The 96,004-nt window shown below is 33.5% G+C and carries 101 protein-coding genes and 2 pseudogenes (1 of these 103 running past the window's edge); 29 read left to right on the forward strand and 74 right to left on the reverse strand.

Annotated elements, in window-relative coordinates:
- A protein-coding gene (locus ASJ80_RS13730; protein ID WP_069582920.1) for a ribosome biogenesis/translation initiation ATPase RLI crosses the window boundary here: on the reverse strand, positions 1 to 568 show its 5' end (the start). The gene continues 1,208 nt to the left of window position 1, outside the view; only the first 568 of its 1,776 coding nucleotides appear in the window; its start codon is at positions 566 to 568; its stop codon lies beyond the left edge, outside the window.
- 412 nt (positions 569 to 980) lie between these two features.
- Positions 981 to 1,196, reverse strand: a complete 216-nt coding sequence (locus tag ASJ80_RS13735) for a histone family protein (protein ID WP_069582921.1) — start codon at positions 1,194 to 1,196, stop codon at positions 981 to 983.
- A 703-nt stretch (positions 1,197 to 1,899) separates the two neighbouring features.
- Here ASJ80_RS13735 and ASJ80_RS17905 point away from each other — a divergent pair.
- The 4 genes and pseudogenes from ASJ80_RS17905 to ASJ80_RS13755 form a co-directional block, all read left to right on the forward strand.
- Positions 1,900 to 2,019, forward strand: a pseudogene (locus ASJ80_RS17905) (hypothetical protein); the annotation flags it as partial.
- A 93-nt stretch (positions 2,020 to 2,112) separates the two neighbouring features.
- Positions 2,113 to 2,574 (forward strand): YbhB/YbcL family Raf kinase inhibitor-like protein, encoded by a 462-nt coding sequence (locus ASJ80_RS13745; RefSeq protein WP_176720187.1) that lies wholly within the window; start codon positions 2,113 to 2,115, stop codon positions 2,572 to 2,574.
- 152 nt (positions 2,575 to 2,726) lie between these two features.
- On the forward strand, positions 2,727 to 3,152 hold the full coding sequence (locus tag ASJ80_RS13750) for an NfeD family protein (protein ID WP_245837588.1): 426 nt from the start codon (positions 2,727 to 2,729) through the stop codon (positions 3,150 to 3,152).
- 160 nt (positions 3,153 to 3,312) lie between these two features.
- Entirely contained in the window at positions 3,313 to 4,266 is a 954-nt protein-coding gene (locus ASJ80_RS13755) for an SPFH domain-containing protein (RefSeq protein WP_069582922.1), read from the forward strand.
- A gap of 32 nt (positions 4,267 to 4,298) precedes the next feature.
- Here ASJ80_RS13755 and ASJ80_RS13760 read toward each other — a convergent pair whose 3' ends face one another.
- A complete protein-coding gene (locus tag ASJ80_RS13760; RefSeq protein WP_069582923.1) occupies positions 4,299 to 4,925 on the reverse strand; it encodes an acyltransferase in 627 nt (208 codons plus the stop codon).
- 766 nt (positions 4,926 to 5,691) lie between these two features.
- Here ASJ80_RS13760 and ASJ80_RS13765 point away from each other — a divergent pair.
- Positions 5,692 to 6,711 (forward strand): ATPase, encoded by a 1,020-nt coding sequence (locus ASJ80_RS13765; RefSeq protein ID WP_069582924.1) that lies wholly within the window; start codon positions 5,692 to 5,694, stop codon positions 6,709 to 6,711.
- 46 nt (positions 6,712 to 6,757) lie between these two features.
- Here the strand turns inward: ASJ80_RS13765 and ASJ80_RS13770 are convergent, their stop codons facing one another.
- The 32 genes from ASJ80_RS13770 to npdG form a co-directional block, all read right to left on the reverse strand.
- The gene (locus ASJ80_RS13770; protein ID WP_141705153.1) at positions 6,758 to 6,898 is read right to left on the reverse strand and encodes a DUF3096 domain-containing protein; all 141 of its coding nucleotides are present in this window, start codon (positions 6,896 to 6,898) and stop codon (positions 6,758 to 6,760) included.
- Between the two features lie 166 nt (positions 6,899 to 7,064).
- Positions 7,065 to 10,616, reverse strand: coding sequence for a PAS domain S-box protein (locus ASJ80_RS13775; RefSeq protein ID WP_069582925.1), 3,552 nt, complete (start codon positions 10,614 to 10,616; stop codon positions 7,065 to 7,067).
- Positions 10,617 to 11,077: 461 nt separating this feature from the next.
- Positions 11,078 to 12,940, reverse strand: a complete 1,863-nt coding sequence (locus ASJ80_RS13780) for a PAS domain S-box protein (RefSeq protein WP_069582926.1) — start codon at positions 12,938 to 12,940, stop codon at positions 11,078 to 11,080.
- A gap of 22 nt (positions 12,941 to 12,962) precedes the next feature.
- Entirely contained in the window at positions 12,963 to 13,436 is a 474-nt protein-coding gene (locus ASJ80_RS13785) for a response regulator (protein WP_069582927.1), read from the reverse strand.
- A 52-nt stretch (positions 13,437 to 13,488) separates the two neighbouring features.
- Positions 13,489 to 16,329, reverse strand: a complete 2,841-nt coding sequence (locus tag ASJ80_RS17540; protein ID WP_176720188.1) for a PAS domain S-box protein — start codon at positions 16,327 to 16,329, stop codon at positions 13,489 to 13,491.
- A 404-nt stretch (positions 16,330 to 16,733) separates the two neighbouring features.
- The gene (gene argH, locus ASJ80_RS13795; RefSeq protein ID WP_095652104.1) at positions 16,734 to 18,137 is read right to left on the reverse strand and encodes an argininosuccinate lyase; all 1,404 of its coding nucleotides are present in this window, start codon (positions 18,135 to 18,137) and stop codon (positions 16,734 to 16,736) included.
- Positions 18,138 to 18,208: 71 nt separating this feature from the next.
- A complete protein-coding gene (locus ASJ80_RS13800; protein ID WP_069582929.1) occupies positions 18,209 to 18,364 on the reverse strand; it encodes a 30S ribosomal protein S27ae in 156 nt (51 codons plus the stop codon).
- A gap of 3 nt (positions 18,365 to 18,367) precedes the next feature.
- Positions 18,368 to 18,676 (reverse strand): 30S ribosomal protein S24e, encoded by a 309-nt coding sequence (locus ASJ80_RS13805; RefSeq protein WP_069582930.1) that lies wholly within the window; start codon positions 18,674 to 18,676, stop codon positions 18,368 to 18,370.
- Between the two features lie 170 nt (positions 18,677 to 18,846).
- A complete protein-coding gene (locus tag ASJ80_RS13810; RefSeq protein ID WP_069582931.1) occupies positions 18,847 to 19,359 on the reverse strand; it encodes a GTP-dependent dephospho-CoA kinase family protein in 513 nt (170 codons plus the stop codon).
- A 25-nt stretch (positions 19,360 to 19,384) separates the two neighbouring features.
- Complete coding sequence (spt4, locus tag ASJ80_RS13815; protein ID WP_069582932.1) at positions 19,385 to 19,567, reverse strand: transcription elongation factor subunit Spt4; 183 nt, start codon at positions 19,565 to 19,567, stop codon at positions 19,385 to 19,387.
- Entirely contained in the window at positions 19,567 to 20,112 is a 546-nt protein-coding gene (locus ASJ80_RS13820) for a DNA-directed RNA polymerase (protein ID WP_176720190.1), read from the reverse strand. The genes spt4 and ASJ80_RS13820 overlap by 1 nt, the downstream gene beginning before the upstream one ends.
- Before the next feature lie 36 nt (positions 20,113 to 20,148).
- Entirely contained in the window at positions 20,149 to 20,673 is a 525-nt protein-coding gene (locus ASJ80_RS13825) for an inorganic diphosphatase (RefSeq protein ID WP_048080050.1), read from the reverse strand.
- 78 nt (positions 20,674 to 20,751) lie between these two features.
- A complete protein-coding gene (locus tag ASJ80_RS13830) occupies positions 20,752 to 21,111 on the reverse strand; it encodes a type II toxin-antitoxin system VapC family toxin (protein WP_069582934.1) in 360 nt (119 codons plus the stop codon).
- 30 nt (positions 21,112 to 21,141) lie between these two features.
- Positions 21,142 to 22,368, reverse strand: coding sequence for a translation initiation factor IF-2 subunit gamma (eif2g, locus tag ASJ80_RS13835; RefSeq protein ID WP_069582935.1), 1,227 nt, complete (start codon positions 22,366 to 22,368; stop codon positions 21,142 to 21,144).
- A gap of 34 nt (positions 22,369 to 22,402) precedes the next feature.
- Positions 22,403 to 22,786, reverse strand: coding sequence for a 30S ribosomal protein S6e (locus tag ASJ80_RS13840; RefSeq protein ID WP_069582936.1), 384 nt, complete (start codon positions 22,784 to 22,786; stop codon positions 22,403 to 22,405).
- A 53-nt stretch (positions 22,787 to 22,839) separates the two neighbouring features.
- Entirely contained in the window at positions 22,840 to 24,615 is a 1,776-nt protein-coding gene (gene infB / locus ASJ80_RS13845; RefSeq protein WP_069582937.1) for a translation initiation factor IF-2, read from the reverse strand.
- 34 nt (positions 24,616 to 24,649) lie between these two features.
- Positions 24,650 to 25,102, reverse strand: a complete 453-nt coding sequence (ndk, locus tag ASJ80_RS13850) for a nucleoside-diphosphate kinase (protein ID WP_069582938.1) — start codon at positions 25,100 to 25,102, stop codon at positions 24,650 to 24,652.
- On the reverse strand, positions 25,099 to 25,260 hold the full coding sequence (locus ASJ80_RS13855) for a 50S ribosomal protein L24e (protein WP_048080056.1): 162 nt from the start codon (positions 25,258 to 25,260) through the stop codon (positions 25,099 to 25,101). Before ASJ80_RS13855 ends, ndk begins: the two co-directional genes overlap by 4 nt.
- Positions 25,261 to 25,277: 17 nt before the next feature.
- A complete protein-coding gene (locus ASJ80_RS13860) occupies positions 25,278 to 25,484 on the reverse strand; it encodes a 30S ribosomal protein S28e (protein ID WP_048080057.1) in 207 nt (68 codons plus the stop codon).
- Between the two features lie 60 nt (positions 25,485 to 25,544).
- Entirely contained in the window at positions 25,545 to 25,916 is a 372-nt protein-coding gene (rpl7ae, locus tag ASJ80_RS13865; protein ID WP_048080058.1) for a 50S ribosomal protein L7Ae, read from the reverse strand.
- A 411-nt stretch (positions 25,917 to 26,327) separates the two neighbouring features.
- A complete protein-coding gene (locus tag ASJ80_RS13870) occupies positions 26,328 to 26,570 on the reverse strand; it encodes a metallophosphoesterase family protein (RefSeq protein ID WP_141705154.1) in 243 nt (80 codons plus the stop codon).
- A 12-nt stretch (positions 26,571 to 26,582) separates the two neighbouring features.
- Positions 26,583 to 26,798, reverse strand: coding sequence for a hypothetical protein (locus tag ASJ80_RS13875; protein ID WP_083240875.1), 216 nt, complete (start codon positions 26,796 to 26,798; stop codon positions 26,583 to 26,585).
- The gene (locus tag ASJ80_RS17910) at positions 26,740 to 26,940 is read right to left on the reverse strand and encodes a metallophosphoesterase family protein (protein WP_141705156.1); all 201 of its coding nucleotides are present in this window, start codon (positions 26,938 to 26,940) and stop codon (positions 26,740 to 26,742) included. Before ASJ80_RS17910 ends, ASJ80_RS13875 begins: the two co-directional genes overlap by 59 nt.
- A 205-nt stretch (positions 26,941 to 27,145) precedes the next feature.
- A complete protein-coding gene (gene hfoB, locus ASJ80_RS13880) occupies positions 27,146 to 27,352 on the reverse strand; it encodes a histone HfoB (RefSeq protein WP_048080060.1) in 207 nt (68 codons plus the stop codon).
- Positions 27,353 to 27,645: 293 nt separating this feature from the next.
- Complete coding sequence (gene thrC / locus ASJ80_RS13885; protein ID WP_069582939.1) at positions 27,646 to 28,842, reverse strand: threonine synthase; 1,197 nt, start codon at positions 28,840 to 28,842, stop codon at positions 27,646 to 27,648.
- A 219-nt stretch (positions 28,843 to 29,061) separates the two neighbouring features.
- Entirely contained in the window at positions 29,062 to 29,793 is a 732-nt protein-coding gene (locus ASJ80_RS13890) for an ABC transporter permease subunit (protein ID WP_069582940.1), read from the reverse strand.
- Positions 29,794 to 30,711, reverse strand: coding sequence for an ABC transporter ATP-binding protein (locus ASJ80_RS13895; RefSeq protein WP_069582941.1), 918 nt, complete (start codon positions 30,709 to 30,711; stop codon positions 29,794 to 29,796).
- Positions 30,712 to 30,938: 227 nt separating this feature from the next.
- On the reverse strand, positions 30,939 to 31,589 hold the full coding sequence (locus tag ASJ80_RS13900) for a stage II sporulation protein M (protein ID WP_069582942.1): 651 nt from the start codon (positions 31,587 to 31,589) through the stop codon (positions 30,939 to 30,941).
- Entirely contained in the window at positions 31,583 to 32,689 is a 1,107-nt protein-coding gene (locus ASJ80_RS13905; protein ID WP_069582943.1) for a tryptophan--tRNA ligase, read from the reverse strand. The genes ASJ80_RS13900 and ASJ80_RS13905 overlap by 7 nt, the downstream gene beginning before the upstream one ends.
- Positions 32,690 to 33,050: 361 nt before the next feature.
- Positions 33,051 to 33,554, reverse strand: coding sequence for a tRNA-intron lyase (gene endA, locus ASJ80_RS13910; protein WP_069582944.1), 504 nt, complete (start codon positions 33,552 to 33,554; stop codon positions 33,051 to 33,053).
- A gap of 28 nt (positions 33,555 to 33,582) precedes the next feature.
- Positions 33,583 to 34,167: a 6-phospho-3-hexuloisomerase gene (gene hxlB / locus ASJ80_RS13915; RefSeq protein ID WP_069582945.1), complete on the reverse strand. Its 585-nt coding sequence runs from the start codon at positions 34,165 to 34,167 to the stop codon at positions 33,583 to 33,585.
- A 182-nt stretch (positions 34,168 to 34,349) separates the two neighbouring features.
- Positions 34,350 to 35,018, reverse strand: coding sequence for an NADPH-dependent F420 reductase (gene npdG, locus ASJ80_RS13920; protein ID WP_069582946.1), 669 nt, complete (start codon positions 35,016 to 35,018; stop codon positions 34,350 to 34,352).
- Between the two features lie 671 nt (positions 35,019 to 35,689).
- On the opposite strand from npdG, the gene ASJ80_RS13925 reads away from it, so the two are divergent.
- Positions 35,690 to 36,091 (forward strand): hypothetical protein, encoded by a 402-nt coding sequence (locus ASJ80_RS13925; protein WP_069582947.1) that lies wholly within the window; start codon positions 35,690 to 35,692, stop codon positions 36,089 to 36,091.
- Between the two features lie 106 nt (positions 36,092 to 36,197).
- Here the strand turns inward: ASJ80_RS13925 and ASJ80_RS13930 are convergent, their stop codons facing one another.
- The 5 genes from ASJ80_RS13930 to ASJ80_RS13950 all read right to left on the reverse strand — a co-directional run bounded on the left by ASJ80_RS13930 (position 36,198) and on the right by ASJ80_RS13950 (position 41,403).
- Positions 36,198 to 36,950, reverse strand: a complete 753-nt coding sequence (locus ASJ80_RS13930; protein WP_069582948.1) for a sugar phosphate isomerase/epimerase family protein — start codon at positions 36,948 to 36,950, stop codon at positions 36,198 to 36,200.
- 72 nt (positions 36,951 to 37,022) lie between these two features.
- Entirely contained in the window at positions 37,023 to 38,846 is a 1,824-nt protein-coding gene (locus ASJ80_RS13935) for a PINc/VapC family ATPase (RefSeq protein ID WP_069582949.1), read from the reverse strand.
- A 42-nt stretch (positions 38,847 to 38,888) separates the two neighbouring features.
- The gene (hisI, locus tag ASJ80_RS13940; protein ID WP_069582950.1) at positions 38,889 to 39,287 is read right to left on the reverse strand and encodes a phosphoribosyl-AMP cyclohydrolase; all 399 of its coding nucleotides are present in this window, start codon (positions 39,285 to 39,287) and stop codon (positions 38,889 to 38,891) included.
- Positions 39,288 to 40,583: a histidine--tRNA ligase gene (gene hisS, locus ASJ80_RS13945; RefSeq protein WP_069582951.1), complete on the reverse strand. Its 1,296-nt coding sequence runs from the start codon at positions 40,581 to 40,583 to the stop codon at positions 39,288 to 39,290.
- Positions 40,584 to 40,740: 157 nt separating this feature from the next.
- Entirely contained in the window at positions 40,741 to 41,403 is a 663-nt protein-coding gene (locus ASJ80_RS13950) for an RNA ligase partner protein (protein ID WP_069582952.1), read from the reverse strand.
- 183 nt (positions 41,404 to 41,586) lie between these two features.
- On the opposite strand from ASJ80_RS13950, the gene aroE reads away from it, so the two are divergent.
- Together aroE and ASJ80_RS13960 are read left to right on the forward strand one after the other, a co-directional pair.
- Positions 41,587 to 42,435, forward strand: coding sequence for a shikimate dehydrogenase (gene aroE / locus ASJ80_RS13955; RefSeq protein WP_069582953.1), 849 nt, complete (start codon positions 41,587 to 41,589; stop codon positions 42,433 to 42,435).
- Positions 42,436 to 42,509: 74 nt separating this feature from the next.
- Entirely contained in the window at positions 42,510 to 43,358 is an 849-nt protein-coding gene (locus tag ASJ80_RS13960) for a TatD family hydrolase (protein WP_069582954.1), read from the forward strand.
- A 54-nt stretch (positions 43,359 to 43,412) separates the two neighbouring features.
- On the opposite strand, the gene ASJ80_RS13965 is transcribed toward ASJ80_RS13960, so the two are convergent.
- The 5 genes from ASJ80_RS13965 to ASJ80_RS13985 form a co-directional block, all read right to left on the reverse strand.
- Complete coding sequence (locus ASJ80_RS13965; RefSeq protein WP_069582955.1) at positions 43,413 to 43,991, reverse strand: TIGR00267 family protein; 579 nt, start codon at positions 43,989 to 43,991, stop codon at positions 43,413 to 43,415.
- A 67-nt stretch (positions 43,992 to 44,058) separates the two neighbouring features.
- The gene (locus ASJ80_RS13970) at positions 44,059 to 44,394 is read right to left on the reverse strand and encodes a HepT-like ribonuclease domain-containing protein (protein ID WP_069582956.1); all 336 of its coding nucleotides are present in this window, start codon (positions 44,392 to 44,394) and stop codon (positions 44,059 to 44,061) included.
- Between the two features lie 182 nt (positions 44,395 to 44,576).
- On the reverse strand, positions 44,577 to 45,788 hold the full coding sequence (hmgA, locus tag ASJ80_RS13975; protein ID WP_069582957.1) for a hydroxymethylglutaryl-CoA reductase (NADPH): 1,212 nt from the start codon (positions 45,786 to 45,788) through the stop codon (positions 44,577 to 44,579).
- A gap of 118 nt (positions 45,789 to 45,906) precedes the next feature.
- Positions 45,907 to 46,773, reverse strand: a complete 867-nt coding sequence (sucD, locus tag ASJ80_RS13980) for a succinate--CoA ligase subunit alpha (RefSeq protein ID WP_069582958.1) — start codon at positions 46,771 to 46,773, stop codon at positions 45,907 to 45,909.
- A gap of 4 nt (positions 46,774 to 46,777) precedes the next feature.
- On the reverse strand, positions 46,778 to 47,506 hold the full coding sequence (locus ASJ80_RS13985; protein ID WP_069582959.1) for a hypothetical protein: 729 nt from the start codon (positions 47,504 to 47,506) through the stop codon (positions 46,778 to 46,780).
- A gap of 454 nt (positions 47,507 to 47,960) precedes the next feature.
- On the opposite strand from ASJ80_RS13985, the gene aroD reads away from it, so the two are divergent.
- The 3 genes from aroD to ASJ80_RS14000 all read left to right on the forward strand — a co-directional run bounded on the left by aroD (position 47,961) and on the right by ASJ80_RS14000 (position 49,533).
- Positions 47,961 to 48,632, forward strand: a complete 672-nt coding sequence (gene aroD / locus ASJ80_RS13990; RefSeq protein WP_069582960.1) for a type I 3-dehydroquinate dehydratase — start codon at positions 47,961 to 47,963, stop codon at positions 48,630 to 48,632.
- On the forward strand, positions 48,629 to 49,252 hold the full coding sequence (locus tag ASJ80_RS13995) for a S24/S26 family peptidase (protein ID WP_069582961.1): 624 nt from the start codon (positions 48,629 to 48,631) through the stop codon (positions 49,250 to 49,252). The genes aroD and ASJ80_RS13995 overlap by 4 nt, the downstream gene beginning before the upstream one ends.
- Positions 49,253 to 49,338: 86 nt before the next feature.
- On the forward strand, positions 49,339 to 49,533 hold the full coding sequence (locus tag ASJ80_RS14000) for a YwbE family protein (RefSeq protein WP_069582962.1): 195 nt from the start codon (positions 49,339 to 49,341) through the stop codon (positions 49,531 to 49,533).
- A gap of 14 nt (positions 49,534 to 49,547) precedes the next feature.
- Here the strand turns inward: ASJ80_RS14000 and ASJ80_RS14005 are convergent, their stop codons facing one another.
- Positions 49,548 to 50,534: a tocopherol cyclase family protein gene (locus tag ASJ80_RS14005; protein WP_069582963.1), complete on the reverse strand. Its 987-nt coding sequence runs from the start codon at positions 50,532 to 50,534 to the stop codon at positions 49,548 to 49,550.
- A gap of 29 nt (positions 50,535 to 50,563) precedes the next feature.
- Positions 50,564 to 51,526: a M48 family metalloprotease gene (locus ASJ80_RS14010; protein ID WP_069582964.1), complete on the reverse strand. Its 963-nt coding sequence runs from the start codon at positions 51,524 to 51,526 to the stop codon at positions 50,564 to 50,566.
- A gap of 151 nt (positions 51,527 to 51,677) precedes the next feature.
- On the opposite strand from ASJ80_RS14010, the gene ASJ80_RS14015 reads away from it, so the two are divergent.
- Positions 51,678 to 52,676 (forward strand): hypothetical protein, encoded by a 999-nt coding sequence (locus ASJ80_RS14015; RefSeq protein WP_141705155.1) that lies wholly within the window; start codon positions 51,678 to 51,680, stop codon positions 52,674 to 52,676.
- Here the strand turns inward: ASJ80_RS14015 and ASJ80_RS14020 are convergent.
- Both ASJ80_RS14020 and ASJ80_RS17915 read right to left on the reverse strand, forming a co-directional pair.
- Positions 52,657 to 52,995: a DUF3147 domain-containing protein gene (locus ASJ80_RS14020; RefSeq protein ID WP_069582966.1), complete on the reverse strand. Its 339-nt coding sequence runs from the start codon at positions 52,993 to 52,995 to the stop codon at positions 52,657 to 52,659. The two genes, ASJ80_RS14015 and ASJ80_RS14020, sit on opposite strands and share 20 nt — an antisense overlap.
- Positions 52,996 to 53,188: 193 nt before the next feature.
- Positions 53,189 to 53,741: pseudogene (locus tag ASJ80_RS17915) on the reverse strand (DedA family protein).
- A 199-nt stretch (positions 53,742 to 53,940) separates the two neighbouring features.
- Here ASJ80_RS17915 and ASJ80_RS14030 point away from each other — a divergent pair.
- Positions 53,941 to 54,771, forward strand: a complete 831-nt coding sequence (locus tag ASJ80_RS14030; RefSeq protein ID WP_176720191.1) for a DUF368 domain-containing protein — start codon at positions 53,941 to 53,943, stop codon at positions 54,769 to 54,771.
- Between the two features lie 437 nt (positions 54,772 to 55,208).
- On the opposite strand, the gene ASJ80_RS14035 is transcribed toward ASJ80_RS14030, so the two are convergent.
- A complete protein-coding gene (locus ASJ80_RS14035) occupies positions 55,209 to 56,132 on the reverse strand; it encodes a hypothetical protein (RefSeq protein ID WP_069582968.1) in 924 nt (307 codons plus the stop codon).
- Positions 56,133 to 56,273: 141 nt separating this feature from the next.
- Here ASJ80_RS14035 and ASJ80_RS14040 point away from each other — a divergent pair, with 141 nt between their 5' ends.
- Positions 56,274 to 56,942 carry an ATPase gene (locus tag ASJ80_RS14040; RefSeq protein WP_069582969.1) on the forward strand — a complete coding sequence of 223 codons (669 nt, stop codon included), beginning with the start codon at positions 56,274 to 56,276 and terminating at the stop codon, positions 56,940 to 56,942.
- A gap of 11 nt (positions 56,943 to 56,953) precedes the next feature.
- Here ASJ80_RS14040 and ASJ80_RS14045 read toward each other — a convergent pair whose 3' ends face one another.
- Positions 56,954 to 57,673 (reverse strand): winged helix-turn-helix domain-containing protein, encoded by a 720-nt coding sequence (locus ASJ80_RS14045; protein WP_245837589.1) that lies wholly within the window; start codon positions 57,671 to 57,673, stop codon positions 56,954 to 56,956.
- A gap of 193 nt (positions 57,674 to 57,866) precedes the next feature.
- On the opposite strand from ASJ80_RS14045, the gene ASJ80_RS14050 reads away from it, so the two are divergent.
- Positions 57,867 to 58,265, forward strand: a complete 399-nt coding sequence (locus tag ASJ80_RS14050) for a pyridoxamine 5'-phosphate oxidase family protein (RefSeq protein WP_069582971.1) — start codon at positions 57,867 to 57,869, stop codon at positions 58,263 to 58,265.
- A 46-nt stretch (positions 58,266 to 58,311) separates the two neighbouring features.
- On the opposite strand, the gene ASJ80_RS14055 is transcribed toward ASJ80_RS14050, so the two are convergent.
- The 4 genes from ASJ80_RS14055 to ASJ80_RS14065 form a co-directional block, all read right to left on the reverse strand.
- Positions 58,312 to 59,784, reverse strand: coding sequence for a replication factor C large subunit (locus tag ASJ80_RS14055; RefSeq protein ID WP_069582972.1), 1,473 nt, complete (start codon positions 59,782 to 59,784; stop codon positions 58,312 to 58,314).
- A gap of 73 nt (positions 59,785 to 59,857) precedes the next feature.
- Positions 59,858 to 60,817, reverse strand: a complete 960-nt coding sequence (locus ASJ80_RS14060; protein WP_069582973.1) for a replication factor C small subunit — start codon at positions 60,815 to 60,817, stop codon at positions 59,858 to 59,860.
- 364 nt (positions 60,818 to 61,181) lie between these two features.
- Positions 61,182 to 61,319, reverse strand: coding sequence for a hypothetical protein (locus ASJ80_RS17160; protein ID WP_176720189.1), 138 nt, complete (start codon positions 61,317 to 61,319; stop codon positions 61,182 to 61,184).
- 220 nt (positions 61,320 to 61,539) lie between these two features.
- Entirely contained in the window at positions 61,540 to 62,085 is a 546-nt protein-coding gene (locus ASJ80_RS14065; protein WP_069582974.1) for a manganese efflux pump MntP, read from the reverse strand.
- A 246-nt stretch (positions 62,086 to 62,331) separates the two neighbouring features.
- Here ASJ80_RS14065 and ASJ80_RS14070 point away from each other — a divergent pair, with 246 nt between their 5' ends.
- Entirely contained in the window at positions 62,332 to 63,579 is a 1,248-nt protein-coding gene (locus ASJ80_RS14070) for a hypothetical protein (RefSeq protein WP_069582975.1), read from the forward strand.
- Positions 63,580 to 63,747: 168 nt separating this feature from the next.
- Here the strand turns inward: ASJ80_RS14070 and ASJ80_RS14075 are convergent, their stop codons facing one another.
- The 9 genes from ASJ80_RS14075 to rnz all read right to left on the reverse strand — a co-directional run bounded on the left by ASJ80_RS14075 (position 63,748) and on the right by rnz (position 72,243).
- Complete coding sequence (locus tag ASJ80_RS14075) at positions 63,748 to 65,106, reverse strand: roadblock/LC7 domain-containing protein (protein ID WP_069582976.1); 1,359 nt, start codon at positions 65,104 to 65,106, stop codon at positions 63,748 to 63,750.
- 269 nt (positions 65,107 to 65,375) lie between these two features.
- A complete protein-coding gene (locus ASJ80_RS14080; RefSeq protein ID WP_069582977.1) occupies positions 65,376 to 66,824 on the reverse strand; it encodes a Ni/Fe hydrogenase subunit alpha in 1,449 nt (482 codons plus the stop codon).
- A 15-nt stretch (positions 66,825 to 66,839) separates the two neighbouring features.
- Positions 66,840 to 67,751 (reverse strand): NADH-quinone oxidoreductase subunit B family protein, encoded by a 912-nt coding sequence (locus ASJ80_RS14085; RefSeq protein ID WP_069582978.1) that lies wholly within the window; start codon positions 67,749 to 67,751, stop codon positions 66,840 to 66,842.
- Entirely contained in the window at positions 67,751 to 68,305 is a 555-nt protein-coding gene (locus ASJ80_RS14090) for a hydrocarbon binding protein (contains V4R domain) (protein WP_069582979.1), read from the reverse strand. The genes ASJ80_RS14085 and ASJ80_RS14090 overlap by 1 nt, the downstream gene beginning before the upstream one ends.
- 12 nt (positions 68,306 to 68,317) lie before the next feature.
- Positions 68,318 to 68,641 (reverse strand): 4Fe-4S dicluster domain-containing protein, encoded by a 324-nt coding sequence (locus ASJ80_RS14095; protein ID WP_245837590.1) that lies wholly within the window; start codon positions 68,639 to 68,641, stop codon positions 68,318 to 68,320.
- A gap of 455 nt (positions 68,642 to 69,096) precedes the next feature.
- The gene (locus ASJ80_RS14100) at positions 69,097 to 69,348 is read right to left on the reverse strand and encodes a 4Fe-4S dicluster domain-containing protein (RefSeq protein WP_069582981.1); all 252 of its coding nucleotides are present in this window, start codon (positions 69,346 to 69,348) and stop codon (positions 69,097 to 69,099) included.
- 317 nt (positions 69,349 to 69,665) lie between these two features.
- Entirely contained in the window at positions 69,666 to 70,274 is a 609-nt protein-coding gene (locus tag ASJ80_RS14105) for a class E sortase (protein ID WP_069583011.1), read from the reverse strand.
- Between the two features lie 187 nt (positions 70,275 to 70,461).
- Positions 70,462 to 71,226 (reverse strand): mechanosensitive ion channel family protein, encoded by a 765-nt coding sequence (locus tag ASJ80_RS14110; RefSeq protein ID WP_069582982.1) that lies wholly within the window; start codon positions 71,224 to 71,226, stop codon positions 70,462 to 70,464.
- Between the two features lie 117 nt (positions 71,227 to 71,343).
- Positions 71,344 to 72,243, reverse strand: a complete 900-nt coding sequence (gene rnz, locus ASJ80_RS14115) for a ribonuclease Z (protein WP_069582983.1) — start codon at positions 72,241 to 72,243, stop codon at positions 71,344 to 71,346.
- Between the two features lie 102 nt (positions 72,244 to 72,345).
- On the opposite strand from rnz, the gene nadC reads away from it, so the two are divergent.
- Positions 72,346 to 73,176: a carboxylating nicotinate-nucleotide diphosphorylase gene (gene nadC / locus ASJ80_RS14120; RefSeq protein WP_069582984.1), complete on the forward strand. Its 831-nt coding sequence runs from the start codon at positions 72,346 to 72,348 to the stop codon at positions 73,174 to 73,176.
- Positions 73,177 to 73,481: 305 nt separating this feature from the next.
- Positions 73,482 to 73,895 carry a ubiquitin family protein gene (locus ASJ80_RS14125; RefSeq protein WP_069582985.1) on the forward strand — a complete coding sequence of 138 codons (414 nt, stop codon included), beginning with the start codon at positions 73,482 to 73,484 and terminating at the stop codon, positions 73,893 to 73,895.
- A gap of 215 nt (positions 73,896 to 74,110) precedes the next feature.
- On the opposite strand, the gene ASJ80_RS14130 is transcribed toward ASJ80_RS14125, so the two are convergent.
- From ASJ80_RS14130 to ASJ80_RS14145, 4 genes are all read right to left on the reverse strand, one after another.
- Entirely contained in the window at positions 74,111 to 74,977 is an 867-nt protein-coding gene (locus ASJ80_RS14130) for a PAS domain-containing protein (protein ID WP_069582986.1), read from the reverse strand.
- Positions 74,978 to 75,176: 199 nt separating this feature from the next.
- Complete coding sequence (locus tag ASJ80_RS14135; RefSeq protein WP_069583012.1) at positions 75,177 to 75,734, reverse strand: ZPR1 zinc finger domain-containing protein; 558 nt, start codon at positions 75,732 to 75,734, stop codon at positions 75,177 to 75,179.
- 93 nt (positions 75,735 to 75,827) lie between these two features.
- A complete protein-coding gene (locus ASJ80_RS14140; RefSeq protein WP_069582987.1) occupies positions 75,828 to 76,775 on the reverse strand; it encodes a 3H domain-containing protein in 948 nt (315 codons plus the stop codon).
- A 123-nt stretch (positions 76,776 to 76,898) separates the two neighbouring features.
- Positions 76,899 to 77,246 carry a roadblock/LC7 domain-containing protein gene (locus tag ASJ80_RS14145; RefSeq protein WP_048080111.1) on the reverse strand — a complete coding sequence of 116 codons (348 nt, stop codon included), beginning with the start codon at positions 77,244 to 77,246 and terminating at the stop codon, positions 76,899 to 76,901.
- Between the two features lie 543 nt (positions 77,247 to 77,789).
- Here ASJ80_RS14145 and ASJ80_RS14155 point away from each other — a divergent pair.
- The 6 genes from ASJ80_RS14155 (at position 77,790) to ASJ80_RS14180 (ending at position 83,247) form a co-directional block, all read left to right on the forward strand.
- Complete coding sequence (locus tag ASJ80_RS14155) at positions 77,790 to 78,842, forward strand: DUF1611 domain-containing protein (protein ID WP_069582989.1); 1,053 nt, start codon at positions 77,790 to 77,792, stop codon at positions 78,840 to 78,842.
- Positions 78,843 to 78,891: 49 nt separating this feature from the next.
- Positions 78,892 to 79,242: a cell division protein SepF gene (gene sepF, locus ASJ80_RS14160; RefSeq protein WP_069582990.1), complete on the forward strand. Its 351-nt coding sequence runs from the start codon at positions 78,892 to 78,894 to the stop codon at positions 79,240 to 79,242.
- 120 nt (positions 79,243 to 79,362) lie between these two features.
- Positions 79,363 to 80,577 carry a DUF2226 domain-containing protein gene (locus ASJ80_RS14165; protein ID WP_069582991.1) on the forward strand — a complete coding sequence of 405 codons (1,215 nt, stop codon included), beginning with the start codon at positions 79,363 to 79,365 and terminating at the stop codon, positions 80,575 to 80,577.
- A 10-nt stretch (positions 80,578 to 80,587) separates the two neighbouring features.
- Entirely contained in the window at positions 80,588 to 81,370 is a 783-nt protein-coding gene (minD, locus tag ASJ80_RS14170; protein WP_069582992.1) for a septum site-determining protein MinD, read from the forward strand.
- Between the two features lie 30 nt (positions 81,371 to 81,400).
- Positions 81,401 to 82,189: a cell division ATPase MinD gene (minD, locus tag ASJ80_RS14175; protein ID WP_069582993.1), complete on the forward strand. Its 789-nt coding sequence runs from the start codon at positions 81,401 to 81,403 to the stop codon at positions 82,187 to 82,189.
- Positions 82,190 to 82,371: 182 nt separating this feature from the next.
- A complete protein-coding gene (locus tag ASJ80_RS14180) occupies positions 82,372 to 83,247 on the forward strand; it encodes a carbohydrate kinase family protein (RefSeq protein WP_245837591.1) in 876 nt (291 codons plus the stop codon).
- Positions 83,248 to 83,292: 45 nt separating this feature from the next.
- Here ASJ80_RS14180 and ASJ80_RS14185 read toward each other — a convergent pair whose 3' ends face one another.
- Positions 83,293 to 84,048, reverse strand: a complete 756-nt coding sequence (locus tag ASJ80_RS14185; protein ID WP_069582995.1) for a TatD family hydrolase — start codon at positions 84,046 to 84,048, stop codon at positions 83,293 to 83,295.
- Between the two features lie 200 nt (positions 84,049 to 84,248).
- Here ASJ80_RS14185 and ASJ80_RS14190 point away from each other — a divergent pair, with 200 nt between their 5' ends.
- The 4 genes from ASJ80_RS14190 (at position 84,249) to ASJ80_RS14205 (ending at position 88,383) form a co-directional block, all read left to right on the forward strand.
- The gene (locus tag ASJ80_RS14190; RefSeq protein ID WP_083240877.1) at positions 84,249 to 85,082 is read left to right on the forward strand and encodes a helix-turn-helix transcriptional regulator; all 834 of its coding nucleotides are present in this window, start codon (positions 84,249 to 84,251) and stop codon (positions 85,080 to 85,082) included.
- Between the two features lie 109 nt (positions 85,083 to 85,191).
- The gene (locus tag ASJ80_RS14195; RefSeq protein ID WP_069582996.1) at positions 85,192 to 86,040 is read left to right on the forward strand and encodes a helix-turn-helix transcriptional regulator; all 849 of its coding nucleotides are present in this window, start codon (positions 85,192 to 85,194) and stop codon (positions 86,038 to 86,040) included.
- Between the two features lie 135 nt (positions 86,041 to 86,175).
- On the forward strand, positions 86,176 to 87,006 hold the full coding sequence (locus ASJ80_RS14200) for a helix-turn-helix transcriptional regulator (RefSeq protein WP_069582997.1): 831 nt from the start codon (positions 86,176 to 86,178) through the stop codon (positions 87,004 to 87,006).
- A gap of 462 nt (positions 87,007 to 87,468) precedes the next feature.
- Positions 87,469 to 88,383 (forward strand): UbiA family prenyltransferase, encoded by a 915-nt coding sequence (locus ASJ80_RS14205; RefSeq protein ID WP_083240878.1) that lies wholly within the window; start codon positions 87,469 to 87,471, stop codon positions 88,381 to 88,383.
- A gap of 140 nt (positions 88,384 to 88,523) precedes the next feature.
- On the opposite strand, the gene glyS is transcribed toward ASJ80_RS14205, so the two are convergent.
- The 5 genes from glyS to tfrB form a co-directional block, all read right to left on the reverse strand.
- Complete coding sequence (gene glyS, locus ASJ80_RS14210) at positions 88,524 to 90,251, reverse strand: glycine--tRNA ligase (RefSeq protein WP_069582998.1); 1,728 nt, start codon at positions 90,249 to 90,251, stop codon at positions 88,524 to 88,526.
- A gap of 143 nt (positions 90,252 to 90,394) precedes the next feature.
- Positions 90,395 to 91,003: a dCTP deaminase gene (dcd, locus tag ASJ80_RS14215; RefSeq protein ID WP_069582999.1), complete on the reverse strand. Its 609-nt coding sequence runs from the start codon at positions 91,001 to 91,003 to the stop codon at positions 90,395 to 90,397.
- Between the two features lie 207 nt (positions 91,004 to 91,210).
- Positions 91,211 to 92,374 (reverse strand): DUF1512 family protein, encoded by a 1,164-nt coding sequence (locus tag ASJ80_RS14220; RefSeq protein ID WP_069583015.1) that lies wholly within the window; start codon positions 92,372 to 92,374, stop codon positions 91,211 to 91,213.
- A gap of 14 nt (positions 92,375 to 92,388) precedes the next feature.
- Positions 92,389 to 93,087, reverse strand: a complete 699-nt coding sequence (locus ASJ80_RS14225; protein ID WP_069583000.1) for an RNA methyltransferase — start codon at positions 93,085 to 93,087, stop codon at positions 92,389 to 92,391.
- 32 nt (positions 93,088 to 93,119) lie between these two features.
- Positions 93,120 to 94,610 (reverse strand): fumarate reductase (CoM/CoB) subunit TfrB, encoded by a 1,491-nt coding sequence (tfrB, locus tag ASJ80_RS14230; protein ID WP_069583001.1) that lies wholly within the window; start codon positions 94,608 to 94,610, stop codon positions 93,120 to 93,122.
- Positions 94,611 to 95,487: 877 nt separating this feature from the next.
- On the opposite strand from tfrB, the gene ASJ80_RS14235 reads away from it, so the two are divergent.
- Positions 95,488 to 95,763: a hypothetical protein gene (locus ASJ80_RS14235; protein ID WP_069583016.1), complete on the forward strand. Its 276-nt coding sequence runs from the start codon at positions 95,488 to 95,490 to the stop codon at positions 95,761 to 95,763.
- The last annotated feature ends 241 nt before the right edge of the window (positions 95,764 to 96,004 follow it).

The following is a 96,004-nucleotide window of genomic DNA, read 5'->3' on the forward strand; positions in this document are numbered from 1 at the left end:
TTCTTTCATCAACATGATTAAGAAGACTTCCAACTTTTCCTTTTACCACTTTCGGCAGCATATCCACCATTTGAGGTTTATGAGAAGTTTTTACGTTTCCTTCAGACAATTTCTTAAAATAAGATTGGAGCTGTGAACCTTTGAAGTAATTTATTATTTCTTCCCATTCAGGTTCTGCTTCATAGTCTCCCAAATTCGGTTTTAATTCTCCAGAAAGTATTTTTATAATTGTTGATTTCCCTATACCGTTTGGACCTAAAATCCCTACCACAGACCCTTCTTTTATGTTGGGAAGTCCAAATAATTCAAACTGGTTCTGACCGTATCTGTGTATCGGTTCTTCCAAAGCTTCAGGAAGATTTATAATATTTACTGCACCTAAATAGCACCTTTTTGTACATATTCCACATCCCTGGCATAATTCCTCTGAAAATACTGCTTTTTTAGTTTTAGGATCAATAGTTATGGTGTCTTCTTCCATTCTGACCCCTGGACAGTACTCAATACATACATAGTTGCATTTTTTAGGCTGACATCGATCATGATCTAATATTGCAATTCTTGTCAATTTATCACCAAAATTAGTTTATATTAATAATCAGATTTTACCTTAAACGAAGATATCATCCCTAATTTTCAACTGAAACAATAAATTTTCGAATCAACTTTTTAAAATGCCTGAAAATCTTAGATTTTCAGCCGTTAAAAATCTAAGATTTTTAACATGTTGATCAAAAACATCTCAATTAATCAAGTTTAACCTCAAATCAAACTATCATCTCTACTTTCAACTGAAACAATAAATTTTCTAATTACTATTTTTATAAAGATAATATATAAAAATTTGCCGTGCTGATTAAAGATCAAAATTAAAATTTAACAACCATACGTATTCATAATTTAGGATCAAACCATAATAAAAAACACCTAAAAAGTATGCAATCCTAAAAATAAAAAAAAGTTAAAGTAAAAAAAGAAAATTACATTTTTACTCTTGTTCTGACAGCTAACTCAATGTCTGATGCTTTAACTGTTTTTCTTCCAGCGTGTTTTGCAAGTTTAACAGCTTCTGAAGCTATTTCTTCACCCATTTCTTCCAATACTTTTGTTAACTCGTCCCTTGCATCATCACTTATTCTTTGAGCACCAGCATTTTTTATGATTCTTCCAACTGGAGCAATTGGTAATTCAGTCATACATATCACCTCATTCTTTTATTAGTACTCCATAGTATTTAAATTTGTCGATTTTATTGAGTTTACATAATTCTTATTTGAATTGTGACTTCAATTAAATCCATAATCAAAGACGTGCGGTAACTCACTTTCAGTTTTTGATGAGGATTGTAAAAAAAATCTAATATCATATTTGAAAATCATGGCTAATTTCAAGGTCAAAATGAACTTCAAACCAAAGGTTTCATCTTGAAAAAAAAGTGTAAATAAGGTTTTTTAAGTAATAATTTCTAAAAAATATATGTTATTATTAATTTAGAGAGTAGAACTTAATCATTTTAAAAATAGGAATGATAATACCAAATTTAGTACACATTTAGTGTATATGCAGGGTGTATTTAATACTAATTATTTACAAAATAATATTAGATATCAGTTCAATAATTATGATAGATCAGATATCCCTGAGACTTTTACTTCAAAGTATTTGTTTTGGAGAAGGAGATCAAATAAAAAAACAGTACACATATGATAGTGAGAATATTTCTCCACCATTTCATGAATTACGAACCATATGACTTAAAAATTTTGCAATTTTATGCGAAGATATCTATAAACCAGATAAGAAATTTATTCACCAGATTATATTCAACATACTTGGAATACCCGAGAGTTATTAACATGATTTGCAGATCTAAGAGGATACCAAAAGGAACAAAGGAAGCAAAAAACAGTTGGTAAAATAGGTTATAATGACCCATGTCCACGTGAAGGTGAAGAACACAGATATGTTTTTAGAATTTATGCACTTGACTCACTAAGATCTAGAAAATGGAGCAGGTAAATACCAGTTTTTAGATGCTATTCAAGTCCATATACTAAATAAAGGAGAATTAATGGAAGTTTATAAACAATAAACTAATTAGGGGGAAGTAATATGGGAATCAATCTTATGAGTGATGTTTTTGAGGAAGGAGATATAATACCAACCATGCACACCTGCGACAATAAAAATATCTCACCCCCGCTTAGATGGGATTCACTGCCTGAACGCACCATGAGTTTTGCTATTTTATGTGAAGACCCAGATGCACCAATGGGAACATGGACTCACTGGATCATTTTTAATATGCCTCCCAATGTGATGGAACTTTCGGCAGGAATAGAAAATGAAGAAAAACTTTCAAACGGTATGATGCAGGGAATAAATGACTTTGGATATGCAGGTTATGGAGGCCCATGTCCTCCCGAAGGGGAAGAACATAGATATTTTTTCAGAATTTATGCACTGGATACCACTTTAAATCTAAGCCCCGGAACTAATAGAAAAGAATTTTTAAGAGCTTTAAACGAAAATGTTCTGGATGAAGGGCAATTAATGGGAATTTATGGGAGATAATTATCTAATTTTTAATTAAATTTTTTTATTTATTTTGAGCATATACTATATCTTTGAATAATCCTAAAAATTTATTATATCTTAAAAAATAGCTATTTTTATATTGTTTGAGATTAAATTCCATATAATAATCATTTAAAAGAGGCATTCTTATGATGAGCTTACAAATATGGATTTTAATAGCAGCTATATGTTTTATTGGAGAATTGATAACCGCCGGATTTTTCATTTTATGGTTTGGAGTTGGAGCATCAGTGGCTGCAGTTCTCAGTTACCTTGGATTTTCTGAAACTACCCAATTTGTTGCATTTATTTTAGTATCCATAATTCTTCTTGCCCTATCAAGACCTTTTGCTAAAAAAATTACACAGGGCATGCCCACTAAAAAAGCAGCTTCAGACAGGTTAATAGGTGAAAAAGGAATAGTAATTGAAGATATATCCTTAAAAAATGGGGGAGTTGTAAGAATTAGTGGAGATACATGGAGAGCAATATCTGATCAGGAAATAAAAGAAGGAACTTCTGTTTTAGTTGAAAAGATAGAAGGCGTGAAACTCATTGTAAAACCTGCAGCATAAACCATGTAACTAGTTTAATTTTTTTACAAAAATATTATTTTAATTGTTAGAATTCACCATATCACAAAAACAATACACTGATCAAAAGATTAATAAGTAATAACCCATTATTTTAACATGAATATGGTACACACTTAAAAAAATAGAAAGGAGAGTTAAAATGGATTTATTTTTGGCAATTTTAATTATTCTGGTCTTACTGGTTGTGGCATTTAAAGGTGTCAAAATTTTAAGGCCTTATGAAAAAGGGGTCGTTGAAAGACTCGGTAAATACAACCGAACTGTTGAAAGCGGACTTGTAATAGTCTTTCCATTTGTAGAGACCATTAGAAAAGTTGATTTAAGGGAACAAGTTGTAGATGTTCCTCCACAGGAAGTTATAACCAAAGATAACACAGTTGTTGTCGTGGACTGTGTAATCTTTTATGAAGTTGTAGATCCATTTAATGCGGTTTACAATGTTGTTAATTTTTATCAAGCCATTACTAAACTTGCACAAACAAATTTAAGGAATATAATTGGTGATTTAGAGCTTGACCAAACACTAACTTCTCGCGAGCAGATAAATTCCCAGTTAAGAGAAGTTTTAGATCTCGCAACTGATAAATGGGGTACACGGGTTGTTCGTGTTGAAATTCAAAAAATTGAACCTCCAAAAGACATTGTAGAGGCCATGTCCAAGCAGATGAAAGCTGAAAGGATGAAAAGAGCTGCCATTCTAGAAGCTGAAGGGTATAAACAATCTGAAATTAAAAAAGCAGAAGGGGATAAACAGGCAGCTATTCTTGAAGCTCAAGGTAAAGCTGAAGCTATTAAAGCAGTTGCAGACGCGGATAAATATCAAGAAATTGCAATTGCAGAAGGTGAAGCAAAGGCAATACTTACAGTATACGGAGCAATACATGAAGGAAACCCTACAAACGACCTTTTAGCTATTAAATACATGGAAGCACTCCAAAAGGTTGCAGATGGAAAAGCAACAAAAATATTCTTGCCTCTTGAAACTTCAGGAGTTTTAGGATCAATAGCAGGTATTTCCGAACTCTTCAAAGAAAAAGATAAAGAAGATAAAGAAATACAACCTATGAAAGTAAAAGTAAAAACAGATATTTAAACAGTGCCAGGATAATCTATTATCCTGATTGTTTATTTTATTTTATTTAAAACATTAAACTGCGGTGGAAGAGGTCTTAACCTCGCTGGAGCACCTATTGCAAGATAAAATGGAGGAACATCACGGGTTACAATTGCACCTGCTGCAACCATAGCCCCTTCTCCAACTTCAACGCCAGATAAAAATGTTGAATTTGCCCCAATTGAAGCTCCATGTCGTATAACTGGGCCCTTAAGATCATAATCAACCCTTATAGGGTACCTATCATTAGTAAAGCAGGCACATGGCCCGATAAATACATAATCTTCTATTAAAGAATCTGTGGGGACGTAAACATTTGATTGTATACTTACATTGCTCCCTATCTTACAGTTTCCTTCCACAACTGTATTGGTTCCCACAAGAACATCGTTGCCTATAATGGTTTTTTCTCTAATTAAAACATTATGTCCTGTTTTAAAATTATTACCAATCTTAACATCATCATATATAACTGTATTTGAACGGATGACCGAATTTTTGCCAATTACTGGAGATTTACTTCCGTGCCTATAGCTTAACCCAATTGTTGCACTATTTTGAATTCCAAAATTTTCATTTGGAGACCCTAAAAAAATACTTTTTAAGCCCTTCCCACGTAAATCTTTAAATATTGGCATAATTGTTCCTCCTTACTACTAATATAGCGAACTCTCAGTCTGTAAATTTACACCCGTAATCAATTTATTCACTTAAATATTGTTTGCAGGCTCTCAGTTCAATGTTATACAAAAAATACATGATTTAAACATAAAGACTTAAAAAGTTTTATGCTTTAAAAAGATAGCTGCGTCCCATATTTTGTATAAATAAGACCAGTAAGCTAAGATCAAATTGTTGAAGTGTCAAAATAAATGATATACTGAAAATTTTTGGTTCAAGGACCTGCAATTTCTAGGGAATTAAATATTTATCATAACTATTATATAAATATATAATAAATGATTTTTATTATGCATACATATAGCTAATAACATTATAATTATCTAAAAAATCATATAAAAACATTCTTAATTTATTATAACCTGTTTTTTTAGTTTTTTTAATAAAAAAAACATATAAATCAATTTTTTATATTAATTAAACTTATTTAAGCCATACATTTTTTCCATTATAAATTTATACCCAGTTTTGCTGGATCCATTTTAAACATTTATAATGTAGCAGGTATTAAATAAGTTCGCTCATGTCCATTATCATGTACATGGTTAGCATGTTTACTGGTTAGTTTAAGATTGAACTTATTTTAAAAATTCTATTTATTTAATCAAAAATTACATAATAATTTAGCCAGTAATATTTGCACAATACTTCGAGCGAATAAATTAACGAAAGTGCTGGACATACTTAAACTTAAGATTATAAGTACACTAATGGAGGGTAAACTTGAAATTTGAAAAAAAAGACATAATAAGCCATATATGCAGGATAAGAGAAGAAATAGGTCATGCTTATGTGAAACCTGCCATTAAAGATATAATATTCGATGAAAATACCCGAGTCATGCTAATTATAACCGCAGATAGGCCTGAAAAATCTGTAGTAATAGGGAAAGGGGGATGGGTTGTTGGGAAACTTAAAGAAGAACTGGATATTAACTCCATTCACGTAGAAGCGTATCCCGACATATTATTTAAAGAATATAAAATGAAATTAACACTTGAAAAGTTAGATGAAATATTAAAAACTGTTGACTTAAAAGACCCCCATCCACTTGAAAATTTGTATCACCTCTTAAACCAGAGAATTGAAAATATAAATGATTTTGATACTGTTTTAAAGGACTGGAATGTTGAGGAATCTAAAAATAACAGATCAGTAGTGGCACTGTCTGGAGGAGTAGACAGCAGTTTTTCGCTTATTATAGCTAAACTTATGGGATTTAACCCTATCTCAGTTACTGTTAACCCGGGAAACATAATTCTCCCACGATATTTCCAGAAGAACGTGGAAGCTCTAAGTGCTAAACTTAATGTAAAACATGTATATATCAACGTCGAAATGGAGGACATAATTAAAGATTCCCTTGAAGGTAGATTTCACCCATGCGGAAGATGTTCCAAAGTTATTGAAGAGGCTGTTTTAGATTACGCAAAAGAAAATAAAATGGAATTTTTAATTTATGGAGATCTTTTATCAACTGGAAATCAATCCATCGTTGTAGGTGAAGATCTTATAAAAATAAATTTACCTGCAATGCTTTCTGTTACAAAGGGTGAAATAAAAAACGTAGCTTCCAAATATGATGTTTATAGAAAAGGAGGTTACGGCTGTCCACTTATAAATGAAGTACATAAGAAATACCCCCACATGAGAAAATTTTCCATACAGAGAGTATTGAGGGAAACACGTGCTGGGATATTAGAACCAGGCGAAGCCCTTGAGATGATAATGAAGATTATTTAATATTAAAAAGAAAAAATAAGAATATATAGTGTTTTATGCTCCCGTGCTATTTAATTACTTCTAATATCCCGTAAGCTATGAGGAAAATCCCAACTAAGTAACTAAGCAATGCCGGAAATATTAGTATAAGAATACCGAAGATTATTGCCACTATTCCAATTATCTGAGGTCTTGCATCGGATTTCATGACTATTATATTTGTTGTTAGATCATATATAACTTTTATTAATAAATAGTCAGAAGTTTAACCCAAAGAATTTTTACAATAAATGGTTTTTCAATCATAAACTTAAAAACTTAGGGCTAATGTAAATTCAAATATTAAAGGAATGTGCTATATCCAAATAATATTTTTAAGATTTATCCTTGATAGTAAAATAAAACGTAGTGCCCTTACCATATTCTGATTCAACCCACATTTTACCGCCGTGATTTTCAATGATTCTTTTAGAGATGGATAATCCAATTCCAGTTCCTTCATATTCTTCTCTAGTATGTAACCTTTGAAATAGAGTAAAAATACGGTTAAAATACTGCTCTTCAATTCCAATACCATTATCAGACACGCTGAAAACATGTTCTTTATTTTTTTCATCAAAATATGATGAAATATGTATTTGAGGGTTTTCATTTTCTTTTTTAAATTTTATAGCATTTTCAATTAGATTTTGGAATACTCTAAAGAGCTGACTTTCATCTGCAAATACTTTAGGAAGGTTTTTATAGGTAATTTGGGCTTTATTCTCCCTAATCAGGAGATTTAAATTATCAAAAATATCAAGAAGCATATCTTCAATTTTTAATGGTTCACATCTTTTTTCTACCCTTGTCAACCTTGAATATTCAAGTAAATCAAGAATCATCTGTTTCATTCGTATTGATGCTTCAACTATATAATCAATGAACTCATCAGCATCACTGTCAAGTTTATTTTTATAACGCCGCTCTAAAAGTTGAGTGAAGCTTGCAATAGTTCTAAGAGGCTCTTGAAGGTCATGAGAAGTGATATAAGCAAACTGCTGAAGTTCAGCATTGGAACGCCTTAATTCTATTATTAATTTCTTCATTTTCTCTTCTGTGACCAACTTAGAAATTGTACTTCCTATTTCTCTTCCTATAGACTTAATGATATCTTTTTCTTTTTGCGTGAAATAATGCTTATTTTTGCTTAAAATATTAAAGGACCCTATAATTTTTTCTTTTGAATATATAGGAACTACAGCAAGTGATTTAAAAATTCTTGGCTTTAAATCTTCAATGGGAATTGCACCAAAATTATCTATAAATAAAGGCATGCCGTCCATATAAACCTGGTTGAAAGGATATTCATTGATTTTAATACTATCAACCGCATCTGCTGGATCATTTGAATCTTCTTTAAAATGTTCCAATTTAGCTATTTCCTTTTTGAAATCAATTAAATATATTCCACCTGCTTCAAAGCTCATAAATTCCAAAACAAGACTTAAAATATCTTTTAAAAGTGATTGAAGATTATCAGAACTGTTTGCAGTTATAATTACCCGGTTAAGTGTATCCACTTTTTTAAGGTTTTTCTCAATTTCTTTTTCAGCCAGTTTAAGTTCTGTAATATCTTGATTCACACCATAAATTTTGACAGTTCGACCCTCATTATCTTTTATAATCTCAGAACGGACTAATATAAAACGTTTTTCACCATCAGCCCTTATGATCGAGTGTTCAACCTTTCTAGAAAAATTAGGATCATCAGTTTCTAAAGCTTTAGCTATTCCTTCCTTTACAAGATAAGATTCTTCAGGAGGCAAAAACTTTTGGGCGTATTCCCTAGAGGACATTTTTGATCCGCCTTCACGAGCCATAGTAGTACCATACAATCTATAAAATTCATTATCAAAAGTATATAAATCCAGATCAACATTATATTCCCAATGTACTAACTTAGCCATATCCATAGCAATTTTAAGTCGGGCTTCACTTTCACGCAGAGCATCTATAGCTGTTTTTTTATCAGTTATGTCTAGAAGAGACGCTAAACTTTTTTTAGTCCCAGATATCACATCCATAGTTGTTAAAACATTTTTAATATTACCATACCTGTCAACAAATTTGAATTCATATTTTTTTGGAGCCATATCCATATTAATTCGTCTGAAATTATGGTATTCTTCCATTTTTCTTAGATACTCAGGAGCTACGAATTCTTTCCAGCTTTTTATACCTTCTATTTCCTCTTTTGAGTATCCACAAATCTTTTCAAATTCTGCATTCACAAGGGAGATAGTGGTATCTTCTTCCACAATAAATGTCGCTGTCCCCGTATTTTCAAATATAGTCCTGTAATAAGATTCTGACTCTTTAATTGCATTTTCAGCCTTTTTAAGCTCAGTCACATCCCTACTAACTGCTACAAGGTACTTTTCCCCGGAATTATCAACATATGATGTTTTTTTAGTGATTAAAATGTGCACGTAACCTACAGAATCTGTGACTTCTTCTTCATTTACATTTTCAACACCTGTTTTAAACACTTCTTCATCTTTATCCCAGAAAATACTTGCTTCATACGCAGGTAAAAAATCATAATCCGATTTTCCTAAAAGTTCTTTCCTAGGGTATCCCATTAATTTACAGAAAGCATCATTCAAAAGTATCCACCGATGCCTTTTATCTTTAACAAAAACAGGGTCAGCAATCGAGTTTATAATTTTATCCAGAAAGTTTCTTGATTTTGTAAGTGCCTCTTCAGTATTTTTACGCTCAACAATTTCCTTTTTTAATTCCTCATTAGATTTTATAAGTTCTCGAGTCCTTTCCTTAACTTTTAACTCTAAATTAGTCTTTGCAGTTTTAAGTTCTTTCAAAAGCAAAGTTTTTGCTTTTGATGTTTGAAAATCTCTCAAAGAACTATGTTTTTTGCAAGCTTCGATTTTCGACTGTGAAAATTGAAAATTTTCACATGCCGCAGGAAATGTAACTAACAAATCTTCGATTTGTGCTCCAAACCCTTCGGGTTTGAGAGTTTCCTCAGCCCCTAATACAAAGCATTCCAGGGCCTCAAACACTTCGTGTTTGAAGGCTTCTTCCATCCTTTTTTGTTCTGTAACATCATGGGCTATACCTACAATTATACTTTTATTATTTGCTTTGATATGAAAATGCCTTACCTGTACCACTTTTTTTGAACCATCCGCATTTTTAATCGTTCCCTCAAATAATTTACCAGATAATTTGTGATTTTTACTACCACCACATCCTATTATATCCTTTTCGAAGTGAGTATATTGGTTATGGGAATTTTTTTCAATGTATAAAACATCAGGCATGTTCCACATTGTTTTTCCAAGAATATGCTCTCCTTTAACCCCCGTAATTTTCTCCATTCCATGATTCCATTCAATTATTAATCCATTTTCATCAATAAGAGCTATACCATCATATGAATGTTCTACAATGCTCCTGAACTTCTCTTCACTCTTTTTAAGCTCTTCTTGAATGCTTTCTTTCTTTCCTAATTCAATTTGCAGAAGTTTATTAGCTATCTTCAATTCCATTTCCATCTTATGCCTGTAAAAAGCATGATCTATAGTTATTCTCAATTCTTCATCGTTAAATGGTTTGATAATATATCCATAATGTTCTGTTAATTTAGCCCTTTCAACCAGCACTTCATCGCTGTGGGCTGTTAAGTATATAACTGGAATATCAAAATCAGTTTGTAATTGCTTTGCAATTTCAATCCCGTCTATGTCTTCATTGAGGTTGATATCCATTAAAATTAAATCAGGCTTATACTCTGCTACCTCTTGAAAGATATTTCTAATAGAAAAAACAATTAAAGGGTTTTCATACCCCCAATTTTCTAACAGGTTCTTAATATTTAAAGCTGTAATTCCTTCATCTTCCACAATCAATATTTTTGACATGGAATTCCCCTTTCATTTAATTTCCATTAAATTAAAGTTCATATGATATATTTTTATTAAATCATTATAGTTATGTTTTTTTATTTAACCTGATTAAAAATATTTATAATGTCATTTATAAATTAAATCTTATTAATTTGGGCCGTTGTATGAATATTATATTTAAATTTATTAAATATTTCCTAAAAGAATAAATAATGTTTAAATTTAAATTTAAACTTGCCCATTTACATAAATTACAAATTAAAAGAGATATATTTCAATTCAATCCCCAATTATAAATTCTAAGAAATTTAAAAGATATAAAATAAAAAGAATAGATAATTATAAAATTAACTAGATGTTTTACAGATATTACAATTCATAGAGCTTATATAATTAAAAAATAAGCACTGTTAATCTATACTTCTAAGATTATGATAAAATTCATATTAAAATTTCAAAACCCATGGTCTTTAAACTTAAGATTTAATAGATTCAGTGATGAATGGTATCGTAAAATAAAAAATAGACCCATTACCTACTTCTGATTCAACCCACATTCTACCGCCATGCCTTTCGATGATTCTTTTAGAGATGGATAATCCAATTCCAGTTCCTTCATATTCAACACTTGTATGCAGCCTTTTAAACACTTCAAATATTCTGTTAAAGTACTGAGGTTCTATTCCTATCCCATTATCTGCAACTGAAAAAATATATTCATTTTCACCTTCAAAGGCAGAAATATGGACTCTAGGATATTCATCATCCTTTTTAAACTTTATAGCATTGCTAATTAAATTTTGAAAAAGTTGAATAAGCTGCCCTTCGTCTGCAACAACTGCAGGAAGCTTATCATGAGTAACTGTAACATTATTCTCTTTAATTGCAGCATTTAAATTATATAAAACTATCTCAAGAAGTTCTTCAGTATTCGTCGACTTCAATTCTCCACCCTTTGTACCAACACGAGAATAATAAAGTAAACCCTGGATCATATCCTTCATACGTACGGCAGCCTCAACTATAAAATCAATGAATTCATCTGCATCATCATCCAGTTTATTTCTGTAACGTCTTTCAATTAATTGAGTATAACTTGCAATGGTTCTAAGCGGCTCCTGAAGATCATGGGAGGTGATATATGCAAACTGCTGTAATTCATAATTAGAACGTTCAAGTTCTTCTATGATTTCCTTAAGTTTCTCTTCTGCTTGTTTTCTTTCTGTGATATCACGTGCAGCAGCAAAAACCCCGATAATATCATCAGACCCATCACGATAGACAGATGCATTATATAAAACAGGAGTTATATGTCCTTTTCTATGTTTGATTTCAAGGGCGTAGTTAAACACTTTTTCATCCTGAAAAACCTGCTGGTAAACTTCTCTAGCCTTTTCAGGTTCAGTAAAATAATCTGAAAAATCAGTACCAATAAGTTCATCCCTAGAATAACCCGTGATTAACTCGGTAGAATAGTTTACATCATTAATCTTTCCATCAGGACCAATAGTAACCAGGGGATCTAAACTAGCTTCGATCAAACTACGATTATACATATTTGCCAGTTTAAGCTCTTCTTCTGCCCTTTTTCGTTCAGTTATATCTCGACCAATAGTTGAAATAGCAACAAGCTCTCCTGAAGTATCAAAAACAGGTGAAAGTGTTATTGAAACGTTGATCAAACTGTTATCTTTTCTCAGCCTTAAAGTCTCATAATGCCGAATTCTTTCTCCATCTTTAATCTTTTCAATTAATCTTTTTGTTTCTCCCTTAAAGATATCTGATTCTAAGATAGAAATAGATTTTCCGATTATTTCATCAGCGGAATATCCATAAATCCGCTCTGCTCCATTATTCCAGCTTATAACAGTACCGTCAAAGGATTTAGTTATGATAGCATCGTCAGATGACTCAACAATATTTGCAAATATCTGAATTTTCTCTTCAGCTTTTTTACGTTCAATTGAATACTTAATAGAACGTTCTAATAATGTGCTTTCTACCTGCCCCTTAACAAGATAATCTTGAGCGCCCATCTTAACCGCGCTAATTCCAATCTTCCCATCAGTTAATCCAGTTAAAATTATAATAGGAGTTTCATGACATTTTTTATTTACCTCAATAAACGTTTCAATACCATCACTATCTGGAAGACCCAGATCTAACAATATCACATCAAATGAATGGAATTTAAGGAATTTAAGGCCCTCATTTAATGTTTCAACGTTTTTAAGTTCATATGAAAAATCAGTAGATTCCTCAAGCATAAACTCAATTAAGCCAATATCTCCAGGATTATCTTCAAAGAGTAATATTTTAACAGTTTCAGTGTTATCCATAGGTTTAAACCACCTTCCATGACTAAGCATTGCCCTTTGAAGGTAACTTTACTATATCCAGCCAGAAATTTTCTATAGACTTAATTACCCTTATAAATTGATCAAAATCAACTGGTTTGGTTATATATGAATTAGCATGAAGATTATATGATTTAAGTATATCTTCCTCCGCCTTAGAAGTGGTTAAAATAACTACAGGTATTCTTTTAAGCTCATTATCTTCTTTTATTTCTTTAAGAACTTCACGTCCATCTTTTCCAGGCAAATTCAAATCCAAAAGTATTATATCTGGACTTGGAACATTTGAAAACTTTCCTTTCTTATGTAAAAATAACATAGCTTCTTCTCCATCTTCTGCAATATTAAGATTATTCATAATTTTTGCTTCCTGGAAAACTTCTTCCACCAGTCCAACATCACCTTCATTATCTTCTACTAAAAGAATTTCTATTTGTTTAACTGTCTGATTTGCCTTTGTATCTTGTTTAATTGTCATTTATAACACCTTTTTGTAAATAGAAAAATTTTGAATTAACACTTAATAATTACTAATTTTTGATATGACCTACAGGTAGCGTGAAATAAAAAATAGAACCTTCACCCTGTTCTGATTCTACCCATATGTGTCCCCCATGCCTTTCTACTATTTTTTTACAAATTGAAAGCCCTATTCCTGTTCCAGGATAATCTCTTCGTTTATGTAATCTTTTAAAAACTTCAAAGATCCTTCCGCCGTGTTTTGGATCAATTCCAATTCCATTGTCAGCGACTGAAAATATCCAGTTGTCATCTTCTTTTCGAACTGAAATAGTAATTTTTGGTGTTTTTTCACTGTGGAATTTTATAGCATTGCTGATTAAATTCTGGAATACTTGAGCTAACTGAGTAGAATCAGCCATTATAATTGGTAACTGATCATGAGATATAACAGCTCCACTTTCTTTTATAGATAGTTCCAAATTAGATAAAACTTGATTTAAGACCAATTCACAGTCTGTGGATTCAAATTCTCTAGCCCTCGTGGTCACTCTAGAGAATTCCAAAAGATCATTTATTAAATTCTGCATACGTGAAGCACCGTCTACTGCAAAATCAATGTATTTATCGGCTTTATCATCAAGTTCGCCGTAATATCTCCTTTGTAAAAGCTGCAAATAACTTCCAATCATCCTTAAAGGTTCCTGTAAATCATGGGATGACACGTAAGCAAACTGCTCCAGTTCTGCATTCGAGCTGGCGAGCTCTTCTATTTTCAATTTTAACAGTTTTTCAGCTTTTTTACGTTCAGTTATATCGCGTGCTGCTGCAAAAACACCGATTACATTTCCAGATTCATCTTCATAAACTGAAGCGTTATATAAAACAGGAGTTATGTGTCCCTTTTTATGCTTGATCTCAAGAGGATAATCAATTATCCACCTATATTTAAACACCTGCTTGTATCCTTCCCTTGCTTTTTCAGGTTCAGTGAAATAATCTGAAAAATCAGTACCAATAAGTTCATCTCTAGCGCGACCAGTAACTGCCTCTGTAGCGCCATTTACATCGGTGATCCTCCCATCGGGACCAATAGTAACAAATGGGTCTAAACTGGTTTCAATCAGGTTACGATTATATTTACCTGCAGATTCCAGCTCTTCTTCCATTTTTTTACGATCAGTAATATCTGTATCAGTCATCAAAACAGAATTCGGATCTCCATTTTCATCCCGTTCCAATACCCACCTACTTGATACAGTGATTTTGGTGCCGTCATGTTTGGTACGTACTAATTCACCGTTCCATTGATTTTTAGTGGATATATGTTTATCTATATCTTCTAAAGGTTCAGGAAATTCAGTTTGAAGCAGTTCGTAAACGATATTATCCAAAGCTTCTCTTTGAGTCCAGCCATACATCTTTTCAGCACCGTTATTCCAGTATAAAATCTTCCCATCCATATCACGAACAATTATAGCATCGTGAGTAATATTAATTAATTCAGCCTGCCTCTTAATCTCATTTTCTGCCTGTTTGATTTCTGTAATGTCACGTGCAGCAGCAAAAACGCCGATTACGTCCTCATCTTCATTTCGGTAAACTGATGCATTGTATAAAACAGGGGTCACATTCCCCTCTTTATTTTTAATTTCCAATGGATAATCAAATACCCGGCCTTCTCGAAATACCTCTTTATATCCATCTCTAGCTTTTTCAGGTTCAGTGAAATAATCTGAAAAATCAGTTCCTATTATCTCATCTCTAGAATATCCAGTTACTCGTTCTGTAGAATAATTTACATCAGTAATTTTACCATCAGGGCCAATAGTAACTAAAGGATCAAGATTAGCCTCAATTAAACTACGGTTATAATTATTAGCAAATTTCAGAGACTCATAAGCTTTTTCTAGCTCCAATGTACGTTCTTTGACCTGAATTTCCAGATTATCACGTGTCTCCTTCAATTCAGCCTCGGCTTGCTCACGTGATATGCGCAACCTGATTACATTTATTCCATAAGCAAGGTTTTCAGCTAATTCTGTCAGCAGTTTAACCTCATCATCTGAAAAGGAATCCTGTTCTGTTGAATAAATGGTAAGTGCACCAAATACTCTCCCATACATCTTCAAAGGTAGAACCAGTGAAGAAGCATAACCCCTTTCAATTGCATTTTCACGCCAAGGGTCAAATTTTGGATCTGCATATATATTCTTACAAGCACTTGGTTTTCCAGTACGAATGACAGTTCCTGTTGGACCACGGCCGCGTTCAGTATCTGCCCATGTAATATCTAATGTTTCAAGGTACCCTTCTTCAAATCCAGAATATGCTACTGGTCGAACAGTTTTAGCTTCATCTTCATCAGCATAACCTACCCACACCATGGAATGACCACAATCTTCCACAATAATTCGACATACCTCTTCAAGGTACTCCACTTCATCTTTAGCACGTATCATAGCCTGACTACTATTACCAAGTGCCATATATGCTTTATTAATCCTGTGAAGTTCTTTTTCCTTCCGCTTACGTTCATTGATATCTCGGGCAACATGAACGCTTCCGAGTATACTTCCAGACTCATCTTTTATTGGAGAAACAGAAATAAGAAAATGCCCCCCTAAGTTTTCATCAGTTATTTCCTGACTGTGCTCTTGACCGTCCTCCATCATTTTCACATGAGGGCAATCGTGAATTGGAGATTTAATACCATGAACAACTTCAAAACATTTAAGTCTAGAACATGAATGTTGGGAGTTATTTAAATTCATTTGCATTGGTTTATTTACCCAGATAACGTTAAATTGAGTATCTAAAATAGTTATAAGATCTGATGATAAATCTAAAACTGATTTCCATCCTTCAACATTCCCTAAAAAAGATTTGACCAATTTTCCTTTAGTGTTCATGTTATATCCTGTCATTTAAGTTTTGTAGATCACATTAATTAACTGCAGATATTTGCCAAAATAAAATTAAAATTAGTTTCTGTAATCATTAGATAGTTATTAAAATGCATTGTTTATCCATTTTAACTTTTTCTATGACGTTTAAGCCCCATAGACTTCGAAGATTTTGCCTTTAATTATGATATATTCAAATTAAATCAAGAATTATAACTTATTGGTATTCATTATCCCTATAAAATTTATGTATAATTAAGACATCTTTCCATAAATAATTTGTGAAATTAATTTGAGTGAAAATTCAACCGTTAATAAAGTATTTATTTAAGAAAATAAATGATTATCAAAAAATAAATAATATTTTTTACTAGTATCCTCAAATTTTAAAAATAGCAAAAAAATGAAAATTAAATTTCTTCATTTAAGAAGGTTCTTAAACTGACAATAACTTTCTCAACTGCTTCAGGAGAAGATCCACCTATTACAGTCCTTGCTTTTACATTTTCATATGGATCTAAAGCTTTCCTTATTAACTCATCATTTAGATCTAATGATTTACCCATCACTTCATGAGCAACGTTATCTAAAAAGTTTGAATCAATATCATCAAGAGAAACCTTATTTTCAAGAGCTTCCGTAACCATTCGACCAACTATTTTATGGGCTGTTCTAAAAGGCATGTTTTTTTCACGAACCAGTATATCTGCTAACTCAGTTGCAGTTGCAAAATTAGATTTTGCAAGTTCTGCTGTACGTTCCTTATTAATTTCAATGGTAGTTAACATGCCACGTACCATATTCATCATTTCTTTTGCATTATCTACAGAGTTCCAAAGATGAGGAGTTATTTCCTGCAAATCTCTATTGTAACTGTAAGGTAACGCTTTCAAAATAGTTAAAATAGTCATCAATTCTCCAGTAAGAATTGCACTCTTCCCCCTTGCAATTTCTGCAACATCAGGGTTCTTTTTTTGAGGCATTATGGATGATGTGGATGAATATGCGTATGAAATTTCAACAACTCCAAATTCAAATGTACTCCACAGTATAAGCTCCTCGCAAATTTTACTCATAGTTGAAGCAAGCATTGAAAGAGAAAAGACGGTTTCTGCTATGAAATCTCTTGAGCTTACACCATCTATCGAATTTTCCATAATTCTGCTAAATCCAAGTAACTCAGTCGTCATTTCCCGGTCTATAGGAAAACTAGTAGTAGTCAGGGCTGCAGAACCTAGAGGGTTCATATCTACTCTTTTGTATGCATCCATGAGGCGTTCATAGTCCCTTCGAAGTGCATTGGCATATGCAAGTAAATAGTGTGCAAATGTGGTAGGTTGAGCATGCTGAAGGTGAGTGTAACCCACAAAAATAGTTTCTTTATGTTCACTAGCCATATCCAGGATTTCTTCAATAAATTTAAGTATATTAAATCCTATTCCTTTAATTTCTTCCTTTAAAACTAATCTAAGATCCGTTGCAACCTGATCATTCCGTGATTTAGCTGTATGCATAAACCCTGCAACTTCCCCAATTTTAGAAGTTACATAGTTTTCCACAGCCATATGAATATCTTCTACAGAAGGATCAAGGTCAAGAGCTCCAATTCCTTCGTTTTTAAGTTCATTTAAAGCTTTTAATATCTTATCTGCAATTTCAGAAGGTATTATTCCCTTTTTTGCAAGCATTGTTGTATGCGCAGTGTTGAGTTTAATGTCAGCTTCGAAAATTCGTTTGTCAAATTCTAAAGAAGAAGTAAAAGATGCAGCTTCATCGCTCATCTTTCCCTTAAGTCGTCCAGATCTTAAATTCAAGAAATGTCACCCTGTTTAATAAATTAAAATAAAAATAAACCCATATTTTGGGTTTTGAATGTAGTTCAATATTATTCTTTGTTTTTCCACTGTGTGTAACCGCATTTTCCACATGCGTATCTGTCTCCATGGTCTGCCATGAAAACACCGTGTGAGCATCTTACACACTCAGGGTTTTTTCTAATGAGTTTGTTATCTTTAACTTCGTAAAGGTCACATTTTTTCATTATTTATTCCTCCTCTGCTTCTTCGCCTTCTTGAGGTTCCTGATTTTTAGCTAAAACATGTTTAGTTTCAATTTTGTTTAAATCTTCTTCAGTGCCGTATATCTTTGCATATCCGTCAGCCTTACCTTCTCCAAACTTAGGTAAAACTTTATCAACCACTAAAAGGTTTTTATCTGCATCGAGTAGTGCGACAAGTTTATTTTTAATATCTAAAGTTTTTGGAGTAGCTTCTCCAGCGTATGTGCAGTCAAAGTGTATTTCAGTTCTGTTTAAAAGTGGATTTTCAATTTTTTCTTTAATTTCGATTTCCATTATTTAACCTCCAAAAATATATAATTTTTTTGGGGTTTCAGAAAATACTGTCAAATCTCTCAAAACCGTAGGTTTTCAACAGCACAAATCTTCGATTTGTAAGCTTCGATTTGACGTTGCAAAAAACGAAGTTCTTTATATGCCAAACTTACAGTTTTGACGTATTTTCTTCAACCTCCTTTTTTTTCAAAGTGATCCAGCATTTTTTTTGCCATATCCCTTATTTTATCAGCTTCAACAACCACAAGACCTTCTCCAGGTTGCCCGTATAAAATTACGGCATTTTCAGGGGCCATTAAAACACAGGGAATCACAGCTAAATCTTCCTCACCATTTACAACTATTAGAACATTAGATTCTTCAGCAGCTGCGGTGGCAAGATGATTAGCTTTTTTGATGGTTTCCCAGAGTTCATCTGTTATTGTCCCGGGAGGGTTATCAACATTCAAAGTGATTGCATTATACTCAATTTGGTGTTTAGAGATTTCTCTCTCAATTTTATTATCTATAATACCAATTTTAGGTATTATATCTGCATTTAAAATATTATTTGTGGTAGCATCTCCAATTGAGATTATGAAATGATTTTCAAGAAAATCTCGATCTACCTCGCACAAAGCAGGGTAAAGTTTACCAAATGGTTTTTTAAAAATTCCCCTACTTTCTTCTTTAAGTACTAACACATTTTAACCTGAATCTTTTATAAAACTATCTGACTCTTAAGGCATATTCACCAGGAAGATTTATGCTGAGTTCCTTTGCAATACCCGAATTTTCTGGATCAAGTATTATCAGAAAACCGCTCCAGTTTTTTGAAGATGGTATATTGCATATAGCACATCTTTCCTCTTCCATCAGCCTATGACATCTTGTACAAGCTTTTGTAACCATTATTTCTTCTTCCTTTTCTCTTTTTCAATCCATTCAGGTCTTCCAAGGCCAGGTTGTCTCATTGTAAGGCCGATCTTGGTTTCTTTGGAGGATTTTCCTTTAAGACTTAAAGCTACAATCCTTGCACGGACTTTATCTCCTTCTTCTAGAGTCTTTTTGGATTCTTTTCCAAGTAATGCTCCTCTCTTTGAATCGTAATTTATATAGTCATCAGTAACCTGTGATACGTGTACCAGACCATCCATTGGTCCCATTCTGACAAAGGCTCCGAATTCAGTTATTTCAATAACTTCTCCTTCTACAATTTCCTGTAGCTCTGGCTTGAAAAATAGTGCTGTAAAAGTGACATTATAATATGCTGCACCGTCGCCCATTATAACTCGGCCGATACCTATTTCTTCAATCTCTTTTACTGTAACCATTAAACCAAGCTTCTTGTCAATCATCCCGACATAATTTTCATTTAGAAGTTCAAATGCTATTTCTTCCAGTGGTTCATCAAATAATGTCGGTGGAACTCTTACAGTATCCTCAATTTTTGATATTAAATACAATTAAACTCCCCTTGTACGGTTATTTATTTAATCCATATTTTTATATAATTCTATAGAATGTTTTACAGCTTCAAATGCTTCTTCAGCATGTTCCCATCCTAATACTTCTGTAACTTTTCCTTCAAGAGTTTTATACTCCTTGAAAAAATGTGCAATTTCATCTAAAAGATGACTAGGAATATCATCGATATCATTAATATCTTTATACCTTGGATCATTAACAGGTACTCCTAATATTTTATCATCTTTATCATCACCGTCGATCATCCTCATGACTCCAATGGGCCGTGTTTCAATTACACATCCTGGAAAAGTTGGCTGATCCATAAGTACCATAACATCCATTGGATCACCATCATCGTAAAGTGTTTTTGGAATTATTCCGTACTCTGCAGGGTAATGAAATGGAGAGTATAAAACTCTATCCAGTGCAAAGGCTTCCATATCTTTATCATATTCGTATTTATTTCTTGACCCCTTTGGTATTTCAATTACAGCATATATTACTTCTGGAACTGATGGTCCTGGTTCTAAATCCTTCCAAAGATTCATATATTAATCCTCCAAACATTTTCCAAAAAAATTATTATTATAAATGAGTTTAAACATTTTAATATAAAAATATAAAATTTATAAACCTAAATATCCTTCAACTGCCAGATATTTCTTCTGACGTAGATATACAACAGTCAATTCTTTATTTCGTGCCCTTTTCTGAAGTCCACGATCATTTGTACACAACACTTTGGATATTCTAAGTAACGCGTCGTCAACTCGTTCTTTATATTTTAAATCAACATCAATTACATTGATATTAGATGACTCTATTAATTTAAGGGCAACTGATGCTGCAATTCTGTCTTTTCCCTTTGATCTCTTCTTTATAGTTTCAAGTTCGCGGGTAACAAATGACGGAACCATAAATGTGTAATTTGGTAGAATTCGCTCAAGTTCTGCTAAAATATCAACATGAAATTGAGCGGGTATCATAAAAAATTTGCGTCGAGTACTGCCTCACGTTTATTTGATGATACCATATCCAATTAACCTCCATCTTGCACCAACACGTCGGCTTAAAGCGACTCTCTGGCCAGATTCTGCACAAACAGGTAATTTAAGTTTTACATCCACTTCGTTTTTTCTGGCACTTGTTACGACACCAATGGTTGTTGTTGTTCCAATGTTAATCATGAGTGGTTCTGAAGATTTTATAGGTTCCACTGCTCTTTCTTCTTTTGTACCTACTACCCTTTCAAGAAGATGAGTTGCCATTGCGAAATCATGTAGTATTGGTGGAAGTGTCTCTGGTTCTCCTGCAACTGATCCAGATAAAGAATCTGCTTTAGTTAATGCTGGATCTAGTTTAGTACCAACAGCTATAAGACCTCCAGGCCCTACTTCGTCTACAGCTTTACCTGCTGCAACTAAACCTGTGATTTCAGAGTGTAAGCTCATCCATGAGGTTTTTCCTTTCTTTTTAACCTGAATCCCCGGCTTAATTTCCAGTTTATCCCCTACTTTAAGTTTTCCTTGAGCTAAGGAACCCCCTATAACTCCACCATCTATTTTTGCAGGAATACAACCAGGTTTGTTGATATCAAAAGATCTTGCAACATACATTTTAGCAGGTTTATCGAGTAATCTTTCAGGAGTTTGAATTCTTTCCTGAATAGTTTCAATTAAAATATCTACATTGGCGCCCTGTTGAGCTGATATAGGTATTATAGGTGCATCTTCTGCACAGGTACCCTTTACAAATTCCTTTATTTCATCATAACTTTCTATAGCTCTTTCTTTAGAGACTATATCAATTTTATTTTGGACTACTATGACGTCTTTGACCCCTATAACATCTAAAGCCATAAGGTGTTCTTTTGTTTGCGGTTGAGGACATGGTTCGTTCGCAGCTATTACTAACACTGCGCCATCCATTATCGCCGCACCAGATAACATTGTTGCCATGAGTGTTTCGTGTCCGGGAGAATCTACAAATGACACTTTCCTCAATACTTCAGTTTCTTTACCACAATGTTCACATACAAGGGCTGTGGTATAACATTGAGGTTCTGGACAGTCGGTACACTGTCTAAAGGTTATGTCAGCATAACCTAATCTTATTGAAATTCCTCTTTTTGTTTCTTCACTGTGAGTATCGGTCCATATACCTGATAAGGCCTTTGTAAGTGTAGTTTTACCGTGGTCAACGTGTCCTACAAGCCCGATATTTACTTCAGATTGTACTTTCACAATTACACCTAAATCCTATCTTTCAAGATTAATCTTATTCAGCTTCTTCAGCGCCTAAAAGTTCATCTATACTTTTACTGCCTTTTTCTGTGACAATTGTATTAATTTGAACTATATTATCAGATATTGTGTTTCCACGGAGCGTTTTTCTTCTTCTCTGTCCAGCTCTTTTTGGTTCAAATCCAAGGCCGCCTGATAAGAGACTTCTTATTTTTCTCTGTCCGTCAACATCTTTTCTCATAGGGAAGCCATTTTTATCGCTTCCACCGGTTATTTTAAGTTTGTAACCATCTAAACCGACTAAAGAAGCATCTATTTCTTCGCCAATTTTTAAGCCGTTTAATTTTTTTGATTGTGCTGCATCAACTTCTACTTGATGACTCTTTGCGCCTTCTGAAATGACTAATTTAAATGCCAAATTAATCTCCTCCAATTTTTAATTCTATTAGTCCACTACGAATATTTAAAGTATTACATTCCCCAATGAGGATTGTCCTTCCTTTTTATATCCAATATTTCATTTAATATTTCAAATTCATCCTCAGTAAGTTTGTTTTTAAGCTCAGACACAAGGATCTTATAGTGATTTTCAGGTATATCCACATAAAGAACATCCCCTTCATCAAAGTCCTTACCAAAAATTGCATCTTTTATGCTCATAGCAACTTTTTGCCCTTTGGATGCTGATTTTAAATTTTTTCCTTTATCCTGCATGCCTTCTACTTTTCCAACTCGTGCCCCATCTCCTCTAATTAAGCCATGATCCTGCTTAACTGTACCAGATAAGACTTCAATACCTGCTATTGCAGGTTTACTATTCCTGAATATTAATTTAGGAATTATTCTAATTTTAGCTGGTTTTATTATAGCATCAAGCCATGCTTTTTTCTTCCTTTCTTCTGCAGCTTTTATCCATTCATCATAATCTTCTATCAATTGATAAATGATATTTGATGAAAATAGCTTAATTTCAGAAGCTTTTATTTCTTCAGCTGCGGAAGGTAAAACTTTAACATTGAAAGCAATGATAACTCCATAAAGAGGATCTTCGTTTTTAACAATTGAAGCATCTACTACGTCTCTTCTAGAAATATCTCCAATATCTGCAGCTCTTATTGGAATTTTCATGTCTTTAAGCAGATTCACAAGTGCTTCAAGTGAACCAAGTGTATCTGCCTTTACAACAATTCCAAGATCATCAGTATCTATTTTTATGTCTTCAATTTCTTTTAAAATTTCTTCTTTAACATGCTCAAAATCGCCCCTTGCAACACGTAGAGGTGATCCTGCCACTGCATTTTCAATGTTAGGAGCCACAATTTTAATACCTGCAGCTGCAACAACTTCCTCGATCTTTTTAAACCGCTTTTTAGCTTCTCTTATCTCTTCAAGAGGATTTGGTTTTAAAAGAGATCTTATACGAGTAGTTATAACATCATTTAATGTCATAATGGCAATGGTATCATCTTTTTTCAGTATCCCATCATAGATTACAGCATCTATGGTTACTCCAAGGCCAACTTCCTCTTTCACCTCAAGAATAGTTCCTTTTGCAGGAGCATCTTCTTCTATTTTGAGCTGTTCTTTTAGGTACTGTTGAGCAAGTCCCATGAGCATAGCTAAAAGTTCAGGTACTCCTTCACCTGTTTTTGCACTTATGGGAACTATACTTATTTGTTTTGCAAAGTTGCTGATCCTATCAAATCTTTCAGATTCAAAGCCTTCTTCATGTAAAATTCCAACTAGTTCATAGACACGAGTATCTAATTTTTCCTGTACACTTTGAGGTTGTTTAGGAAAATTTTCTAAAAAAGGAGCCCTCTCATGTGTTTGCCATCCATATATTTTATCCATTTTATTTGCTGCAACAATAAAAGGGGTTTTATACATCTTAAGAATATTTAAAGCTTCATAAGTTTGTGGTTTAAATCCTTCATTTAAATCCACAATCAGTATGGCCACATCAGCAAGCGCTCCTCCTCGTTTACGAAGAGTTGTAAATGCCTCATGTCCCGGAGTATCCACAAAGAAAAGCCCAGGAAGAGTCTCTTTGATACCCAATTTTTTGAGAAATTCACCACCAATGTTTTCAACAACTTCTATTGGCACTTCTGTTGCTCCAATATGCTGAGTTATTCCCCCAGCTTCCTTTTGAGCAATTATACTGCCTCTTATAAAATCTAAGAGCGTAGTTTTTCCGTGATCCACGTGTCCAAGTACTGAAACTATTGGTGATCTAATTTTCAATTTTGACCTTCCTAAAATTAAAGATAATAAAAATTTATTCGTATATTAAACTTTCATCAGGTAGAGCATATTCATTGATTTCAGAATCATTGAAAAATAATGCAATTTCCCTTTTTGCAGATGCAGGGGAGTCTGAAGCATGAATTATGTTTCTACCAGTGTCAAGAGCATAATCCCCTCTTATGGTTCCAAGATCTGCTTCTTTTGGATTTGTAGCTCCGACCATTTTTCTGATAAGGCTTATACAATCGTCGCCTTCTATTACCATCGCAAGAACTGGTGCGGAGGTAATATAACTTACAAGATCATTAAAGAATGGTTTTTCTTTGTGTTCTCCATAGTGTTCTTTTGCAAGTTCTTCAGAAATATTCATCATTTTAACAGCTACAAGTTTAAGACCGCGTTCTTCGAACCTGGTTAAAACTGTTCCCATGAGCCTTCTAAGCACTGCATCAGGTTTAAGCATTACAAAACTTCTTTCCATCATTGTTTAACCCACTTAACCTTTCTTGGGACTCTTCCTAATTTAATCCTATTTTTTTCACATTTGCTGCTGCAGAAGAAAAATACAGTTCCGTCTTTTCTGACGTACATTTTTCCAGTACCCTGGTGTATTTCCTGTCCACAGAATGAACATGTTGCCATATTAAACACCTTCTCAATTATGGAGTACGGATCTCTTTAGCTTCTCTTATTGTATCGAGTAACATTAAGATGTCGCCTTCCCTTATAGGCCCCATAATATTTCTTGTTAATATTCTTCCTTTGTCTCTTCCTTCAAGTATCCTACATTTTACCTGCATGACCTCTCCAGTCATACCAGTTCTTTTAAGAACTTCAATTACTTCAGCAGGAGTTGCTTCTGCCATATAATCACCCTGAAATTATTAAAGTGAGAAAGGCTATTGCCTTCCTTAAAAAAAGTTAAATTATTTTTTGAGTTCTTCGACTTTTTCAACAATTTCGTTGACTAAATCTTCAGCTTCACCTGCATCGGTTATGACTGCAGATGCAGTACCAACATTTAAACCTGCTGCTTCTCCTAATTCATCCTTAGTTGGGATGTATACATATGGAGTTTCTTTTTCTTCAGCAAGAACCGGTAAATGTGCTGCTATTTCTGGAGGATCGATATCCTCTGCCATGATTACTAATAACGCACTGCCCCTTTCTATGGCTTTGGTTACTTCGTTTGTTCCTTTTCCTACTTTACCTGTGTCTCTTGCAATTTCTAAAGCCTCAGCAGCTTTATCAGCTATTTCTTGTGGTACATCAAATTTCACATATATTGCTTTTGCCATTTAGTTTACCTCCTTTTTCATCTGGTTTTTATACCATCCATCGGCATGATCTTAATTTCAACTTTTGTCTATATAAAAGTTTTTGCCAAATAGGATTTTAACTTTAAAAAATGTAGTTCGATCTAAAGATTATTCCCGCAGCGATAGCGGGGATTTTTTGATCAACCTTTTTTAAAAAAGGTTGGTTTCTATCTAAAATAGTTTTAATTAAAAAACATTAGAAGAACTAGTATATAATAGATATAAGATCATCACTTATATACTTTGTCGTGCTCCCATATAACATGATAAACAGGTAAAATAACAGCTTTTCAATGGAATAAATCATTAAATCAAATTAAATTCAATAACGAATGTTATCAAAAAATATCTTCAAGTTTAAATTAGAATACTAGTTTTTCAAGGTCTAGATTATATCCCACTATACAAACGCTCCCCAAGGAAAGATGGTAATTTTTCATCTTCAAAAGCAGTAACAACTTTATCTATGTCATATTTAACTCTATAAATCACATCTTCTTTAGCAAGTACGTCTAAAAAAGCAAATGAAGCCTTACTATTACCATATCGCGGCTGTCCAACACTTCCCGGATTAAAAACAAGTTTATCTCCAAATTTTATTATAAAAGGCACATGGGTATGGCCCATTATCAAAATATCCGCATTTTAAGATTCAAGAAAAGATTTTAATGTAGAATCAGAAGTAGACTGGAAAATATATTCACTTACAGGATCTCTAGGACTGCCATGAACCATCATAATATTTACACTATCTATTTTAATCTGGATTTTGCGTTTTAAATTACGTAAAAATTCAATATTTCTATCTTTTATAATTTTTTGTCCATTCCATTGATTCTTTTGCATAACGATTAAATCCACTGACATCTCCAGTTACACACGCAAAATCATGGTTTCCAGTTACAGAAATAGCTTTTAATTGCCTAAGTTTTTCAATACATTCATTGGGTTGCGTGTAATATCCAACAATATCTCCACAGCACAGGACCCTGTCAAAATCTATCTTTTCAAGTACCCTTTCTAAGGCTTACAAAACCTTTGGTTTTTGATGCCCCAAATGCTCTGCATTTGAGGGCTCCGAAAGCATACTTTTCGAGAGCCTCTAAATTACTGTGTATATCAGAAATAACAGGTAAAATCATAGAGAAATTATGTAAAAATAACGGTTAATATAAGTAAAAAACAAATAAAGAAAGAAGTTAAAAGGCCTATAACCTTTTAACAGCTAATTCAACGTCTGATGCTTTGACGGTTTTCCTTCCAGCGTGTTTTGCGAGTTTAACAGCTTCTGAAGCTATTACTTCTCCTTTTTCTTCTAAAGCTTTAGCTAAAGCTTCCCTTGCGTCATCACTGACTCTTTCCGCACCAGCGTTTTTTATTATTCTTCCAATTGGAGCAATTGGTAATTCAGCCATAAACAATCACCTCATTTTTATTTGTTATTATAAAGTGTTCGAATACTCCTATATATATTTATCGTTTTTTTCTATGATTATTTGAAAATCTATATGGTTTTTGGCCAGTTGAAGTCGATCCATATGATAACTGGTCACCCTAATTTAAACCATATGATTTTTTGACCTACTTAACCAAATTATATGATACTTGCTCATGGAAACATGAACACTATGATTTTGAGTGTACCAAAAAAGAATGGAAGAAAAAAATAAGTTAATTTTAGTTAAAAAAAAAGCTAGGGTGAAATTGATTATCCCTGGCTTAAAATACGTGAAAGCTCGTTAATATCTGCATCTATTTCAACAGGTTTTACACACGCATCTATAGCAGTATTAGGGTCTTTTAATAAGTGACCAGTTACAATACAGACTACCTGCTCATTTTTATCCACTTCACCATTTTCTACAAGCTTTTTAAGGCCTGCAATGGATGCTGCAGACGCCGGCTCTACCCCAATTCCCTCGGTTCTTGCAAGTAATTTTTGAGCGCTTAAAATCTCTTCATCAGTTACAGTTTCTGCAAAACCATTAGACTCATTTATTGCTCGAATAGCTTTTAAAGCACTTACAGGTGCACCTATACGTATTGCAGTTGCAATAGTTTCAGGATTTTCAAAAGGAACAATATCTTTTTTATTTTCACGTATTGCCCTGACGATTGGCGCTGCACCTTCAGCCTGGATTCCGGTCATCATTGGCAGGTCTTCCATAAATCCCGCCCTGTGGAATTCATTAATTCCTTTCCATATAGCCGAGATGTTACCTGCATTTCCAACCGGTAAAATAATCCTATCTGGCGATTTCCATCCAAGATCATCCACAATTTCAAATCCAATTGATTTTTGCCCTTCTAATCTAAATGGATTTACTGAATTTAAAAGATATAATTTACCTTCAAGTGCGAGTGCAGTTACAGTTTCCAGGGCTTCATCAAAGTTACCTCTGATCGATAGAACTTCAGCGCCGTGGAACATTGCCTGAGCAAGTTTTCCAAGAGCCACTTTTCCAGAAGGTAAGAGCACTACACATCTTAATCCAGCTCTTGCTGCATAAGCTGCAAGAGATGCAGATGTATTCCCAGTAGATGCACATCCAACAGTGCTTACTCCAAGTTCCATGGCTTTTGTTATTCCAACACTCATTCCCCTATCTTTAAAACTTCCAGTTGGATTTGAACCTTCTACTTTAACGTAAAGTTCTACGCCCAGTTCTTCACCAAGCTTATCACATTTACAAAATGGAGTTCCTCCTTCTTCAAGGGTTACAATTCTAGCTGGATCTACAGGCATGAATTCCTTATATTTCCACATAGTAGATTTTCTGCAATTAAAAACATCTTTTGAAACATCAGGTTCACATGTGACTTCCAATATTGAGCCGCATTCTTTACAGGTGTATATTATTTCACCTAAATCGTATTCTGCTCCGCAAGTTATACATTTTATCATAAATAGCCTCCAATGGGTTTGACCATTTTAGTCTGATTAAAGTAATAAAAACAACATATTACACAATCTATAATTGAATATAAAATTTCTAATTCTTAAATATTCCCATGGTATAAATAAACAATGAAAAAATACATAATTAATTAGTACTTTTTAAAATTTCACTGTTTTTTAAACTTAATTAAAATTTTCTCCATTAATCTAATCTCTTTTAGGTATTCACTTCCATTTTGTGAGTATCTCGTCCCTGCTGAAAGTGGCCTTACTTATGTAAAATAAAGCTGCATCGATAATGAAGAGGGTTGCTGATATTAAAAATAGTGTGGTAATGCTAAGCGATATTGTATTTGCTACAATTAAGAAGTACACACCCATAAATGGTATAAACAAAAGAAATGCAAGTTGATTTGCAGTTCTCACATCATTAACCCTCGAAGATATAATAACATTTAGTTGAATGCTTAAAATAGATGAAAGGGGAACTGCCAGGAGCAGGATAAACACCATGCTCCAATTAGGGAAGAAAAGATAACCAATAGCATTATACGTGAATGCATCTATAAGCACCATGAAAATAATAGAACTGACGTATATCACACAAATACATGGAAGGAATGAAGCTATGGTCTTTCCAAATAAAAGTTCAGCGTCAGTTGTGGGCGTTGCCAGAAGCGGTTCTAAACTTTTCTCAATTTTCTCGCCTAAAATACTGTACGATGCAAGGGTACTTGGAATGATATAAGCTAGTATAACATAGAAATATGAAAATGCATTCATCAATATTATAATTTCATCTGTCGGAGCATCTGGCCTAATCATAAACTGGATAACCAGAGGTAAGCCAATTGACATTAAGAGAGGAACAACTATCAAAGAGTATATAATACGTTTCTTTCTACGGAATATGCTGAAGTCCTTGGTTGCGATAACCCACGATTTCCAGAGCTGCATTTAGTCTCCCCTCACAAATTTCAGGTAAGCATCTTCCAGAGTTGGACTTAACTTGGTAACATATTGAACCTGACCACCAGCACGCACTATTACATCTACAACGGTTGGATTCTCTTTTTCAGGATTAAATAAGTCAATAATTAGCTTATTATCATTTGTTATAATGTTTTTTAGAGGTAATTTATCTAATGCTCTTAGAATTTTATCAGTTATCTGTTCTAATTGAATTACTGTTTTATTTCCCCAAACTGATTCTTCTAATTTTTCAGGAGTATCTATCACCATCAGTTTAGTGTTGAATATTCCAATTTTGTCACATGTCCGCTGCGCTTCATCAAGATTATGAGTATTTATGAAGATAGTTTTCTTCTCCTTTTTCAGTTCAAGTATGAAATCCCGGACTGTCTTTGATGACTCAGGGTCTAAATTTGCCGTTGGTTCGTCCAGGAATAATATCTCAGGGTCATGGATAAGGGCGCGTGCTATGGCAAGTTTTTGTTTCATTCCTTTAGAAAATGTCCCAACTGCAGCATCTCTTTTATCCCAAAGCCCTAGCATCTTAAGAAAATGTTTAATATTTTCTTTTCTCTGAGTTTCTGTGCATTCATATAATTTCCCGTAAAAATCAAGGTTCTTATAAGCAGTTAAGTCATCATACAGGCTCACATTTTCAGGAAGCAACCCTATGATTTTCCTGATCTTCAAGGAATCCGCATCATCACTTATATCATAACCTGCTATCCAGGCATCTCCACTGGTTTTTGATATAAGGCAGCTGAGCATTCTCATTGTAGTAGTCTTTCCTGCACCATTTGGGCCCAGGAAACCAAATATCTCTCCTTGATCCACATGCAAGGTAAGATTATCTACCGCAGTAAATGTGCCAAACTTCTTTGTAAGATTTTCCGCATCGATCAAAGTGCATCATCTCAATTTTATTTTTAAATGGATTTTTAACCATCAAAAATAAGAATATATGAATTTTCATGCAACTTATATTATGTAACCAAGTTGAAGTCTCCTTTTGATATATTTTTCTATTTTAGCCTTATATTCAGATAGTCCTTTAGAAAAGATCATGGAGTAACAGTTCAGAGAACCTAAACTCCAAAAAAAGTTAAGATATAAAATTAGTCCAATATGCATTAAATTATGCCTTTAACATAAGATGCCCATGCAATGGTAAAATTAGCCTCAATGATTGCTGCAATAAAGATTAACACTGCTGCAATTACAAATAGGACCAGAGATTCTTTAAATTCATCATAATTTATATTTAATATCTGCCCTATTTGGTCTCCTACTGGCATGTACTTTTTCATATGGGTCAGGTCACTTATAATGTGAACAATACAGCTTGCAAGCCTGAAACCAGCTGCACCTGCTATGATAATACCTGCAATCTCAAACACGCCGTGAGGGAGAGTATAAAGTATGAAGTCACCAATAACAAACTTTGAAGCGGCATATCCAATAAAAAGTCCATTAAATACTAAATAAACCAGTGAAACTACACCAAATATAATTCCCCCAGCATAGATAAAAAATGCAATTTTAATATTATTTGCAAATATAGAAAGCGTGGTAAGTTTTATCTGACCGTTATTTACACCTTCTTTAAGAGATTTCAAAGTACCTGACAAGAGATGATCCATTACTCCTGATAAAAAATAGCCTGCAAACATAGACGCGAAAAATATGAATGCTGATGCTATCAAGAACATTTCGTTTCGTTTATATAAACCAGTGAAAAATCCATGATATTTTTCTTCATTTGAAAATCTTTTTTCTAACATTTGGGTTCCCTATCCAGTATTTTTTGAGCTTTTTCCTTTGCTTCTTCTCTTTTATGAGAGAATTCTTCAAAGAAATTTTTCATCATGCTTGCTGCATTCTTCTTACACTCACCACACATAATGCTGCCGTTTTTGCATGATTCACGTAGCTCTTCAAGTTTTTTCTCGGACGGCTCCAGGTGATATACTAACAATTCAAAAACAGTACAGTCCTCTGGAACTCCACCTAACTTACGCTGTTCCTCTAAACTTTCTCTACCACCAGATTTAGCTGATTTAACCTTTTTTTCCACTTCTTTAGGTGAATCACTTAAAAATATGGCGGATTTAGGTTTACTGCTTGACATCTTATCTCCAGTAAGTCCTGTCATAAACCTGTGATAAGTCGAGGAAGGGGACATAAAGTTAAATTTACCTTTAAACCGTTCTGCAATGTCTCTTGTAAGTCTTATATGAGGATCCTGATCTGGCCCTACAGGCACTACAGTTGGCTTTGGACCACCGCATTCTTCAGTTTGAGGGAGAAGAATGTCTGCAACCTGAATCAGTGGAGCATACATATGGGCAATATTGGTGCTCCCTGAAAAGCCATAAATAGCCCTCATTTCATTAAAATTAACCTTTTTTGACAAAATATATGCAAGATCTCCAAGATTACGATTTTCTGACTGGAGATATACGTTTACATTTTCTTTTTCAAGATCCAAACCAAGAGCTATATAATTTGTGATATACTCATAAATTGCAAGTTCTCTTGAGGCTTCAAAATCAATTCCCCTCGCAGAATAAGCTTCCATATCTGCTATAGGGATGTAAATATCTGCCCCTTTTTTTTGATACCATATAAGCTGATCCACGATCATCTTATGGCCTATATGCATTTTTCCACTAGGCATCATCCCACTTACAACAGCAAAATCACTTCCTTCCCTCATTGATTTAAGTATTCTCCCATAATCTCTCTGTCCAAAAATTATGTTCCTCTGCATTAAGTGATGAGGATTATTTATCTCTTCTTTTAAATTCCCAAAGGGTTTAATTCCAAACTGTTTTGTAAGTTTTTCATAATCGATGATTGCTGAACTCCATGGATCTATCAATTGATCACCTAATTAAATTGAATATTAATATTTAATAATTTATTTTCATTTTATACATGAATAATAAAATTTGCATAGTCATATAATATTATAACTCCTTTTATAAAAACATCACTGGAAATAGTTATGGCTCCCATTCTACAATTCCAAACACTCTAATTAAATTAAATATCATCCCGCTATACTTTTATAATAATGAATATGGTTATAATTCACTTTATAAAAATCACTGGGAAATTGGTTTATGTTTGTCCATTCTACAGTTCAACGTATCTCTAAACGATGTAATTTTATAACTATACACTTATCACAAATAAATAAAAGTTGTGGTTATCATTTTAAAAAAATATCACAAGAAAACTTATGGTCTTGTCCATTCCACATTATAATAAGTAATATCGTTTTCTTCGTCAACCACAGCAAATAAAAGCTTTTTATTAACTCCATGAGCTACTCTTACATAACTTGAAAAATCAGATATCCGTATTTCATAATCCTCTGATGCTACTTTTACAAGAAAATCTGAGTGACCATCTCCAGGAGATTTCCCTCGCTCATAAAGCCTAAACTCAGAGCCGTATTTAAAGCCTGTCTTTACAACGTAGCCCCTGTTTCGAAGATCCCTGAAAACTATATATTTTGAGAATAGATCTTCTTTACGGATTATTTGAAACATTTCATCAAGTGGTACTTCTTTACCATCCTTTAAAATGCTTATTCTTTCATTTTCAGCCAGGTAAAGTGCCTCAATTAGTGAAAGTTGCAATCCTTCTTCACTCATGTTTCCATAATGACTTTTCTCGTGGAGTTTTGTCCCTTTTTTGTCTTTAATTATGACTACATTTTCGGATAGCTCTGCATCCATTTTTTTCACCTGCAAGTCCATAAGAAGATTATTCAATTGTAGCATGTCTTCTCTTTAGATCAATTTCTTTTTTACCGAGACGAGCCATAAACTCCGCTATAAGCCCATCAAGAAATAGATGAGTACTGTCTTCAAAAAGAGTTCCCATAGGAGTTAAATCATCATACTGCCCCTTTAAAACATTTGAAGTATAATGTTTCCATGGTTCCTTAGTTTTACTGTCTATATTTATTATAATATCCAGACTTTCAGTCAATGTAGATTCCATATTTCCAGTTATCCCAATAACTTTAGCATTGGCTTCTTTTGCTGCTTTCCCCGCAAGTGTAACTGTTTTAGTTTCTCCAGAACCAGATATGGCTATTAAAGAATCCACATCCCTAATTGCAGGAGTTGTAACATCCCCAACCACATAAACTGTAAATCCAAGGTGCATCAACCTCATTGCAAACATTTTTCCCACTAATTCGGACCTTCCAGTACCTACAATAAATACACTGTCTGAATTTACAATTGTATCTATCATCTTAGAAACTTGTTCTTCATCGATTCTTTCTATAACTTTAAGTGCATGTGTTGTTATTTCTTTAGCTGTTTTTTTTACGTATTCCATCTTTATTCCCTGTTTAATTTAGTTATTACTATTAAATCCAAGTATTTTACCTGCCAACCTGCAACCATTTATTTGCTGGTTGATCAGGAATACCATAATTAAAAGCACTGCTATTTGTACCTACAAACCTAATGTTGATTAAAATTTTTTAATTTTTTGATAATTAATTAAAAACACTGAACTTAAAGCCCAGTTATTCTTAAACCTGCAAATTTAATTTTATTTCGAATATTAAGATTTATAAGTAGTGGAGTTAGTTTTTCAACCATTCTTGCATTTTCAAGCGGGCCACAATCTACAGATCTTATTTTTGGAATCTTTTCTGCAAGTGTCATCACTGTTTTTCTAGCTTCTTCATCATCACCAGATACAAGACAGTCGCAGTCTACATCCCTTTTAACGTTTAATAAACTTGGAGCACTTATATTGTTAAAAGCAGAAACTACCCTGGCGTCTGTATTTTCAAGTAATTCAGCAGTTCTCTCAGCTGCAGAACCCTGCCATACATCCACATATCGTGTTGGCCTGCCTCCTAAACAGCCGTCCAATGGAACTGTTGCATCAATAACTATTTTATCCCCAATGAATTCTTTTATACTTTTAAGGGTTATTATTTGAGCCTGTAGAGGCACTGTTAGCAGTATAATATCTCCTTCTTTTGCTGCATCCACATTAGTTGAACCGCAGATATTTGAAACTTCACCTTCTAACATTTCTTTTACAGTGTTTACAGCACTCTCTGCCTTTTTTGCATCTCTCGACCCAATTATAATATCTTCGCCTGCTTTCACGAACCTTAACGCTAAACCAAGTCCCTGATCTCCTGTTCCACCTATTATTGCAATTTTCATAAAAAGATCTCCCTTTTGCCTAAATTTACACCTTAAAAAAGGATAATTGTTTTTATGTTTAACTTTATAAAAACCTTTTTCTAAATAGTACAATAATCAATTTTTAGATATAACTCCCTGAAAGAGATAATATTTTGATTCAACTTATTTAAAGACAGAAATTAATACCAACTGAAAATATAAAACGATTCTATTACAGTTGAAGCTAAGTCAAGAAGTAAATTAAACACAAATCAAAATTAAAATTTAATCACGAGTAAATCTAGATAAATAACTATATAAGCTATTTCATAAATGTGAATGATTCACTGCATTTATTTTTTTATAAAATCCCCTAATAAATTATTTATTTCAATTTCTTCTTCCAGTGATTCTTCTTTATACTCATTGATACGTACCCATATGAAGTTCTTTTGAACAGCAAAAATAATGTCACTTGTCCATCAATATTTTAGCAAATTCATTAGTGTCTTCCTGGTTTTTAAGATGTATATACCTTGTATAAATAATTGTTAACAGTTCATTCTCTACTTTCATAACATTTTATTATATTTGTAATATTTAGTTATAGTATCTTAAGAAAAACTTATCATTACTTTTCAAATGCTCTACCACAACCCCTGATACTATCTTTAACCTTATAATAGATTGCATTAAAGGAGGTCCACAACATGCGATTTAGCGTTATTAAATATGAAGAGGAAAAAACAGCTTACTACAACCCCAAAGCCTTTTATAGGGATGAAAACATGATTATATTCCCTTTTGAAGAATTTGACAACTTCTATAATGAAATGGTACAGAATTTAAATGTTGTTAAAAATATTTTAAACGAGGCTCTAAGTTCCGACTCACCCCATCCTCCAATAAGAGATTTAGAACGAGTAGAAGACTGGATAAACCTTATATCAGAAGATGTGGACCTCCTACTTAAATTTAAAATGCAAAGTACACTTGGATCCTTCAGGAGCAGGAATTCAGCCAGAACTAAACTTTCATTCAGAAACCCCCCGATAGAAAGTACCCTTCCAACATGCCCTAAAGAAGAGATTCAGTGTCTAATGGGATTATAGGACGAGATTGAACTTGCAAATTGTTTAAAATATATGCAAGTTCATGATCCAAATCCATTTAACTTTGAATAGTTTAAAATTCAAAGAATTTAAAAATAGAACGAAACTAATCTACTAATTTTTTAATATAATCAAGACTTTCCAAAATTTCATCCTTGTTTGTAACTTCTACAACAAGTACCCCCTCAAAGTTCTTCTTATTCAGACCTTCAAAGAGTGATTTAAAATCAATGTCTTTGCTTCCAACTGCATTATGGTTATCAAAGGACCCATCATTGTCGCTCAGGTGGAAGTGTCCGATGTTATCATATTTTAAAATTTCACCAATAGATACACCTGCATTATATGCATGCCCAACGTCGATCGTCATGAGCGCTCCAATCTCCTGAACTAACTCATTAAGTTCATCAAGACCTTTACAAGTCATTCCTTCCATGTCAGGCATGTTTTCAACACACAGCTTTATTCCATGCTCTTCAGCAAATTTTGAGCATTCTTTAAGTGAAATTAAACTGCTTTCCTTGATTTTTTCTGGAAATTTCCGTGCCAAAAATGCCATATGGCCAGGGTGCACAACTACTATCTCTGAATCCATTTTAGAAGCTAAATCAATTGAACTTTTCACTTCTTCAACTGAAGCCTTTCGTATGGACTCATTTAAAGAAGCGATATTGATATCAGAAAGAGGAGCATGTATGCTTGTTTTTATATTATAAGAATTTACAATATCTGGATCTATCCTGTTATAAGGATATTCCATCATTAATTCACAATATTTGACATTTATACTTTCTAAATAGTCCAGTATCTCTTTAAGGGACATTGGAAACAGTGCAAGTGTTGATACTCCAATTTTCATGATTATCACCAAAAATAAGTTGGGATTAAATAATATTTAATTCCAGCTCTGATATTTATAGAATTCAAAGTTTTATTCGTTTCTAACCCTGGCCTCTATAGGGATATTTCTTTTAAGTGCATCCATTATGATGCCCGCAAGTTCTATATCCTTTTTAATTTTAATGGTACCTTTTTTACCAACTGTTGCAGTAAATAAGTATTCATCTTTCACCAAAATATCAAAAGGAGTGCCTATATTATCTTTACCAAAGTTCAGTACCACATAATTTCCAGAAAGCTGGACATCTACATTAAACATTTCTTCATTTCCACTTGATCTAAATGGTTCAACACCTATGCTTATTCCTATTCTTCTTTCAACTTCGTCAATTGTCTTTCCTTTTTTACCTATAAGCTTTGGAATATATTCTTCATCCATCCAGACAGTGACACGTTTGTCCGATTTCATGTCAACTTCAACACGGGCCCCTGGAACTGTTTTCTTAATCTCTTTTATTATTTCACGTTCTGCAATCTTTTGAACTGGAGTTTTCTCATAAGTGGTTACTCCCACTTCCATAACAATGGTTTGCTCACCATAGGTGTATATCTCATGTGTAAGGTCTCCAGTATCAAAATTACGGATTTCTATAACTGGTCTTGAGAGATCTGCCTCCAGCATTCCAGATGGAACTTTTACAGTAAGTGCAACATCATAAACTGCTTCCACATTTCCATTATTTATAAAAATAGTTGTGTCTACAATTGATGGGATTATTCCAAGTTCTACCCTTCCAAGTATCCTTTGAATTGCATCTATAGGTTTTGTAGCATGCACAACACCAATCATGCCCACCCCTGCAAGTCTCATGTCTGCAAATATCCTGAAATCCCTTGTTTTCCTTAATTCATCATATATAGTATAATCAGGACGTACAAGCAGTAGTATATCTGCTGTTTTCTCCATACTCCGCTCTAAAGGTGCGTATTGAGTTATTTCCGCGCTGACCTGTAAATCACGTGGTGATTCCATAGTTTTGACAATAGAGTTGAGGTTTTTACTATAAAATTCTGCAATTGCCTGGGCAAAAGTAGTTTTACCTGCACCAGGTGGACCTGCAATTAATATTCCTTTAGCTCTTTCCCTTAATCTCTCAATAAGCTTATCTGAAAGTCTATAATCATTTAGAAATACCTTTGCCACGGGTCTTACTACTGTTATCTCAAATCCATCAGAAAAAGGGGGCCTTGCAATTGATATCCTGTATTCTCTAAACTGAACAACAGTCGCACCTTCTCTTTCTATCTCAATAAAACTTTTAAAGTCACTTTTTGTCCTTTCCATAATTTCTTTAGCCATACGTTCAATTTCCGGATATGCTAAAGGTCTAGAACCTATTTTGACAAGTTTTATGTTTCCAGGAGTTCCCTTTTTTGCCATTGGAACTACATCTTCTTTTAAGTGAACAGACATGGTCTCATCGTCAAAGAACTTAGCTATTTCAAGTTCTGTGTATCCAATCATTTCCTGTTTCAGATAAATAACTTCAAGTCCCTGGGCTTTTGCAACTTCCATTTGAACTCTATCACTGGTAATCAGTGTAGATTCCGTTTTTTGAGCCGTATCTCTTATCATAGCATCTATTTCTCCGCCTTTTGCCAGAGATATCTGCTCAAGAGTTGGTCTTTTACCAATGTAAATTAAATCTATAATTCCATCATTGTAAAGTTCCTGGAGATTCTTTAACTCTTCCAAACCGTTGAATCCAGTTTCTCTTCCCCTATTTGCCTGGTTTTCCAATTCAGATACAACTGCTTCAGGAATTACTACTTCACATCCCTTAAATTCATCTTCCTGGACAATTTTAGTAATTCGTCCATCCACAATAACGCTAGTATCTGGAACTATTTTCATTTTATTTTCTCTCCATAAATTTTTAAACAAAGATATGCAATCTTAACTTTTATCATAAACTTCATCTGGATTAAATACTTTATTTCCTACAATTTCCAGTTCATCATCTATTACTTTCCTGAAAAAGCAGGATTCATACCCTTCATGGCAGGCCCCGCCTTTTTGGCTAACTTTAATAAGGACCGCATCTTCATCACAATCAACACGTATCTCTTCAACGTGCTGGAAATTGCCTGAACTTTCTCCTTTAAGCCAGAGCTTCTGGCGTGAAGTACTCCAGTAGTGTGCTTTTTTTGTTTCTATTGTCTTTTTAAGGGCTTCTTCATTCATGTAAGCCACCATAAGGACTTCAGAAGTTTTATAATCCTGTGCTATTGCTATGACTAAGTTTTGATCGCCTACTTTGTGTCTAAAATTAAAATTGCATTTTTCCGTTTTCATTTAATCCATCTCCAGTTCATCGCGCAATTTTATGGGCAGGTTATCAAGATCAACTAACTCCTGATTTCCAGATTCCATATTTTTTAATGTAACTTTTCCGCCTTCGATATCCCTTGCACCAACTAAAACCGCATATTTTACTCCTAAATGGTCTGCATAAGATAACAATTTTTTGACTTTTTTCCTTGCAAGGTCAACATCCGCTGAAATTCCATTTCTCCTTAAGTCTTGAACGATTTTAAACGACTCTTTCCTCATATTGCCGGACAATGGTGCAACGAATACATCTACATGTCCTTCCACTGGAATCTCTGCATTCTGTTTTTTAAGAGCTTCCATAACCCTATCAAATCCAAATGCAAATCCTGTAGATTCTACTGGCTCACCACCAAATATCTCTATTAAATTATAGGTTCCCCCACCACTTATTTGTTTTTGTGCACCTAGACCATGTACATAAATTTCAAATACCATTCCAGAATAATAATCCAGTCCACGAGCTATTCCAAGATTGACGATGTAATTGGTGAATCCAAATGTTTCAAGGTGATTTAACAGATCTTCAAGATCATCCAATGCTTTAAAAGCACCCTCACACTTTTTTATAATACTTCGCACTTTGTCTATCACTTCATTGTGTCCTTTTATCTCAATTAGCTTCAAAAGGATTTCTTTAAGAGACACAGAGATATCCATACTATTTAATAAATTTCCGAGTTCTTCGACATCTCCTTTATCAACTAAACCCATTATCTGTCCCTGTTCATCTCCAGGGATTTTTGCATCATTTAACAGGCTTCGAATGATTCCTAAATTTCCAATGTGGAATTCATAATCAGTTAAACCAATTTCATTAAGACAGTGAGCTGCCATTGCTATAACTTCGGCTTCTGCTTCTGGAGATCTGCCCCCAATAAGCTCGCATCCAAACTGCCAGAACTGCCTGAACCTGCCTGCCTGAGGGCGTTCATACCTGAAACAGCTGCCAAAGTAGTACATTTTAATTGGTTTTGGACTTCTTTGAAGTTCATTAAGATAAAGTCTAGATACCGGTGCGGTTAATTCCGGCCTAAGAGCTAAATCTCTTTCACCTTTATCTTTAAAGTGGTATATCTCTTCTTTAATTGCCTCTCCTGATTTCATGGTAAAAAGAGATAGATCTTCAAATATCGGCGTTTTAATTTCACCGTAACCGTAATTTTCGAATACTCGTCTGAATGTATTTTCAACGTATTTTCTCTGTTTCATTTCATCTGAAAGAAAATCACGTGTTCCTCTAGGTCTTGATATTTCCATTATAATCCTCCAAATCAAAATAAATAGATCGCATATTGTTAAATCTAAAAAAATGATATTTTTTGATACTCTTTAAGTATCTATAAAATTCATTTAAAATAATTTTGCAAAATTTAAAAAGTTACAGAAAAGTTGATCTAATTTTGAACACAATATCTCATTCATAGTACTTCAAATACTCCCTCATCATTTTAGGGAATGATTTTGCGCTTAAAAATCTCAGCCCGAGCCTTTCAGCCCAAACTTTTATACCCTCATCGGCTGCCACAACTCCTGCTCCTAACTCCTTAGCAAGAAGCAGACAATCAAGATCAGGAGCACTGTCAAGAGTACCTTTTCTTAATGCAGCCCTGTATTTTTTTCTAAAGTCTTTTATAGCACTTCCAAGAACTTCAAATTCAATGTCTGATTTTTCCTGCCCTCTTCCTAATCTAACCATAGATTCTACAGCAGTTTCCCATATGGCATTTTCTGATATTTTCATACCTTTGTTCATCCTTTCCCTCATGTCATGGACATACTCATAGAATATTTCAGAAGGTATTTTAGTATCATATCTATTTGGGCTTTTTTTTACAATCCATGTCTCTGTTTTTACCAGTATATCTTCAGGGCATTCGTACCTAGTCATATAATTTATAAATTCTTTATAAGTAATAGGAGGCATGTGACAGCTCATGTTAAGTTTTATCCTTGATTTAGCAATTAAATCTACTAAAATATCCACAGTAGTGGCCAGGTCTCCTTCTCCAATTTCATCTCTAAGCTGTGTATCTGTAAATGCAGTTGTATCCAACACAAACCTCTGTTTTGCAGGCATTATACTCCCTCGATATCTGAAAATACCATATCCTTTAAATTATATCTTAAATTAAATGATACTCCTTTAGCTTAATTAAATATATAACTATTCCTGAATTATAACATGATCTAATTCTAACTACATTAATTTTTATCTAATAAACAATATAAAATGTTCTAAGAACCAATAAATGTGATAGAAATGATAACCGGTAAAACAAATGTCGTAGGAGTAATAGGCGATCCCGTGGAGCACAGCTTATCTCCACCAATGCATAATGCTGCTTTTAAGCATTTAAAGATGGATTATGTTTATGTACCTTATCACGTGAAAAAAGGTATGCTCGGTGATGCAATAATAGGTGCGAAATCGTTGAATATAAAAGGGTTGAACATTACAATTCCACACAAAACAGATGTAATGAAACATCTTGATGCGCTTGATAAATCTGCAGAACTCATTGGGGCAGTTAACACAATTAAATTCGATGAAGACTACGCAAAAGGATACAATACAGACGGTATAGGTGCTGTAAAAGCTATTGAAGAAATAAGCAGCGTGAAAAATAAAAAAGTTATCATACTAGGGGCTGGTGGTGCAGCCCGTGCAATTTCATTCCAGATACTTATGGACGGGGCGGAGTCCATTGTAATTGCAAATCGGACAGTGGCAAATGCAGAGCAGCTCCAGAGAGATCTGGTTGAAAAACTGAATGCAGATGTTAAGAGTATAGATCTTGGTGAAAAACTCGAAATTGAACTTTCAAATGCCGATATTTTGATAAACACCACCCCAATTGGAATGTATCCGAATGTAGATCAGGAGCCACTGGTTAAAGCTGAATTGATGCATGAAAATTTAGTTGTTAAAGACTGCGTTTATAACCCATTACAAACAGGACTGATCAAAGAAGCTGAAAAATGCAATGCTAAAGTAGTATCTGGGCTTAAAATGCTTATTTATCAAGGTATGGAGGCATTCAGAATATGGACCGGTGTGACTCCACCTTTAGAAATTTTTGAACGCTCCTTAAAAGGCCAGTTTGAATAACTTATTAACCCATATTTTTATTTAAATGATTTAAAATCAATTTAATGATAATTAACAGAGCAGAGGTAATAATCATGGAAAACATCACTATAACAGACAACCATATCCATGTCGACCCACATAATGGTGAAGGTCCCATTGAGGTTGCAAAAAAATTCCAGAGGGCTGGTGGAAATGTGATGATCATCCCCAACAAACCAACATGGACAGTCGGAAAATTGTGCAGCTTTGAGGAAGCAATGGAACTTGTTATCAAATGTGTGGATAAAATAAATACAGATACCGATGTGAAAGCGTTTGCAGTGGTTGGTGCCCACCCTGCAGAACTCTCAAAACGTGTGGAAAATGGTATGGAACTTGAAATGGCAGAAAAAATGATGATGGGTACACTGGAAGATGCGCAAAGACTTGTACTTGAAGGAAAAGCTATTGGAATTGGTGAAATCGGCAGACCCCATTATGAAGTCTCACCTGAAGAGCTTGAAGCCCACAACAGGATTATGTCATACGCCATGGAACTTGCAGCTGATGCTGACTGCGCTGTACAGCTCCATACAGAAGATGCAACTGAAGAACATTTCCTGGAATTTGCCAGAATGGCAGATAAAGCAGGTTTAGACAGACATAAAGTTATGAAACATTTTTCAGGGCCGATGGTTAGTGTTGATGAAAATCATGGTTTAACCCCTTCCATTATTGCAACAAGGACTGTGGTGACTGAGGGGCTTAAAAAAGGAACTAATTTTTTAATGGAAACAGATTATATGGACATGCTCTCGAGACCTGGTGCAGTTTTAGGCCCAAAAACAGTTCCAAGGCGGACAAAAGAGCTCTTAAGAAATGGGACTTTAACTGAAGAAGACGCCCATAAAATCCATGTGGAAAATGTAGAAAAAATTTATGGAATTGACCTGGGCTTCTAAATAGATAATGCAGGGTTCAATTTAACTATTTTTAATTTAAAAAAGGGATTTTAATCAGTGGCTTCCACCAATAATGAAAGAAACTACACTTATAAGTACCCCAATTAAAACAATTTCAAAACTGACCCTTAAAAGGCTGTCCCTTGATACTTTACCAAGATACACTCCCAGTATGATTAATGCTGCAAAACAAAATATCACAGTAGTTATGGTAGCTGTTATTTTATCTGGAATCAGCAAAAAAGGCACTACAGGAACGAAAGACCCTATGAAACTGGAAAATCCATGGGTAAACATACTCATGTAAATCCTTCTTTTGGCCTGCTTGTAAATGATAGTCTCGTCAAGGTCGCCCTCGTTCAGCATCATCTTTTCTTCAAGTTCACGCAGTGTCCTTGCTTCTTCTGCCCTTTCACCTATGAAAGAACCAAATGCGTTTGACATTGCAAGAGCTATACCCCCACTTAATCCAGTAAGACCTATAGCAAAATTAGAAATTTCGAGCCCTCCAGCACTTGCTACGCCACTTGCAGCCAGTGTTACACCCATAACCGCAAGAATTCCGTCTAAAGTACCTAAAGCGACATATCGGCTCATCTTAAAATATTCTTCAATTAATTCTCGTATGTTCATTTCTTATTTTTCTCCAATATACGATCTGTTTAGAATGTTCATAAAATCAGATGTTTATACTTTTATATTAATAAGTTATTTTAACTTCATTTATTTTTAAAATTTCTGTTTTCAAGACAGGGATCTCATCTTTTACAGTTTCCCAAACCACATCAAGATCACAGTCTCCACTTTCAAGGACATCTCTAACATTTGCAATGGTTTCCCACGGGATCTCAGGGTATTTATCTTTAAAATCACATGGCATATTTTTAACCGACTCGCCAATGATTTTAACCCGCCTGATTACTGGTTCGTGAATAAAACCAGTACTTAAAAATTCTTCTTTGGTAATGTCCTTTGTGTAATCTTCGATGAGGTCGATAGATTGTAAAATATGGTCTAGAAATATATTTGAAGTCATATGAGTTCAACACAAAAAGTTATTTTAGGGTATATTAATTTGATCATATTATATTTTTTTCTTAATATGTATTCGTGTAATTTATTAGGGTAAATCTAATTTTATAATGACATCCAGATGCAATAAAGGATCAAAAATTAAGAAAAAAAGAAATAATTAAATAAATAATTCATAATTTAAAATTAACCCCTTCCTAACTCCTTATGAGCCCTCGCAAGGTGTCCTGCAGCCAAAGCTGCCATTAATGAAAGCTCACCTGCAAGCACAATTCCTGCAATGATTTCAGCGAATTTATGGACCTTTTCATTTCCATAGACTCCCATAATTTCAAGGCACTCGCGGGCTGTACCAATACTTGTACCTCCCCCAACGGTTGCAATCGGAACGTCTGGAAGTGTAACTGAAAAGTAAAGGTCCCCATTTTCTTCTCTTGATGCAGTGGTTATTCCAAGGCTTCCCTCAACTATGTGGGCTTCGTCCTGTCCCGTGGCTAAAAATATAGCGCCGATCATGTTTGCATACTGGGCGTTGAACCCCATACTTCCAGAAATTGCAGATCCAATCAGGTTTTTAGATGTGTTAACTTCAACAATGGCTTCAGATGTTGATTTAAGCTTTTTTTCGACTATTTCCTTTGGAACGATGATCTCTGCAACAAGGCTTTTACCTCTTCCCTCTACCATGTTTATAGAAGATGGTTTTTTGTCCACACATACATTTCCACTTGATGCAATTACATGGGCACCTGTTTTATGGGATAAAAGGCTTAAAGCTGCTTCAGTTGCTATTGTAACCATGTTCATTCCCATACTGTCCCCTGTTGTAAATACAAATCTAGGGTAAACATACCTGCCTACTACAAGTATCGGGTCGATTTTTATAAGCATTCCATGTCTTGTGGTTACTTCCGCCGCTTTTTTAAGCTCTTTAAAGTTATTTTCAATCCATGCTTTAATTTCAAGTGCATCAGTTACAGATTTAGCCTTTATAACTGGTGCCCTTGTCATTTTATCGCTGATTATTTTGGTGGTGACTCCACCTGCTCCAGTTATAGTAGAACATCCCCTGTTTATAGATGCTATAAGCGCACCTTCCGATGTTGCAAGGGGTATATAAAATTCACCCTGGGCATAATCTCCATTAATCTTAAGAGGGCCCGCGATTCCAACAGGTATCTGAACTGCTCCTATGGGTTGTTCAATGTTCTTTTTAGATGCACTTTCCATATCGATTGAATAATTTGATAAATGTTCAATTTTGGAATTGCTTACTTCTTCTATAAATTTACGCCTGATTGCCACCGCTTGATCAATGTTATCAGTGTACTTTTCAATTTCGCGAAGTTTAATTTCTCCAGCTTTAAGTTTATCTATAATTTCTCTTTCATTTACCATAACCATCACCGATAAGTTTTATTTAAAATTTAAAAATTAAAAGTCATTTTAAAGCTCCATTAAATGAAGATATCTGTATTTTATATAAAATAAATTTTAATTATGATTAAAATAAGAATTATTTTAATGCATCTTTTATAACTTTTACAATTTCAGAAGGCGCTGAAGCTACAGTTACACCTGCTTCTTCAAGTGCGGCTATTTTACTTTTTGCAGTTCCGCTTTCCCCTTCAATAATTGCACCTGCATGCCCCATCCTTTTACCCGGAGGTGCAGTAACTCCTGCAATGTAAGCCACGACTGGTTTTGAAATATTTTTACTTATGAACTTCGCTGCGTTTTCTTCAGCATTTCCTCCAATTTCACCAATCATCACCATTGCGTCGGTGCCGTCGTCGTCTTCAAACCTTTGAAGCACATCTGCAAAGTCCATACCAACAACAGGGTCTCCCCCTATACCTAAACATGTGCTTTGGCCCATTCCTGCATTGGTTATCTGATTTGCAACTTCATAGGTTAGTGTACCACTTCTTGAAACTATTCCAACATTTCCTTTATTAAAAATATGCGTAGGCATTATTCCAAGCTTTCCAACACCTGGAGTTATGACTCCCGGAGTATTAGGGCCTATTACAATAGTATCATTCTTTTTTGCATATTCTACGATTTCCATTGTGTCATGCACAGGAATATGTTCAGTGATTATAGTTACAATATCCAGCTGTGAAATAGCTTCAAATGCCGCGTCCTTAGCAAATGGTGCCGGAATAAAAATAATTGATGCATTTATATCCGGATTTTCTTCTTTAGCCTCTTCTACTGAATTATAAATATTTACAGGCCCTAATTTTTGGCCTCCCTTTCCAGGAGACGTACCTGCCACAATATTTGTATTGTAAGCAAGCATCTGTTCAGTGTGGAAAGACCCCTGCTTTCCTGTAGCCCCCTGCACAATACAGCGGGTATTTTCATCAAGAATTATCATAAGTTCACTCTCCCGAGATTCTCATTCTTTCAAAAAGGGGTACTGCCAAATCCATAACATTTCCATTCATAAAAGCAGTAACTGACATTATAACGCCCCTTGGTATCACATAAGAAGGTGTTCCTCTCCTAACAAGATTCACGTGCTGGTTACCGACAGCTGCACCCACCATGGCCCCTGCTACAGTTCCAACACTTTCTATATTTTCTATTGTTGCAACAACTACAGGATCATCTGTTTGATCTGAAATGTAACCTACACCAGGTATTTTCAGTGTTCCGGTAACTCCTCCACCGCCGATATCTGTGACATCATCCATACCTTTCGCTGCCTTTATAACAGAATCTGCAACCTTACCTACAATTTCTTCGCCACCATATGTATCAAATGCAATAATTACAGCATCGGGATATCTATCTTCTCTTATTTTTGCCTCCGCATAAGAAATGCCTTCCCCTGCACCTTCAGGAGTTTTTGATATCCCACCTATATCTCCAAGGCTTTCTGCATTTTTACGCAGTATGTCTATTACTTTAGAATTAACAGATTCTAATTTATCATCCTCAACAAATGCACTTATAACCACATCGTCCCCTGTAATATTAGTTAAAGCCGCTTTATACGCTCCAACATCCAGTAATTGTGAAATATCATTTTCTATATTCTGGATAAGGGAACAACTGCAGGAAACATCATTTATTGAGATATCTGCACCAATAGCAGTTAGTTTCAAGTAATCACCCTTAATTAAATTTAATGTAATTTTGTATAAGCTATATTTCAATGAACTGCTTTTTATACTTTTATAGGCTATCATCCTCTTAGAGTATTAAATAAACGCCCATATCTATAATATATTATAAAAATTTACTGTGCTTGTGCCTGTAAATTTAAGTGGAATCTTCTTGAAAAAGTCAGTTTAATTTAAATAAATCATATTGCTCAAAAATAGACTTATTAAATACCTAAAAAATAAAATAAAACTTTATTAGCCCAATTTTATCTTTTCAAAGAAAGTAAAATTTGTATGTATTCTACAAAATATCAAAATAAACCTTTTTATATGTAAATTCGTAACTTATTTTAAACAAAAATATGAAAAATAGATGAAAACTACTTAAAGTAGAGTAAGACTAATATGATATCTATAAATTCACATGAATATATAAAACGACCAGGTAGTACCAATGTTTCAAAAAACAATGATTTGTGCCCCCATAATTGAAAAAAGTCCAGAACTTGCCCTTCAATCTGCAGAAAAAGCTATTGATCTAGGTGCAGATATACTGGAACTTAGAATAGATGTACTTGAGGACCCAGATCCTGACAGGGTTCAACAGCTTATCCAAGATATGGACTACCCAACCATTGCAACAAACAGAGTACAAAGTGAAGGCGGATTTTTTAAAGGATCTGAAGAGGAAAGAACCTCAATTCTAATAAATGCTGCAAAATATGCAGATATAATAGATATAGAACTGCAAACAGATGAAGAAATGCGGGACGAAGTTGTAAAAGCAGCAAAATACACCATAATATCTTATCACGACTTCCAAAAGACCCCTTCATTTAAAGAACTTTTGGATGTAGTTAAGGCAGAAAAAGAAATTGGAAACATAGCAAAATTTGCTGTAATGCCCAACGAATATAAAGACACTTTAACTGTTCTTAACGTGCTTTCGGAAGTTCCAAATACCATAGGAATTGCCATGGGCAATCTCGGCAAATATACGAGAATAGTGGCACCTATCTTTGGGTCTCCAATTACCTTTGCATCAATTGATAAAGGATCAGCACCAGGACAGATTGATATTAATACTACTAAAGATATTTTAAGGAAATTGATGGTGATAGATTGAAATTAAGGTCATGGTTTGTTATAGGAATAATTATATTAGGAGTTATGGCTACCTCAGCCTGTATTGCTCCTTCAAATAATATTGGAATAACTATTGATACAAATGGTACAAATGTAACCGTTAAATCAACCACATTTTTAAGTAATCCACCATCACAGATGATGTCTGAGATGGAGCAACAGGCTTTAACAGACATAGAAAGCTCCAACAGTACAGTTGAAAGCGTGAAAAGTGATATGCAATCTGTAGCTAAAAAATATAACTATACAGTTAATGTTACCATAAATTCCCAGTTTGGGACTGATCAGCTCCCAATGCCTGCCCAGGTGAGCGGAACTTCAATGGTTCCAACTTTACAGGATGGACAGAGCATAATTGTTCTTAAAACAAAAGATTTTAAAGTTAACGATATTGTAGTAGCCGTCCATCCAGATTATGGTTTAATAGTAAAAAGAGTGGGCCAAATTAGTGGAAACCAGGTATACTTAATAAGTGACAATAAAAATATAGAAACCACCACAGTAAAACTGAGCAATGGAGCAGTTGAAACCATTACCAAAACTCCATATAAAGGATGGCTTCCAAAAAGTAACGTGATTGGAGTCGTAAAAGAATATTAAATGGATTTCAAATCCATCTTTTTATTTTTCATCTGTAGGTTATTTTTAATTTAGCTTGAAACTGAATTTTTTATGAGGTTAATTAAATGAATGGACAAAATAGAAGGGACATATCTCCAGGTATTGAAGTTTATATAGTTTTAAAAAAAGATCAACGTTCAGGGAAAAGGACTAAAGGCATAGTTAAAGATATACTCACAAATTCATCATTTCATCCACATGGAATAAAGGTGAGACTGCAGGACAGTCAGGTTGGAAGAGTACAGGAAATTATCAAATAATATTTAAATCAAAATTAATTTTTAAACCCACTTAACAGCTCATTCATATCTCCTACAAACTCTAAACCTGCATTTTTACCAGTTCCAGAGAATAAAATATCTTTTTTACCCTCTTTAATATAAAAATTAACATTAATCTTAGAATTTAAAGACTCGTTTACCCTTGATGTCATTTCGCCAAGGGATGGTGCTGGAAGATCAACTCCTTCCGTTCTTTTAGCGTTTATTTCCAATATTTCTTCTTTATTTTCCAGTTTAATTTCAATTATATCATCATTAACTATTAATTTACAAATTTTAGTCCCGTTATATTTTGTAAACCTGTGAATTTTACCATTATACAGTAATCCAAATATGTATCCTGTAAAATAATTTCTAAGCCATGGAATTTTAGCTACAGAACCAAATAAAGATATTCCATCATTTTCAAAGTGATTTGTCTGCATCCATATCCATGAAGAAGGCATAGAAGTTCCCCAATCTTTTTCAAGGTACCCTTTACCTCCATTAAAAGATATTCTATTATCATTTATATTTACATATCCTTGAATACAATGATCAAAACTTAAAACTCCATGATAACACTCCATTTTAGGTACAAATGCATACCAACCCATAACTCCTGGAGATAATAATCTAACCGGCCATGGAATTATATTACTAAAATTAAGGTCTGCCTTGATTTTATTTTCTCCATCATCAATATCCAGATGAATATTTTTAAGGCTGAAAGTGCTTTTATGGATTTTTATTTCAAATTTTGATTTACCTGCCCAGAACTCACTTGTTTTATAAGTAAAATAGTACATTTTATGGTTTTTTGCATCTAAAAACATTATAAAAGCATGGGATTTTTTAGGATCCCTTGAAAGGGAAATTCCGGGTATTATTGAATATGCAGTTTTCTCTTCTTTATCTATTGACTTGAAATACCATCCTTCAAAATAATCCCTTTTTTTACCTCTTCCCTGAAATATTTCAGGTTTCCATAGATTGGCCATATAACACCACTTAAAAAGTAAAAAATAATTTAACTTAATTCTGATAATCTCTTAATCCTTTTTACCATGTTTGGATGTGTTGAAAATATTTCCATTATTTTATCAGCTGTTTTTACCCTTGTTTTGGTGTATTTAATCTGTGCAAGTTCACTTTCACTTATGGTACCATCTTTGTCCAGGTCCATTGACCTGAGGTCATCTATCTCATTCCTTGCATCTGAAATATCATTTGCAAAAAATGCCTTTACACCTTCCACCTGTTTCAAGTCCTCTTTGCTGATCATTGCAGATCCATAAACTAACTTGTAAAGAGCACTTGCAAGGTAATTTGGCTGGTTTCCCAGTTCAACACTTCCTGCATCAGCATAATACTCTCGAACACGAGATACAAATAATACTATGAGATTTCCAAGGAAATACGCAATTAAAGCCCCAATTCCAATTATTGCAGTTCCATTGTCCCTACCTCCATCTGAAAATAATGTGCTGATGTATATCCAGTAACAGATAAGGGGCACGACACTAATTAGAGTCATGACCACCATATCCCTGTGATTTATATGGGACATTTCATGGCCTAAAACTGCTTTTAATTCATTTTCATTTAATAAGTTGAGGATTCCACTTGTAACACATATACGGCCGTCTTTTTTGCTTTTTCCAAATGCAAATGCGTTTGGTATACTGGTTTGGGAAATTCCAATTCGAGGTTTAGGAATATTTGCCCTAACTGCTAAATCTCCTACCATTTGATGAAGTTTCGGGGCTTCGGCTTCTGATAAATATTTTACACCCATGGTAATCTCTACCATCTTTGGACCGATCATGTACTGGATAAATGTCCAGATTAATACAAAAATTCCAAAGGTTAAAGGCCCCCCATATCCAAAGTAAGTGCCTATTAAAGCTATTATCACATAAACCAAGGCAAAAAGCAGTGCTGTTGCAATGATTAATCTAAGATTCAATTTCCATGTACGTGGGACTTTCATTTTTAAACACCCGATGTTCAATCTTAATAATAATTAATTTAAATTTAATTACTGCAGGATATAAATAATTTTGTAATTGATATAACTACACTCCAAATTTAATATTTAACATCAATTAAAGATAAAAAAATGATAAAAACAGCGAAGTGAAATGGTGCGAAATTTTAAAAAATTTCAATATTCTGTAGTTGCTGGTTTAATTTTAATAATCAGTTATATTGCTATTTCAGTAATCTTAAATGATAATCCTTATCTTCAACAAACTGTATCTGATCTATTATCTATTCTAATAAATTTCACGGCAGCATTCTGTTTAGTTTATGCTTCTTATAAATCAAGAATATATGGAAAGCAAATTACGTATGCATGGCTGCTGCTTGCACTGGCACAGTTTCTTTACGCTGTAGGAGACATAATATGGACATTTATTGAGTTATTTTTACATACAGCCCCTTTTCCATCCCTAGCTGATGATTTATATCTCTTATATTATGTATTATTTGCAACAGGGCTCATACTACTTTCAAGGCCCCTCATATCTACCGAAAAGATATACAAAACCATTCTTGATATTGGAATCATTTTAACATCAGCAGTATTGATTTTCTGGACAACTCTGGCTTTACCAATTACAGCAAACAGCTTTTTACCATTATCTTTAACTTTGTACTACATAATTCGAGATTTTGTCCTTTTCTTCCTGGTACTCAACCTAACATTAAGGCAACCAACTGAAAAAATGAGAGATCCATTCCTGTTACTTCTTGGAGGAATTTCAGCATATATCATTACAGATACAGTTTTTAGCTATTTCTTTTTAAATGGAATTTATGTTTCAGGTAGTTTAGTTGATATTGGCTGGATAATTGCATTTATTTTAATTGGACATGCAGGAATAGTACAGGGAAATAACGTAAACAAAATTGAAATTATGGACAATAAACGTCCCAAACACGTCATATCTTCATTCATACCACTATTATGGGTAAGTACGGCATTATTTATGCTGATTTGGGGATACTATAATTTACCTCCTTCCAATTTTGCAAATGTTCAATTAAGATTTGTAATTTTTATTATTCTTGTTTTAATTAGATATTTAATGTCTATTTTAGAAAAAAAAGGATTATTTAATACTTTAAAACGATAATCAAAGCAATTATAAAATAAATAATTACTCCAATGCCAATAGAGATCCAAAAACCATATTTTGGAAGCAAATAAAGGATACAAATTAAATATAAGATCCATACAGGAGTAAGAATAAGGAGTCCCATTATATATGAAGATACTGCATCCAAACCAGCTGCATAATATATTGTAAACAAAGTAAAAGCCGTTACAAATGGAAACATTGCAAAAAATGCCGCCAGTAAACCCTGTTTTTCACTTCCAAAGTAAGTGGCAATTGTGACAATTGATCCTCCCAAAATAAAATAGACAGCATATTTTATAATTTCCCCAATCATAAACTGACCTAAAAGTTTTATCTTTAATTTTATATGATTGAAGTATTAATTAAACATAGTTACATCTTATTAATTTATCTTGAAAATATCCCCCAGATTATGTTTCAAAATACTCTGCTAAAAGAGAAATAACTCATTAAATTTGACTTCTGGCCTTATACTTGTATACAAGATAAATTATTCCAGTTATAACTCATATTACAACAATTACATCCAGTATATGAAAATAACTTTTAATTGCATCCCAATTCAGGCCAAACATAGCTCCCATATAACCAAGTGCAAAAGCCCAATGTAATGAACCAGCAAAAGTATAAATTGAGAATTTTTTAATGCCCATTTCAGCTATTCCTGCAGGTAAAGAGATAAATGTATATATACCTGGCAAAAATCTGCTTATAAATACCTCCTCAGGACCATATTTTTCAAACCAGTGATCAGCTCGGCCAAGTGATTTGCGACTTATAAAAATATACTTACCCTATTTCTCCAGTAAAGGCCTTCCACCTTTTAAACATATAAAATATGCAATTATGGATCCAGCTAAATTACCTAAAACACCTACAATAGTTATTCCCCACAGGCCATACACCTAAATACTCCAAACCCTGCAAAAGGCATTATAATTTCACCTGGAATGGGAATGCATATATTTTCAAGGGTAATTGCTGCAAATACACCACCATATCCAAATAATGTATAAAATCAATGGTTGTTTGACTGACAAATTCAACCATATCAATCATAAGTTTAAAGAGTTGTTTGATTTGACATATAAAAATAGTTACGTCTTTTAAAAAGACAATAATATTATATAAAATAGATCACTATTATTCTATAAAATATTCCAAATCTTATTTTAAGAATATAAAATCATTAGGTGTAAAAATGAAACTTATTAAACTCAATATTGAAACTTTTCTTATATTTCTACGAGGACTGTTCATGGGGTCCGCAGATATAATCCCCGGTGTTTCAGGGGGGACAATTGCATTAATTACAGGTATTTATGAAAGATTGGTACACGCAATAAGCCGTATTAATTTTAAATTTGTATTATATCTATTTAAAGGAGATTTTAAAAGATTTAAGCAAAGTTTAGTCGAAGAAATAGATTTTGCATTATTTATTCCGCTACTTTTAGGTATTGGTATAGCAGTTCTTACAATGTCAAAGGTCATATCATTCCTTTTAGTTACTTATCCCGCAGCTACATTTGCATTTTTCTTTGGGTTAATACTCGCATCTGCAATTTTTGTTTATAAACATGTGGATGAACTTAATCTAAAAAATATAGTCTTTTTAATTATTGGTTTTGTTTTTGCAATTATTTTTGTGGGATTAAATCCAATTCAAGCCAATCACTCACTGCCTATCATTTTTATCTCAGGCGCTATAGCTATATGTGCAATGATATTGCCCGGGATATCTGGTGCATTCATGCTTCTCCTCTTAAACCAGTATGAATACATGATAAATGTCCTAAATCATATGCAGTTCGTTGAAATAATTACCTTTTGTCTTGGGGCCCTAATCGGAATTCTCTCATTCTCAAGGTTTTTAAATTACCTGTTAACCAATCATAAGTCAGTTACCATGGCATTTCTGGTTGGTTTAATGATCGGTACCCTCAGACTTCCTTATGAAAAAATAGCATTTAGTACCGAGTCCCCTATTGTTATCGTGGTGGTTGCAGTTATTGGCTTTATTTTAGTGTTATTGTTAGAGAGACAATTTGAACAAAAACCTCTTCCAGGTGCAACTAAACATAAATAAACGTTAATTTTTTTTATGCTCGAAAATTTAAAGATTTTTGATGATTTCGCAAACAACCAAAAACGCGGTCAAAATCTAGGATTTTGACGTGTGCGAAATTTTCAATTTTCATGGTTGCGGAACTCTCGAAATTCGTAGAATTTCGGAGCACAAAAACCAGAGGTTTTTGTGGCCGAGGAAATAAATTTCCTCCGGCATGTAAAAATCTGCGATTTTTACGGTTGCGAATTGAAAATTCGCAAACATAGAAAAATGCATGGCATGCAAACACTGCCAAAATTCAATGAATTTTGGCGCATGTAAAAAATCGTAGATTTTGTAAACATTTTTCTCCTGCTATGTTCCGCAAACATAGAAAAATGCTGTGCATTTTTCTCCTGCTTTATTCTGAAACACAGAAAAGTGCTTCTCATTTTTTAAGCAAACATTTGAGGGATTTATTCAAATTTTTTAAATTCCCTCGGATCAAATCCATATTTTAAAAGAGTGTTGTTATCTGCACTGCTAAGATTTTTCTCTTTAACTGGAGGTATCGGGCTTCCAGTTTTTGCAAACACCACGCCGCTCTTTTTATTTGCAGCTAAAAATTTTCCTGCATTTCCATTTACAATTATAGACCCTTTAATCATATCTATAGCTGTAAAATCATCACAGTTACCATTTATAATTACAGTTCCTCCATTTAAGAGAGCTGCAGTGTTTTTTCCAGTATTTCCATTGATCCTTACAGTACCTTTTCTCATTAATATCCCCGTGCTCAAATCAACGTTTCCATTTACAATTATCTCTTTATCCCCATCTAACCTTGAGCCTACAGTATCTCTGATCATTCCATCATCTATTATAATCCTTCTACCCTCTAACTGGTTTCCCTCAAGTTTATCTCCTTCCAAGCCGTTCATCATGATATCTGTAATGGATTTAAATTTTTTATATCCTTTTATATCGGATTTAACTTTAACCAGGTTACCAATGGGTTCCTTTACATTGCCTTTTACATAGATACTACCTTTAACCATGCTTATTCCCATTCGAGTATCAACATCACCATCTACTATTATGTCTCCAACATCGATTTCTTTACCGGTTCCTCCAAAGAATTTTAAATCTGTGCCCATGCTGGAACCTAATCTATGACCTGCATTTCCATTTATTTTAATATCGCCACCATTTTTAAGATGGTCAACCATATCTCCAAATGTAATGTCAGTATCTGCAATTTTCCACTCCGGAGCCAGTTTTTCCCCTTTATGCTGCCAGTAAAAGTTGTATGTAAAATCACCAAGACAGTCCACGGGTTCTGAAATATTTATTTCCAGAATGTCCCTTTTTTTCTCCTTTTTCCTACCAAAAAGATTCATGATATTCCCCTGAATAATTTTCTTTTTGAGTATTTAAAAAATTTTTTGTTTTATGCCCAAATTTAAAGTCCTGAAAAAAAATATAATTACAATATTTAATATAACTCAAAATCAATAATACCCTTTAAAAAGGAGAAAACAATGACAGGGGAACTGGTTAAATTCTTACAAAAAATCGGTGTTGATACCCGATTTGTCAGCATCATTGAAGATAAAGTATACATAAACAATTTAAAGTTTTCAAGATTTTCAAGGAAGAGAGAAGAACTATTTAAAAAGAGTTTTCCTGAAGTGGATGTAATCAGGTCCAAAATATTCCAGAAGATCTGTATGAGGGCTTCCAGGAATCTTGCACATTGTATTCGCCCTAAAGAGAAAATTTTTTTAATTAAAGATGATAATCCGCGTAACTTTGCCCTTTATGTAATTTTAGAGCCTTATCAAAGGAAATATGGTATTGAACTTATTTTTGGCAGAAGTATGGATGAAGCAGAAAATTTAGATATTGACTCCATAGCATTACCCATTACATTAGACGATGAAGCCCAGAATATCCTTCAGTTAATGCTAGATGGTGAAAAAATAGAATTATTAAGTTCAAATGAAAGTTATAATGATAGAAAGTTGGTCTACCCTTTAATAAATGTTCCAAAGTCATGGATATATTCATGGACTCAAAATACAGCAAGTAGTGACTTAAATCAAAATTATGAATTTTCTGAAGAGTTATTGATATTCCTAGAAAGTTTAGTTCCAGATGTCAGGGAAAACCTTTTAAAATCAGCATTATTTACATCCAGTAAATGCTGAATCAATAGGTGCTACTGCCCTAGAACCGTTCCAATTTCACTTAACATTACTAAAAGTTTGTATCCTTTTTCAGTAAGCATATAATCTCCCCTCTCATGGCGCTGGAGGATCATATCATTATCAAGCAGTTTTTGAAGATGGAAAAGTAAATTACCTCCCCTGAGTCCAGTAAGTTCAGAGAGTGATGAGAATGTTTTTGTTTCATTTGCCATTGATTTTAAAATTTGAAGCCTCTGCTTATTGGACAATGGTTCAAGAACATCTTTAACTATTGATTCTTCACAAATTGAGGATATGCACTGTTTTTTCTCATTATCCGAACTGTAAATCCGAAGTGAACGCATCAAATTTACCTGTTTTTCAAAAAGATCATCCACTTCTAAAAAACAGGTGTCACATTTTGCATAAGATGCACCCGCTCTTATTTTACTTAATTTAACCCTATTTTGATTTATAGAGTCCTCATGAACATCATCATCTGCCATAAGGCTTGTATTATCATACAGCAGATCTGTAAATATTTGTTTACATTTATCCCTCATGTCGCACTTATTTACCATGCCTTTTTCAAGACCTTTTTCAATATCATGGGTTACATATCCCATAATCGCGTTTAAAACGTCTTTTTTAGAATTTGCAAGGACTAGATCAAGATACTGCTGATTAGTATTTTCCATGAGATTTTTAATATCTTTATGCATGGTTGCCAGCTTTGCCTTTATCTCGGTCATTTCCCTGTTATAAATTTCAGCCTCATTTAACATTGAAATAAATTATATTGCTCACTATAATAAAGGTTTCTATCAAGACCCCTAAAGTTAATTTAATGCATCAAAATGTAGTTAGTATATTCCCCTGACGGTTAAGTATATACTAATAATACAGCAATATAAAAACTAATGAAGAAAAATAAAAGGTGATTAAATGGTAATGACAGAAGAAATGATGGACGCTATTGAAAAAGACAATGTAGTTTTCTTTGCAACTTCAACTACAGATGGAACCCCTAATGTTGTCCCAATTGGATTTGCAAGGCCAATCGACAATAAAACAATAATGATTGTGGATAACTACATGAATAAAACTCACAAAAACCTTGAAAATAACCCAAAAGCAAGTTTAGTACTAAGAGATGCTTCAGCATGCCCTTACCAGTTTAAGGGAACTGCCGAAATAATTGAAGAAGGTAAATACTTCGATGAAGCGGTTGACTGGGCAAAAAGTGTTATGAGCAAACTTGCACCAAAAGCAGCGATCCTGTTAAAGGTAGAAGAGATTTATTCCGTTCAACCAGGCCCAGAAGCGGGTAAAAAAGTAGATTAAGAACGTTTATGTTCTTAATTTTTATTTTACAGCCCATTAAATTAAACTACTTGAAACTGAATAATGAAACCTGTTTTTCTTTACTTCCACCGTTATTCTCTTCCTTTTTAGGCTCTTCATCAGATTTTTTAGATCTTTTAGACGATTTTGTACTCTTTTTTGAAGCACTGCTTGAACTGGCCTTTTTGACCTTTTTCTGTGTCTTTAAAGTTTCCTTATCCATTTTAGTTTCTTCAGATTTAGCTTCTTTAGAAACACTTTTTGAAGTTATGGTGCTTTTCTTTTTAGTTTTAGGTTTTTTAGGGACCTTTACCTTTCTTGACCTGAAAACTTTTACTTCATCGTCTTCAAGCCCAAAGTATGTCATCATGTTGTAAGCTATATCATCATCCTGGAACATGATTTCAAAATAGGGGAACTGTGAAATTGCAACTTTTTTGGATGTGTGAAGTTTTTCTCCAATCTTTTCGGCCACCCTATTTTGTAAATCCCTTTTACTCCTGTTTTTAGAAAGTATTGTATAAACAGATGAATTAGTATACCTTGCAAATTTTTTATAGGTCTCATCTTTAGAAAGTGCAACCCCTACACTCATCAATTCATACGCATACTTCCAGTAGGTATAAGCCCGTGTTGAAAAAGCCCTTCCCAGATAAATATCTGCTTGAGAAATCATTTCATAAGCCTTTTCTATCTCATCTTTCTTTTCATATTCACGGGGAATATTTTCTGTGACCATTTCAAGTAAAAGTGAAGGATCTGCTTCAACCTGCCGCATGGCCCCTTTAATATTAGCCGGAGTTTTACTTTTTAAGATGGTCCTTACAGCATCAAAGACATTAGATCTTCCATCTTTTGGAGCTACAAGATCAAGGTCTTCGGATGTGATTTTTTCCTCGCCTTTTGCCATTATTTCAAGATCATTTATAGCAGACCTTAAATCACCATTAGATCTCTTTGCAAGGGTTCTTAGAACATGTTCTTCAAATTTTACCCCTTCTTTTACACATACCTTCTTTAAAAGTGAAACTATTGAGTTTGTATGAACCTTCCTGAGGTTTATTACCTGGCATTTATTTTTAAAGCTCTTAATTCTATTACTGTAAGGGTCATTAGCCATCATCACTATTGGCTGAATTGCATCCTTTAGTATTTTATTAATTGCCCTTGATCCGCCCCGATCATCATTACCATGAAGCCCATCAACTTCATCCAGAATTATCAGCTTCAATCGGTTGCCAAATAAGGTCATTGAAGAGGATGCTTCACCTACAACTCCCATAATAGCATCATATGACCTTTTATCACTGGCATTTAATTCAACTGAATCAGAAAATTCACCCGCAATTAGCCCTGCAAATGTGGTTTTACCAGTGCCTGGTGGGCCTATAAGAAAGAGGCATTTTTGAGGATTACCATTTTTCCATTCCGCTGTCCATTCAAGGATTTCTTTTTTCGCTTTTATATTCCCAAGAACATCATCAAAGTTCTTTGGCCTATATTTTTCTGTCCACAACATCTTCTGCCTTTCCTCTAAATTACCGTTTTACTCGCTATCAGATAGCTTTATCTTTTAAATTCTCAAACTTAATCTAATTTCCTTTTAATAAAAACTTTGTAAGGAGTGCTTCAAGCTGAATCCTCGGATTAGACCCTTCCCTTATTCTGTAATCATATTCACCAATACTTTGAATCAAATCCATGTACACATCTTCTTCAATCGTGTTTTCCATCGACATGCGTGAGACTTCCTGATAAATCTGAGTTACCATGTCTTCCCCACTTGTACCCTGAACAACCATTACCTCTCTTAAAAGGTCTCTTGCACTTATAAAGTCTCCATTTAAAGCTTTATTAACTATTTTCCGCACATCTTGAGGTTTTGCTTTAGAGACAATTTCATGGATACTGTCATCTGTAATTTCATCAGTTGTGGATGCAGATGCTTGAAGTATGTTTACTGCTTTCCTTAAATCTCCCTCTGCAAAATAAACGATGCTTTCAATCGCGCCCCTTGTAATATTGAGATTTTCAGCTTCAGCTATTTTTTCAAGTCTTGCGATGATTTGAGTTCCTTTTACAGGTGCAAATCTAAATATTGCACACCTCGACTGTATTGGATCTATTATCTTTGAGGAGTAGTTACATGAAAGTACGAAGGACGCTGTCTTTGTGTACATCTCCATTTCACGCCTTAAAGCATGTTGAGCATCTTTGGTCATGTTATCCACTTCATCAAGGAATACTATCCGGAATGGAGCGCCAACTGCTTTTAACCTGCAGAAATTCTTAATATTAGTTCTTACAGTATCTATTCCCCTTGCATCAGATGCATTGAGTTCCAGGAAATTCTGTCTCCAGTATTCTCCTAAAATAGATTTTGCAAGTGCAATGGCAGTTGTTGTTTTTCCAACCCCTGCAGGCCCGGTAAACATTAAATTAGGCATGCTATGTTCATCAACATATCTTTTAAGTCTTTGAATTATATAATCTTGACCTACAACTTCATCTAGAGTACTTGGCCTGTATTTTTCAACCCATGGTCCGTTCATTTAATCACCGTTTGCTTTTGCGAGATTCATTCGCATTATTTTTCACTTACTAATTTATGTAAAAATGAATTCGAGATACTTTGTATTCATATAAAATAGAAACAAGGTCTATAGTTGACTTTGTAAAGAGTAGGTATAAAATTTACTGTTTATTAAAAATGAGAAAAAATTCCTTAAATATGCCTGTAATATAATACTATCCATTTAATAACTTATTTTACACCTTTATTTAAGGATATTACTCACCATTTACAATATAATTTTAACAAGAAGTTTATATTTCATTGAATATATCATACTTCATGACATATAAATATTACATCAAGATCAGAATTGCCTTAATTATATTAGGAGTAGGTATTACTCAGGTTGTACGCAAAATCAGCAGCAAAATACCAAAACATATTCCAATACAGTAACGATCCAAAACTACACATACACCCCCACTATTCTTACAGTTAAAGCAAGCGAATGTCACATGGACAAATAAAGATTCTGTCATTCATGATATACTCCGCGATTCTAGAGCACTTAAAAGCCATGATTTAAATAAAGGTTACAAATACGCCGCAATTTTACTAAAACTGGCGAGTAAGTCTATCACTGTGAGGAAAATCCATCAATGACTGGTAAAATAATTGTTCAATAAAAATTTAAAACATTACTCAGTAATGTCTAAATATTTTATTTTCCAGATAAATAAAATCTTTTCATTTAAAGAACTAAAATCCTAGAAGTATCTTTAGCCCTATTCCAATTAAGATTAATCCTCCAAAAATCTCAATTTTGTGTTCAAATAAGTGTCCAATGCCTTTTCCTATATAAAATCCAATAAAAGACAGGAAAAACGTAACAGCCCCTATTATTACAATAGGTTCTGCTATTGGAGTCTTAAGGAATGCAAATGTTACTCCAACTAAAAATGCATCAATACTTGTTGCAATTGCAAGGACGAATATTTCTTTTAATGAAAAGCTGTCATCTTTATCCTTTCCATCATCAAAAATACCTTCATAAATCATTTTAATTCCTATAATAAATAATAAAATGAATGCTATCCATGGAGCTGCTGCTGAAACAAAAACTTCAAGTTGTATGCCTGAAATCCATCCTGCAACAGGCATTAATGCTTGAAATACACCGAAAAATAGGGCGATGATCAAAGCATGTTTTAAATTAGACTTCATTACAAGTCCCTTTGTTATAGAAACGCTGAATGCATCCATTGCAAGTCCAACAGCTATAAGAAAAATTGAAATAATATCCATAGGTTTAAACTATTAATCACTTTTTATATAAATATTTATTAAAAATAGCAAAAAATTTATTTTAACATGTTAATTCTTGTTTAATCAATTATAAAACCTGCAAATAATCCATTTTTAGAAAATCATCCAAAATAAGGGTAATATTACTATTTTAATAAAAATTAGCCATTATTTTTAACTAGTTTATTATATAATATTAACTTATAAATATTTATTATTACATAGGATAGTCGGAGGTGATAATTAATGAATCAATTTAAACCAATGGAAATGGAAGGAATGCCTGTAGAAGAGCAATTTATGAACTGGGACAATATAGTTAGGCCATCCTATGACAAAATGAGCGTTGATCCATATACACGTACTAAAATAATCTTAATGAATGGAATAGAGACCAATGCAGTGTTAACATGCCATGCGATAGAAAGAATGACCAAAGATCCTGAAGTTAAAAGGTTAATGTCCATTATGCGCCGTGTTGACTCAATGCAGCAGCAGACCGTAAACTGGCTTAATGCTGCAGATCAAACCGTATTAGAAACAACAATAGCTTATGAACAGGTTGCTGTAGATCTTACTGCAAACCTTGCAAAAAATGAACCAGATCCTTATATTAAAGACACCCTTGATTTTGCCCTTCTTGAAGATTTTGACCATCTATTCAGGTTTGGCTGTATGCTTGAAGCACTGGAAGGTGAAGATCCCGAATTGATTACTCAGGCAAAAACTGAAATTAAACCTGGAAGACCCACAATTCTACACCATAGACATCCTAACGAGTCAATGCGTAAACATTACAATAAGGACCAAGCAGATCTTAAAACAAAAATGAATTACCTGACTATAACTTCAGGTGAGCAACAGACAATGTTGTTTTACAAGGAACATGGATTTATGTATCCTGATGAACTTGCTCGTAAACTGTATTCAGAAATTGCAGATGTTGAAGAAGAACATGTAACCCAGTACGGCGTACTTGGTGATCCCGAAGAAACAATGCTTGAGAAAATGGCAATGATGGAACTTTGTGAAGCCTACAATTATTATTCATGCGCCCAGACTGAAACAGATGATAGGATCAAACGCATATGGGAAAACTTTACCAAGATGGAAATTACACACTTTAAAATGTGCGCGGAACTGCTTAGAAAATATGAAGGGAAAAATGTTGAAGATTTAATGCAGGAAGATAAAATAAAATCACTCATAGTATTCGAACCTAATAAAGAATACGTGAATAAAGTTCTTGAGGAACAGATTGATCTCATGCCAAACAATATGGAATTTGTAAGGCTTCGCGAGCTTCCTGATAATTGGTCAAGCTTTAAAGCTCAACAAATTATGAATTCAGGCATGGTACCATCAGAAGAAGTTGTAAACAGGCTTGGAACTGGACTGGCAGAAAAAGCAACTCAAAATATATATCAGGATGTAAAACAGCAGATGGCCGACAGAATTGGTTCTTCTGCCGTGCAGATGGCAATTTCCAAATAATACTTAACTGATGCTAAGCTAGATCTTTTAAATGGGAATTTCAGCAGTTTCCATTTAAAAACCTAATTTTTTATTATTTGTATTTTAACGGGTTTTTATGTATAAAATATTTGCAAAACCCTGCTTTTTAATAAATGGTTCAATAAAAACTAAAAATACGTAATTAACTTATTTAAAAAGAACTATTAACTCCGGATGAATTTTATCTTTAATTCCAAGATCATTCATGGCTCTTCCATATGAATTATTAATTGTTTTAAATTCATTACGGACTATTCCTCTAAAAGCTCCATATCCCATTACTTTACCATAGTTTTCAGTTATAATGTCAATTATTTTACTAAAATCAGTGATAAGTATATTTGATCTTTCATTTAAAGGAATATTTTCAGCATTTTCCTTTATCTTATCAAAATCAACCACAGAATTACTTTTTACATCAACACCATCCAAAAGAGTTTTACATCCATCTAAAGGTAAAAACCTTTTTATAAGCCCTCTTGCAGGTGAGACACCCATAATTTTGCTTGCTCCGATTGACATTGCCAGAAATACAGATTCATATATATTTAAAATCAGATCAGATTTTTCTTTATCTCCAGCAGGTATTTCAATGTTTTCAGGTAGTTTTGGGAATGAAATTGGCGGTTTTATAACCGGAATACCGCTTTTTGGTTCTTCAGTATCTTCTTGATTTTCTTCCAGAACTTCTTCAAGGTCTTCTTCTGAAATTTTTATTTGAACTTCAGTTTCTTCGACTTTTGATTCAATTTCATGGATATCTATTTCATTGGATATGGTTTCAGATTCTGTAGCTACAGTTGATAATTCTTCAACCTCCAACATTTCTGAAAGCTTTTCTTTTGCTTCTTTAATATCTAACGCCTTAAACTCTTCAGACTCCACTATTTCATTTAATTTTTCAGTTCCTATGACCTCTGCAAATACTTCTTTTAAGTCTTCAGTTTCAATGAGTTTATCCACTGTTTCCCCATTTAGTTCTTCAGTTTCTAATCCTTCAGACGCTTCATTTTCAATTTTAACAGTTTCTGTTTCTGTATTATCATGGGCATCTAATACTTCCAAAGTGGAGGTAGCCTGAATTTCTTCCTGAGAATCTATAAGTACTTCTTTTTCAACTGGAACTTCCCAAACTATACCTCTCGTAATTTTCATTATATCTCTTGCCGCTCTTTTAGCAGAAACCATTACCAGCCCTACATTTGCAGATATTTCCATAAGCACGATGAAATATGTATTTTCCATGTGTAAAAAAAGAGCCTTTCCTCCATAAGATTCAACCAGTACCCTTTGAATTTCTCTCCCATTCGCTGAACTCAGCAGCCTTGTTGATGAACTCATAATTACATGAGCCATTGAGCCAAAAAGAGATGTATCTGTTCCTTTAGACAGAGTATGGCAGAGTACGTTACCACTGTCATCAGCGATTAAACTGCCGTCTATGCCTTCAACTTTATCCAAATTATTTAAAGTTTTTATTAATTGGTTTTCTATATCAGAATCCATATAACCACACTGATTCATTTAAAATATCCCAAATATAATCATTAGTAACTTATCTAAGACTGGTTGATCATACTTAGCATTTTTAAATATTCAAATATATTCTAGTTTATGTTTATAGTTTTTAAGTTTTATCTTAAACACAATTATGGTTTAATGAACAGATTTAAAAAAAAATAAGTATTAAATTCCCAAATCATTCTATGATTTAAGGGCCAAACACATATTGTTTTGGAAAATAAAAAAAATAAAATAATTATGCAACTATTCAGTTACAATAAATGCCTTTTTAAGAGAGCGCCTTCGCTGTCATGTATATCTACTAAAAGCGGTGAGTCTTCACCGATTGCATGGGTTGCACAGGAAAGACATGGATCATATGCCCTTATAATCATTTCAAGCTGATTTTTAATACCTTCTGAGACTTCTTCACCTTTAATTAGAGCTTTAGCTGTTTCTCTTACTCCAATATCCATAGAGAGATTGTTTTGACCTGTTGCAACCACAAGGTTTGCACGTGTTATTATTCCTGCAGCGTCTGTTTCGTAATCATGGATAAGAGATCCCCTTGGGGCTTCTATTATTCCTACACCTCTTTTAGTTTCGCTGGACTGTCTTGCTTCATCCCTTGTCATTAACGGTTCGCTGAGGAACTGTCTTATCTCCGTACTTACTATATCATCATCCTCTAAAAGCTGCATGGATCTTTCTGCAGCATACATTAACTCAATAAGACGAGCATAATGGTACAGAAGAGTGTTTTGCGCAATTCCAAACTTATCTTTGAACTCACCGTACAGTGCACCGGCTTTTTCTGTTGGAACATTGTCAGCTATATTTAACCTTGCAAGAGGCCCAACTCTGTAGTTACCATCAGGGAATCCTGTTTGTTTAAGGTATGGGAATTTAAGATAAGACCACGGCTGTACCTTTTCTTCTATGTAGTCCAAATAATCAGAAGATTGGAACTCATGAACAGAATTTCCTGCTTTATCAATTATTTTCATAGGACCATCATAAACTTCAAGATTGCCATTATTGGTTAAACCACCGAAATAAGTTTCAACTGGACCCAATAATTCAATTGCCTCAGCATACTGTTCAAATAGCGGTTTTGCTACTCCAACACCTTTTTCTATAAGTTCAATAGCATTTTTTGTAGCTTCTAACAGTTTAGCCCTTTCTTCAGCACTCATTGCCTTTGTCTGTCCACCTGCAACAGCAGTGACTGGATGTATCGCTTTTCCTCCCACCACTTCTGTTATATCTTGACCGACCTTCCTGGTTTTTATTGCCATTTTTGCAAGTTCAGGGTCTTTTTTAATGATTCCAATCACATTTCGCTGTGTAGGATCAGAATCCGGTCCTAATACAAGGTCTGGTGCACCCAGGAAATAAAAATGTAATGCATGTGAGTGAATATATTGACCAAGAAGCATGAGCTCTCTCAGTTTTTTAGCGGCTTCTGGAGGTTGCAAACCAAAAACAGTATCAGTAGCTTTAGCAGCTGCTAAATGGTGGGCAGTTTGACATATTCCACATATACGTGGAGTTATCCTAGGAGCTTCCTCAACTGCTGCCCCTTCCAGGAATTTTTCAAATCCTCTTATCTCCATTACATGAAAGTGAGCATCTGAAACGTTTCCAGAATCATCCAACTGAACTGTGATTTTTGCATGTCCTTCAATTCTTGTTACTGGATTTATTTCTATCTGTTTCATATTATCACGCTTCTATTATTTCTTGACCAGCTGAGGGATCAATGAAACCTGTTTATCCTCCATAATTGTACTTCCAATTACGAATCCATATATTACGTGCCCAATATCTCTTATTTGTTTCTCAACATCCTTTTCTGGCATCTTAGAAAGGTGAGCTATCCTTTTTATTACACCATTATATACATCGTGGCTTGGTTCCCTTAAAACATCAAGAGAAGGACCACCACAACCATGGCAAGGGATACCTGCAGATGTACATAGTGCACCGCACCTTCCAAGTGTAACAGAACCTAGACAGACATAGCCCTGGCTTAAGAAACATTTTTGAGGATCTGGATCTCCTTCAATTCTCCTGTTAAGTTTGTCAAATTCCACGTGATCCATCCACCTTGAACAGTCAGCACATACGCTCTTTTTAGGAACATCTGGAGCTTCTCCTTTAATTAAAGGCATTAATATATCCCAAACAAGAAGTTCTTTAGGAGGACATCCCGGTAAAAAATAATCTACTTCTGTGAAATCACCTGCAGGGTGAACAATTGGTAATAATTCTGGAACTACTTCTGAAGGCACATCAGCTGCTTCAGTACTTGGATTGTCAGAATAAATCCTTGCTGTTACATCTTCCGGCCGGTAAAGATCTGCCATTCCAGTTATACCTCCGTAACATGCACATGTTCCGTATGCTATTAATGTTTTAGACTTTCTACGTAATTCTTCAAGCCTTTCTTTGTTTTCTTTATTTCGTACAGAACCAGAAACTATTGCAATATCAATATCATCTGGTACTTCTTTTACATCCATTAAAACTGGTGCATAAACAATATCTGCTTCTTTAAGTAATTCCATTATTCCTTCGTGTAAATCAAGAATCGAAATTTCACATCCAGAACAGCCGGCAAGCCATTCAAGTGCAATTTTTACCATTATTTACCACCCCATCCTATAGTTAGGGTTTTAAGACAAGCATTTGGTCCTACATGGTCTATATCAAGTTTTCCCTTGATACTCATAACTTCTTCCACAGCTCCAACCATGTATCCATACAAAAGATAACATAATGGTCCTTTTTGAGGTAAACCTGTCCTTCTTAAAGTTTGTCTTACAACACAATCCATAAATAAAAGTTTTACAATTGTTTCGTGGCCCTTCTCAATAGTGTATCCTTCCTGATCTGATGGTTTCCACATTTCAAAATAAAATTCCATTCCAAGTATTTTACTCAATTCAGTCATGGCTTTTTCCAGGTCATCGGTTTTTTCAGTCATTTTACCGGCTTCATGTCCCATTCTCTTCCCGGCCTGATAAACAATAGCATTTGCACCGCGCCCAGAAACCTGTTCTAATGCACTTGACATAGATCCTACAAATTTCATAAGAACGTGAAGGGCTTCTTCATAGTCATTGATGTCTCCACCAGTTTCTGGAGGAATTAGTTCAGGTTTAAAATCGCCTCTTATTTCTTTATGTTCGATTTCCATGTCCAAAACTCCTTATATTATTTTGCTTATAGTTGAATTTACCTTTCGGTCAATATAAAGTCTTTTAGCAACATGTATATCATCGTGTTCCAGTGCCTGGGAAGGACAAATCTCGTGACATGACAAACACGCCATACAATCCTTTTCATTCACTACAACAGTCTTACCATGCTCACTATCCAATTCATACACATCGCTGGGACAATCCTCAACGCAAGACCCACATCCCACACATGCATCCTCGTCTACTTTTATTTTTACCATAGCAATCCCCTCATTTTTCCTTTTAAAGCAATTTAGAAAGATGTTTAACCCAATTAAATCTTTCCTACACAATTTTTTTGAATTAAAAAAAATTAATTCAATCTCTAATATTACCTTGTAGGGATATTTTTCTATATAAAACGTCTTTACTATTAAGGATTTATATTACATGTTTGTAACACTCTGTAAATTATAATAACAAATTATTACCTAATAATAAAAAGGAGAGTCAAAATTATAAAAAAATAGTAAATTTAATTATTATATCAAATTATCCTGGTTTTAAGACCCTTATCCAGTCTGTATGGTTTGTGTTTCGCTTTGATATCTATAAGTTTCCCAACCATGTCAACTACTTTTATTCAATAAATAGCTTAAAAACTTTTTTCAGGTCAAATAATTATTTTAGCCGTATTTTAAAAAAACGGCCGATAATAAGAGCCTTGTTACCATTACATACTTATTTAGAATATATTTTTAGTGTACTTGTTTATGCATTTATTCCACTAGATATTATTTTTAAGGCCCTATAATATTTTATTTATAACCTGGTTTACTTTTCGATCGATATAAAGCCTTTTGGCTACAGGTATGTCGTTGTGTTCCAGTGCCTGGGAAGGACAAATCTCGTGACATGACAAACACGCCATACAATCCTTTTCATTCACTACAACAGTCTTACCATGCTCACTATCCAATTCATACACATCGTTTGGGCAGTCCTCAACGCAAGATCCACATCCAACGCATGCGCCCTCGTCTACTTTTATTTTTACCATAGTATCAGTCCAGTTTTTTTCTTTAGAGTCTCTGGAAATTGATGTACTTTAATTTTCCATTATTTTATCCAGAATACGAAAAAATAATTCCATAGTTTTTAAACATTCAGGAAAACTTAACATATAGAATTTCTTTACTATTAAATATTTCCATTAAGTGTTTGCAGTCACAATAACTTACAATAAGAAGTTATTACTAAATAATAACTCAGCACCTAAATTTTACCAAAAAGAGTCAATTAACTAGATTATCACCATCAATTATAAAATAATTCCAGATGTTGTGACTTCCAAAATAAAGAAAATAAATTCTAAAACTAAGTTAAAGAAGTTGTAGAAACCAGTTTACAATGGACTATGTAAGCTGCCAGCTTCCGTCCTGGAGGGTAACATGTTATAAGTAACAACCGTGGCTCTCCACTTTGAGCAAATGAAATTGGATTTTCTTTATAATCCCACCGGATGTCATCACCATTTGATGTGACTTTATAAATATATTTTTTAGATACAGTATAATCTTTTATTATAACCTGATCTCCAACCTTTAAACTACCAAGTTGGCGGAATAATCCAGAATAATGTGTCCTATGACTTAATAAACCACATTCTCCATTTTGACCAGGTTCGACACTTTCAGGATAATGATAAACAGTATTATATCCATTTACAGTCTCAGAATTTATCTTGGCGTTAACTCCTATTCTTGGAATTACAATCCGGTATACATCAGATGTACTTCCAGATACAGAATTAGTAGTTGAAGGGCTTAATACATCAACAGGAGCACTTCCATTTCCACGAAGGTATAAATTAGTTTGATATGCATTTAATTCCTTGGATTTCTCGTAACCAACGATTATTACAGCTGAAGACACAATTACGCACACTAAAACAATTACAACAGCTAAAATTTTATATTTAGACATTGTTAAATCCATCTGATCATCTTCCGTATAATATACCGCTAGTTAAAAAAATTTAATTAGATATATTGTTAATTCATCTATTTAAACGTGTTAAATATCATTTAAAATGAGAACATATCCAAAAATATTTAAATGGGCCTCTGTGTGTTTTAGAAAGTGTATATTATTTAATAATTGCATCCCTCAGTTATTCATATTTTGTGTTTTCATCCCTTAAAAGCTTCTTAGCTGCTTTTCCAAGAGCAGAGCGATGTTCTGTAACTCTCCATGGATCATTTACCCACACACATAGCGTTAATCTGACCCCCACATCTATAAGTTCTCTAACTATAACTTTTGGTTTAGGTTTTTTCAGGACCCAATCACATCCAGTAGCCATATCTTCAAGGGATTTTGAAATTTCTTCAAGATTCATAGTATAAGGTATAACTATATCCAGATCTACCCTTCTTGTATCTGATGCTGTATGGTTTATGAATGGATTGGTTGAAAATAGTGCATTTGGAATCGTTATAATCTTTTTATCATATGTAATTATAGTAGTGAGCCTAAAACCCATTTTAACTACTTTTCCTTTCTGATTAGATACTTCAATAATATCTCCTACTCTAAAACTTTTATCTAAAAATATGAACATTCCTGCAATAAAATTAGAAAGCGTGTCACGTGCTGCAAAACCAACAACAATGCTCACTACCCCTAAACTTACAGCAATGGCAGTTAAATTGATTCCAAATAATCCGAGGATTACAGCTGCAGCAATTAGATAAATTGTATACTTAATAATTTCATTTAAAACTTGAACCATAGTTACATCAAGATCCCATTTAATTTGAGAGTTTTTAAGAAAACGGGACGTCAATCTTACTATTAAAAATGCTGCAACTAAAGTAACTCCAATTGCAATAATAGAATCAAGTTGTAGATTTAAAAGCATTTCACTGATACCCATTTATTTCACGTTCCTCAATTTACCAGTTCTTAATTTCTGTCATGGACTTAAATATGTTTATTCTTTAAATTGTTACTGAATTATTTATTATTTAAAAATTAGATTATTAACTAACAGCTAGCGCTCCACTTCTATCTGCATAAAATCTTCTGCAACTGTTGAATTTTCAAATATTTCCCTTGCTTCAGTTTCAAGGATATCTGATTTTTTATATCTTGTACTTACATGAGTTAATATCAATCTTTTAACATTTGCTTTTTTTGCAATTTCTGCAGCTTGAACCGAAGTAGAATGGCCCATTTCACCAGCTTCATCTCCATACTTACCTTCAAAAGTAGATTCATGTACTAAAAGGTCTGCATCCTTTGCAAATTCCAGCATTTGATCTGAAGGGGTTGTATCCCCAGAATAAACAATTTTACGCCCTTTTCTCTCTTCTCCAAGTACCTGTTCGGGATGTATTATATTATCTCCTACTTTTACTGCAATACCCCTCTGAAGTTTCCCAAAATCAGGGCCAGGATTAATTCCAAGGGCTATCGCTTTTTCCTTTATAAACTTAGGTCTTCTTTTCTCATATATACTATATGCAAAGTTTAAAACCGTGTGGTTCATCTTAGAACAGCTTATTCTATAATTTTCTGCCTCAATTATAATTCCATCCTCAATTTCATGCATATAAATTTCGAAGGTGAGTGAAAAATATCCAAAATTTCTTATAATATTTACCATCTCAACAAGGCCCTTAGGACCAAATATATGCAGCGGATTTTTTCTTCCCCTAAAAGCCATTGATTGAATTATTCCTGGAAGTCCAAGAATGTGATCTCCATGAAAATGAGTTATAAATATATTGTTTATTTTCATAGGACTTATTTTAGCCTTTGACATCTGAAGCTGTGTGCCTTCACCGCAATCAAATAAAAAAATCTCTCCAAATGCCTTTAATGCTATTGAAGAGTGATTCCTGTGACTGGTAGGGATTGCAGATGATGTTCCTAAAAATACAAGCTCCATAATATTTCACCTTAGATATAACTTATAAAATTAACTATAATCGATTATTTCTGAGTTATTTATTTATATCTTTTACTTTATATAGCTAAACAGGGATTTAATATGAGAGATATTCTAAAGCAAATGGTTTATGAGGATATAGGTTTTGAGGATATTACCTCCAATGCCTTGATTCCTAAAGACCTGGAAACAAAGGGAATAATAATAACTAAAGAAGATGGAATTATTTCAGGAATTGATGCTGTATCTGATTTATTTAATGAATTTAAAATTAGATCATCCGTTAAAAAACATGACGGAAATAGTGTAAAAGTAAACGATATTATTATGGAAATTAAAGGAAATGCACGTACAGTTTTAAGTTTAGAACGTACTGCATTGAATTTCCTCATGAGAATGAGCGGCATTGCAACTTTAACGTTTAATACCCTTCAAAAAATAAGGGAAGTGAATGAAAATATTATACTGGCAGGTACACGTAAAACAACACCAGGACTACAAATTTTTGAAAAAAATGCAGTTAAAGTAGGTGGTGGAGATACTCACAGGTTCAGATTAGATGATTCTGTCCTCATTAAGGATAATCATATTGCCATTGTTGGCAGTATTGAAGATGCTGTAATTATGGCCAAAAAGAATGTGAGTTTCACCAAAAAAATTGAAATAGAAGTGGAAGACGAAAAAGGTGCCATAGAAGCTGCAGAAGCAGGGGCAGATATTATAATGCTGGATAATATGAACCCTCAAGAGATTGATAAAATCATTTCAACACTCGAATCAATGAATTTAAGAAATGACATTTTAATGGAAGTTTCAGGTGGAATAAAGCCTGAAAATATTGTTGAATATGCAAAAACAAATGCAGATATCATTTCGGCAGGATATATAACTCATTCTTCAAAGTCTCTGGATTTGAGTTTAGAGATACTTTAGGCATGTAATACATTGACCAAGCATCCATATACGGCGTTTCATAATATTCAAATCATAAGTATAATCGATATTTTCAGTTATCATAATTTGAACTAATGGTGCTTTAATTTTATGTAGAATTTTTACAAGTTAATATATAATTGCGACTGGAAATAATTTACATCATGTGTAAAATAATTAAAGAAGTGGCCCTTATTTATGCATAAATTTATATGCATTGATGCTTAAAATGAAACTAGATACAAAATAGTTATAGATGTAAAATTTAGTTTTACACAATTTTTAAATTTACAAGGAGGAATTCAATGTCAGATGAAGAAATTCAAAAAACTGAAGAAAACATAGAAGAAGGACAAGAAGAAGGACAAGAAGAAGAAGCTGAAGATTTACCATTTGCAAAAGCAGAAGTCGTAAGATTAATGAAACAGCATTTAGACAGCGACAAAATGATAAGAGAACGTGTCAAAGTTGAAATGAACAAGTTTTTAGGAGACGTCCTTGAAAAAGTCTGCAAACAGCTCAATGAATATCCTTACACAACAATAGAATACGAAATGCTGAAAGAATCAATATATCCTTACAAAAATGTAGAAAGAATTAATGAAGAAAAAGAAAGGATATTAAAACATTTAGATGCTATTAAAGCAGACTGTGACGCTTTAAGTTTAGATGTCCGAAGGACATTAAAATTAAAAGACGTTGAAGACACAGTATACTAATCTCTCGAAAACCGTAGGTTTTCGGCGCCTGCAAAATTAAAAATTTTGCAAGCTCTCAAAATTCATAGAATTTTGGAGCGACAAACACAAAGTGTTTGTCAGCTCTCAAAATTTATTTGAGAGCCGAAAAGAAGATGCTCATATCGAGTAAACTTCTAAAACACTTCTTTTTTCATTTAAACTATTAAATCATCCGAAAAATTAAAAATTTATATTCATTTAGGGCATAATTCTTTTCTTAATTCGGTTATATCACGAACGGTTTCAATAGAACCAACAAGATTTCCCTCACGATCATAGAGTGGAGACGCTTTTACAGATACATAAGCCCCTTTTCCGCCAAAGAGATTACTTACAAATACTTCAGCAAATAAAGTTTTTCCTTCCCTTTTCACATAAGCGTATTTATCTTCCATCTCTTTTTCACTTAAAAAAATCAGATCAACTAAAATAGGCCTTTTTTCGCCATAAAAAGGCATAGAATAAGCATATTCGCCCTTACCTAAAATATCCTCTTTGAGAGTACCAGTCATTTCTTCAATAGCTTTATTCCACGCAATTACCCTTTTATTTTCATCTATTACAAATGTAGCATCCGGCAAAAATTCAATTATATCAAGAAGTTTCTGGCGTTCAATTTGCATTTCTTCCTCTGCCTTTCTCTGCTTTGTTATATCAATTGTTAAAGTTACATACACATCTTCTTTTGGCGAAAATGCCGAAACAGAGAAATATTTATCTAATGGAATGAAATGAACATCGTATTTCACGCCCCTTCCAGTGGATACTGCTTCATTAGCCTTTTTAAGATCTGTAGATACTGCTTCATAACCATAAAGATCTTTAATGCTTTTTCCAATTAAACCCTTCTTTAAGGATTTTTTCTGCCGGTAAGCAGCGATATTAGCGTAAGTTATAACTAAATCCACTACTTTTCCAGATTCATCACGTAATACTGCGTATACAGTCACTCCTTCCTGCATATACTCAAAAAACTGATAATCTAGACCTGGCAGCGGGCCATATTCTTCAGATTCAATTTTACCTTCCTCATTACTATTTAAGTTAGGTTTCCGTTTCATTTAGAATATACTCCCATTATGTACCTTTTAAGATAATTCTAACTTTTTTAAACTTCATAAACATTAAATACATATATTTCTTATGTTATTCCATGCATATAATACATACCATCTAATTAGACATACTGCAGATTCCAAATTAAAACAACTTTTTAAATTATTTAATTAATCTCGCAAAGCTATTTAAACAGCACCAGCATTACTCGTTTTCAAATACTGTAAAACCTGTTTTCAGGTTCTTTATCTCTTCCAGAGTCAATTTTCTTTTGAGTGCATCTTCATGAATTATAATACTGTGGCCAAAAGGATCTTCAACTATCACTGTGACAGTATCTTCCCCATTTTTAACTCGTTCAAGCTCTTTTAAGATATTAGAAGCATTTTCCTTAGATTGTTCATCTTCAACAAGATTCATAGCAGTAATAACGGCATCATGAAATCTAGTTAGCACACCCTCCACATTTGAGACATAACCCTGTGATCTTGGACCGGGTTCTACTTTTAAGCCAAGTTCAGGTATGCTGATTGTAGCTGATTGAGATCTGATAACCCTCGCATTCAAATTGGATTTATCCACCTTTAATTCATATCTCACTGGTTCTTTTTGCTCAAGACACATTATATCCGAATGTTTGTATCCGCAATCATGGCATTTAGCTGTTGATTCCATTATTTCCCCAAAATAGGGGATATTTTCTGTTTTTGTTATGACTATCATTGAATTTTTACATTCACAGACCGGACAATCAATTTTCATCTCATTCAAAATTATTTCTCTCCTTATCACTTAATTAATAAAAAATAGTTAAAAATATCAAAAATAGTATTAAACAATATTTAATTAAATATTTTATTGTTCTTTAATCAAATATCCCTTTTCATCTAATTCTTTTATCATTTTATTCAGGCTCTCTTCATCAGGGGCACATAATTTATGGCTGTGAATATTGTCTGAAAGATCATAAATATTTTCTAAATCATCTTTACGCTTTTTATTCCTTTCTAATGATGCAAAAAAGCGTTGTGCTTCTTTTGGATCATAAACATTGATTTTCCTGCGCAGCGGCTCTGTAAAACCATGTATAAAATAGGATATATCTTCCATCCTGCCACCATACTTTAGCACAGTATTAGTTTCATCTTCTATACTATCCACACCATGTTTTAATTTCAGAGTTTTACAGATTTGTCTTATGTGTGTGAGCATTACCTTAACTGTAGTCTCAATTTCATCATTGTAAATAACTGGAACTCCATGTTCATTGGCTTGTTCAGCCAGATAATCATTAATTATCCTGTTTTCTTTGAAATATTCCAGATGTTTGCCGCCACGTTTTATTTTCATGGCTCGCTTAACGAATCGTTCCTTATGAATCTCTTCATCAGCATTAAGTACAAAAAAATGAATATCTGCATCGTCCTGGAATTGGTCGATGTTAACAAAACCAGGTACAAGGTGCACGCCTTCAATTACAACATCATCAAAATCATCTACAGCCCTTTTTATAACTTTTTCAATAGCAGGGATAACAAATGAAGCATGTTCTTGAAACCCAGCATTTATTAAAGCAGCATTAGTTTTATACCTTTCCTTGTCTCGTATTGTTATATATGCATCGAAAGATGATTTGTGAAGCGCCGGGGCAAATTCAGGCCCAATTACTCCCCTAACTATTTCTCTTATAAAATCCGACTCGATTAAGTGCTTTATTCCCAATATCTTAGCTAACTCTGATGCTATAGTCGATTTTCCAATTCCAGAAGCACTTCCTATCAAAATAACATAGGGTTTTCTCAACCGATCATCTCCAAATCAATATAAAAAAACACAAAGAGTTTAGGATAAATATGTTAATATTATTATATTAAATATTATTATCCAATGTTGTTAAATACTTTAACGCACACCAAATATCAGCATTTAGGTAAGAAGATCGATTACACGTTCTGCACTTCTTCTCATTTCAATCCTGATTAAACCCAGATTTATGTCGATATCGGTAATAACAACCAGAATTCCTTCACCAGCATCTATCATCAAAGTTTTACCTAACTGTCCCTCAATCATAACCTGTTGTAAAGGTTCATGTTTCATCTCTTCAGCAGATCTTTCGGCTGTACCAAAAACTGCTGATGACATAGCTGCCACGAGTTCTGAATCTATATCTCCAGGAACCTCGCTTTCAATAATTAGTCCGTCTTTTCCTACTACTAAAGATCCATTTACTCCATTGATCCTGCCTAAGTCCTTAAGTACTCTTCCTATCATACTATGCCTCCAACTAAAGATAATTGGGGCCTTCGAACACATAGCCCTCGAAAACTCTGTTTTCGGGGCGTCAAAATTATAAATTTTGACAGTTTCGGGCCTTCGAAAATCTTTGATTTTCGAAAGGTTCAGAAAACCGAAGCTTGCAAAAATTAAAAATTTTTGCGCTCCAAACACGAAGTGTTTGAGAGGTTTTCTTCAACCTCCAAAATTGAAAATTTTGGGGTTCCAAAATCCTTATGATTTTGAGAACCTCCAAAAAATCCTTTGCATTTTTTGTGGTTTTAGAAAAATGCAAATATTTTTCCCCAACCTCCAAAATCTTTGATTTTGGGGTCCTCAAACGCGAAGCGTTTGGGACATCAGAAATCTTGATTTCCAAATGTTCGAAAAATCGCAGATTTTTCCTCAACCTCCACAATAGATTGAATATAGATACATAAATTATATATCTTAAAGTATATAACTTGGTTTAATATTTATTAAATAAATAGATAATGTAAACTCACACTTATTCCAACTAAATGATAATGGAGTGATTATTTGTATGACATAACTTCTGTAGAAGAATTTAAAAAGCTTAACCCTTTTATAATAGTCGGATGCGGCGGGGGTGGTGAAAAATTCGCCAATTTCGAAGGAGTAAAATCTGTTGGCTTTGTTGATGATAGTATTAAAAAACAGGGAATGCAATTTTGCGACAATGTAATATCTTCAAGTTTAACTGAACTCATTGGAAAAACAGACGCCAAAAGCATTGCAATTATGCTTCCAATCGGCGCTGAAGGGGCTGCGCTTAAATACGCTGTTCAAGCTATAGATAACGGACTAAATGTTATAACTTCATTCAGGTCATTATCACTTTCAGAGAACGCATCTCTTTTAAAATTTGCCAAATCAAAAGGTGTAGTCATAAAAGAAATTAGTTCCCGCTTAGATGTTATTAATAAAATATTTGGAACTGCACCTTCCCAATGTACCGAAGTACTTCCAAAAATTACGTATAAACCTAAAGCACCAGTTGTTTTTGTAGGTGGTACTTCTCAAGAGTGCGGTAAAAGAACAACTACAAGAATTCTTGGAAAAACAGCACAGGAAAAAGGTTTAAATGCAGCTGTAATTTCAACTGATGAAATGGGACTTGAAAGCCCAGCAGATCTTAATTTTAGAGCAGGAAGTCTTTCAGTTATGGACGTTGCTGCAGCAATCATGGGGACTATGAAATATATCGAAGAAGAAAAGAACCCCGATATTATCTTTGTGGAAGGACAATCCAGTTTAACTGAAGATGGAAACCCCCATCCAAGAGGCCTTTCAGCTGCAATACTCATAGGCTCAAGGTCTGATGCTGTTGTAGTCTGCCATAGACCTAATCATCCTTTTAGAGAACCAAGAGGAATAGACTACGAAATAAAAGCAATAGAAGCTGTAGAACCTACTAAAGTTGTTGGCATTTCTCTAAATATGAGGAACGTTAGCGACAAAAAGGATATATTAAAGTATGAGGAAAGATACAAATTGCCAGCAGTAGATATTAAAAATGGTGGGGCATCAAGATTACTGGATGTAATTATTGATTATGTAGGACTAAACTAATCACCAACCTGTAAAACCCACCTGATAAAATCAGTATAGGGGAAATAAAATGAAAGATGTCATGGATTATATAAAGAAAAATTTAGGATTAGAAGAAGAAAGCGAAGATGAAGAAGAAAAAGATACCATAATCGTTCCCGAACATTCTTTTTATGAAATAATCCTAATGAAAGCCCAGGGCATTCCAGATATAGAAGATGCTCTAAAACAGATTACTGAAGAAAAAAATCCAATTATATTGGATATGGGTTTTATAGAAAATAATCCAGAGGAATCTAAGCAGGTTGGGGAAAAATTAAAAGAATTCCGAGATAATATAGGTGGAGAAGCTATATTACTTTGTAAACAAGGCAACGTGGTAATTATAACCCCTCCTGAAATTAAACTTTTAAAAAAATAACCAGCTGAAAAATCTATGATGATAATTCATCAGATCATACATATTCATAACTGTAAAAAGGATATACATAAATTCAATTGAATTTAATATATCTAAAGTTATAATTGTAGGGGAATAAAAATGGAGTTACCAATTACCAGACCGTCTATGATCTCTTATGCAGACCAGCTAAATTTTAATGAACTTTTAGGCAAACTAAAATCAAAAGAATACAATGGATTTATAAGAGTAACTGCCGGTTCTGAGGAAGGACACATTCTTTTTAAAGAGGGCATACAAATTGCAGCGTCATATGATAACGATTCAAAGATAGATGCAATTAAAAAAATCAAATCCGCCACCGACAATAGCAGCACTTTAATTGAAGTTTTTGATCTTAGAGATTCTCAGGTTAATTACCTCATGGATATAAATAAAAAATATCTACTCAATTCTGGTTCTGAAGTTAATGATGTACTGGATGAACTTAAAAAAACAGGGCATGAAGATAAAGAAAAAATTGAAAATATTACACCTGAAAAACCTGAGGTTATTGAAACTCCCATACTTGAAGAAAAACCTGAGGTTATTGAGGCTCCTTTAACTGAAGAAAAGCCAGAAGTAACCGAAGCTACTTTACCTGAAGAAAAACCTGAAATTAGTGAATCTCCGTTACTAGAACAAAATGAATCATTTTTACCTAAAAAACCTGAAATTAATGAGGATATCAAAGTTGAGCCTGAAATTCAAGACAGTAATGAAGAAGTGAAAAATAAGCTCAAATCAATATCAGAAATGAAATCAAACCATGTTGAAGATGTTCGACGAAAAACTCAAATTAAATCAGGAAACACCGATATTTCACCTGCTAGTGCAGATATTGATGGTGAAAAAGCTGATAAAGGTGAAAATGAGGAGATGAAAGCTGCCGAAGTTGTAAATGAATCTATTGATCGAGCAGAACTCATGAAAAAGTATGGTTTAAAAGATGTAGGTGAAGAAGAAGTCGAAAACATTTTAGAATCCTATAAAGGAGGATCTCTAAGCGATGATGATGTTGAAAAAATAGAATTAACGCTTATGAATAAAATTAAAAAATCAATTCTTAGTATTCCAAAAATTAAAGGGACAGAAGTCATGGTATTTTTAGACAATACCAGTGAACTGGCCGGAACCATAAATATAATCACAGAATATGAAAGTAAAGGATTTTTATCAAGGTTCATGGGTGAATCCAAAGACCTGGATAATTTAAAAAAACAAATAATTAATATAACTCAAATAGAGATAAAGAAAAGTTTTAGAGGATATCCAGAAATTGTAAACAATTTTAAAATAAACGTGGAAGTTAGCTAGGAGGTATCGAATGACAAGAGTTATAACCGTCGCCTCAGGTAAAGGCGGAGTGGGAAAAACAACAATAACTGCAAATTTAGGAGTAGCTTTATCTACTTATGGAGAAGAAACTATAGTACTGGACGCAGATGTAGCTATGGCAAATTTAGAGCTTATCCTTGGAATGGAAGGAAAATCAATTACATTACATGATGTCCTATCCGGAGAAGCCTCTATTGAAGATGCCATATATGAAGGACCAGGCGGTGTCAAAGTCATTCCTGCAGGGATTTCACTGGAAGGACTTCGAAAAATCAGACTAGATAGACTTGAAGAAGCTCTATCTGTACTGGTTGAAAATGCAGATATACTTTTAATAGATGCTCCCGCAGGGCTTGAAAAAGATGCACTGGCAGCAATAGCATCCGCACAGGAATTAATTCTTGTTACAACTCCAGAGGTTCCTTCCATAAGTGACGCATTAAAAACAAAAATCGTTGCCAATAAACTGGGTGTAGAAATAACAGGTGTTGTTATAAACAGAGAACAACATGACAAGACATTTTTAACAGTTAACGAAATCGAAACTATCCTAGAGGTACCTGTTATTGCAGTAGTTCCTGATGATCCAGAGGTAAGCAGGGCTGCAGCATTTGGAGAACCACTTGTAGTTAAAAATCCAAAATCTCCTACAAGCAACGCAATTATGCAGTTAGGTGCAGATCTAATTGGTGAAGAGTACCATCCTATTGAACCTGATAAAAAAGGAGTTATTTCCAAACTGGTTGAAGGATTACTTGGAAGAAGAGGATAAATTTTTAATAAAAATAAGTAACTGGTAAAAATGTCAAAATTTATAGCAATTGCTTCAGGTAAAGGTGGAGTTGGAAGAACTACCTTAACATACAATTTAGGAGTAGGAATGTCCTTATTCGGCAGAAATGTTATAATGCTAGATTTAGATTTAGTAATGGCAAACTTAGATGTCATAACAGGACTTTTAAATCCAGATGTTACGTTACATGATGTTCTAGCTAAAAACAGATCAATAGATGAATGTGTTTATGAAATAGAACAGGGTATACGAGTTATTCCAACAGGAATACATTTTGAAACACTCAGACATATCAATCCAAAATATATATCATGGAATAAAATACTGGAAGAAATTGCAGACTATGGTGACATTTTCCTTATGGATATGCCTGCAGGTATTAATTCAAATATTTTTGAAGGGCTTCCAGAAAATGTAGAGATGATCATCGTTACAAACTCTACCATGACTTCTGTAGCTGATGCTCTTAAAATCAGAATACTCTCAAATGAACTGAATATCCAGATCATTGGATTTGTACTGAATATGTGGTATGATGATGGTTTTTTACTCTCCGTTAATGAGATAGAATCTATACTTGAAGTTCCAATGATTGGAATCATTCCATATGACCGTGAAGTGGAGAGATCAATGGCCCTTGGAAAATCTGTAGTCGAAATCAATCCATCATCACCTACAAGCAATGCACTCATGCAGCTTACTGCTCATTTACTTGGAGAAGAATACAAACCAATTGAACCTGATAAAGAGGGTATTCTAAGCAGACTGAAAAAGTTCATAGGCATGTTACCAGACTAATATCTTATTTTCTTAATTTTAACCTTAAATTTTCATTTTTACTATCTAAATTAAATCAAACCTTTCACTCAAAAATCTTTGATTTTTGGTGCCCCAAACGCTACGCGTTTGAGGGTTTTAGTTGAACAATTTCAATAAAATCAAATATAAGAAAACTCAAAATATAAAATGAGGACGATATTTTGCCAGTTGACGTGGTTGGACTTGGAACATGTAATATAGACTTCATTAACAAAGTTCCCAGACTTGTAGGAATCGATGATGAGGTTAATGTTGAAAAACTCGTTTTATCTGTGGGAGGTTCAGCATCCAATTTTACGGTGGGGCTTTCCAGATTAAATATAAGCACAGGAATTATAGCTAGAATTGGAAATGATTATTTCGGGCAATTATGCGCTAAAAAGTTATGTGATGAAAGAGTTAATACTCAAAGACTTCTAAATATTGATGCACCTACAGGCATGGTATTTATAGCTGTTGACCCTCCTGGAGAAAGGTCAATGTATTCATTTATGGGTGCAAATGCAGAATTTAAACTATTAAAAGAGGATATTGATTATATAAATAGTTCAAAAGTACTGCACATAACTGGAATGTATAAAGAAGTGTTTGAAGAAGCTTCAAGATATGCAAACTTTTTATCGTTAAATCCAGGAACATTACTCTCAGAATATGGAATAGATGAATTATACAAACCTATTAAACGATCTAACGTGATATTTTTAAATAAAAAAGAAGTTAAAATCTTAACTGGAGAAAACTTAAAGAATGGAACACAAGTACTTTTAGATACCGGCGCTAAAATGGTTGTTGTAACCTGCGGCAAAGAGGGTGCAAATCTCTATACTAAAGATGAAATAATCCATTCCCCTGTAAAAGAAACTGCTGCCCTTGATACAACTGGAGCCGGAGATTCATTTGCTGCAGGTTTTATAGCTGCTTATATCAAAGATAAAAAATTGAAAGAATGCCTTGATTTTGCAAATACAGTGGCATCTTCATGTGTTGGGAAAATAGGAGCTATGAATGTGTCAAGAGCATGCAATCTGGATATTTAAATAACTGTTTTAATAAAATATTAGAGTTAAGAAATGGTAAATCTCTTACAACTCAAAAAATTTAGCGGCATTATCATTTGAAACTTTTCTAATATCTTTTTCATTAAAACCTGCTAACTTAATTCTATGAACTGTTTTAGGAACAGATAAAGGATCAGAAGGTGAAGAACTCATATCACTGTCTAAATAAAACTTATTAAAGCCATATTCATCCAGTATTGAAACCGCTTCATCAGGAGTCATTTTTTTAGGTTGAACTGTAAGCCCCAGCATTGCACCCACATCAATAACATCGTTAACTATTGTACAGTCTACATGATCTATTACAACCATTTTAGGATCTATATTTTCCTCAATAATGGATGTTGTAATCCACGTTATCTCTTTTTTATTGCTTCGAGGTGTATGTACAATTGCTTTCATTTTAAGAGTTTCTGCAAGCTGCAGCTGTTCTTTGAATATATTTTTTTCAGATTCAGATGCGGTTTCAAGTCCGATTTCTCCAATTGCAACTACAGAGTCATTTTCTAAAAAGGAAGGTAACTTCTCAAGTGCCCTTTCAAAATCTTCTGAAATGCTCCTTGGATGAATTCCAAGAGCTGCATATAGTTTTAATCCGTTTTCTGCTGCCCTTTTAATATCATTATTTAAAATACGGTTCCAGTGGTCAAAAACTACGTCCGACACGCTCATCCTTAGAGGATCGTGTGCGCACGTTACTGCCGTCTCTATACCTGCCACTGCCATTTTTTCAAAGTCTTCATAGGGCCGTGTATCTGCATGCACATGTGCATCTATCATAAAATCACCTGTAAAATCATTCTTAATTATAAAATTATTCCGATAATATTAATATAATTAATGTATTATCATTAAATTTTATTTACACAACATTTAATTACATTTTGAGCCAATATAAAGTAAAATAGATCGTTATAATTTATAATAATAGATATCATTTAAATGAATATTTACAATATTCAGGCATAAAGGAGATCAATATGGACATAATTGACACTTTGAATCGTTATGAAGGCATAAAAGGAGATATAAAATTTGTTACGACTTCAAGTGTCAGGACAAAGATCATTTTAAGCTTAAATAAAGGGAATAAGGATTTGAATACACTTAAAAATGAACTGGGTTTAGAATCATCTGCGGCATTGCACTCCCTTAAAAAACTTGAAAGCCAAAATATCATTATCAAAAAGAAAAATGAATACTCTTTATCAACAATCGGTAAATTATATGCCATCAAATCAGAAAATTTATTCAAATCATTTTATACAATTAAAAAATATGAGAAAATATGGTTAAATCACTGGATAGATGGAATACCTAAAAATTTACTTAAAGAAATTAAATGCCTAAACAATTCATTTTTAGTGGAATCCACACCAATAGATATCATAAAACCCCACAGTCATTACACCAAACTGGTAAACAAAGCCAATGAAATTAAATCCATATCGCCCATTTTCTATTATCCATATATAGACCTTTATAAAAATGCATTAAAAAGGGATGCGGACGTAAAACTCATTTTATCCCCATTAATACTGGCTAAAATGACCGAAACTGCAGGTGTAGAAATTTTAAACCAGATTTTATCTTCAAAGAATTTTAAACTGTATAAAATAGAAAAAGATGTAAAAGTGGTCTTTACAGTCACCGAGAATTTTCTATCACTGGGTTTATTTTCAACTGAAGGACTGTATGATGCCACCATCAATTTAGTAAGTTATGATGTAGATGCAATCGAGTGGGGTAATAAATTATTCAGTTATTACTTGGATAAAGCTCAAAAATTCGATTTAGACAATTTAAGCAAATAACAGTACTATCATAATCATTTAAAGTCTTATTTTCATTTTAAAATGAATTATCTTTATATATTGTAGCAAACAAAAATGTAGAACACGGAGATGATTTGCAGGTGCATTTATGAATATAAATGATATTTTAAATTATTATGAAGATGTTAAAGAAGATTTTAAATTCCAAGGCATATCAAGTGTTCGAATAAAGATCATGATAAGCTTGTATGAAGGACCCAAGAAAACTAAAGATCTAAGAGAATTAACTGGAATACCCGCATCCACATTATTACATGGAATCAATGAACTTGAAAAACAAAAATTAATTTCAAGAAAAGGAGAATACTTCTTTTTATCAGAAATAGGGTTTATATCAACGCTTAAATTAGTAGATACGATTAAAACACGTAGATTATTTAAAAATACTAAGAAATTATGGCTTAATCATGATATAGAATCTATTCCTCAAAATTTACTGATGAAAATCGGAGACTTAAGCAACTCTAATCTTATTGAAGATGAACTTGATGATATGTTCCATTCACATAGAACATACCTTCAGATAGTGTCAAATTCTAAAGAAATAAAAAGTATTTCACCTATATTTTACCCAGATTACACAGAAACTTTTGCAAGACTAATCAAAGAGAATGTTGACGTTGAATTAATATTAACAGGAGAGATACTTACAAAAACAATTAATTCACTCAATTCAGAAGACCTCAATGAATTTAAAAGATTACTCTCCAAAAATAAGCTTAAAATATGGGAAATAAAAGAAGATATTAAAATTGCATTTACAGTTACAGATAGTTCCATGATATTAGGGTTGTTCTCAGCAGATGGAATATATGACCCAAATTTGATTTTAGTAAGTGATCATAACGATGCAATTACATGGGGAAATAAACTGTTTGATTACCATAAGAAAAAATCTCAAAAAATTAGCATGGAATATTTTGAACAATTCTCATGAATTTTTTACTATTTTGACATGATCTAAAAAGGTATTACCCCTATCTCCAATATTATCATCTTTTACCAGATAATACCTATTTTTATATGAGAAATATTAAAATAGTAATATTCTATTGATAATCCAGGTGTACACATGCATATAACAGATATTTTAAATTTCTATGAAGAAGTGAAAGACGATATAAAATCTCAAAGTACCTCCAGTGTCAGAACAAAGATCATGATAAGTCTAAGTGAAGGACCCAAGAAAACTAAAGATCTAAGAGAATTAACTGGAATACCCGCATCCACTATATTACATGGAATCAATGAACTTGAAAAACAAGAATTAGTTATAAAAGAAGGAGATAACTTTTTTCTATCAGAAATAGGAAAAATAATGGCTCTAAAATTAATAGATACCATTAGAGCATCTGTTTCACTTAAAAAACTCCAGAAATTATTATTCAATCATGAAATAAGAGATATTCCTCACGATTTACTCATGGATGTAGGCCATCTAAGCAACTCCCAGCTTATTGAAGCAGATAATATAGATATTTTCAAAGTGCATGGAACACATCTAGAAATTGTATTAGACTCTAAAAAGATAAGGGGCATTTCTCCAATATTTTATCCAAATTATCCTGAAACTTTTAAAAAGATTATAGAAAGCGACATTAAAGTTGAACTTATATTAACAAGCGATGTGCTGAAAAAAACCATGCAATCAACAGATAGCGGAGAAAAAGACCTAAAAAAATTAATTAAAAAAGGAAATTTAACGCTATGGACACTGGATAAAGATATTAAAGTTGCATTTACAGTTACAGATAAATTTATGACAATGGGCTTTTTTTCAGTAAATGGAATGTACGACCCTACTCGAAACCTGGTAAGTAACGACAGCGATGCGCTTTCCTGGGGTAACAGATTATTTGAATACTACTGCATGCAGGCGGATAAAGTAAATTTTGAAAAATAAAGCACATAACTCATTTATAAAAGATTAAATGTTGTCATATTGTTTTAAATAAATTTTTAATAAACCAATACTACTTTTTTACTATTTAAATTTTTAATAAAGCAGCAATTATGAAATTGGCCGCTATAATATTTTACTAGTTCTGCAACCTTAAAAATAAAGCTATTTCTAGTTATAACTTTGTTTGATGCATATAGAAACTTTTAATAATATAATAATTTAAATAATTACTGGACAGCCCATATTAAATATTACAATATTAAAATAAATGCTTAAAATGATTATTATACCAATCGTAGTGTTTTAAATGAATTAATTTTTAAAATAAGATTAAATATAGGCAATATATAAAAATAAACGGAATATTCGATTTGCATTCAAGATTATAGACAAATTAACGATCATTAAAGTAAATTCGTTCATGAATTTACAATTCAATGATATTGAAAGGAAGCGATCTTAATGCAACAAGTCGACAAAATAAAATACTGGAATGATGTACTAAATAGTTTTGTAAATACAAGCTATAAAAAAATAGAAAATTTAGTATCTTTTCTACTGAAAAGTACGTTATCTACAGCAATATTTGGCTCTTTAAGGGCATATTACCCCTTTTTGTTATTTGGGGCTGTTGTAAGCTGGAATCTACTTCTAGCCACATTTCTTGTAATTTTTGCAGTATACTGCATGAATAATTTAACGGATAAAGAAGAAGACGAAGTCAATTCACCAGAAAAGGCAAGCTTCGTTAACAATAATGAAAAAACACTCACCTTTGCCGTGGGTTCTTCCTATATTATAGCAATAATATTAGGATTTTTAGATAGTTTTTATACTGTTCTTATTTTATTAGTTCCACTTTTTGCTGGAGTTATATACAGTATCAAAGTTTCTTCTAAATTACCACGTCTAAAAGACATATTTGCAGTTAAAAATATAATCATTGCTTTAAGCTGGGCAGTGGCAACTACGTTTATTCCTGCAATCCATACACCTAATGTTTCATGGGCATTTATAATTCCCATACTCTACTTTTTCTTTGTAAAAAGTTTCGTAAATTCAGTTGTATGCGACATACGAGACATAGAAGGAGATACAGCAAACGGTATAAGAACTATCCCCGTTGGAATTGGAAAAGAAAAAACAAAAAAAATACTTTCAGCACTTACATTTTCTATTATGCCTGTAATTTCAATATTACTGTTTTACGGGCTGTCTCTTGGTTACTTTATAACAATGGCCTTTTCCATGGTTAACAGCTACTGGCATATAAATTATGTCAGCAATACAAAAGAAATCAGCAAATATATGTCCCTTCTGGTACACGGAGAATGGATTTTCGTGCTAGCACTATGCTGCATTATCACACTGGTATAAATCCATTTTTCTTCTCTTTTTATTTAATTAAATGTAGTTTAAGTAAAGAACTAAAAAAAGAAAAGTATTTAAAAATTGCTAAAAAAACTCCAAAAATAAATTATTTCTCAAAGTTATCTTTGAGAATAATATTAGACCAATTAAAGATCTTCAAATTCAATACTGTAATCCATTAAACCCTCTAAAACTTCACTGATATCTGAAATTGGAATCCTTTTTTGTTTGGTATTATCCCTATTTCTTATGGTGACCATATCATCTTCTAAAGATTCATGATCAACAGTTAGTGCAAAAGGCACCCCTATTTCATCTGAACGGGCATATCTCCGCCCAATAGTTCCTGATGAATCAAACTCTGCTATAAATCCTTCTAATCTTAAGTCATCCTCTATTTGAAGCGCCACTTTTACAAGTTCTTCTTTATTTAAAAGTGGGAAAACACTTACTTCAACTGGAGCTATGTCCCTCGGTAATTTGAAATATTCCCTGTCATTTTCTTTATCTTCTGTAAATGTATGTGAAAGTACAGAGAAAATTATACGGTCAATACCATAGGAAGGTTCTATAACATGAGGAAATATTTTTTCTCCCCTTACTGTTTCACTCACTTCCTCAAAATTAACATGTTCAGGCAATAATTGGTAGGAGTCACCACCTATCTCAAGTTTAAATGATCCTTCATTTTCAACTGCTTGTTTAATGCTTTCAGCTTCAATATTTTCAAGCGCTTTAAGTATCTTTGGTGCATCACCTTTAAAGGAAGGTCCAAATTTACCCATGTTTGGTTTTACAGCTAATTTTTTGATATGTTTAGGTTCATCGTACTCTAAAAAGACCCTTAGATCTTCTTTACTGTGCTCTGTATGAGATTTAAGGTCATAATCAGTCCTGTCTGCAATTCCAATAATCTCTACCCAGCCGTACCTTTCCGTTTTTACTTCCACATCCCAGCAGTCAATTGCATAATGCGCCATCTCAGTTGGCAAATGCTGCCTGAACCTTATAACATCCTCCGGAATTCCGATTTCTTCCAAAAACTTACTTGCAAGATATAACTGGTAAACAAGCATTTGACTTGATACTATCTTCTTTGAAAGCGCTTCTCCTGTAGACAATTCGATTGGTTCTCCTTCATTCATCTGGATTTCTGCAGAATAGAGTTTAAGTGTCTCATCTTTAATGGCATCAAATTTTTTGTGGGTCTTATCCCTAGGATCAACAAAAATCTCAGCTTCTGCCTGGGTGAATTCACGGAGCCTTATTACACCTTGTCTTGGAGATATTTCATTTCGGTAGGCCTTTCCTATTTGAACCACACCAAAGGGCAATTTACCTCTAAAGAACCTTAAAAGCCTTTTAAATGGTATAAAAATACCCTGAGCGGTTTCAGGACGCATGTATCCTGTTTTTTTACCTTTGGCACCGATCAGTGTTTGAAACATCAAATTGTAATTCCACACACGAGATAACTGACTGCCACATTTAGGGCAACCTATTTCTTCATCCGCAATCATTGCAGTGAGTTCTTCGTTGGTTAAACCTTCCACTTCTTTATCCATAACCTCTTCAATTATGTGATCTGCCCTGTAAACTTCTAAACATTCTTTACATTCAGTCATTGGATCAGTGAAATTGTCAACATGTCCTGAAGCTTTAAGAGCTTCCTCTGGCATTACAGTAGGAGACTCTATTTCATAAAAACCTTCCCTTACGATGTAATATTCTCTCCACTTGTTGATAATCGAATTTTTTAGTATAGCGCCAAGAGGGCCGTAATCATAAAATCCTGCAACACCTGCATATATTTCAAATGAAGACCACAGGAAACCTCTCTTCTTTGCAATGTTCATTACTTTATCATGTTTCATAGTATCATCTCGTCTAGCTTTAAAAACTATAAGTAGCATAAATCATCCAAAAACCTCTGTTTGAAACCAAAATTCGATTCTGAACGATTAAAAATATTGAAAAAAAATTTAATAAGAATCTAAATATTAAATTATAATCTCCATTACTCTTTTTTAAGAGCTATTTTTTTAATTAAATCTTTATCATATTTAATTCTACTTGATTCTGGGCGTTTTTGACCCATATATTTACTATCTCTTTCTGGATGTCCATACGGCTTTTCTGATGGAGAGGTCATAGTCTCAAAAACTATTTGACAAACTCTCTGCCCTGTATATAGTGCTACAGGCATTTTACCAATATTTGAAATTTCCAGTGTGATCCTTCCATGAAATCCAGGGTCTATATAACCTGCTGTGACGTGCATGGTTACACCAAGTCTTCCCATGGAAGATCTGCCTTCAACCCTTGCAACGATATCGTCGGGTAACTTTATGGTTTCATAAGTTGTAGCAAGGGCAAATTCACCAGGATGAATTATAAAAGGTTCTCCCTCATCTATATAAAACGATTCCATATAAGAATCAATGTCTGATTCATCCATTGGATCTATACATGGTTTTCTAATTATCTTGAAACCTTTAAACTCATTTCCTATCCTCAAATCTACTGATGATGGTTGTATTTGTATATTCGGACTATCAAGTGGATCTATACCAATTTTTCCTGCATCAAGGTATTCTTTAATATGTTTATCGCTTAAAATAGCCATGTTTACCCTCTTAAATATTAATTTATTATTTTTAACAGTTGATAATTGCAATCTGCATATAAAATTTATCAAAGGAGATTAAACAACTTAATATTTAAATATATGTGTTTATCTCCACGGCCATTTAATTTATTATCGTTAATTAATGGTAATAGTTGTATTTGTATACCTATATTATAAAGAGATCTACAACTATACACAATATAATTATCTCTTTAAATAACCGCGCTTGTCTTCTTGCGCATCTATTTTATTTTGCTTAACTTCTATTTCTGATATATCATCCAGTATATTTTTAATCCCGCAGCTGTTTCCAACCCCAACCACAAGGATATTTGTGTCGTCAGGAGAATTATAAATTAATTCCTGCACCAGTTCAAATGCCTCAAGTGAAGCATCTGCAATCTTCTGGTTCATGTTGCTTATAGCCTCTTCAGGACTCATTTTCACAATGACAGCATCAAGTTCAATGTTTCTTTTAACAATTTCTTCTTCAATAGCCCATTTATCTACTCCAGGACCGCCAATTACAACTCCAATACCTCTTGCCACTTTCCCTGTCTCTTCACCCTCAAGTTTGACTGCTGCATCTACTGTTATTACTTTATCTATATTTTCTTTCGCAAGTATAGACCTGACAACTTTTCCAACCCTTCCAACTCTTGCTCCAGGACCTTTTGCACGAGCTATAATCAGATCACGTTCTTCCATCTTCTTTTTAGCAATGAACATATCTTCGATCTCAGTTATGTACTCATTTTTATAGTCTTTCATAAGCAGACCTGCAACTATAGGACCTGCACCATCTCCTATGGGTTTTCCTTCAGAAAATGTTTTTGCACCTTCAAATTGGGCTTTTACAACCCTCATAATCAGAGGAATACTCATTTGAAGCATCAGTAATATCTGTAAGTTTCCTTTTCTTCCAAGCTCTAAATTGTGTCTTACCTGTTTTGCAACATCGTTAATAGCGAGTGTGGCCTTTAAAGTCATCACAATGTTTGCTTTGGTTTCCACGTCGGCTAAAGGGGCCACTTCATTTATCATCTGTTTAAATCTGTCTTCACTTAGATCCAGGATTTTCTCAAACTTTCTTACGAGTCCGTTAGGGTCAAGATCTACAGGAGGAACTACAAAGAATTCCATAAAACCTTCAATTTTAGCTGAAGGGTCAAGAATAGGCTTTCCTTTTTCTTTAGATATTTCAATAAGAAAATCCTCCAATTCCCGAACCATGTTCTCTAATTCAAGTGCAGCCTTGTTAACACTGGATAATGCCCTTACCCTTACAATCCATGGAATTAGAAAAATGAGTAAAACTATTACCAGTATCCCCATAATATCAAATGGACTCAATCCAAATAATGCCATTTCCTTCCCCCACATTATTCTTTTAATTTCAGCCCTATTCTCCTTAAAGTTCCTATTAAAGTATGTGCTTCCCTTCCAGAGATGAATGCTCTCCCTATAATATTTTTAAAAACTGTAGATGCCTTTTTCATTTTATGTTCAGGGTAACCAGTGTATTTAATTAATTCATCCATTTCCTCAATTAAAAGTTCTTTTTCAGATTTTAAAGCTACTTCCAGTTCTTCTCGAGGATAATTCTTTTCTCTTTTAAATAATTCGTACAGTACAATTGCTGCAGCATGGGAAATATTCAATACAGGATATTCATCGTTTGTAGGAATGGTTACAACCACATCACAGAGGGCTATCTCTTCATTATAGAGACCGTTACCTTCTCTCCCAAATACTATAGCAATATTTCCAGTTATATTTAATGATTCTGCAAACTGCTCAGGTGTGACCGCAATTCTAGAAACATTGTAACTCCCACCGGCCATACGTGTCGTGCCGACTGTAAAATCTATTTTTTCAGCTTCGATGAATTCTTCAAGGGAACCGTACTCTTTATGGTTCCATATAATTTCTTTTGCATGCATTGCCTGGTAATAAGCTTCATTTTTTAATTCACATGGATTAATAAGCACTAAATCGTTGAATGCAAAATTTTTCATTGTCCTTGCAAGGAAACCTATGTTTCCTGGAGATTCTGGTTCAACAAAAACTACATAAATCATATTTTTATACTCTCTAAAATTAATAGAAAGGCTTATTTTTCATAAGCCATTTCAAGAAGTTTTAAAATGTTTAATACAGGGATATCAATGCCTTCTTTTTTGAGTTCAGTTCCTATATGGATCTGGCAGAATGGGCAGATGGTAACAACGGCGTCCACACCAAGTTTTTTAATCATTTCTGCCTTTTCCTTACCTAACTCTGATGCAATTTCAGGTTTTCCGGCACGCACTCCACCACCAGCACCGCAGCACTGGTTTGGTTTTTCCATTTCAACTAATTCAAGCCCCTTAATTTTCTTTAAAATTTCACGGGGTTCTTTGTTGATTCCCTGGACTCTATTAAGATGGCATGGGTCATGGTAAGTTACCTTCATATTTAAAGGCTTCATATCTTCAGTATTTAAGTTATCAATCAGGAATTCGCTGATATCAACCACGTTGAAGTTAACACCCAATTTAGGGTAATCTTTCTTTAAAGTTGCCCCGCACCCTGCACATACAGTTATTATTGTGTCATAATCTTTGAAAACTTCTTTATTTTTTTGAGCCAGTTCTTTTACGATGTCAGTCTGCCCCGTTCTAATCATTGGAGAACCGCAGCACACCTGGTCTTCAGGCACTACAATGTCAATATTATGGTTCTCTAAAACTTTAAGCAGTGCAAAACCTACTTCCTGCTGCCTGTAATCTACAAGGCAGCCTGTAAAGAAAGCTATATTTGATTTCTCTTTATTTTCACCAGAAACTGCTTTAATAAATCCTTCATCTAAAAGTTCTACAGACCTTCCAGTACGTGCAATTAAGTCCTTCACTTCTTTATGCGCTGGAAGCGGGCCGACACCTTCACGGCATGCGATTTCCCTTAATTTCTCAATTGCCCCACCTATTGTGCTTATTTCCTTCGGACATACTTCTGCACATTTTCCACAGGTGGTACAGCAGTAAAGGCCTTCATCAAGCCCGAGTTTAGCACGTTCTTCATTATTACGGGGGTCAAGGGCAAATTTTGAAATTTCACGCATGAAATAAGGACCTGCATATTCAGCAGATGTTTTGTTTACAACAGGACATACAGATAGACATGAGAAACATTCTATACATCCCCTTAATTTCTTTGAGTCTTCATATTGTTCTGGTTTTAAGATTTCAAGACACATTTCGCTGTCTTGAGGTACTTCATCTCCCCTTAAAGAGAGTTTCATCTTTTTGATCTTGTTTTCAATTTCGCTTCGATCTACAACCAGGTCCTTTAAAACGTCAAAATCAAGGGGGCCAATAACTGCGTTATCCTCTATTTCAGCTTTACATGCCAGTTTAACTTCGCCGTTTACCTTTAAAGCGCATGATCCACACTGTCCAGCCCTGCATGAACACCTGTAAGCTATACCTGCACCATATTTCTGGTTGATATAGTTTAAAGCATCGAGGACTTTCATTTTTTCCGTTTCCTCAACTTCATAGGTTTCATAGTGTGGCTTTTTGTCTTTAGCTGGATCATATCTTAAAACTTTAATTGCTATCATTTCTATCTCCGGATTTTCTTTAAAAAGTGGTTTAAAAAAATTTTTAAGTTAAATTAAGTGATTTAATTAGATATTTAAAAATGTAGTTGAATTTATACTATATTCAGTTTATATGATCTTATATTTAATCTTTATAATTAAGTCATGATCTAAAGATAAATTAAGACATTATAAGCCTGTTTTCCAAAAATAACAGTATTTTACCTCATTTTATGAACATGTAGAACATATATAACTTTATTTTTAAAATTCAACTTAAATATAAAATTTCTTTTCAAACTAGTTTAAGAAGATTATAAAATAATTCTAATAATTTAAGTACTGACTGATAAAGTCCATGTAAATCAAAACAATATTATGTCTATAAAAAAAGATGTTTGATATGCAGTCATAATTAAAAGTTATCAAATAGAATAATCATTTTTTTTGGGGCTTTTAGCGTTTAATAAAACCATCATTATACCTAAAAGGCATATTAACCATCACACTAAGAATAAAAAGTTGACCACTTGAAACAGTGCTACATTGAACCTTCTCATAACATTATTTATAATTAATGAATTCTATTGTTGGATTTTTCTTTATGAAATCGATCAAATGAGGTTCTTTAACGATTCCACTAATGGAGCGAGAGAATCAGTTTGATAGCATATTCACCATATTTTTTAAATTCATTATATATTACGTGCATTCACTTCACGAACATAAAGCCGCTGAAGTGGCTTGAAATTATTTAATTTTAGACATTTTTTTTAGTAGTAATGCTTATGGAAATGAACAACATAAAGTAATGATAGCCTTCATTTTAGTATTTAATTTATAGTAATAACTGATTGTGCTTGGATTAGAAAAAAAGATAATAAGGAGTAAAAAAAAAATGGTTTCTGAAATTTTTTATCAAAAATTAATTGATATATCCCGAGTAATGGAAGAGAAAGGTAATGGGATTAGCTATATTCATAATGAAGATGATTGTTATACAATTGGAACAAGGAAATACAGTGAAGAAATAGATGAATACCTGAATAAAACAGTTGAACTATGGGAAGGTAGTGTACCAAACTTTAAAAAATCGAAAAAAGGCAAATCAAATGGAAAAAAGCCAAGTAGAGTTGTATATATCTGGAAAATTTTCCTAACAGAAGCTAAATGACCAGTACATAAAAAAAATATTTTTTAAACTAATATCTTGTAAATAGTCTATAGCATTTTCGAATAATGTATACTAATTGAATTCTATTTGTTTCAAGTAAAGAAGGTACAGGTTATTTCAGTTTAGTAAATTGAATTGATTGTATGTAAACATAAATTATTATAACCCATTACAGAATTTTAGAATCGCTCATGTTCACAAAATCCCTCAAAATCCTCAAAAATCTAGATTTTTGGGCCCT

This window comes from Methanobacterium bryantii, assembly GCF_002287175.1.
GTDB classification, from domain to species: Archaea; Methanobacteriota; Methanobacteria; order Methanobacteriales; family Methanobacteriaceae; genus Methanobacterium_D; species Methanobacterium_D bryantii.

Excerpts from the sequence above, each read along its gene's own strand:
- aroE (WP_069582953.1), top strand. The coding sequence starts at position 41,587 with ATGATAACCGGTAAAACAAATGTCGTAGGAGTAATAGGCGATCCCGTG.
- thrC (WP_069582939.1), bottom strand. The coding sequence starts at position 28,842 with ATGATAAAATGTATAACTTGCGGAGCAGAATACGATTTAGGTGAAATA.
- ASJ80_RS14060 (WP_069582973.1), bottom strand. The coding sequence starts at position 60,817 with ATGAACGGACCATGGGTTGAAAAATACAGGCCAAGTACTCTAGATGAA.
- rpl7ae (WP_048080058.1), bottom strand. The coding sequence starts at position 25,916 with ATGGCAAAAGCAATATATGTGAAATTTGATGTACCACAAGAAATAGCT.
- ASJ80_RS13830 (WP_069582934.1), bottom strand. The coding sequence starts at position 21,111 with ATGATACCCGCTCAATTTCATGTTGATATTTTAGCAGAACTTGAGCGA.
- minD (WP_069582992.1), top strand. The coding sequence starts at position 80,588 with ATGACAAGAGTTATAACCGTCGCCTCAGGTAAAGGCGGAGTGGGAAAA.
- ASJ80_RS14005 (WP_069582963.1), bottom strand. The coding sequence starts at position 50,534 with ATGGCCAATCTATGGAAACCTGAAATATTTCAGGGAAGAGGTAAAAAA.
- ASJ80_RS14080 (WP_069582977.1), bottom strand. The coding sequence starts at position 66,824 with ATGAAACAGATAGAAATAAATCCAGTAACAAGAATTGAAGGACATGCA.
- ASJ80_RS14075 (WP_069582976.1), bottom strand. The coding sequence starts at position 65,106 with ATGGATTCTGATATAGAAAACCAATTAATAAAAACTTTAAATAATTTG.
- sucD (WP_069582958.1), bottom strand. The coding sequence starts at position 46,773 with ATGATAATTCTTGATGAAAATACCCGCTGTATTGTGCAGGGGGCTACA.
- ASJ80_RS14235 (WP_069583016.1), top strand. The coding sequence starts at position 95,488 with ATGGTTTCTGAAATTTTTTATCAAAAATTAATTGATATATCCCGAGTA.
- ASJ80_RS13900 (WP_069582942.1), bottom strand. The coding sequence starts at position 31,589 with ATGTTAGAAAAAAGATTTTCAAATGAAGAAAAATATCATGGATTTTTC.
- ASJ80_RS14145 (WP_048080111.1), bottom strand. The coding sequence starts at position 77,246 with ATGATAGGAAGAGTACTTAAGGACTTAGGCAGGATCAATGGAGTAAAT.
- ASJ80_RS14165 (WP_069582991.1), top strand. The coding sequence starts at position 79,363 with ATGGAGTTACCAATTACCAGACCGTCTATGATCTCTTATGCAGACCAG.
- ASJ80_RS13760 (WP_069582923.1), bottom strand. The coding sequence starts at position 4,925 with ATGCCAATATTTAAAGATTTACGTGGGAAGGGCTTAAAAAGTATTTTT.
- ASJ80_RS13935 (WP_069582949.1), bottom strand. The coding sequence starts at position 38,846 with ATGAAAATAGTTCCAGATACTAGCGTTATTGTGGATGGACGAATTACT.
- ASJ80_RS13860 (WP_048080057.1), bottom strand. The coding sequence starts at position 25,484 with ATGGCAGAAGCAACTCCTGCTGAAGTAATTGAAGTTCTTAAAAGAACT.
- ASJ80_RS13930 (WP_069582948.1), bottom strand. The coding sequence starts at position 36,950 with ATGAAAATTGGAGTATCAACACTTGCACTGTTTCCAATGTCCCTTAAA.
- ASJ80_RS14070 (WP_069582975.1), top strand. The coding sequence starts at position 62,332 with ATGAATCAATTTAAACCAATGGAAATGGAAGGAATGCCTGTAGAAGAG.
- ASJ80_RS14015 (WP_141705155.1), top strand. The coding sequence starts at position 51,678 with ATGGTGCGAAATTTTAAAAAATTTCAATATTCTGTAGTTGCTGGTTTA.
- ASJ80_RS13800 (WP_069582929.1), bottom strand. The coding sequence starts at position 18,364 with ATGAAAAAATGTGACCTTTACGAAGTTAAAGATAACAAACTCATTAGA.
- ASJ80_RS14130 (WP_069582986.1), bottom strand. The coding sequence starts at position 74,977 with ATGAAACGGAAACCTAACTTAAATAGTAATGAGGAAGGTAAAATTGAA.
- ASJ80_RS14135 (WP_069583012.1), bottom strand. The coding sequence starts at position 75,734 with ATGAAAATTGATTGTCCGGTCTGTGAATGTAAAAATTCAATGATAGTC.
- ASJ80_RS14100 (WP_069582981.1), bottom strand. The coding sequence starts at position 69,348 with ATGGTAAAAATAAAAGTAGACGAGGGCGCATGCGTTGGATGTGGATCT.
- ASJ80_RS17160 (WP_176720189.1), bottom strand. The coding sequence starts at position 61,319 with ATGACAGAATCTTTATTTGTCCATGTGACATTCGCTTGCTTTAACTGT.
- ASJ80_RS14030 (WP_176720191.1), top strand. The coding sequence starts at position 53,941 with ATGGGGTCCGCAGATATAATCCCCGGTGTTTCAGGGGGGACAATTGCA.
- ASJ80_RS14085 (WP_069582978.1), bottom strand. The coding sequence starts at position 67,751 with ATGGTAAAAATTGCACTTGAATGGCTTGCCGGCTGTTCTGGATGTGAA.
- ASJ80_RS13960 (WP_069582954.1), top strand. The coding sequence starts at position 42,510 with ATGGAAAACATCACTATAACAGACAACCATATCCATGTCGACCCACAT.
- ASJ80_RS13770 (WP_141705153.1), bottom strand. The coding sequence starts at position 6,898 with ATGAAATCCGATGCAAGACCTCAGATAATTGGAATAGTGGCAATAATC.
- ASJ80_RS13965 (WP_069582955.1), bottom strand. The coding sequence starts at position 43,991 with ATGAACATACGAGAATTAATTGAAGAATATTTTAAGATGAGCCGATAT.
- rnz (WP_069582983.1), bottom strand. The coding sequence starts at position 72,243 with ATGGAGCTTGTATTTTTAGGAACATCATCTGCAATCCCTACCAGTCAC.
- hisI (WP_069582950.1), bottom strand. The coding sequence starts at position 39,287 with ATGAAAACGGAAAAATGCAATTTTAATTTTAGACACAAAGTAGGCGAT.
- sepF (WP_069582990.1), top strand. The coding sequence starts at position 78,892 with ATGAAAGATGTCATGGATTATATAAAGAAAAATTTAGGATTAGAAGAA.
- tfrB (WP_069583001.1), bottom strand. The coding sequence starts at position 94,610 with ATGATAGCAATTAAAGTTTTAAGATATGATCCAGCTAAAGACAAAAAG.
- ASJ80_RS14065 (WP_069582974.1), bottom strand. The coding sequence starts at position 62,085 with ATGGATATTATTTCAATTTTTCTTATAGCTGTTGGACTTGCAATGGAT.
- ASJ80_RS13925 (WP_069582947.1), top strand. The coding sequence starts at position 35,690 with ATGCGATTTAGCGTTATTAAATATGAAGAGGAAAAAACAGCTTACTAC.
- ASJ80_RS14090 (WP_069582979.1), bottom strand. The coding sequence starts at position 68,305 with ATGGAAATCGAACATAAAGAAATAAGAGGCGATTTTAAACCTGAACTA.
- ASJ80_RS14225 (WP_069583000.1), bottom strand. The coding sequence starts at position 93,087 with ATGATTTATGTAGTTTTTGTTGAACCAGAATCTCCAGGAAACATAGGT.
- ASJ80_RS13775 (WP_069582925.1), bottom strand. The coding sequence starts at position 10,616 with ATGTCAAAAATATTGATTGTGGAAGATGAAGGAATTACAGCTTTAAAT.
- ASJ80_RS14105 (WP_069583011.1), bottom strand. The coding sequence starts at position 70,274 with ATGTCTAAATATAAAATTTTAGCTGTTGTAATTGTTTTAGTGTGCGTA.
- ASJ80_RS14205 (WP_083240878.1), top strand. The coding sequence starts at position 87,469 with ATGCAACAAGTCGACAAAATAAAATACTGGAATGATGTACTAAATAGT.
- ASJ80_RS13785 (WP_069582927.1), bottom strand. The coding sequence starts at position 13,436 with ATGACAATTAAACAAGATACAAAGGCAAATCAGACAGTTAAACAAATA.
- ASJ80_RS14050 (WP_069582971.1), top strand. The coding sequence starts at position 57,867 with ATGGTAATGACAGAAGAAATGATGGACGCTATTGAAAAAGACAATGTA.
- ASJ80_RS14040 (WP_069582969.1), top strand. The coding sequence starts at position 56,274 with ATGACAGGGGAACTGGTTAAATTCTTACAAAAAATCGGTGTTGATACC.
- ASJ80_RS14200 (WP_069582997.1), top strand. The coding sequence starts at position 86,176 with ATGCATATAACAGATATTTTAAATTTCTATGAAGAAGTGAAAGACGAT.
- ASJ80_RS13890 (WP_069582940.1), bottom strand. The coding sequence starts at position 29,793 with ATGCAGCTCTGGAAATCGTGGGTTATCGCAACCAAGGACTTCAGCATA.
- ASJ80_RS13950 (WP_069582952.1), bottom strand. The coding sequence starts at position 41,403 with ATGCCTGCAAAACAGAGGTTTGTGTTGGATACAACTGCATTTACAGAT.
- dcd (WP_069582999.1), bottom strand. The coding sequence starts at position 91,003 with ATGGCTATTTTAAGCGATAAACATATTAAAGAATACCTTGATGCAGGA.
- ASJ80_RS14110 (WP_069582982.1), bottom strand. The coding sequence starts at position 71,226 with ATGGGTATCAGTGAAATGCTTTTAAATCTACAACTTGATTCTATTATT.
- ASJ80_RS14020 (WP_069582966.1), bottom strand. The coding sequence starts at position 52,995 with ATGATTGGGGAAATTATAAAATATGCTGTCTATTTTATTTTGGGAGGA.
- minD (WP_069582993.1), top strand. The coding sequence starts at position 81,401 with ATGTCAAAATTTATAGCAATTGCTTCAGGTAAAGGTGGAGTTGGAAGA.
- ASJ80_RS14190 (WP_083240877.1), top strand. The coding sequence starts at position 84,249 with ATGGACATAATTGACACTTTGAATCGTTATGAAGGCATAAAAGGAGAT.
- ASJ80_RS13970 (WP_069582956.1), bottom strand. The coding sequence starts at position 44,394 with ATGACTTCAAATATATTTCTAGACCATATTTTACAATCTATCGACCTC.
- ASJ80_RS14045 (WP_245837589.1), bottom strand. The coding sequence starts at position 57,673 with ATGACCGAGATAAAGGCAAAGCTGGCAACCATGCATAAAGATATTAAA.
- ASJ80_RS13755 (WP_069582922.1), top strand. The coding sequence starts at position 3,313 with ATGGATTTATTTTTGGCAATTTTAATTATTCTGGTCTTACTGGTTGTG.
- hisS (WP_069582951.1), bottom strand. The coding sequence starts at position 40,583 with ATGGAAATATCAAGACCTAGAGGAACACGTGATTTTCTTTCAGATGAA.
- endA (WP_069582944.1), bottom strand. The coding sequence starts at position 33,554 with ATGGATGCAGAGCTATCCGAAAATGTAGTCATAATTAAAGACAAAAAA.
- npdG (WP_069582946.1), bottom strand. The coding sequence starts at position 35,018 with ATGAAAATTGCAATAATAGGTGGAACAGGAGATCAGGGACTTGGTTTA.
- aroD (WP_069582960.1), top strand. The coding sequence starts at position 47,961 with ATGTTTCAAAAAACAATGATTTGTGCCCCCATAATTGAAAAAAGTCCA.
- ASJ80_RS13745 (WP_176720187.1), top strand. The coding sequence starts at position 2,113 with ATGGGAATCAATCTTATGAGTGATGTTTTTGAGGAAGGAGATATAATA.
- ASJ80_RS14000 (WP_069582962.1), top strand. The coding sequence starts at position 49,339 with ATGAATGGACAAAATAGAAGGGACATATCTCCAGGTATTGAAGTTTAT.
- ASJ80_RS17540 (WP_176720188.1), bottom strand. The coding sequence starts at position 16,329 with ATGAACACTAAAGGAAAATTGGTCAAATCTTTTTTAGGGAATGTTGAA.
- ASJ80_RS13805 (WP_069582930.1), bottom strand. The coding sequence starts at position 18,676 with ATGGAAATCGAAATTAAAGAAAAAATTGAAAATCCACTTTTAAACAGA.
- glyS (WP_069582998.1), bottom strand. The coding sequence starts at position 90,251 with ATGAAACATGATAAAGTAATGAACATTGCAAAGAAGAGAGGTTTCCTG.
- ASJ80_RS14010 (WP_069582964.1), bottom strand. The coding sequence starts at position 51,526 with ATGAAAGTCCCACGTACATGGAAATTGAATCTTAGATTAATCATTGCA.
- hmgA (WP_069582957.1), bottom strand. The coding sequence starts at position 45,788 with ATGGTAAATGAAAGAGAAATTATAGATAAACTTAAAGCTGGAGAAATT.
- ASJ80_RS13825 (WP_048080050.1), bottom strand. The coding sequence starts at position 20,673 with ATGAATCTTTGGAAGGATTTAGAACCAGGACCATCAGTTCCAGAAGTA.
- ASJ80_RS14185 (WP_069582995.1), bottom strand. The coding sequence starts at position 84,048 with ATGATAGATGCACATGTGCATGCAGATACACGGCCCTATGAAGACTTT.
- ndk (WP_069582938.1), bottom strand. The coding sequence starts at position 25,102 with ATGATGGAAAGAAGTTTTGTAATGCTTAAACCTGATGCAGTGCTTAGA.
- ASJ80_RS14125 (WP_069582985.1), top strand. The coding sequence starts at position 73,482 with ATGTCAGATGAAGAAATTCAAAAAACTGAAGAAAACATAGAAGAAGGA.
- ASJ80_RS13780 (WP_069582926.1), bottom strand. The coding sequence starts at position 12,940 with ATGGATAACACTGAAACTGTTAAAATATTACTCTTTGAAGATAATCCT.
- ASJ80_RS13750 (WP_245837588.1), top strand. The coding sequence starts at position 2,727 with ATGATGAGCTTACAAATATGGATTTTAATAGCAGCTATATGTTTTATT.
- ASJ80_RS14195 (WP_069582996.1), top strand. The coding sequence starts at position 85,192 with ATGAATATAAATGATATTTTAAATTATTATGAAGATGTTAAAGAAGAT.
- ASJ80_RS13735 (WP_069582921.1), bottom strand. The coding sequence starts at position 1,196 with ATGACTGAATTACCAATTGCTCCAGTTGGAAGAATCATAAAAAATGCT.
- hxlB (WP_069582945.1), bottom strand. The coding sequence starts at position 34,167 with ATGGAATACGTAAAAAAAACAGCTAAAGAAATAACAACACATGCACTT.
- hfoB (WP_048080060.1), bottom strand. The coding sequence starts at position 27,352 with ATGGCTGAATTACCAATTGCTCCAATTGGAAGAATAATAAAAAACGCT.
- spt4 (WP_069582932.1), bottom strand. The coding sequence starts at position 19,567 with ATGGTTACAAAAGCTTGTACAAGATGTCATAGGCTGATGGAAGAGGAA.
- ASJ80_RS14035 (WP_069582968.1), bottom strand. The coding sequence starts at position 56,132 with ATGAATCTTTTTGGTAGGAAAAAGGAGAAAAAAAGGGACATTCTGGAA.
- ASJ80_RS14220 (WP_069583015.1), bottom strand. The coding sequence starts at position 92,374 with ATGGCATTATTTGGATTGAGTCCATTTGATATTATGGGGATACTGGTA.
- ASJ80_RS14055 (WP_069582972.1), bottom strand. The coding sequence starts at position 59,784 with ATGTTGTGGACAGAAAAATATAGGCCAAAGAACTTTGATGATGTTCTT.
- nadC (WP_069582984.1), top strand. The coding sequence starts at position 72,346 with ATGAGAGATATTCTAAAGCAAATGGTTTATGAGGATATAGGTTTTGAG.
- ASJ80_RS13855 (WP_048080056.1), bottom strand. The coding sequence starts at position 25,260 with ATGGCAACATGTTCATTCTGTGGACAGGAAATACACCAGGGTACTGGA.